The organism is Agrobacterium sp. NPDC090273 (assembly GCF_044772305.1).
In the GTDB taxonomy this organism is placed as follows: domain Bacteria; phylum Pseudomonadota; class Alphaproteobacteria; order Rhizobiales; family Rhizobiaceae; genus Agrobacterium.
In genome coordinates, this window is record NZ_JBIVYN010000004.1 from 223396 (window position 1) to 338738 (window position 115343).

108 protein-coding genes (2 of these 108 only partly in view) are annotated in these 115343 nt (G+C 57.7%); 44 read left to right on the forward strand and 64 right to left on the reverse strand.

What is annotated here, in order from left to right; translation table 11 throughout:
- Positions 1-178, reverse strand: partial view of a methyl-accepting chemotaxis protein gene (locus ACIQT8_RS13140; RefSeq protein ID WP_262524750.1) — the start only. It extends 1841 nt beyond the left edge of the window; only the first 178 of its 2019 coding nucleotides appear in the window; its start codon is at positions 176-178; its stop codon lies beyond the left edge, outside the window.
- A 269-nt stretch (positions 179-447) separates the two neighbouring features.
- Here ACIQT8_RS13140 and ACIQT8_RS13145 point away from each other — a divergent pair, with 269 nt between their 5' ends.
- Positions 448-1200, forward strand: coding sequence for a TlyA family RNA methyltransferase (locus tag ACIQT8_RS13145; protein ID WP_400965854.1), 753 nt, complete (start codon positions 448-450; stop codon positions 1198-1200).
- Entirely contained in the window at positions 1197-2447 is a 1251-nt protein-coding gene (locus tag ACIQT8_RS13150; RefSeq protein ID WP_400965857.1) for a class I SAM-dependent RNA methyltransferase, read from the forward strand. Before ACIQT8_RS13145 ends, ACIQT8_RS13150 begins: the two co-directional genes overlap by 4 nt.
- A gap of 12 nt (positions 2448-2459) precedes the next feature.
- On the opposite strand, the gene ACIQT8_RS13155 is transcribed toward ACIQT8_RS13150, so the two are convergent.
- The 3 genes from ACIQT8_RS13155 to ACIQT8_RS13165 form a co-directional block, all read right to left on the reverse strand.
- Positions 2460-2783, reverse strand: a complete 324-nt coding sequence (locus ACIQT8_RS13155; protein ID WP_400965860.1) for a hypothetical protein — start codon at positions 2781-2783, stop codon at positions 2460-2462.
- Between the two features lie 91 nt (positions 2784-2874).
- Positions 2875-3633: a crotonase/enoyl-CoA hydratase family protein gene (locus tag ACIQT8_RS13160; RefSeq protein WP_262524714.1), complete on the reverse strand. Its 759-nt coding sequence runs from the start codon at positions 3631-3633 to the stop codon at positions 2875-2877.
- A 10-nt stretch (positions 3634-3643) separates the two neighbouring features.
- Positions 3644-5428 (reverse strand): acyl-CoA dehydrogenase, encoded by a 1785-nt coding sequence (locus tag ACIQT8_RS13165; protein ID WP_400965863.1) that lies wholly within the window; start codon positions 5426-5428, stop codon positions 3644-3646.
- A gap of 254 nt (positions 5429-5682) precedes the next feature.
- On the opposite strand from ACIQT8_RS13165, the gene ACIQT8_RS13170 reads away from it, so the two are divergent.
- A complete protein-coding gene (locus tag ACIQT8_RS13170) occupies positions 5683-6678 on the forward strand; it encodes a transporter (protein WP_400965866.1) in 996 nt (331 codons plus the stop codon).
- Between the two features lie 55 nt (positions 6679-6733).
- Here the strand turns inward: ACIQT8_RS13170 and ACIQT8_RS13175 are convergent, their stop codons facing one another.
- The 4 genes from ACIQT8_RS13175 to ACIQT8_RS13190 all read right to left on the reverse strand — a co-directional run bounded on the left by ACIQT8_RS13175 (position 6734) and on the right by ACIQT8_RS13190 (position 10398).
- Positions 6734-7225, reverse strand: a complete 492-nt coding sequence (locus ACIQT8_RS13175) for a BA14K family protein (protein ID WP_138794715.1) — start codon at positions 7223-7225, stop codon at positions 6734-6736.
- Positions 7226-7438: 213 nt separating this feature from the next.
- Positions 7439-7903, reverse strand: a complete 465-nt coding sequence (locus ACIQT8_RS13180; protein ID WP_138794714.1) for a BA14K family protein — start codon at positions 7901-7903, stop codon at positions 7439-7441.
- Between the two features lie 160 nt (positions 7904-8063).
- Positions 8064-9146, reverse strand: coding sequence for a 2Fe-2S iron-sulfur cluster-binding protein (locus ACIQT8_RS13185; protein WP_400965870.1), 1083 nt, complete (start codon positions 9144-9146; stop codon positions 8064-8066).
- Positions 9147-9153: 7 nt separating this feature from the next.
- Positions 9154-10398: an SRPBCC family protein gene (locus ACIQT8_RS13190; protein ID WP_138794961.1), complete on the reverse strand. Its 1245-nt coding sequence runs from the start codon at positions 10396-10398 to the stop codon at positions 9154-9156.
- A gap of 325 nt (positions 10399-10723) precedes the next feature.
- On the opposite strand from ACIQT8_RS13190, the gene ACIQT8_RS13195 reads away from it, so the two are divergent.
- The 3 genes from ACIQT8_RS13195 to ACIQT8_RS13205 all read left to right on the forward strand — a co-directional run bounded on the left by ACIQT8_RS13195 (position 10724) and on the right by ACIQT8_RS13205 (position 13857).
- Complete coding sequence (locus ACIQT8_RS13195; RefSeq protein ID WP_262524706.1) at positions 10724-11332, forward strand: DUF6656 family protein; 609 nt, start codon at positions 10724-10726, stop codon at positions 11330-11332.
- Positions 11333-11409: 77 nt separating this feature from the next.
- Entirely contained in the window at positions 11410-12387 is a 978-nt protein-coding gene (locus ACIQT8_RS13200) for an L-threonylcarbamoyladenylate synthase (protein ID WP_400965873.1), read from the forward strand.
- Positions 12388-12423: 36 nt separating this feature from the next.
- Positions 12424-13857: an FAD-binding oxidoreductase gene (locus tag ACIQT8_RS13205; protein ID WP_138794710.1), complete on the forward strand. Its 1434-nt coding sequence runs from the start codon at positions 12424-12426 to the stop codon at positions 13855-13857.
- Positions 13858-13885: 28 nt separating this feature from the next.
- Here the strand turns inward: ACIQT8_RS13205 and ACIQT8_RS13210 are convergent, their stop codons facing one another.
- Positions 13886-16321, reverse strand: a complete 2436-nt coding sequence (locus ACIQT8_RS13210; RefSeq protein ID WP_400965877.1) for a DUF1217 domain-containing protein — start codon at positions 16319-16321, stop codon at positions 13886-13888.
- 304 nt (positions 16322-16625) lie between these two features.
- Here ACIQT8_RS13210 and ACIQT8_RS13215 point away from each other — a divergent pair, with 304 nt between their 5' ends.
- Positions 16626-17192, forward strand: coding sequence for a DUF6101 family protein (locus ACIQT8_RS13215; protein WP_262524702.1), 567 nt, complete (start codon positions 16626-16628; stop codon positions 17190-17192).
- A gap of 77 nt (positions 17193-17269) precedes the next feature.
- Here the strand turns inward: ACIQT8_RS13215 and ubiA are convergent, their stop codons facing one another.
- The 4 genes from ubiA to ACIQT8_RS13235 all read right to left on the reverse strand — a co-directional run bounded on the left by ubiA (position 17270) and on the right by ACIQT8_RS13235 (position 23010).
- Positions 17270-18223, reverse strand: a complete 954-nt coding sequence (gene ubiA / locus ACIQT8_RS13220) for a 4-hydroxybenzoate octaprenyltransferase (protein WP_400965881.1) — start codon at positions 18221-18223, stop codon at positions 17270-17272.
- A gap of 139 nt (positions 18224-18362) precedes the next feature.
- A complete protein-coding gene (locus ACIQT8_RS13225; RefSeq protein ID WP_138794706.1) occupies positions 18363-19163 on the reverse strand; it encodes a MipA/OmpV family protein in 801 nt (266 codons plus the stop codon).
- A 108-nt stretch (positions 19164-19271) separates the two neighbouring features.
- Positions 19272-20528 carry a class I SAM-dependent methyltransferase gene (locus ACIQT8_RS13230; protein ID WP_400965885.1) on the reverse strand — a complete coding sequence of 419 codons (1257 nt, stop codon included), beginning with the start codon at positions 20526-20528 and terminating at the stop codon, positions 19272-19274.
- Positions 20529-20697: 169 nt separating this feature from the next.
- On the reverse strand, positions 20698-23010 hold the full coding sequence (locus ACIQT8_RS13235) for a Tex family protein (RefSeq protein ID WP_400965887.1): 2313 nt from the start codon (positions 23008-23010) through the stop codon (positions 20698-20700).
- Positions 23011-23182: 172 nt separating this feature from the next.
- Here ACIQT8_RS13235 and purD point away from each other — a divergent pair, with 172 nt between their 5' ends.
- The 3 genes from purD (at position 23183) to ACIQT8_RS13250 (ending at position 27225) form a co-directional block, all read left to right on the forward strand.
- On the forward strand, positions 23183-24454 hold the full coding sequence (gene purD / locus ACIQT8_RS13240; RefSeq protein WP_400965889.1) for a phosphoribosylamine--glycine ligase: 1272 nt from the start codon (positions 23183-23185) through the stop codon (positions 24452-24454).
- 127 nt (positions 24455-24581) lie between these two features.
- The gene (locus ACIQT8_RS13245; protein ID WP_400965892.1) at positions 24582-25064 is read left to right on the forward strand and encodes a plant virulence effector HPE1-like domain-containing protein; all 483 of its coding nucleotides are present in this window, start codon (positions 24582-24584) and stop codon (positions 25062-25064) included.
- Positions 25065-25392: 328 nt separating this feature from the next.
- Positions 25393-27225: a methyl-accepting chemotaxis protein gene (locus ACIQT8_RS13250; RefSeq protein WP_400965895.1), complete on the forward strand. Its 1833-nt coding sequence runs from the start codon at positions 25393-25395 to the stop codon at positions 27223-27225.
- Positions 27226-27275: 50 nt separating this feature from the next.
- Here the strand turns inward: ACIQT8_RS13250 and ACIQT8_RS13255 are convergent, their stop codons facing one another.
- The 10 genes from ACIQT8_RS13255 to ACIQT8_RS13300 all read right to left on the reverse strand — a co-directional run bounded on the left by ACIQT8_RS13255 (position 27276) and on the right by ACIQT8_RS13300 (position 37228).
- On the reverse strand, positions 27276-27761 hold the full coding sequence (locus tag ACIQT8_RS13255) for a DUF523 domain-containing protein (RefSeq protein ID WP_400965897.1): 486 nt from the start codon (positions 27759-27761) through the stop codon (positions 27276-27278).
- 14 nt (positions 27762-27775) lie between these two features.
- Complete coding sequence (glyS, locus tag ACIQT8_RS13260; protein WP_400965899.1) at positions 27776-29929, reverse strand: glycine--tRNA ligase subunit beta; 2154 nt, start codon at positions 29927-29929, stop codon at positions 27776-27778.
- A gap of 98 nt (positions 29930-30027) precedes the next feature.
- Positions 30028-31965 carry a DUF2207 domain-containing protein gene (locus tag ACIQT8_RS13265; protein ID WP_400965902.1) on the reverse strand — a complete coding sequence of 646 codons (1938 nt, stop codon included), beginning with the start codon at positions 31963-31965 and terminating at the stop codon, positions 30028-30030.
- Positions 31966-31989: 24 nt separating this feature from the next.
- A complete protein-coding gene (aroA, locus tag ACIQT8_RS13270) occupies positions 31990-33267 on the reverse strand; it encodes a 3-phosphoshikimate 1-carboxyvinyltransferase (protein WP_400965905.1) in 1278 nt (425 codons plus the stop codon).
- A 51-nt stretch (positions 33268-33318) separates the two neighbouring features.
- Entirely contained in the window at positions 33319-33870 is a 552-nt protein-coding gene (locus ACIQT8_RS13275) for a LemA family protein (protein ID WP_400965908.1), read from the reverse strand.
- Positions 33871-33954: 84 nt separating this feature from the next.
- Positions 33955-34911 carry a glycine--tRNA ligase subunit alpha gene (locus ACIQT8_RS13280; RefSeq protein ID WP_262524692.1) on the reverse strand — a complete coding sequence of 319 codons (957 nt, stop codon included), beginning with the start codon at positions 34909-34911 and terminating at the stop codon, positions 33955-33957.
- A gap of 101 nt (positions 34912-35012) precedes the next feature.
- Complete coding sequence (locus ACIQT8_RS13285; RefSeq protein WP_138794695.1) at positions 35013-35207, reverse strand: NfeD family protein; 195 nt, start codon at positions 35205-35207, stop codon at positions 35013-35015.
- A gap of 25 nt (positions 35208-35232) precedes the next feature.
- Positions 35233-36102, reverse strand: coding sequence for a S49 family peptidase (locus ACIQT8_RS13290; protein WP_400965912.1), 870 nt, complete (start codon positions 36100-36102; stop codon positions 35233-35235).
- Between the two features lie 89 nt (positions 36103-36191).
- Entirely contained in the window at positions 36192-36992 is an 801-nt protein-coding gene (locus tag ACIQT8_RS13295; protein ID WP_400966368.1) for a tRNA1(Val) (adenine(37)-N6)-methyltransferase, read from the reverse strand.
- A gap of 5 nt (positions 36993-36997) precedes the next feature.
- Positions 36998-37228 carry a DUF2007 domain-containing protein gene (locus ACIQT8_RS13300; RefSeq protein ID WP_138794694.1) on the reverse strand — a complete coding sequence of 77 codons (231 nt, stop codon included), beginning with the start codon at positions 37226-37228 and terminating at the stop codon, positions 36998-37000.
- Between the two features lie 121 nt (positions 37229-37349).
- Here ACIQT8_RS13300 and ACIQT8_RS13305 point away from each other — a divergent pair, with 121 nt between their 5' ends.
- The 4 genes from ACIQT8_RS13305 to moaB all read left to right on the forward strand — a co-directional run bounded on the left by ACIQT8_RS13305 (position 37350) and on the right by moaB (position 41823).
- On the forward strand, positions 37350-38366 hold the full coding sequence (locus ACIQT8_RS13305) for a polyprenyl synthetase family protein (RefSeq protein ID WP_138794693.1): 1017 nt from the start codon (positions 37350-37352) through the stop codon (positions 38364-38366).
- Between the two features lie 121 nt (positions 38367-38487).
- A complete protein-coding gene (locus ACIQT8_RS13310) occupies positions 38488-40371 on the forward strand; it encodes a tetratricopeptide repeat protein (RefSeq protein WP_178340717.1) in 1884 nt (627 codons plus the stop codon).
- Between the two features lie 6 nt (positions 40372-40377).
- Positions 40378-41256 (forward strand): 4-(cytidine 5'-diphospho)-2-C-methyl-D-erythritol kinase, encoded by an 879-nt coding sequence (locus ACIQT8_RS13315; RefSeq protein ID WP_400965917.1) that lies wholly within the window; start codon positions 40378-40380, stop codon positions 41254-41256.
- Between the two features lie 27 nt (positions 41257-41283).
- Positions 41284-41823: a molybdenum cofactor biosynthesis protein B gene (moaB, locus tag ACIQT8_RS13320; protein ID WP_138794690.1), complete on the forward strand. Its 540-nt coding sequence runs from the start codon at positions 41284-41286 to the stop codon at positions 41821-41823.
- Positions 41824-41848: 25 nt separating this feature from the next.
- Here moaB and ACIQT8_RS13325 read toward each other — a convergent pair whose 3' ends face one another.
- Positions 41849-42367: a glycosyl transferase gene (locus tag ACIQT8_RS13325; protein WP_138794689.1), complete on the reverse strand. Its 519-nt coding sequence runs from the start codon at positions 42365-42367 to the stop codon at positions 41849-41851.
- Between the two features lie 286 nt (positions 42368-42653).
- Here ACIQT8_RS13325 and ACIQT8_RS13330 point away from each other — a divergent pair, with 286 nt between their 5' ends.
- The gene (locus ACIQT8_RS13330) at positions 42654-43811 is read left to right on the forward strand and encodes a PA0069 family radical SAM protein (RefSeq protein ID WP_138794688.1); all 1158 of its coding nucleotides are present in this window, start codon (positions 42654-42656) and stop codon (positions 43809-43811) included.
- A gap of 304 nt (positions 43812-44115) precedes the next feature.
- Positions 44116-44769, forward strand: coding sequence for a ribonuclease HII (locus ACIQT8_RS13335; RefSeq protein ID WP_262526244.1), 654 nt, complete (start codon positions 44116-44118; stop codon positions 44767-44769).
- A 263-nt stretch (positions 44770-45032) separates the two neighbouring features.
- Here ACIQT8_RS13335 and ACIQT8_RS13340 read toward each other — a convergent pair whose 3' ends face one another.
- The 12 genes from ACIQT8_RS13340 to ACIQT8_RS13395 form a co-directional block, all read right to left on the reverse strand.
- The gene (locus ACIQT8_RS13340; protein WP_138794687.1) at positions 45033-45518 is read right to left on the reverse strand and encodes a F0F1 ATP synthase subunit B; all 486 of its coding nucleotides are present in this window, start codon (positions 45516-45518) and stop codon (positions 45033-45035) included.
- A 2-nt stretch (positions 45519-45520) separates the two neighbouring features.
- The gene (locus ACIQT8_RS13345) at positions 45521-46159 is read right to left on the reverse strand and encodes a F0F1 ATP synthase subunit B (protein WP_138794686.1); all 639 of its coding nucleotides are present in this window, start codon (positions 46157-46159) and stop codon (positions 45521-45523) included.
- Between the two features lie 80 nt (positions 46160-46239).
- Complete coding sequence (locus ACIQT8_RS13350) at positions 46240-46467, reverse strand: F0F1 ATP synthase subunit C (RefSeq protein ID WP_138794685.1); 228 nt, start codon at positions 46465-46467, stop codon at positions 46240-46242.
- A gap of 72 nt (positions 46468-46539) precedes the next feature.
- Positions 46540-47289, reverse strand: a complete 750-nt coding sequence (locus ACIQT8_RS13355) for a F0F1 ATP synthase subunit A (protein WP_138794684.1) — start codon at positions 47287-47289, stop codon at positions 46540-46542.
- Positions 47290-47353: 64 nt separating this feature from the next.
- A complete protein-coding gene (locus ACIQT8_RS13360; protein ID WP_400965924.1) occupies positions 47354-47719 on the reverse strand; it encodes an AtpZ/AtpI family protein in 366 nt (121 codons plus the stop codon).
- A 270-nt stretch (positions 47720-47989) separates the two neighbouring features.
- Positions 47990-49138 (reverse strand): cell wall hydrolase, encoded by a 1149-nt coding sequence (locus ACIQT8_RS13365; protein ID WP_400965927.1) that lies wholly within the window; start codon positions 49136-49138, stop codon positions 47990-47992.
- 146 nt (positions 49139-49284) lie between these two features.
- Complete coding sequence (locus ACIQT8_RS13370) at positions 49285-51204, reverse strand: potassium transporter Kup (protein WP_262524676.1); 1920 nt, start codon at positions 51202-51204, stop codon at positions 49285-49287.
- A gap of 15 nt (positions 51205-51219) precedes the next feature.
- Positions 51220-52197: a magnesium transporter CorA family protein gene (locus ACIQT8_RS13375; protein WP_400965930.1), complete on the reverse strand. Its 978-nt coding sequence runs from the start codon at positions 52195-52197 to the stop codon at positions 51220-51222.
- A 341-nt stretch (positions 52198-52538) separates the two neighbouring features.
- Positions 52539-53672: an Mrp/NBP35 family ATP-binding protein gene (locus tag ACIQT8_RS13380; RefSeq protein ID WP_400965933.1), complete on the reverse strand. Its 1134-nt coding sequence runs from the start codon at positions 53670-53672 to the stop codon at positions 52539-52541.
- Between the two features lie 111 nt (positions 53673-53783).
- Positions 53784-55007, reverse strand: a complete 1224-nt coding sequence (locus tag ACIQT8_RS13385) for a CmpA/NrtA family ABC transporter substrate-binding protein (protein ID WP_400965936.1) — start codon at positions 55005-55007, stop codon at positions 53784-53786.
- A gap of 78 nt (positions 55008-55085) precedes the next feature.
- Positions 55086-55826, reverse strand: coding sequence for an autoinducer binding domain-containing protein (locus tag ACIQT8_RS13390; protein ID WP_400965939.1), 741 nt, complete (start codon positions 55824-55826; stop codon positions 55086-55088).
- Between the two features lie 168 nt (positions 55827-55994).
- On the reverse strand, positions 55995-56822 hold the full coding sequence (locus ACIQT8_RS13395; protein WP_400965942.1) for an IclR family transcriptional regulator: 828 nt from the start codon (positions 56820-56822) through the stop codon (positions 55995-55997).
- Between the two features lie 117 nt (positions 56823-56939).
- Here ACIQT8_RS13395 and ACIQT8_RS13400 point away from each other — a divergent pair, with 117 nt between their 5' ends.
- From ACIQT8_RS13400 to ACIQT8_RS13415, 4 genes are read left to right on the forward strand one after another with little or no spacing between them, the layout of a single operon-like run.
- On the forward strand, positions 56940-57704 hold the full coding sequence (locus ACIQT8_RS13400; protein WP_400965945.1) for an SDR family NAD(P)-dependent oxidoreductase: 765 nt from the start codon (positions 56940-56942) through the stop codon (positions 57702-57704).
- Positions 57704-58618 (forward strand): 2-dehydro-3-deoxygalactonokinase, encoded by a 915-nt coding sequence (locus tag ACIQT8_RS13405; RefSeq protein ID WP_262524662.1) that lies wholly within the window; start codon positions 57704-57706, stop codon positions 58616-58618. The genes ACIQT8_RS13400 and ACIQT8_RS13405 overlap by 1 nt, the downstream gene beginning before the upstream one ends.
- An 11-nt stretch (positions 58619-58629) precedes the next feature.
- Positions 58630-59259, forward strand: a complete 630-nt coding sequence (locus ACIQT8_RS13410; protein WP_400965949.1) for a 2-dehydro-3-deoxy-6-phosphogalactonate aldolase — start codon at positions 58630-58632, stop codon at positions 59257-59259.
- A gap of 4 nt (positions 59260-59263) precedes the next feature.
- Positions 59264-60151 carry an SMP-30/gluconolactonase/LRE family protein gene (locus ACIQT8_RS13415; protein ID WP_400965952.1) on the forward strand — a complete coding sequence of 296 codons (888 nt, stop codon included), beginning with the start codon at positions 59264-59266 and terminating at the stop codon, positions 60149-60151.
- A gap of 113 nt (positions 60152-60264) precedes the next feature.
- On the opposite strand, the gene ACIQT8_RS13420 is transcribed toward ACIQT8_RS13415, so the two are convergent.
- Together ACIQT8_RS13420 and ACIQT8_RS13425 are read right to left on the reverse strand one after the other, a co-directional pair.
- The gene (locus ACIQT8_RS13420) at positions 60265-61617 is read right to left on the reverse strand and encodes a bifunctional diguanylate cyclase/phosphodiesterase (protein WP_262524656.1); all 1353 of its coding nucleotides are present in this window, start codon (positions 61615-61617) and stop codon (positions 60265-60267) included.
- A 133-nt stretch (positions 61618-61750) separates the two neighbouring features.
- Positions 61751-63385, reverse strand: coding sequence for a response regulator (locus ACIQT8_RS13425; protein WP_400966371.1), 1635 nt, complete (start codon positions 63383-63385; stop codon positions 61751-61753).
- A gap of 371 nt (positions 63386-63756) precedes the next feature.
- On the opposite strand from ACIQT8_RS13425, the gene mutL reads away from it, so the two are divergent.
- On the forward strand, positions 63757-65580 hold the full coding sequence (gene mutL / locus ACIQT8_RS13430) for a DNA mismatch repair endonuclease MutL (protein WP_400965955.1): 1824 nt from the start codon (positions 63757-63759) through the stop codon (positions 65578-65580).
- A gap of 140 nt (positions 65581-65720) precedes the next feature.
- Positions 65721-65942, forward strand: coding sequence for a DUF2093 domain-containing protein (locus ACIQT8_RS13435; RefSeq protein ID WP_138794669.1), 222 nt, complete (start codon positions 65721-65723; stop codon positions 65940-65942).
- A 24-nt stretch (positions 65943-65966) separates the two neighbouring features.
- On the opposite strand, the gene lpxK is transcribed toward ACIQT8_RS13435, so the two are convergent.
- The 6 genes from lpxK to ACIQT8_RS13465 form a co-directional block, all read right to left on the reverse strand.
- Complete coding sequence (gene lpxK, locus ACIQT8_RS13440) at positions 65967-67013, reverse strand: tetraacyldisaccharide 4'-kinase (protein ID WP_400965958.1); 1047 nt, start codon at positions 67011-67013, stop codon at positions 65967-65969.
- Positions 67014-67121: 108 nt separating this feature from the next.
- Positions 67122-67859, reverse strand: coding sequence for an HAD family hydrolase (locus ACIQT8_RS13445; RefSeq protein ID WP_400965961.1), 738 nt, complete (start codon positions 67857-67859; stop codon positions 67122-67124).
- Between the two features lie 5 nt (positions 67860-67864).
- Positions 67865-69187: a lipid IV(A) 3-deoxy-D-manno-octulosonic acid transferase gene (gene waaA / locus ACIQT8_RS13450; protein WP_138794666.1), complete on the reverse strand. Its 1323-nt coding sequence runs from the start codon at positions 69185-69187 to the stop codon at positions 67865-67867.
- Between the two features lie 211 nt (positions 69188-69398).
- The gene (locus ACIQT8_RS13455) at positions 69399-69638 is read right to left on the reverse strand and encodes a DUF4170 domain-containing protein (RefSeq protein WP_138794665.1); all 240 of its coding nucleotides are present in this window, start codon (positions 69636-69638) and stop codon (positions 69399-69401) included.
- Positions 69639-69699: 61 nt separating this feature from the next.
- Positions 69700-70506, reverse strand: coding sequence for a 3'(2'),5'-bisphosphate nucleotidase CysQ (locus ACIQT8_RS13460; RefSeq protein WP_400965966.1), 807 nt, complete (start codon positions 70504-70506; stop codon positions 69700-69702).
- Positions 70507-70595: 89 nt separating this feature from the next.
- Positions 70596-71942 (reverse strand): TldD/PmbA family protein, encoded by a 1347-nt coding sequence (locus tag ACIQT8_RS13465; RefSeq protein ID WP_400966374.1) that lies wholly within the window; start codon positions 71940-71942, stop codon positions 70596-70598.
- Positions 71943-72058: 116 nt separating this feature from the next.
- Between ACIQT8_RS13465 and ACIQT8_RS13470 the strand changes: the two genes are divergently transcribed.
- A complete protein-coding gene (locus ACIQT8_RS13470) occupies positions 72059-73888 on the forward strand; it encodes a monovalent cation:proton antiporter-2 (CPA2) family protein (protein ID WP_138794663.1) in 1830 nt (609 codons plus the stop codon).
- A 9-nt stretch (positions 73889-73897) separates the two neighbouring features.
- Here ACIQT8_RS13470 and ACIQT8_RS13475 read toward each other — a convergent pair whose 3' ends face one another.
- The 3 genes from ACIQT8_RS13475 to ACIQT8_RS13485 all read right to left on the reverse strand — a co-directional run bounded on the left by ACIQT8_RS13475 (position 73898) and on the right by ACIQT8_RS13485 (position 77374).
- Entirely contained in the window at positions 73898-74812 is a 915-nt protein-coding gene (locus tag ACIQT8_RS13475) for a patatin-like phospholipase family protein (protein WP_400965970.1), read from the reverse strand.
- An 86-nt stretch (positions 74813-74898) separates the two neighbouring features.
- Entirely contained in the window at positions 74899-75456 is a 558-nt protein-coding gene (gene rsmD, locus ACIQT8_RS13480; RefSeq protein ID WP_138794661.1) for a 16S rRNA (guanine(966)-N(2))-methyltransferase RsmD, read from the reverse strand.
- Entirely contained in the window at positions 75437-77374 is a 1938-nt protein-coding gene (locus ACIQT8_RS13485; protein WP_400965973.1) for a pseudouridine synthase, read from the reverse strand. Before ACIQT8_RS13485 ends, rsmD begins: the two co-directional genes overlap by 20 nt.
- A gap of 71 nt (positions 77375-77445) precedes the next feature.
- Here ACIQT8_RS13485 and ACIQT8_RS13490 point away from each other — a divergent pair, with 71 nt between their 5' ends.
- Positions 77446-77910, forward strand: a complete 465-nt coding sequence (locus ACIQT8_RS13490) for a nucleoside deaminase (RefSeq protein WP_138794659.1) — start codon at positions 77446-77448, stop codon at positions 77908-77910.
- A gap of 114 nt (positions 77911-78024) precedes the next feature.
- Here ACIQT8_RS13490 and ACIQT8_RS13495 read toward each other — a convergent pair whose 3' ends face one another.
- The 4 genes from ACIQT8_RS13495 to ACIQT8_RS13510 form a co-directional block, all read right to left on the reverse strand.
- Positions 78025-78666, reverse strand: coding sequence for a hypothetical protein (locus ACIQT8_RS13495; protein WP_262524629.1), 642 nt, complete (start codon positions 78664-78666; stop codon positions 78025-78027).
- A gap of 144 nt (positions 78667-78810) precedes the next feature.
- Positions 78811-81714 carry an isoleucine--tRNA ligase gene (gene ileS, locus ACIQT8_RS13500; RefSeq protein WP_400965978.1) on the reverse strand — a complete coding sequence of 968 codons (2904 nt, stop codon included), beginning with the start codon at positions 81712-81714 and terminating at the stop codon, positions 78811-78813.
- A 273-nt stretch (positions 81715-81987) separates the two neighbouring features.
- Positions 81988-82968: a bifunctional riboflavin kinase/FAD synthetase gene (locus ACIQT8_RS13505; RefSeq protein ID WP_400965981.1), complete on the reverse strand. Its 981-nt coding sequence runs from the start codon at positions 82966-82968 to the stop codon at positions 81988-81990.
- A gap of 13 nt (positions 82969-82981) precedes the next feature.
- On the reverse strand, positions 82982-83830 hold the full coding sequence (locus ACIQT8_RS13510) for a TIGR01459 family HAD-type hydrolase (RefSeq protein WP_400965984.1): 849 nt from the start codon (positions 83828-83830) through the stop codon (positions 82982-82984).
- 191 nt (positions 83831-84021) lie between these two features.
- Here ACIQT8_RS13510 and ACIQT8_RS13515 point away from each other — a divergent pair, with 191 nt between their 5' ends.
- The 5 genes from ACIQT8_RS13515 (at position 84022) to ACIQT8_RS13535 (ending at position 88941) form a co-directional block, all read left to right on the forward strand.
- Positions 84022-85143, forward strand: coding sequence for an acyltransferase family protein (locus tag ACIQT8_RS13515; RefSeq protein ID WP_400965986.1), 1122 nt, complete (start codon positions 84022-84024; stop codon positions 85141-85143).
- 205 nt (positions 85144-85348) lie between these two features.
- Positions 85349-85645, forward strand: a complete 297-nt coding sequence (groES, locus tag ACIQT8_RS13520) for a co-chaperone GroES (protein ID WP_138794654.1) — start codon at positions 85349-85351, stop codon at positions 85643-85645.
- 75 nt (positions 85646-85720) lie between these two features.
- Positions 85721-87358, forward strand: a complete 1638-nt coding sequence (gene groL, locus ACIQT8_RS13525; protein ID WP_138794653.1) for a chaperonin GroEL — start codon at positions 85721-85723, stop codon at positions 87356-87358.
- Between the two features lie 539 nt (positions 87359-87897).
- Positions 87898-88320 carry a hypothetical protein gene (locus tag ACIQT8_RS13530; RefSeq protein ID WP_400965990.1) on the forward strand — a complete coding sequence of 141 codons (423 nt, stop codon included), beginning with the start codon at positions 87898-87900 and terminating at the stop codon, positions 88318-88320.
- A gap of 174 nt (positions 88321-88494) precedes the next feature.
- Positions 88495-88941, forward strand: a complete 447-nt coding sequence (locus ACIQT8_RS13535; RefSeq protein WP_400965993.1) for a DoxX family protein — start codon at positions 88495-88497, stop codon at positions 88939-88941.
- 118 nt (positions 88942-89059) lie between these two features.
- Here ACIQT8_RS13535 and hisG read toward each other — a convergent pair whose 3' ends face one another.
- Genes hisG through hisS form a run of 4 tightly spaced genes read right to left on the reverse strand, consistent with a single transcriptional unit; the run spans position 89060 to position 92795 of the window.
- Positions 89060-89758 carry an ATP phosphoribosyltransferase gene (gene hisG, locus ACIQT8_RS13540; RefSeq protein WP_400965996.1) on the reverse strand — a complete coding sequence of 233 codons (699 nt, stop codon included), beginning with the start codon at positions 89756-89758 and terminating at the stop codon, positions 89060-89062.
- The gene (locus ACIQT8_RS13545; RefSeq protein ID WP_400965999.1) at positions 89755-90882 is read right to left on the reverse strand and encodes an ATP phosphoribosyltransferase regulatory subunit; all 1128 of its coding nucleotides are present in this window, start codon (positions 90880-90882) and stop codon (positions 89755-89757) included. The genes hisG and ACIQT8_RS13545 overlap by 4 nt, the downstream gene beginning before the upstream one ends.
- Positions 90883-90898: 16 nt before the next feature.
- Positions 90899-91267 carry a VOC family protein gene (locus ACIQT8_RS13550; RefSeq protein WP_400966002.1) on the reverse strand — a complete coding sequence of 123 codons (369 nt, stop codon included), beginning with the start codon at positions 91265-91267 and terminating at the stop codon, positions 90899-90901.
- Between the two features lie 4 nt (positions 91268-91271).
- On the reverse strand, positions 91272-92795 hold the full coding sequence (gene hisS, locus ACIQT8_RS13555) for a histidine--tRNA ligase (RefSeq protein WP_400966005.1): 1524 nt from the start codon (positions 92793-92795) through the stop codon (positions 91272-91274).
- A 242-nt stretch (positions 92796-93037) separates the two neighbouring features.
- Between hisS and ACIQT8_RS13560 the strand changes: the two genes are divergently transcribed.
- The 4 genes from ACIQT8_RS13560 to ACIQT8_RS13575 all read left to right on the forward strand — a co-directional run bounded on the left by ACIQT8_RS13560 (position 93038) and on the right by ACIQT8_RS13575 (position 94982).
- Positions 93038-93283, forward strand: coding sequence for a DUF2798 domain-containing protein (locus ACIQT8_RS13560; RefSeq protein ID WP_138794646.1), 246 nt, complete (start codon positions 93038-93040; stop codon positions 93281-93283).
- Between the two features lie 79 nt (positions 93284-93362).
- A complete protein-coding gene (locus tag ACIQT8_RS13565) occupies positions 93363-94127 on the forward strand; it encodes a hypothetical protein (RefSeq protein ID WP_400966009.1) in 765 nt (254 codons plus the stop codon).
- A 42-nt stretch (positions 94128-94169) separates the two neighbouring features.
- Positions 94170-94544, forward strand: a complete 375-nt coding sequence (locus ACIQT8_RS13570) for a hypothetical protein (protein WP_400966011.1) — start codon at positions 94170-94172, stop codon at positions 94542-94544.
- 60 nt (positions 94545-94604) lie between these two features.
- Positions 94605-94982 carry a DUF305 domain-containing protein gene (locus ACIQT8_RS13575; protein WP_262524601.1) on the forward strand — a complete coding sequence of 126 codons (378 nt, stop codon included), beginning with the start codon at positions 94605-94607 and terminating at the stop codon, positions 94980-94982.
- 42 nt (positions 94983-95024) lie between these two features.
- Here the strand turns inward: ACIQT8_RS13575 and ACIQT8_RS13580 are convergent, their stop codons facing one another.
- Positions 95025-95942: a LysR substrate-binding domain-containing protein gene (locus tag ACIQT8_RS13580; protein WP_400966014.1), complete on the reverse strand. Its 918-nt coding sequence runs from the start codon at positions 95940-95942 to the stop codon at positions 95025-95027.
- Positions 95943-96023: 81 nt separating this feature from the next.
- Between ACIQT8_RS13580 and ACIQT8_RS13585 the strand changes: the two genes are divergently transcribed.
- The gene (locus ACIQT8_RS13585) at positions 96024-97067 is read left to right on the forward strand and encodes a YeiH family protein (protein ID WP_400966017.1); all 1044 of its coding nucleotides are present in this window, start codon (positions 96024-96026) and stop codon (positions 97065-97067) included.
- A 75-nt stretch (positions 97068-97142) separates the two neighbouring features.
- On the opposite strand, the gene ACIQT8_RS13590 is transcribed toward ACIQT8_RS13585, so the two are convergent.
- Together ACIQT8_RS13590 and ACIQT8_RS13595 are read right to left on the reverse strand one after the other, a co-directional pair.
- A complete protein-coding gene (locus tag ACIQT8_RS13590) occupies positions 97143-97586 on the reverse strand; it encodes a hypothetical protein (protein ID WP_400966019.1) in 444 nt (147 codons plus the stop codon).
- Positions 97583-98212 (reverse strand): DNA-3-methyladenine glycosylase I, encoded by a 630-nt coding sequence (locus ACIQT8_RS13595; protein ID WP_400966022.1) that lies wholly within the window; start codon positions 98210-98212, stop codon positions 97583-97585. The genes ACIQT8_RS13590 and ACIQT8_RS13595 overlap by 4 nt, the downstream gene beginning before the upstream one ends.
- A 231-nt stretch (positions 98213-98443) precedes the next feature.
- On the opposite strand from ACIQT8_RS13595, the gene ACIQT8_RS13600 reads away from it, so the two are divergent.
- Positions 98444-99217 (forward strand): L,D-transpeptidase, encoded by a 774-nt coding sequence (locus ACIQT8_RS13600; protein WP_400966025.1) that lies wholly within the window; start codon positions 98444-98446, stop codon positions 99215-99217.
- Between the two features lie 229 nt (positions 99218-99446).
- Here ACIQT8_RS13600 and glcF read toward each other — a convergent pair whose 3' ends face one another.
- The 3 genes from glcF to ACIQT8_RS13615 are packed head-to-tail and all read right to left on the reverse strand — an operon-like array spanning position 99447 to position 103399.
- Complete coding sequence (gene glcF / locus ACIQT8_RS13605; protein ID WP_400966027.1) at positions 99447-100748, reverse strand: glycolate oxidase subunit GlcF; 1302 nt, start codon at positions 100746-100748, stop codon at positions 99447-99449.
- A 3-nt stretch (positions 100749-100751) separates the two neighbouring features.
- Positions 100752-101963, reverse strand: a complete 1212-nt coding sequence (gene glcE, locus ACIQT8_RS13610; protein ID WP_400966030.1) for a glycolate oxidase subunit GlcE — start codon at positions 101961-101963, stop codon at positions 100752-100754.
- Positions 101960-103399: an FAD-linked oxidase C-terminal domain-containing protein gene (locus ACIQT8_RS13615; protein ID WP_400966033.1), complete on the reverse strand. Its 1440-nt coding sequence runs from the start codon at positions 103397-103399 to the stop codon at positions 101960-101962. Before ACIQT8_RS13615 ends, glcE begins: the two co-directional genes overlap by 4 nt.
- Positions 103400-103511: 112 nt before the next feature.
- Between ACIQT8_RS13615 and ACIQT8_RS13620 the strand changes: the two genes are divergently transcribed.
- On the forward strand, positions 103512-104411 hold the full coding sequence (locus ACIQT8_RS13620; RefSeq protein ID WP_400966035.1) for a LysR family transcriptional regulator: 900 nt from the start codon (positions 103512-103514) through the stop codon (positions 104409-104411).
- A gap of 46 nt (positions 104412-104457) precedes the next feature.
- On the opposite strand, the gene ACIQT8_RS13625 is transcribed toward ACIQT8_RS13620, so the two are convergent.
- Positions 104458-105732, reverse strand: coding sequence for a DUF3422 family protein (locus ACIQT8_RS13625; protein WP_400966038.1), 1275 nt, complete (start codon positions 105730-105732; stop codon positions 104458-104460).
- A gap of 267 nt (positions 105733-105999) precedes the next feature.
- On the opposite strand from ACIQT8_RS13625, the gene ACIQT8_RS13630 reads away from it, so the two are divergent.
- The 7 genes from ACIQT8_RS13630 to ACIQT8_RS13660 all read left to right on the forward strand — a co-directional run bounded on the left by ACIQT8_RS13630 (position 106000) and on the right by ACIQT8_RS13660 (position 113530).
- Positions 106000-106773, forward strand: a complete 774-nt coding sequence (locus ACIQT8_RS13630) for a FadR/GntR family transcriptional regulator (RefSeq protein WP_400966041.1) — start codon at positions 106000-106002, stop codon at positions 106771-106773.
- Positions 106774-106876: 103 nt separating this feature from the next.
- Positions 106877-108223 carry a glycosyltransferase family 4 protein gene (locus ACIQT8_RS13635; RefSeq protein ID WP_400966044.1) on the forward strand — a complete coding sequence of 449 codons (1347 nt, stop codon included), beginning with the start codon at positions 106877-106879 and terminating at the stop codon, positions 108221-108223.
- Entirely contained in the window at positions 108220-108966 is a 747-nt protein-coding gene (locus tag ACIQT8_RS13640) for an HAD-IIB family hydrolase (protein ID WP_400966046.1), read from the forward strand. Before ACIQT8_RS13635 ends, ACIQT8_RS13640 begins: the two co-directional genes overlap by 4 nt.
- 208 nt (positions 108967-109174) lie before the next feature.
- Positions 109175-109615: an NUDIX hydrolase gene (locus ACIQT8_RS13645; RefSeq protein WP_138794630.1), complete on the forward strand. Its 441-nt coding sequence runs from the start codon at positions 109175-109177 to the stop codon at positions 109613-109615.
- A gap of 150 nt (positions 109616-109765) precedes the next feature.
- Positions 109766-111271: an inorganic phosphate transporter gene (locus ACIQT8_RS13650; RefSeq protein ID WP_400966049.1), complete on the forward strand. Its 1506-nt coding sequence runs from the start codon at positions 109766-109768 to the stop codon at positions 111269-111271.
- An 18-nt stretch (positions 111272-111289) separates the two neighbouring features.
- Complete coding sequence (locus ACIQT8_RS13655) at positions 111290-112027, forward strand: 16S rRNA (uracil(1498)-N(3))-methyltransferase (RefSeq protein ID WP_400966052.1); 738 nt, start codon at positions 111290-111292, stop codon at positions 112025-112027.
- A gap of 129 nt (positions 112028-112156) precedes the next feature.
- Positions 112157-113530, forward strand: coding sequence for a glutamate--cysteine ligase (locus tag ACIQT8_RS13660; RefSeq protein WP_400966055.1), 1374 nt, complete (start codon positions 112157-112159; stop codon positions 113528-113530).
- Between the two features lie 209 nt (positions 113531-113739).
- Here the strand turns inward: ACIQT8_RS13660 and ACIQT8_RS13665 are convergent, their stop codons facing one another.
- A complete protein-coding gene (locus ACIQT8_RS13665) occupies positions 113740-114042 on the reverse strand; it encodes a DUF1127 domain-containing protein (RefSeq protein ID WP_400966058.1) in 303 nt (100 codons plus the stop codon).
- A 202-nt stretch (positions 114043-114244) separates the two neighbouring features.
- Between ACIQT8_RS13665 and ACIQT8_RS13670 the strand changes: the two genes are divergently transcribed.
- Positions 114245-115195: a LysR substrate-binding domain-containing protein gene (locus ACIQT8_RS13670; protein ID WP_138794625.1), complete on the forward strand. Its 951-nt coding sequence runs from the start codon at positions 114245-114247 to the stop codon at positions 115193-115195.
- Between the two features lie 63 nt (positions 115196-115258).
- Here ACIQT8_RS13670 and ACIQT8_RS13675 read toward each other — a convergent pair whose 3' ends face one another.
- Positions 115259-115343, reverse strand: the final stretch of a protein-coding gene (locus tag ACIQT8_RS13675) for a dienelactone hydrolase family protein (protein WP_400966062.1). The gene runs 791 nt beyond the window's last position; the window shows 85 of its 876 coding nt (coding positions 792-876); the start codon falls outside the window, past its right edge; the stop codon is at positions 115259-115261.

A 115343-nucleotide genomic window follows, 5' to 3' on the forward strand; every position in this document is an offset into this window, starting at 1 on the left:
CCGCCTTGGCAGCGTTGACCGACTGAATGATGTCGTTGGTTCTGTTGTTTTCAATCGCAACCCGCTCGCTGCCCAAGGTCTGCCAGAAGACGACCGCGGAAGCAAGAAGACAGACGCTCATCAAGGCGAAGAACGTGGCGATAAGTTTTATGTTGATCGGGAGGTTTTTCAGCGACATCGCAGGCTCTCTCAGCGCACCGCCGCAGGCACGCCCAAGCGCAGGCGTGGAAGCCGCAACGGCCACAATTCAGGAATTTGGAGAATGTGCCTTCATGGCAGTTCCAGTGGCCGCACAGACCGTTGCCCGGACAGTGCACGACAAGCCTTTAAATTGAATTAATTGGTTGTGGTGTATAACACCTTGGCGCACGCACTTGAGCGACGTTGGGCCGTTCAAAACGATAAATCGCTTGCATCCGCGACTTTTGGCAGTCATTGACGTTTTCCATGTCCAAAACATCTGAAAATGAACGACTTGACCAGCTTCTTGTGTCGCTGGGCCACTTCGCCAGCCGATCGCGGGCGCGGGATGCCGTTAGCCGTGGCACCGTCAGCGTCAATGGCAAGATCGTCACCAAACCGAGCGCCTCCGTTGCCGCGGACGCCGACATCGCCATCAGCGACCCCGCGCAGGATTATGTCTCGCGTGCGGCCCTCAAACTCGTCGCAGCTCTCGACCATTTCAAGCTCGACCCATCCGGCTGCGAATGCCTGGATGTCGGAGCCTCGACGGGTGGCTTCACAGAAGTGCTGTTGCAGCGCGGCGCAGAGCACGTGACAGCGATCGATGTCGGTCACGGGCAGATGCATCCGCGCGTTGAGAACAATCCGCGTGTGACCAATCTCGAGGGACTGAACGCCCGTTATCTCACCGGTGACGATATCGACGACAGAGACATCAGCTTCATCGTCTCCGACGTCTCCTTCATTTCGCTCAAGCTCGCGCTCGCACCGGCACTGCAGCTTGCCGCTCCGGGTTGTTTTGCCGCACTTCTGGTCAAGCCGCAGTTCGAAGCTGGCCGGGATGCCATCAGCAAGGCAGGGCTTCTCAAGGAGCCGGAGACGGCACCGGCCGTTGCAGCCGAGCTGGAGCGCTGGCTGGTAGAGGACATGGGCTGGAAAAGTCTTGGCCTTATCCCCTCGCCGATTTCCGGTGGAGACGGCAATATCGAATTTCTTCTCGGAGGCGAAAAGCCATGAGTACGCATGCGGTCACAATCAAAAGCCTCGGCGCTCAGGGCGACGGCATCGCGCACTGTCCCGACGGCACGGTCTACGTGCCGTTCGCCTTGCCGGGCGAAACTGTCGCCATCGCACGGGTAAAAGACCAGGGTACCGTGATGTCGATTGCCGAAGCATCGCCGGAACGCCGTGAGCCAGCCTGTCGGCATTTTGGCCCCGATGGCAAGAATGGTACGTGTGGCGGCTGCTCTCTTCAGCACCTGTCGGAAGATGCTTATCGCGCCTTCAAACGCGATCTGGTCGTTTCCGCCCTGAAATCGAAAGGCCTGACGCCCGAGATCGGCGATCTCGTGATCTGTCGCCCCGGTGAGCGCCGCCGTGCGGTGTTCGCCGCCCGCAAGACGGAAAAGGGCTTGCTGCTGGGTTTCAGCCAGGCAAACAGCCACCACATCGTCGCCATCGAGGAATGTCCCGTCATGTCGCCGGGCATCGTGTCCCGGCTCGACGCGTTGCGCGCCATCGGCATTACCTTGCCTTCGAATACGGAACCGTTCCGCATGACAGTGCTGGAAACACTGTCCGGCCTCGATATCTCCATTGAGGGGATCAAGTCTGTCAGCGACAAGCAGCGCCGCACCCTGACCGAGACGGTGCTCTCCATGCGCGGCATCGCGCGTGTCTCGCTTTCCGGTGAAATCCTCATCGAACCGCAGAAGCCGTTGCTGGATTTCGGTGGCGTTTCGGTATCACCACCGGCTGGCAGCTTCACCCAGGCCACGAAAGAGGCCGAAGACGCCATGGCTGAACTCGTTCTCGCCCATATCGGCAAGTCGAAGCGCATCGCCGATCTTTTTGCCGGTACCGGGACGTTTGCCCTTAGGCTTGCCCGCATCGGTAAGGTGCATGCGGTGGAAGCCGAGGACAAGCCGCTCAAGGCACTCGATTTCGCGGCCCGCAATACGCAAGGCCTGAAACCGGTCAGCGTGGAAAAGCGCGATCTTTTCCGCCGTCCGCTGATGACGAGCGAATTGAAGAATTACGATGCGGTGGTGTTTGATCCACCGCGCGCGGGCGCGGAATTTCAGTGCAAGGAACTGGCGCGCAGCACGGTCAAGAAGATCGTCGCCGTGAGCTGCAATCCGCTGACGCTCGCACACGATATCTCCATCCTGATGGAAGGCGGCTATCGCCTGACCCGTGTCACACCTGTCGACCAGTTCCTTTGGTCTCCACATGTGGAAGCGGTTGCGACACTGGAGAAATAGTCTCCAGACTGTTTACCAGGCAGTATCGATGTTGCCGTTGCCCACCACGCCGGAGCAGCGGCAACGTCCACCCACCCGCCCCTGCTGGACCGGGCAGACATATGGCCGGTTGCGATTGGCACTGTCAGGCGGCGTGATGACGCAGACGAAGCGTGCACGCTGCTGACGCTGACGGTTGTTGCCGGAATAAAAGTTCTGGCCATCCTGCGTGACGACCGATTGCGCGAGAATGATGTCCTGCCCAGCCGGATATGACATTTGTGGAGACACGGTGGCCGCCTGTGCCACGCTTGTCGACAGGATCATGGTAATCGCGGCGAAGACAGTTTTTCGCATGGGCTCGGCTTTCGGCTGATGGCGGATTTCGCGATCTAACCCGGCAGATATTGCCGAGTTCCTTAATAACCGGAAATTCCCTCGGGCACGCTTAACGGCGCATGAATGCTTCGAAGGCCGCTCTAGCTTCCGCGCTCTGCAAACGCGCCACAAAATGCCGCGCTTCGTCTTCAATGCGGGCCAACACGTCGTCCGACTTGCCGCGCAGCAGATCCCGAGCGATTTTCAGCGCTTCCGGCGGTTTAGCCGCAAGACGCATAGCGATTGCCAGCGTCTCAGTCTCGACGTGTTCCGGTTCGGTGACCTTCCAGACCAGCCCGGCGGCAGATGCCTGCTCGGCAGAAAAACCCTCTCCCATCGCGAGCAAGGCGAAAGCGCGCTGATGGCCCATGATGCGTGGCGCAAGCAGGCTGGAAGCGGCTTCCGGCACCAGCGCCAGATCAACGAAGGGCGTTTTGAACAGGCTGCGGCTGGAGGCAACCGTCATATCGCAATGTAGGTGCAGCGTCGTGCCGATACCGATTGCAAGTCCATCCACGCCCGAAACCAGCGGTTTCTCAAAGGTTGCCAGCGCCGTCAGGAAATCCAAAACAGCGAGTTTGCCCTTGCCGCCAGCCATTGCGAAGGCCAGAAAATCGGCCATGTCATTCCCGGCAGAAAAGCAGCCTTCCGTGCCGAGAAACGCAACGACGCGCGTTTCCGGGTCATTGTTGGCTGCAACAAGGGCTTCTGCCATGCGGCGATACATGGCGTCGGTAATGGCGTTTTTCTTTTCAGGCCGGTTGAACCGAATGGCCAGAACTTCCGGCGCATGGGCGATCCGTTCGACAAGAATATGATCGTCAGACATCCAGTTCTCCTCAACCGAGCACGGCACGCGCCGCTGCAAGACTTGCTGCACCGCTCATGACGCGATCCTTGAGTGCCGCCGTTTCAGCAAGCAGGTTTTCCGCAGCAAAACGGCACAACGATGCACGATGCGCACCCTTGCCATCATCGACGGAAGCAAGCGCGCCTTTGGCAAGGTAGGCACCGGTCAACGCGAGGCCAAAGAGCCGCTGATAGGGGGTTGCACCAGCAAGGGCGATATCGGTTTCGCCGCTCTTGATGCGCTCCTGCAGCCAATCGGTGACTGTTTCGAGATCGTTGAGGCTCGTCTCCAGATAGGTCGCCGTGTTGCCGAGATCGTCCCGGTTGGAGGCGGCAAGACGCGCGGCGATCTCCTTGAGTTCCTGAATGAAGCCGCGCACCTGCGCGCCGCCGGACAAGGGCAGCTTACGCATGACGAGGTCGATTGCCTGGATGCCGTTGGTGCCCTCATAGATCGGTGCGATGCGCGCGTCGCGCAGGTAACGGGCTGCACCGGTTTCCTCGATGAAGCCCATACCGCCGTGCACCTGAATGCCCAGAGAAGCGACATCAACGCCCGCATCGGTGGAAAAGGACTTGGCGATCGGGGTCAACAGGGCAGCACGTTCCTGCCAGTGATTGCGATCGACATCGTTTTCAGCGGCATGCGCCATGTCGATGGCGTGCGCACAACTGAAGGAAATCGCCCGCGAACCCTGCGTTAACGCCTTCATCGTCAGAAGTGTTCTGGCGATATCGGGATGTTCGATGATCGGGCTCATGCCGGAACCCTGCCAGCCAGGCGCCTTGCCCTGCGTACGTTCCTTGGCATAGGCAATCGCCTTCTGAGTGGCTGCCTCGCAGATTGCCACGCCCTGCATTCCAACCGCAAGGCGGGCATTGTTCATCATCGTGAACATGCAGGCGAGGCCCTTGTTCTCCTCACCCACCAGCCAGCCGAGCGCGCCCTTTTCCTCTCCGAACTTGCCGTCGCCGAAAATCATCGTGCAGGTTGGCGAACCGTGGATACCCAGCTTGTGTTCCAGCGAATGACAGAACACGTCATTTCTGCCGTCAGGGCGACCGTTGTCATCCAGCAGGAATTTCGGAACAAGGAACAGCGAAATGCCGCGGGTTCCGGCCGGCGCATCCGGTAGGCGCGCGAGAACGAGATGGATAATGTTGTCCGCCGCGTCGTGCTCGCCCCATGTAATGAAAATCTTCTGGCCGAAAATCCTGTACGTGCCGTCGGCCTTACGTTCGGCACGCGCTTTCAGCGCCCCGAGATCCGAGCCGGCGTGGGGCTCAGTCAGGTTCATGGTTCCGGTCCATTCGCCGGAAACGAGTTTGGGAAGATAGGCGCGCTTAAGGTCATTGCTGCCATGCGCCACCAGGGCCTCGACTGCGCCCATGGTCAATGTGGGCGCCAGCGCAAAGGCCATGGAACCTGAGTTCCACATTTCGAGGGCAGCGACGTTCAGCATGTGCGGCAAGTTCTGGCCGCCAAACTCCTCCGGCGCCGTCAGGCTGTTCCAGCCCGCGTCCGCCCAGCGGCGATACAGATCGGCCCAGCCATCCGGCGTGCTGACCTTGCCATCCACAAGCCGGGCGCCCTGACGGTCACCGATGTCGGCAAGCGGTGCAACCTGGTCCGTCGCAAAACGACCCGCCTCGTGCAGGATGGCATCCACCACATCTTCGTCGAGGTCACCCAGCGCGGCATTCGCCAGCGCATCTGAAAGGCCCGCGACATGTTTGAGCGTGAACACAATGTCGTCTACCGGCGCGGTATACATCCTGCCTCCTCCCGAAGCTGTTCCGTACTATGCTGTTTTCGGGCTAAATTATTTTTACGTAAACGTCAATTTGAAAATTCCCGCCAGCCATGACCGTGACTGTTATGAAACTGTCACATGAATTTGCTCTGCATGCGGCTTGGGTCGAAACCACGCGGGACCGGCCCTCAAAAAGTGCCGCGCTGCCGCCGCCGTTTCATTCCGAAACGACGGATGCTTCCCCTCCTCCCATCCAGCCGGTCAGGACTGCCACGATGGATCTCGTAACACCCGTTATCCCCGGCCTTGTCTGGGCCTATCACTTCCAGCCTGGAAAAGCGCCCTGCCGGCGGCTGGCGCCAGATGCCGGTTTCAACGAAATGGTCGATTGTGGTGGGTTCTTCTGGCTGCATCTCAATCTGGCAGACCAGCGCGTTGCAGGCTTTCTAGAAACGATCCCCGGTCTCGATCCGACCGCGCGTGCGACTCTCACCACCCATGAGACGCATCCGTCCATCACCGTCGACGAAAAGTCGCTCTACGGTACGCTGGTCGATTTCCAGCGCGAGTTCGATCAGGAAACGCGTGATTTCGGATGGCTGCACTTTGCGGTCAGTGATCGCTTCATCATCACCACGCGACTTCAACCGCTGCGCTCGGTGGATCGCTTGAAAGCGGCAATTGACAAGAACGCCAACCGCTACACGACGCCATCACATGTCTTTGAGGGTCTGGTCGCGGAATTCCAGCGTTCGCTCATCAGCCTGGTGATGGAAACCACGGAGCAACTCAACACGATCGAGGATCTCGTTTACGACAGCGAGACACGCGACGAACGGCGTCGCCTTGCACCGCTACGTCGCACGGTCGTCCGGTTGCACCGCCACCTGCGCACGGTGCTGACATTGATGCGACGCGCATCGGCCGTGGATGAAGACGAGATGCCGGATGGCTTCGAGGATGTTGCCTCACGCCTGATGGGACGTCTCGAGGCAGTGGACCACGATGTCTACGCCTTGCAGGAACGAGCCCGTCTGCTGCACGAGGAAATCGATTCCAAACTCTCGTCCGAGACCAACCGCCACCTTTACATTCTCTCTCTGATGACCGCATTTCTGCTGCCGCCGTCGCTTGTGACGGGTTTCTTCGGCATGAATACGGATGAATTGCCGTTTACGGTTGGCACAGGAGGAACGTTGTCAGCGAGCCTGTTCATCGTCATCTCCGTTGCGCTCGCCTGGTTCGTGCTGAAACGGGCACGCATTCTCTGATCGGCCAAAATAAAAGCCGCCCGGGCGGGGGCGGCTTTCCTATCAATCTGAGCGTCTAGCCGTAAGGCGAATAGCAGGGCTGGCGCGGACCATTATATGGCTGGAACGTGTTGCTACCGGCATCGTAGGAACGATAACGGCCATAGCACCAGTTCACGTGTGCGCGGCTCATGCCACCGCGATAGACCGGACGATATTCGCGATAGACTGGACGCGGACGGTATTCCGGTACCGGGCGATACACTTCGCGTGGCTGAGACAGCGCACCGCCGATAATCGCTCCCGTTGCGAAGGCTGCAAGCGGGAACCAGTAACCGTCGCGATGGCGGTAACCCGGACGGTAATCGCGATAACCGCGATGGCCGTTATACCAGCCACGGCGCTCGTAGCGGTCACGATAGTACTGCACGTTCACGACATCGCTGCCTGCCGTTTCGACGCTCTTCGGCGCCATGGTCAATGGCAGGGCCTGCGCCGGAACGATAGCGCCCGCAACCATGATCGCAGAAAGACCAGCAGCAAAGATAGTCTTAACATAGCTTTTCATCTGACTTCCTCCATTCACGACGGTCACTAGGCCGTATTGTGAATCTGGTTTTCTCCATTTTGGCCAATTTTCAGCCCTGGCGCGGCTTTTACATGTCTCAGGCTATGAGTTTTCGCCTGAACCCAGCATTAACGCTGCAATCACGTGTCGTTTACCAGATTTGCCCCTAAGGGCCGAAAACCCGGAAATGATCCGGGTTTTCGAACACAACCGTCAGCGGCTGTAAGGCGAAACGCAAATGCGTCGCGGACCACTGTTCGGCTGATAGGTGTTGTCGTAAGCACGGTACGAACGCCAACGGTTCTGGCACCATTCGACATGGCTGCCACCGTAGGCGGGACGTGACGGCTGTGCCACCGCGCCGCCGATGATGGCGCCAGCCGCAAAGGCTGCCAGCGGGAACCAATAGCCGTTGTGATAACGGTAACCGGGGCGGCGATCCCTGTAGCCGCGATGGCCATTATAATAGCCGTCACGGGGCGGACGCGGACGGTACATACGATCGCCTGGTGGCCTTCTCCGATCCCATTCACGATACTGGACCGGCACGACAATATCCGACGCAGTCGAAACCGGCTTCGGGGTCGGGACCGGAACCTGGAATGCCTGCGAAGGTGTAAAACTTGTCAGGAACACGACGAGCGCTGTGGCAACGCTCGTTGTCCGGAAATTCAGCATGGTGTTTCCTCCATTTGCTGTCGCGCGCTGCTCTGCACGCCGGTTATCGTCCATTCTCGTCGGCGATAACGGTCAGCCCCGTGAAACCCGAAAAGAACCCGATACGCACCTAACGCAAAAAGGGAAAATTAGTTCCATCACAACGCGATGGAGGATGACATCACGCTTCGATCTTCACATCGGTCAAGGGACGTGAGCAACAGGCAAGAATGTAGCCTTCTTCGATCTCCTCATCGAGAATTCCGCCATTGTGGCTCATCTCAACTTCGCCCGAAAGTTTGAGCACGCGGCAGGTGCCGCAGATGCCGGATTCGCAGGCCGCACCGATACGCACTCCAGCAGCACGGGCCGTCATCAAGATCGTCTGCCCCGGCTGGCATGGCGCTTCCTTGCCCGACAGCGTGAAGCCGACACTTGCCATTGCCTCGCCATCCGCATCGATGACGGCGCTCTCACCGACGAAGACCGGAGCAGCAGGGGCAAAGCTTTCCTGATGGTAACGGCTCATGTCGAAACCCGATGCCTCCAGCATCGAGCGCACAGCCGCCATGAAGGGTTCCGGGCCACAACAGAATACGGTGCGGTCCATGAAATCGGGCGCAAGCAATGCGATCTTCGCTTTGTCGATCATGCCCTTGAGACCCGACCACAAATCGGTTCTTCCGCAGCCCTCGACAATGAAGCCTAGCGACAACTTCGGCATGAAGCGCGCCAGATATTCGAGTTCGTGACGGAAAACGATGTCCGAAGGCGAACGGGAGCAGTTGATGAAGGCGATATCGCTTTGCGGTGCACGATCGCTCATGTCGCGCACCATCGACATCATTGGCGTTACACCCGACCCGGCCGAGACGAAGAGATACTTCTCTCCGGGGTGACGAACGTAAGAAAAATCGCCGAGCGGTCCGAGCGCCCTGATTTTCATGCCTGGACGCAAGTTTTCGAACATCCAGCGCGTGCCGATACTGTTGGCCTGTGCCTTCACTGTCACTGAAAGAGAGTAAGGCCGCGAGGGACTGGATGACAATGTGTAGGTGCGAAACAGCGGCTCAGACCCGACCGGAAGCTCCAGGGTGACGAACTGGCCGGGCAAATACCGGAACCAGTTCTCGTCCTCCGAGCGGAACAGGAACGTCATGACATCAGGCGTTTCCGGCGTCACCGAAACGCACTCCAAGAGGTGAAGCTTGTCGCTCCACGGCTTCATTTCGTCGATGTGCTTGTAACTTACGGCCATGTTCATCTTCGGATCACGCGACTGCAGAAAGCCTTGCCTTGTCGCCGGACAGCCGGTCGACCATGAAGTCGGCATACCAGTTGACGAACTGCATCACACCACCTTCATCCTCCATGGAGTAAGGGCCAGGTTCATAGGCGGGCGAGCGGATGCCGAAAGCATTTTCCTCAACGATACGGCGGTCCTGATCGTTGGTCTCGTTCCAGACATGCGTCAGTTCTTCGAGATCGTAATCGACGCCTTCCACCGCATCCTTGTGAACCAGCCATTTGGTGGTGACCATGGTTTCTTCGGCGCTGAGCGGCAGCACGCGGAAGGAAATGGAGTGATCGCCCAGGAAATGGTTCCAGGTCGTCGGGTAATGGAACAGAAGCAATGCGCCGATATGGCTGATCGTCACATCATCAGAAAGCTGGCGCCTAACAGCGCGCTTGCCCGACATGGTATAGCTTTCCGCTTCGCCAATCAGCGGCATGCGGGCAACGCGGAACTGCCCCTTCGGGTCGATCTTGAAGCGGCTCGGCAGACCAGCGGCTTCGCAGCGTGCCCAATGACCGCCGATCTCAGGGTCGCTTGCACCGCCATCGGTCCCCGTCACACTTGGATTTTCCGGATAGGTGCGGCAGAGTTCGGGATGGTTGGCCGCGCAGTGGTAGCACTCACGGTTGTTTTCCCAGACAAGCTTCCAGTTGCCCTTCTCGATGATCGTGCTTTCGTGCGCAACCTTCGCTTCCTGGATGCGGTGCGGCGCCATGTAGGCCTCCACCTCGGCCCTGACCGGTGAGAAATCCGCCGGCTGTGCGCCGAGACAGATGAACACGTAACCCGCGACGCTTTCGCAGGCGACGGGCTTCAGGCCAAATTCGCCCTTGTCGAAATCCTCACCCATGTGGCGGGCAAAGAGCAGCTTGCCATCCAGATCGTAAGTCCACTGGTGATAAGGACAGACCAGACGGGCCGACTGCCCCTTGTGAGACGTGCAGACGCGCGAACCGCGGTGGCGGCAGGAGTTGTGGAAGGCGCGAATTGCGCCATCGCGACCACGTACGACAATGACCGAATAGGCGCCGATCTGCACCGTAACGTAAGTGCCGGGCTTTGGTACTTCGCAATCATGGGCGACGAACAGCCAGTCGCGGTACCAAATCGTTTCCATGTCCAGCTTGAAATAGTCCGGGTCCGTATAGAAGGGTTGTTCGAGACTGAAACCCTCACGACGGTTCTTAAGCTGGCGCAAAACGGTATCACGCAATTCCATGGCCAAATCCTCGATCGATCCACCCTGCCCGACATCTGCAAATTCGGGCTGCGGGAACATGCCAAGCATCTAAACACCGGTAGAGATTTGCAGGAGCGCAGACAGCGACATTGGCTTCCGCATTGGCGACAAATTGCGACATCGAATATTGGTCGTCGCGCGCCCATTTATCAGCGAAATCCGACAGGTATTCCGATCGGCAAACACGTCGCAATATGGCACAGGAAGCGACTTTTCAGCGTTAAAAAACGACACCTGCCCCGAAACGGACTATTAATATCCCCCAATTTACAGTGGGATATTGGCGGCAACGAGAGTATGGTCCGTGGAGAAGGCAACACGCATACGCTACTTTGATGCAAGCAAACGCGCGACAACGCCGGTACGGTCGAAGACCGCACATTCAGAATTTCTCCGTACGGGACGCATCAGCCGCTATGAAGAACGCTGGCTGCCCAAAGAGCGGACCTATTACAGCCATGCTGAAGTGGCTGAAATAACCGGCCGCAAGCTGGAAGCCGCCGCAGACGCGACGCACAGCCGTCTCAATGCCTTTCACCATTCCATTCGCTTCCCCAAGATGGTGTTCCATCATCTTCTCGATGACCGACCACATCTTGGCTACTGTCACGTCACCGCATCGAAAACCAGTTTCGATGCGCAACGCCATGTGCTCTGGTCGTTCTATTTCGCCAATTTCTTTGCGGAACTCAGTGGCTCTGACAATTTCTTCGAAAATATCGATGCGCGTTATTCCCGCATGTACTTCGCCATTGCAATGGACGTACTTCCGGATCGCAGCGTAACGATCAACAAGTCGTTCCATCGCGACGGCCTGCTGTTCCAGACCCATGACCCGAAAATCGCCTTGAAAAACGTCCTGATGCTGGGCGCGCGGTCGGATGACATGCGCAAAATCATCAATGCGATCTAGGGTCTGACCTTAAAGCCGCGATAGCGCTTTCCATACCTGCCTTAAATACGCTATTGACCGCCGTGAAAGGTATGGACATGGCGCGTCACATCGATATCGAACACCAGCGGGAGACAGCACTCAAAGAAGCTGTCGCAGAACTTTCCCTCGGCATGCCCATCGCGCTGCCCACGGAAACAGTCTACGGCCTTGCCGCCGATGCCACCAATCCCGCCGCGATTGCACGGATTTATGAGACCAAGGGGCGACCCCAATTCAACCCACTGATCTGCCACATGGCCGACATTGCCATGGCCGAACGTTACGCAATCTTCGACGTCACGTCCCGCAAACTCGCCGAAGCCTTCTGGCCAGGACCGCTGACGCTGGTTCTGCCACTGAAACAGGAAAGCGGCATCCACTCTCTGGCAACCGCCGGTCTCGATACGGTCGGCGTGCGTGTACCGCAGGGTTTTGCCGGTGACCTGATACGCCATTTCGACAGACCTCTGGCGGCGCCAAGCGCCAACAGTTCCGGCAAGATCAGCCCGACAAGTGCAGCACATGTCGAAGCCGATCTTGGTAGCAAGATCAATCTCATTCTCGATGGCGGCACGGCTGCCGTCGGTGTCGAATCCACGATTGTCAAAGTGGAGGCGGATGGCCGGATCAGGCTGCTTCGTCCCGGAGGCGTCGTTACCGAGGACATCGAACGTGTCGCCGGAGCCGAACTTGAGCGCCCCGGGCAAGCGTCCGCAGCGATCGAGGCGCCCGGTATGCTTGCATCCCACTACGCCCCAGGGGCAGCCGTCAGGCTCGGCGCATTATCCGTCACCCCAGACGAGGCGCTGATCCGTTTCGGAGGCCATGCCGTCAATGGCGAGGATAAGGCGCGGATCGTCCTTGACCTCAGCCCGTCCGGCGATCTGGCCGAAGCGGCGGCCAATCTTTTCGACTATCTGAAAGCGGCCGATGCGAGTGGCGCTGACAGCATTGCCGTTACGACCATTCCCAACAACGGTCTTGGTGAGGCGATCAATGACCGCCTTTCACGGGCCGCCGCCCCCAGACCATAACCCGCCCCCCCAGCCACCAATCCCAAAGAGACGCCAATGACCGCTTCTGCACTCTCCAATGCCGTCCTCGACCGTTTCATCGCCATTGTCGGAGAAAAGAACGCAATCCGCGACGAAGCGGAAATTGCGCCGCGTCTTGTGGAAAACCGAGGCCTCTATCACGGTGCGTCGCCACTGCTGTTGAAGCCGGGTTCGACGGAGGAAGTGGCCGCCATCATGAAGCTGGCGAGCGAAACGGGTACACCAATCGTTCCGCAGACCGGCAATACAGGACTGGTCGGCGGACAGACACCGCGAGAAGACGGTACCGACATCATCCTGTCCCTTGAGCGGATGAACCGTATTCGCGACATCGATCCGGTTGCCAATGTCATCGTCGCCGATGCCGGCTGCATTCTGGAGGAAATCCACAAAGCCGCCGAAAAGGTCAACCGCATCTTCCCGCTCTCGCTTGGCTCGCAAGGGTCGTGCCGGATCGGGGGCAATCTGGCGACCAATGCCGGCGGCACGGCGGTTCTGGCTTATGGCAACATGCGCAACCTCTGCCTCGGGCTGGAGGTCGTTTTGCCGACCGGTGAAATCTGGAATGGCCTTCGTCGGTTGAAGAAGGACAATACAGGCTACGATCTGCGCGATCTGTTCATCGGATCGGAAGGTACGCTCGGTGTTATCACTGGTGCGGTTCTCAGGCTTTTCCCCACACCGCTCGGTCATCAGGTGGCGTTTGCCGGTCTGCAATCCACCGAAGACGCGCTCAAGCTTTTCGAAATGGCGTCCAATCTGTGCGGCACGGCCCTGACCGGTTTTGAGTTGATGCCGCGCATTGGCGTGGAATTTACTGCCAAACATATTCCCGGCGTTCGCGATCCGCTGGAAAGCGCCCATGAATGGTACACGCTGATTGATATTTCCACCTCGGATTCGGCCGATACGGCGGAGACGATGATGCAGACGCTGCTTGAGCAGGGTTTTGAGGCCGGACTGGTTCAGGATGCGGTGATTGCATCATCCGAGGCGCAAAGACAGGCCTTGTGGCACATGCGCGAAAGCATGTCGGATGCGCAAAAACCCGAAGGTGGATCGATCAAGCACGATGTTTCCGTGCCGGTTTCCAAAATCCCGGACTTCATGACGACAGCCGGAGAGGCTGTCATGGCAGCCATACCAGGAGCACGCATCTGCGCTTTTGGTCATCTCGGTGATGGCAACATTCACTACAACATTTCTCAGCCGGTTGGAGCTGACAAGGCCGAGTTCCTCAACCGCTGGCATGAGATGAACGAAATCGTTCACGGCATCGTTCTGTCGCTGAATGGCTCGATCTCGGCAGAACATGGTATCGGACAATTGAAGCGTGATGAACTTGCTTCGATCCGTCCCGGCATCGAAATGGATCTGATGCGGCGCATCAAGTTCGCGTTCGATCCGGCAGGCATTATGAACCCCGGCAAGGTTCTGGCCGCCAGGTAAGCGGCCAAAACCAGATTATTGCCTGGGCTTACCGGCCTCTCAGGGTGGCAACCGCGAGCAGCGTGTCGGCGCTGATACCGACCGAACCGCCACTGAACAGCGTCAGGATCGGATCGCTGGTATTCTGTTCGCTGTCGTACATGACGGTGAAGCGGGAAATCAGTTTCTTGACCTGATCCGGGTCTTGGAAGTCCTCGATGTCGAAGTACTTCTTCATCATCGTGACCTGCGTATCCACGTCTGCATTCGCCATCTCGTCGGGAATGCCGAAGGTGGTGTTTACAAATTCCTGAAGCGCGGTGTCCGCCAGGATCGAATAATAGGACGTGGTATCGGCGGCAATGCGCTGGAAATAAAGCGCCAGTCGCACACCGGCATTGTCTTCACCCGCCTGCGTTTCGAGCGTTTGCTGCAGGTAGTTGTCGAGCGTCTCGTAAAGTCCGCGGCGCGTCTGGATCGAACTGCGGTCCTCACGCAACAGGTTGCCCTCAGTATCGAAGTTGAAGGCTGTCACAAGACGGCGGAAGACCGGGTCCATTTCCTTGTTGAGATAGCTGTCCGGATCATCGAGATCGGACGTGAACATCTTTTCCAGTTGTTCTTTCGTCACGCTTTCAGGATCGATGCCAAGCGATTCCATCGCCAGATTCGTCAGCCGGTCATTTGCGAGAAACTCATCGAGCGTTTTAATTTTCTGCATTTCAGCAGTGAAATATTCCGTCTCTTTTGTCGCCGCTGTCTTGTCCGCTTCCGTCCCGAAAGTGGACTTCTTCGTGATGTAATCGGCGGACATGGTCTGCATTTCAATCTGGGACTGGGCCATGACTGGAGAGCCGACAGTCCCATCCGATTTGAAATTGAACAGTTCCGCCAGCTTTACATAACGCTCGTCCTTGAGCGTATAGACATAACTCTTCTTGTCCTGCAGATCGCTTGTCAGCACCTTGCGGATGTCGGCAGGCCGGACCGTATCGGGGTCAAGACCAACGGCCTTGAGGGCGTAATCGTAAACTGCGCTGCTGTTGAGGAAATCCTTGACCGATGTCACGCTCGCAATATCGCTCTTGAACAGGTTGAGAGCCTTTACGTCCGCTTCATCGTCCTTGTCGTTATAATGGACCATATAGCCGTTGGTGGTGGCTGCCGTCTGCGTCACAGACTGGGGAACATCGCCTGCGGCGAGCGTGCCATCCGTCTGGAAATTGAAGGCGTTCCTGAGCGCAAGGTAGCGCTCGTCATTCTTGCCGATCTTCGCGATGTAATTGTCTGGATCACTCAGGTCGCTCGTCAGAATGTTTTTGATCGTGGCCGTAACGATCGTCATATCGTTGAGATCGAAAGCCGTCCTGATGTAGGCCAACATCCTGGTGTCCGCGACAAGCTCATCAACCGAGGTGATCGAGCCGATCTTGGATTCGAAGTAGTCACGGTTCAGCGTGGCGACGGTAGGCGTCACACGCGGCGCGCTGGTCAGATAGGTGTCCACCAAGCTGCTGAGGTTTTCAGCGGTCTGCGCGCCACCCGCAGCAACCGTGCCGTCATTGTTGAATTCGAAGGCCTCGGCGAGCTTCGCCATATTGTTGTATTGCGTGACGATGCTATTCAGTTTCGACTGTTCCGCCTTGATTGCAGCAAGCGTCGTCTCCCATTCGTCCTGCGGCGGCAGAACTGATTCGAGCTGGGTTAGCTGATCCTGACGGGTGGTTTTCTCTTCCTCGAGCGCGGCCCGCTCTTCGGTCGTCAACGTCGCGTCCTGCAACTCCGTATCGATTGCTTCAATTCGGGACGTCACCTGGGCATGCAGTTCGATGTTGCTCTTGGTGGTCAATTTTGTGACGGCATCCGAATAGGCAGCATCGTATTTCTGATTAAGATAGCTGTCCGGATCATCGACGTCGCTCGTCATCAGACCCTTGATATGAGAGTAAGAATAGGTCGCTTCGTCGATATCAAAAACCTGGAATACGTAAGCGCGAAGTCTGTCGTTGCGCAGGACCTGATCGACATTCGTCACCGTTCCCATCATCGACTTGTAATAACGGGTCTCCTCGGAAAGGCTGTTGTCCAGATCCGAAATCGATGTGTCGTATAGGCCGATCAGCTTGTCCAGTTGCGCGTCGGACTGCACGGAAGCCGTCGATTGCGTAAAGTTGAATGCGGCGGCAAAGTCCCGGTAACGCTCATCGGTCAACTTGTTCGCGAAGCTGTTGTCGTCGTTCAGATCGCTTTCCAGAACCTTTTTCATGAAGGCCTTGGCATAGGTCATTTCGCCCAGACCGAAGGCATCCATGGCGTAGGAATACAGCTGATAGTCATCGAGAAATTCATCGACACTTGTGACCTTGCCGATGTTTTCCTTGTAGTAATTCGTCTGCCGTTCGATCATCGCCTGCTGCGACACGCGTGAAAGACTCGCCTTCATATCGCGATTGATAAGGTCGTAGCTGAGATAGGTCGATACCATCGAAAAACTCCAGAAAGTGCTGCATGCGCAGGGCAAGCCCGATGGCACCATGCAGGCTTCGCCTTGCCCGTAGCTTGATCCAGTCCTGCGCGCCGAAAAAGCCGCATTGTCTCGATTTGCTTTACCCGTTCGAAACCATGCCTTGGTGCGTTTTGCTAACCATTTGGGAATGCAAAGTTTTCTTAACCGCGATTTTTAAGCAGTCTCGAACAGCGGCGGTCTATCTTGACCATATCAGAGGACGAAAAAGTCCCGATGAGAAGACCGGAAACCGGCTCTCAGGTAAAACAAGGGTAGAATAAACATGACCAAGACCGTTCTTAAGCCCGACTGGGCCGTCGCCACACTGAGAGTCGATCCCGCGCGGTTTCCGCAACAGGTCACCTATGGCAAGGGACAAGGCTCGGCCGATGTCGCCGTAACGCTCGATGAGCGCGGCGCGGTCATGCGCAAGACGCTTTCCTCCAGTGGCCTGCCACTGTCTTTCGCCCTACCGGCCCGCGCATTCAAGGGCGTTGCCGCCCGCGCCATCGACCATGGCAACGGTCAAGTTACAGTCACGCTGGAACTTCACCACGACGATCCCGATCTGTGCATCCCCTTGCTGGTGGCGCATGACCTCTGTGATATCGCTGCCGATTGGCGCAGCTGGTCGGAAGCCTATCGTATTCCCATGCTGATGGTTGAAGCCGATGGCGTTGCCCGCCCGCTGGAAGAACATCTTGGCAAGGTCCGGACGAAAAACGCCCGTCCCCGTCGCCGCCACTCCTACTTTGCAGAGCGTCGCCCACGCTTCCTCGTACGCCGCTCGACCGGATCGCTCGGCATGCGCATGAAGATCGAGGGCAAGGAAATCATCGCCCGCAACTAAGCTCCAGTTTCCAGGAGGACAAAAGCCCGGCGCGGATAACGCGGCCGGGCTTTTTGTTTGGGCAATAGGATTGCGTGTCAGGCCAGAAGAAGCGGCAGGACAAGGCCGGCAAAAACCAGCGCGCCGACGCGATTGTTGGATTTGAACAGCGACAGGCACTGTGCCACGTTGTCGATATCCAGTACCCATACCTGTCGGAACAACATCAGCGCAGCGACGGCAAGTCCGCTGAAAGCGAGAATGTTAACGCCGGCCATCCAGAACGACAAAAAGAGGCAGACAAGGGCTGTGCCATAAAGAAAGACCAGCCAGCCATGTGTCCTGTCCCCGAACAACAACGCCGTTGAGCCGATGCCGACAGCGGTGTCGTCTTCCTTGTCCTGATGCGCATAAATTGTGTCATAACCGATCGTCCAGACAATGGCGCCGACATAAAGCAGGACAGGCGGCCAGTCGAGCGAGGCGAATTGTCCGGCCCACCCCATCAACGCACCCCAACTGAACGCCAGACCAAGGAAGAATTGCGGCCAGTTGGTGAAGCGCTTGGCGAAGGGATAAATCATCACGAAGACGAGGGAAAACAGGCCTGCAGCAATGGCGAATGTATTGAACTGAAGGATCACAACCAGCCCCGCCAGCGCCTGCAGCACTATGAAGACCTTGGCCTGCATCCGGCTGACCCGGCCTGATGGTAGCGGCCTGGAACGGGTACGCGCCACAGCCATATCGATCTTGTGGTCGACCAGATCATTGTAGGTGCAGCCAGCCCCGCGCATCGCGACCGAACCGATGAAGAACAGGGCGAGATGATAAAGCAGCGTGCCCCAGGAAAAGGTTTCGGTCTGCACAGCGACATTGGCCGCGAGTGCGGCTGACCAGAAGCATGGCCACATCAGAAGTTGCCAGCCGATGGGACGATCCCACCGTGCCAATTGCGCATAGGGCCAGAGGGTTCGCGGCAAGATCCGGTAAACCCAATTGTTGGATGGCGCGTCCGAAACGCGGCCTGACAAATCGCTGTGATGAACCATGGATCGGTTCTACAGCATCGGCCCGAAAAGCGGAATCCTTTTCAGATGCAGAGCCCGAACAATGGTGTGCTACGCGGAAAAAAAGGCTCCGCAGCGCTGAACGCTGCGGAGCCTTTTGAATAACAATGATGTCGTCGGATCAGGGCAGCGAGAAGCCGAACTTGTAGCTTGCCTGAACACCAACGATAAACTGGTTGCGCGACCCGCGCTCGCTGACCAACGTGCTGTCGGCAGCATCGCCGGTCAAACGACGATATTCGGCAAAGGAGCCGACTTCGGCATTCTCTGTGACCTTCCAGGTGATTGCCGCACCGACACCAACGGAATGCAGGCCGCCATTTGGGCTGTAGGGCGAAGGCGCGCCGGCTGCCGTCTGTTCGGCGGTCACGCCGTAATACCGCTCATTGTACTTCTTGCTGACCCATGTTGCGCGCGGACCGGCAGAAATCTGGATGCCGGGCGCGAGATCAGTGAAGACGTCGGCGGAAAGGTCGGCAACGACGCCACTGTGGCTGCGGATACCCTGACGCGCTTCGCCGCGGATGCGCAGCCAGTCTGTCGGATAGGCTTCGGCGAAACCGCCAAGCTCACCGCCGCGCTTGATGCGTCGCATGCCCTTGAGATCGGCAGAATCGCCATCATCACGCGGCGAGATCAGACGTCCGGCAAGACCTGCGCTGATCGGGCCGTTGTCCAGCAGCGAAATCGACGCGCTGTCGTTGCGAGAAGTGAAACGTGCTCCCTGCCCGGCGCGGCCGAGAGAGATGATCGGCGAAAAACCGAATTCGTTCTTGTTATCGCCCTGATACTTCGGCGCCGTAAATCCGGCACCGCCGAGTTTCAGATACCAGTCGCCGGAAAACCAGCCTTCGGCTTGGGCATTGCCGACGGCAAAAAACGATAGAACACAAGCGGCGACGGCCACTGATGGCTTGAACATGGAAAGGTCCCCAGAAACGCAATACAGACAGGAGACCCGCAGAATTAGAGGGATTCTGTTTCCATTCCATTAACCAGCACGAAAAAGCTCGCCTCGTGCCATGCCTTCTCAGAACGTGACCTTTTCCAGCGGCGGTCGGTTTTTTTCAAATTCGAGCAGCCTTGCTTCGTTGGCCTGGATGTAATCGCGGCTGTGCGGAACGGCGTCGCGCGACTTCGCAAGCTGGATCTGGAAAATGTGAAAGTTCTCATGGCTGAAAGCCATTTCCGAGCCAGCGAGATAAAACTCCCACATCCGGAAAAAGCGTTCGTCATAGAGAGAAATTGCCTCCTCCCTGCGCGCGACGAAACGTTCCCGCCAGTGCCTAAGTGTATGGGCATAGTGCATGGGCAGGATTTCGATATCTTTCACCAGCAATCGCGCCTTTTCAATTGCCGGCAACACCTCAGCCAGCGACGGAATATATCCGCCGGGGAAAATGTACTTCTCGATGAAGGGATTCGTCGCCAGCCCCGGATACGGCTGACCGATGGAATGCAGCACCATCACGCCATCGTCGTCCAGCACTTCCGCAACCTTGTCGAAATAGTCGCGATAATGGGTCGGCCCGACGTGTTCGAACATGCCCACTGAAACGATACGATCAAACTTCTTCGAAGCCGGCAGATAACGGTAATCCTGCAACTCGAAGCGAACCTTGTCTGCAAGACCGCGCTTTTGCGCCCTGTCGCGCGACACGCGCAATTGCTCTTCGCTGAGCGTAATACCAGTGACGTCTGCACCTGCGCTTTCGGCGATATACATGGCCATGCCGCCCCAGCCGGAGCCGATCTCCAGCACTTTCTGACCGGGTTCGGTCATCAACTTGGCTGCAATGTGCCGCTTCTTGGCGCGCTGCGCCTCTTCAAGGCTGATCCCCGGCGGATTGAAATAGGCGCAGGAATATTGCCAGTCCTCGTCCAGAAACAAATCGAAAAGCTTGGCCGACAGGTCGTAGTGATGGGAGACATTGCTCCTGTTGTGGTTGACCGGCAGGTGCATCTTGACACGCGATGCGATGATGCGGGCAACACCGCGCCAGATCATGCCGAAGGACAACGCCTCGCTCAATGTGTTGCTTTTGACCAGTGCCAGGAAGTCGTAGATATCGCCTTGCGCAACCGTCATTCGCCCTTCCATGAAAACTTCCGCGAGTTTCAAGGCGGGATCGGCGGCAATCTCCTGGGTTGCGGCCTCATCGGAGAAGTTCAGGATGACCTTTCGTCCTGAACCGTCGCCGTAGCTGTAACTTCCGGTCGGCGAGGTTACGAGGAGATCGCCGATCTTGATAATCTTTTCAAGCAGAGCATGCAGAGACAACGCCATGACACCCCCAATTGCTAAGTCTCGCTTATCAATTTTTCCTGACCGTATTCCTTTCATCGAGACTTTCAAGATAGTTGTTTTTCAAAAAAATTGAACGATTTCATAAGAAAATGCCCCCGCCGCAGAAAACGGCGAGGGCATTTCATTGCATCAACATTTCAACCTTGAGTTATCGGCGCTTCATCGCCTCTGCCAGTGCAGCCGCCAAAGCGCCGCCGGATTGCGACCCTTCGTTGCGCCCCTGTGGCTTGGCGTTGGCATGGCGCATCGCGTTCGCATTGCCCTTCTCACGCATCGACTGGGGGGCGGCCTCGCCGCCGTCCTTGCGCATGGTGAGGCCGATGCGCTTGCGCTTCACATCCACTTCAACGACTCGCACCTTGACCACGTCACCCGCCTTGACCACCTCATGCGGGTCCTTCACGAAACGATCGGCCAGTTGCGAAACGTGGACAAGCCCGTCCTGGTGCACACCGATATCGACGAAGGCCCCAAAGGCGGCAACGTTCGTGACCGTACCTTCCAGCAACATGCCCGGCTTGAGGTCGGTGATTTCGTCCACGCCTTCAGCAAAGGTTGCCGTCTTGAAGCTTGGACGCGGGTCACGGCCAGGCTTTTCCAGTTCGGCAATGATGTCCTTGACCGTCGGCAGACCAAATTGCTCGTCGATGAACTGCTTCGGATCGAGCGCCTTCAAGGTGGCACTGTCCCCCATCAGCGTGCGCAGGTCGCGGCCGCAGGCCGCAACAATCTTCTTGGCCACACCATAAGCTTCGGGGTGAACGGACGACGCATCCAGAGGCTCCTTGCCATTGGGGATACGCAGGAAGCCCGCGCATTGTTCGAAGGTGCGCTGGCCGAGACGCGGAACCTTCAAAAGCTCCTTGCGGCTGGAGAAAGGTCCGACCTGATCGCGGTGCAGGACAATGGCATCGGCAATAGACGCACCAAGACCGGACACCCGTGACAACAAAGGCGCAGACGCAGTGTTAAGATCGACGCCGACGGCGTTCACGGCATCTTCAACCACCGCATCAAGCGAACGGGACAGCTTGCCCTGATCGACATCGTGCTGATACTGGCCGACACCGATGGATTTGGGCTCGATCTTGACGAGTTCCGCCAATGGGTCCTGCAGACGACGTGCGATGGAGACGGCACCACGCAACGATACATCAAGGTTGGGGAACTCGTTCGCGGCGCGTTCCGATGCCGAATAAACCGAAGCTCCAGCCTCCGACACGATGACCTTGGTTGGCTTAGGCCCGGTCAGTTGCGCCAACATATCCGCCACCAGCTTTTCCGTTTCACGGCTACCGGTGCCATTGCCGATGGCAATCAGTTCAACGCCATGTTTACGGATAAGACTTGCGAGCTCCGCCTGCGTGCCGCGGATATCGTTCTTCGGCGGAAAGGGGTAAACCGTCGTGGTGTCGAGCAATTTGCCGGTACCATCCACGATCGCCACTTTGACGCCGGTGCGAATGCCCGGATCGAGACCCATTGTTGCGCGTGAGCCGGCGGGTGCAGCCAGCAACAAATCCTTGAGGTTGCGTGCGAAGACGTGGATTGCTTCTTCTTCTGCGCGTTCACGCAACTCGCGCATCAGATCGAGCGACAGCGACATGGAAAGCTTCACGCGCCAGGTCCAGCCGGCCACGTCCATCAGCCAGGCATCAGCCGGACCTGCATTGCGAATATCGAAGCTGCTGGCAATGGTGCGCTGCGCGGGCTTGACCGGTGAAGGATCATCCGCATCGACATCGATGGTCAGGGTCAGCACTTCCTCGTTCCAACCGCGCAGCATGGCAAGCGCGCGATGGCCGGGAGCTGTCGCCCATTTTTCATTATGCTCGAAGTAATCGGAAAATTTCTCGCCAGCCGCCTGTTTGCCATCGACCACCCTGGCGCGCAGCATGGCGCCCTGGCGCATATAGTCGCGCAGGCGTTTCAACAGATCGGCATTTTCCGTCATCGCTTCAGCGACGATATCGCGAGCTCCCTCGAGTGCCGCCTTCACGTCGGCGACCTCGCCCTGAACATAATTTTCCGCCAGCTTGGACGGATAGGCCCCACGGTTGTCCCAAATGGCCTCAGCCAAGGGGCCAAGACCGCGTTCGCGGGCAATTTCGGCACGGGTACGGCGCTTTGGCTTGTAGGGAAGGTAAAGGTCTTCCAGTTCAGCCTTGGTGGCTGCCTGCATGATCTTCACCATCAACTCGTCCGTCATCTTGCCCTGACCGTTGATGGATTCAACGATTGAGCTGCGGCGCGCATTCAGTTCACGCAGATAAGAAAGGCGTTCCGCCAGGACACGAAGCTGCGTGTCATCCAGGCCACCCGTCACCTCCTTGCGGTAACGGGCGATGAAGGGAACCGTCGCCCCCTCGTCCAGCAATCCTATCGCCGCCTTCACCTGCTCGGCGCGAGCGTTGATTTCGGAGGCAATCAATGTGGAAAGGCGGGCATTGTCTGCGGACATGTTCTTCTCTGGACTGTTTGAAATCGGGCTGAACATAGAGGCTGATTGTGGCATGACAACATGCCATGACGGCGATTCCACAGGAAAGGCAGGCATTCGTGTCCGCTTTACGCTTGACCTTTGATGCCCCTGCCCTTAACGCCGCAGAAACGAGATTACAGGGGTATTGACCATGAAAGTTCTGTTGATCGGTTCCGGCGGACGCGAACATGCGCTTGCATGGAAAATCGCCCAATCTCCCCTGCTCGAAGAGTTTTACGCCGCGCCGGGTAACCCCGGCATTGCCGACCATGCGACACTTGTTTCGCTTGATGTCGAAGATCACGCCGCCATCATCGCCTTCGCAAAAGAAAAGGCACTGGATTTCGTCGTGGTTGGCCCCGAGGCACCGCTTGTCGCCGGCCTCGCGGACGATCTGCGCACAGCGGGAATTGCCACCTTCGGCCCTTCAAAGGCTGCAGCACAGCTGGAAGGCTCCAAGGGATTCACCAAAGACCTCTGCGCCCGCTACGACATCCCGACCGGCGCGTACCAGCGCTTCAAGTCCGCAGAGCCGGCCAAGGCCTATGTGCGTGAACAGGGAGCACCCATCGTCATCAAGGCTGACGGCCTGGCGGCAGGCAAGGGTGTGACTGTTGCCATGAACGAGGCGGAAGCTCTTGCCGCCATCGACGATTGTTTTGACGGCGCCTTCGGCTCCGCCGGTGCTGAAGTCGTTGTTGAAGCTTTTCTGGACGGCGAAGAGGCAAGCTTCTTCTGCCTTTCCGACGGCAAAACGGCGCTCGCGCTTGCCACCGCGCAGGATCACAAACGTGTCGGTGACGGCGACACCGGCCCCAACACCGGCGGCATGGGCGCTTACTCCCCTGCCCCCGTGATGACGCCTGCCATGGTGGAACGCACCATGAAGGAAATCATCGAGCCAACCATCAAGGGCATGGCAAAAGACGGCCATCCTTTCTCCGGCGTCTTCTTTGCGGGCCTAATGATTACCCAAAAGGGTCCGGAGCTGATCGAGTACAACGTGCGCTTCGGCGATCCCGAATGCCAGGTCCTGATGATGCGCTTGAAAAGCGATCTGTTGCCGATCCTGTACGCCACAGCGACGGGCACGCTTGATCAGGTGACGGCAGAATGGCGAGACGACGCCGCGCTGACTGTCGTTCTTGCCTCGAAGGGCTATCCCGGTTCCTATGACAAGAATACGCCGATCGCGCATATTCCGGATGCAAGCGCCGACGCCAAGGTGTTCCATGCCGGCACGGCGTTAAAAGACGGCAAGCTGGTTGCAACTGGTGGACGCGTTCTCAACGCCACTGCGTTTGGCAAGACCGTGACGGAAGCACAGACGCGGGCTTACGCGCTTGTGGACGATGTAAAATGGGATAACGGTTTTTGCCGTCGCGATATCGGCTGGCAGGCCGTAGCACGCGAAAAAGCCTGAGCCGCTTCACGCGGCTGGTCATTCGTTCAATTTTTACCAAGTTTACTGACCGGATGGAAACGAAACTCCGATAAGGTCTCGGGAGGCATATGGCGGCTTCGACCGCCTGAACTTCGGGGGCTTTTCCATGCATCGTGCTCTTGTGACAGCGATCATAGCGCTGACCAGCGGGTCGGCAATGGCATCGTCCATCGAATATGTCGATGGCGTGCAGGTGAGCAACGGCAGCTTCACGCCCGTGAAATGCGTCAGTTGCCCACCGTTGAAAGAGCGCACCAAGCCTGACACCTACGCCATCCCGTCGATTGCGCCAGGCACGCAGCAGACTGAAATGCGCGAAATTAACGGCCACAAGGAAATGATCCGCACCGAGGCATGGCTTGGCGGAGCACCCGTGACATTCGTAACAAAAAATCCCGCCTGGCTGCCGCTGGAGGATGCTGGCACTGCAATCGCAGGCCATGGGAGTGCAGCGCCCGCCACCAGCGCGCCAGAGACCGCCGCCACCGGACCTGTCGGCATTGATGCATCGGCAACGACCGGCGCCATCAAAGCGGGTGTCGCTTCAGGCGGTACAGATTTCTCGGATTTCAAACTGCGCACAGAGTGAGTGATTTCACAAAAGGCGGGCATTGATAAAACGCAAGACTGCTTCCGCCTAAACCGCACTACCGAGAGTAGCATTAAATAGTATATTTTTCTATTTCTCACACCCATTTTGCGCGAATGCGCGTGGAATGACGTGATGATTAAATATTTATTCAAATTTCTGGCCGCTATGTAGAAGCGTTGTGCGATGCAGCACATCATGAAGGCCTGAAATACGCTCCCGCCATTCAGTCCGCTCAGCAAGCGCATCACGCGCCATTTCCTTCTCCCGAATTTTCATCCGCGTACGGCCTGTCAGGCTGCGACGTCGCTAACGCTTGTGAGCGCCCATGAAAAACCTCTCAATTTCCCGGCAACTCATCGTTCTGGTAGTAGCCTTGATGGCTGCCTTTACCGTAGCGACCTACTACCAGCTCAAGTCAGCCACCGACGCGATCTATAACGAGCGTTACGGCATGTTGCGCACGCAGGTTCAGTCAGCCATTTCCGTCCTTCAGTCTTTCCAGGACAAGGAAAAAGCCGGTACGCTGACGCGCGACGAAGCGATGAAACAGGCCTTCGCCACCGTCAGCGCGATGAAATTCACACCGGATGGCTACTTCTTCGGTTACGACTATGATGTGACCATGAAGTTCCACCCCGACGCCAAGCGCGTCGGTGAGAGCTATAAGGGTAAACCGGACAGCAACGGCTACGCCTACCGCGACGAACTCGTGCGTCTTGGCCGCAATGGCGGTGGGCAGACCGATTTCTACGGTCCAAAGCCCGGCATGGAAGGCGACGACTTTGCAAAAAGCTCCTACGCGCTGGCCTTCGAACCCTGGCAGGTCGTTGTCGTCACCGGTGTTTACATCGACGATCTGACCGCGCAGGTTCGCACAGAAGTTCTCAAGGCCCTCTCCATCGGTGCGGTAATCTTCGCTCTGGCACTGGCCGCAGCGTTCTATGTCATCCGTGGCATCTCCAAGCCGCTCGGCGATATTCACCGTGCGCTTGGCGAAGTTGCCAATGAAAATGTCTCGATGACCATTCCGCATACGGGCCTGACAAATGAAGTGGGCATGATGGCAAAGGCCACCGCCTCGCTTCAGGAAAAGGTTCGCGAGCGGCATGCCATGCAGCGCCGCCAGGAAGAGCAGCAACAGCAACTCGACAGCGAACGACAGACCAATCTCGACATGCAACGCGACGAAGCCGAACTTCAGGCCCGGGTTGTTTCCACCATCGGCGAAGCACTGGAGAAGCTGGCATCCGGCGATCTGACCGTGCGCTGTCGCGACCTCGGCAGCCGCTATGCGGCGCTGCGCGACAATTTCAACGAGGCTTTGACACATCTCGACGCCGCCATGGCCAAGGTGAACGCCAAGAGCATCGACATTGGTGGTTCCAAGGAAGAAATCCGCAAAGCTTCCAACGAGCTGTCTCAACGCACCGAACGTCAGGCAGCCAATCTTGAGGAAACGTCGGCTGCACTCGACGAATTGACGGTTGCCGTACGCCAGACCGCTGAAGGTGCAGCCGATGCAGCCCAGCGCGTCACCTCCGTCAGCTCCGAAGCAATCCGCAGTGACCGCGTGGTGGCAGAAGCCATCAGTGCCATGAGCGGCATCGAACAATCCTCATCGGAAATCTCCAAGATCATCGGCGTGATCGATGACATCGCCTTCCAGACCAACCTTCTGGCCTTGAATGCTGGCGTGGAGGCGGCCCGTGCCGGCGAAGCTGGCAAAGGCTTTGCTGTCGTTGCACAGGAAGTGCGTGAACTGGCGCAGAAGTCGGCGGCGGCCGCAAAGGAGATCAAGGATCAGATCGCCCGCTCGTCCGGCCAGGTTGAAAACGGCGTTCGCCTCGTCGGCGAGGCCGGCGATGCGCTGAAGCGAATTTCGGACCAGATCCGCTCGGCAAACGATATTGTCAGCAAGATCGCCCACTCCGCGGCAGAGCAGGATACGACACTGCGCTCCATCTCCTCGTCGCTCAACCAGCTCGACGTTGCCACCCAGCACAATGCGGCAATGGCGGAGGAAACCACAGCGTCGGCGGAAGCGTTGGCTGTCGACACTGAAGAACTGCTAAACCTGATCCGCAGCTTCCGCGTCTCGTCCGGCGCGTCGGGCAACCAGCTCTATGGCATGGCGCAGCAGATGCGCATGGCAAGCTGACACAAGCGACGTAATGACAAACAGAAACGCCGGGGTCTTTCCCGGCGTTTTTATTTTGTCAGAGCCTCCAGCGTGTCGACGTCGACATGGGAAAAAACGGCGATGCCAGATTTTTGCAAAAGCGCTGCGGTTACGCCGTTACCAACGTGTTTGCGGCCTGAAAACGAACCGTCATAGATGGCCAGCGAGCCGCAGGATGGGCTGCCATCTATCAGCAGCGCATGCGTACAATCGTTCTGCTGTGCAAATGCCAGCGCCTTTCTGGCACCGGCGATAAATGCGTCGGTCACATCTCCGCCGGTAACTTCCAGCACACGGGCACGGCCCTCCAGCACATCAAGGCCGGACGCGCCGTTTTCGATTTCAGCAGATGGTCTTGGTACTGGCATGCCGCCTGCCATTTCCGGGCAGATTGTTACCAGTCTGCCCTCGTCTTTCCATCGCTCGATCGCAGGATGAGAAAGGGGCTTTCCCTTGCCGTCATAACGTACTGCATGGCCGAGCAGGCAGGCGCTGATGAGGATTTTTCCCACCATCAGCGCGTTCTGCCTTAACCCGTGATCTTGGAGAAGTCGGCAACCGTGCCGGTGGCTTCGCGGATGGCCTTGAGCAACGCCAGACGGTTGGCACGGATGGCCGCGTCTTCATCGTTGACCAGAACATCTTCGAAGAACTTGTCAACGGGAGCGCGCAGCGTCGAAAGGGCTTGCATGGCTGAGCGGAAGTCTTCACCCGCAACTGCCTTGGCGGCATCGGCGGACGCAGACTTTATCGCCGCGTAAAGCGCCTTTTCTGCGTCGAGCTTCAGAAGCTCTTCCGCCACGCCATCGGCAACCACGGTGCCTTTCTTTTCCTCGGCTGCGAGAAGCTGCGTGGCGCGCTTGGTGCCTGCCAACAGGTTCTTGCCATCCTCACCGGTAATGAAAGCCGTCAGCGCCTCGACACGGCGGGCAACCATCAGCAGATCATCGGACTCCGGCGTCAGCACCGCTTCGATCAGGTCGTAACGTGCGCCGAGATCACGGAGGTAGACTTTCAGACGATCATGGAAGAACGTCAGAAGATCCGCATCCTTGACGACGCTCAACAGCGGCAGCCTGACGTTGCGCTCCAAGATGATGCGCACGACGCCCAGGGCGGCACGACGAAGTGCATAGGGGTCCTTCGAACCCGTCGGCTTCTCATCGATTGCCCAGAAGCCGACCAGCGTGTCCAGCTTGTCTGCCAGAGCGACTGCGATCGCCACCTTATCCTGCGGTACCCGGTCCGACGGACCCTGCGGCTTGTAGTGATCTTCAATTGCCGTGGCGACGCTCTCGTCCTCACCCTGCAGGGTTGCGTATTTTCGGCCCATCAAGCCCTGAAGTTCAGGGAACTCACCGACAGCCTCCGTGCGCAGATCTGCTTTTGCAAGAACGACAGCACGGTCCACGAGCGCGGCATCGGCACCAACGATCTGCGCAAGCTGCTTGGCCAGACCGCGAATACGCGCAACGCGTTCACCCTGCGAACCGAGCTTGGCATGAAAGGTAACGTTGAGCGCGTCGAGCTTGGCCATACGCTGATCGAGCGGCTTCTTGAGATCGAGACCGAACTTGGCAGCGGAATCCTTGAGCGTATCGAGGTCCGGCAGGTCACCTTGGTCGCGGGTCCAGAAATGCTTGGCGTCTGAAAGACGGGCGCGCACGACCTTGCCATTGCCGTGGATGATTTCCTTGCCGCCATCGATGGCTTCAATGTTCGACACCAGAATGAAACGGTTGGAGAGCCCTTCGGTCGCACCCTGCGGACGGGTTACGAAACACTTCTGGTTGGTCTTGATCGTCAGGCGGATAATTTCTGCCGGGATCTGCAGGTAATCTTCCTCGAAGGTGCCGATCAGCACCTGCGGCCATTCAACGAGACCGGAGACCTCCTCCAGCAGGCCCTCATCTTCCACCAGCTCCAGACCATTGGCGAAAGCCAGATCCTTGGCGTCATGTAGAATGATATCCTTGCGGCGTTCTGCATCCAGAACGACCTTGGCCTTTTCGAGGCTTGCAACATAATCCTCGAAGCGGCGCACGGTGATCGGGCCAGGCGCATGGAAGCGATGACCATAGGTCACGTTGCCGGCGACGATGCCGTCGATCGCAAACGGGATAACCTGCGTCTCGTCATGTTCGGGGCCGAACATGCAGACGATGGACTGCAGCGGGCGAACCCAGCGCAGGCTTTCCGATCCTTTGCCCTCGACTCCGCCGTAGCTGGAGCCTTTCGGCATGGAAGCCGATCCGGAGCGCATCGACTTCGGCCAGGGGAATGAACGGATGATACCGGGCATCACCTCGGCGATGATATCTTCGGCAGGCCGACCCGGCTTATTGATGATCGCGATGTAAAAATCGCCCTTTTTCGGATCAGAAACGACCTGCGCCTGCGAAATGTTGCTGAGACCCGCACCACGTAAAAAACCCTCGATCGCCTTTTCGTTGGCGTCGGTTCGCGGCCCCTTCTTCTCCTCGCGCACATCGGCAGAGCGGGCGTTCAGGCCACGAATATCCAGCGTCAGACGGCGCGGCGTCCAGTATTCGCGCGCACCCTCATAGGTCAGGCCCGATTCCACCAGCGCATCGGTGACGAGTTTCTTCAGATCGCCGGCAGCTTTGCGCTGCATGCGGGCCGGGATTTCCTCGGAGCGGAGTTCTAGCAGAAGATCGGGCATGGGATCAGGACTTTAATCTGTTTCAAAAGTGTGTGGCGGACTTAGCAAGACCAGCAGCAAAAGTCATCAGCAATCGGTTAAATTACCACCTGCTGGGATTACCACCCCCCACCACCGCCACCGCCGCCGCCGGAACCGGAAAAACCACCTCCGCCACCACCGGAAAAGCTGGAGCCGGAAGAGCTGACCGGCTGCGGGATCGTGGAGGCGATGGTGTTTGCCATCGACGAGGAGAAGCCACCAATCCGGTCGCCGAAACTGCCGTAATGCCCCCCGGCGTACCAGCCGGGCGCATAGCTCGCAACAGCGGCACCGGCCGCAGCAGTTGCAAGCCATGTTTCGAACGTACGACTCCATGGCTTTTCGACACCGAGCGCCACCGCATAGGGCAACAGCGTTTCGAAATGCTGCGGTGACATCGTTGGCGCTTCGCGCAGGTTCATACGGTCCTTTTCGGCGAGCGTCAGATAAGTGCGCAACCCTTCGATGCCATCCATCAGCTTGCGACCGAGCGGCGTGGGTGCTCCCATCAGGAAAAGGAAAAGAGCGTTTACAAGCACAATGCCACCCATCGCGGCAAGCGCCAGCGACTTCGTGTCATGTGTCACATCCAGCAGCACCTGAGTGGCTATACCGCCGATAGCAGAGAAGGCGACAAAACCGGCGAAAGCCAGCATGACGATGCCACCGATCCGTTTGCGCAACGGTGCGCCCCGCGAAAACTGCCTGCCGATACCAATCGACAGAATGCTGAAAAAAAACGCAAAGAAACCGAATACCAGGACAGCGGCGATGGCACTTTCATCAAGTTCCCCAAACACCAGTGTCGCGACGACAATGACGATGCTGAGAATGATGCCGAATATCGTGTAGCCAGCATTGCTCTTGTAGTATTTGCCGCGATGTTCCTTTTCGATGGCCGCGCGAAACTGTTTTCCAACGGTCTCGACTTGCGTGCCATGCGCCTTGTCGATGGTCAGCGTTTTACCCGGTCCGCCTATGGAAGAGAGCAGCGTCTTCTGCCCTATAGGCAGCTCCCCACCCTGCTGTTTCTCAGTCCGGCGAATGACGATGGACGTCTTCAGGTCTTCGAGAACCACATAGCCCTTGACCGCAAGATCAAGGGCGGATGCCGAAAGCGCCGTCCAGCCCGCGCCAGAGAAGCCCTTGTTATCGACGTAATTGACCAGTGCGGGCGAAAGCCCGTCCGGAGCATCCCAGCGTGGAACAATAACACCTCTGGCCGGATCACGCCCGACGGCGAACCAGGCCCGCAGATAATAGAGCAGGACGGCCAACAACCCACCGCCCGAAAGAAGGATCGCCAGATTGTCGCGCAGCCACCAGCCCGCTTCCTGCGAAGAATCGGGGGCAGCGATTGCGCCCTTCGGCAACTTAACTGCGATGGTCATACCTTCACCGACCGAGAACGGACGCGAAGAGGCGAAGAACACCTCGTTTCCTTCGTTCAGAACACGGGCATCTGAGCCCTTTGCGCCGTAAGCGCCGGTAAAGACGGCGGTATCGGTCGCACGTACCCCATCCGGCAGAACAATGGTTGCGGATATTTCGCCCATCGGAAACTGCCAGCCATTGCCGGTGACATTCCAGGTCAGTTCGTCGTAGTCATCGAAATAACGGATCTGCCGTGCGGTCGTGTAGGTGATCTGGAAGATATGGTCGCCGGTCGTCAGAAATCGGTCGGCGCTGCCGGTGTAGATACGGATACCGCCATCGATGTTTTCGGTGCGCCAGTTTTCCGGCGCCCCGTCACGCTCGACGGACACAACGTTGAAATCCACCTTGGTGCGCCGGTTGTTCGCATCCAGCGCATAAAGCGGGAAATCGCGAAAAATTCCGCGTTTGATGTTCTGACCTTCCGCACGGGCCGTGATGGTTTCCGTAACCGTCAGCCCGCCGTTCCCGGCGATTTCCACGACAGAGTGATAGGAGCGAATGAATTCTTCGGCAAAGGCGGGAAAGGCCACGCCGAGGAAGACGAACAGCGCGAGAAGTCTTGCGGCGACGATCTTCAACGGGGCGACCCTCCTTAAGCCAATTTAATGCTGCGGTTCGGCAGCGCTGTCCTTTTCGCTATAATCGACGCCAAGCGAGGCGAGCGCCTTCCAGTAGCCCGGATAGGTCTTGCCCACGCAGGCCGGGTTCTGAATGGCGACACCGCCGATCTTCAATGCTGCCAGTGCGAAGCTCATGGCGATGCGGTGATCGGCGAAGGTATCGATGGAAGCCTTGACTGTCTGACCTGCCAGCGCCGGATCGGCGTGCACGATCAGGTCGTCGCCTTCTTCATGCGCCAGTCCCTGCCGAATTTCATTGAGCCCGAGCGAGACGGCACGGATACGGTCGCACTCCTTGACGCGCAGGTTGGCAATGCCGACGAAACGCACCGGCGTTTCGTTGAATGCAGCCAGAACAGCGATGGTCGGGATGGCGTCCTGCATCTGGGAGCCGTCGATTTCGGCCGGCAGGTTCGGGAACTGTGCCATGACGTCATAGGCCTTGGCGTCCGGCTGCGTGAACTTTTCGGCCGGTGTTCCGATATCGATCCTGCCACCGGTCAGCAGTTCGGCGCCCCAGAGATAGGTCGCAGCGGAGGCATCCGGTTCGATGTGAAAATCGGTGGCTTTGTAACCGGTCGGATGCACGCGCCATATGGCGTTGCTGACCCGTTCAACCTTGCCGCCAAAGGCTTCCATGGCAGCGGTGGTCAGGTCGATATAACCCTTCGCACCGATTTCCTCACCGGCCAGAATAATGTCGACAGGCTTGTCGCCGCAGGCGGCAGCCATCAAAAGCGCCGAGACATATTGGCTGGAGAGATTGGCGTCGATGGTGACGCTTTCCTTCGGGAAGCCGTTGCCCTTGCCACACACCGTCACCGGCGGGCAGCCGGTTGGCGCATCCGCCTCGATACCGAGGGACCTCAACGCATCGACCAGCGGCATGATCGGCCGTTTGCGCATGTGTTCGTCGCCGTCAACGATGACGGCCCCGTTCACAAGCGCCGCAGCGGCGGTGAGAAAGCGCGTCGCCGTACCGGCGTTTCCGAGAAACAGCGGTTTCTCCGGCTGCTGGAGAACACCTGTACTCTCCACCACAAAGGTCGTCGCATCAGGTTCAGTGACCTTGACGCCCATCGCCCGCAGCGCTTCCGCCATGTAAAGCGTATCATCGCTTTTCAGGGCACCGGTGAGACGGCTTTTGCCTTTCGCCAGACCGGCAAGCAGAAGCGCGCGGTTGGTGATCGATTTCGAGCCGGGCGGCTCTACCCTGCCGGAAAGCGGATGGCCGGGCGGTGTGATGGTCAATTCAATCATGGGTCTTTTTTCTGCAATGGTTCTGCCGCGCGATGAAAACGGGCGGAAAGGTCAGAATTTTACGGTGGGCACGGCACGGTCGGCCGGGTTTTCAATTTCGAAGTAAGGGGCTTTTGCAAAGCCGAACTGTCCAGCCACCAGATTGGAGGGGAAGCTCTCCACCTTCACGTTCAGATCGCGTGCGGCACCGTTGTAATAACGGCGCGACATCTGGATTTCGCCCTCGATGGTCTCAAGCGAGCGCTGCAATTCCAGAAAGTTGGTGTTGGCCTTGAGATCGGGATAGGCTTCCGCCAGAGCGAAGAGTTTGCCAAGCGCCTGCGACAGCAGGCCTTCCGCGTGGGCGCGGCCTTCCACATCGCCAGCAGGCACGGCCTGTGCGCGGTTGCGCATGGCGATCACCTCCTCGAAGGTGCTCTTTTCATGTGCGGCGTAACCCTTGACAGTCTCGATCAAGTTGGGGATCAGGTCAGCGCGGCGCTTCAACTGCACGTCGATGCCGGACCACGCCTCTTCCTTCATCTGCCGCGCCTTGACGAGGCCGTTATAGATGAAGACCACATAAAGCACGATCGCCGCGATGATTGCCAGCGTGATGAACATTTCAGATCCCCCCTCATGAAACCTTGGCGGGTGACACGATAGTGCGTGTCTGAACCGCCGTCATCACCTGACGATCATAAATCCTCAGGCAGCCTTGTTCCAGTTCGCACCACCTGCATCCGTCAGCAGGAAAGCTTCGCCGCATGCCTTTGCCAGCGTCCGCACCCGCAGAATGTAGCTCTGACGTTCAGTCACCGAAATGACGCCGCGCGCATCGAGCAGGTTGAAGACATGGCTTGCCTTGATGCACTGGTCATAGGCAGGCAGAACGCATTTGTGCAGAGCGCCGGAATCGCCCGGTGCACCCGCCGCGAGCAGGGCCTGGCATTCCTTTTCCGCGTCGATGAAGTGACGATGCAGCATGGCCGTATCGGCGAATTCGAAGTTGTGGCGCGAATATTCCTGCTCCGCTTGGAGGAAGACATCACCATAGGAGATCTTCTCGTCGCCCTCACGGCCGTTGAAGTTCAGGTCATAGACGTTATCAACGCCCTGAACATACATCGCCAGACGCTCCAGACCGTAGGTCAGTTCGCCGGCAACCGGGGAGCATTCGATGCCGCACACCTGCTGGAAGTAGGTAAACTGCGACACTTCCATGCCGTCGCACCAGCACTCCCAACCCAGACCCCAGGCACCCAGCGTCGGGCTTTCCCAATCGTCTTCGACAAAACGTACATCGTGCAGCAGCGGATCAAGGCCGATGGCCTTCAGCGAACCGAGATAGAGTTCCTGGAGGTTGGACGGGTTCGGCTTCAAGATGACCTGATACTGATAATAATGCTGCAGACGGTTCGGGTTTTCACCGTAACGACCGTCAGAAGGACGCCGCGACGGCTGCACGTAGGCTGCCTTCCACGGCTTCGGCCCAAGCGCGCGCAGCGTCGTTGCAGGATGGAATGTACCGGCGCCCACTTCCATATCGTAAGGCTGCAGAACCGCGCAGCCCTTGTCGGCCCAGTAGTTATGCAGCGTCAGGATCAGCGCCTGAAAAGAACGCTTGGGGTTCATATGGTCTGGAACATCGGTCATTGCAGTCATCGCAGCTCTAAAAAGGGTAAGTAAGCATTGACTTACTTCGGATGCGGACAGGTGCCATGCCAAAGCCAAGGGGTCAAGGATTTATGCACCTTGGTGCCCGCTTACGGCTCGTCTTCTCGTTTCACACGGTATTCGCCGGTTTCAGGGTCCTTGACGAGCGTACCGATCGCTCCGGTTTCGCGTTCCTTTTCGCGCTGACGAGACTTCGCCGTCAGCTTTTGCGCGTCGCTGACGAAGCGGCGATAGAGAATGATGGCCCCAACCACCAGAATGAAAATTGTAATGAGCTGTGCCATCAGAAAAAGCTTTATTCCCGAAACATCATAGGCCGTAACGGGACCACAATGCCTTTTCTTCGGCGACCTCGGCAAGCCCCGACACCGCACCTGCGGCGAGACGTTCGGCATTCATGCCAAGAGCGGCATCAACGCCCGGCACCTTTTTGCCGAACAGGGAACGCGCACCGGAAATGAGCTGCAGCTTCACCTTGTCGCCGTAACGACGGCGCAGGACATCCTTCATATCGCCGAGCCCGTCGATCAGGCCGAGATCAAGGCCACGCATACCTGTCCAGAACAGTCCCGAGAAAATCGTCGGCTCATCTTTCAGCTTCGCGCCACGGCGCATCTTCACCATATCGATGAAAACATTGTGGATTTCGACCTGAAGTGACTTCAGATACTCTATATCGCCCTCCTTTTCAGGCTGAAACGGATCGAGGATGACCTTGTTTTCACCGGCCGTGTAAACGCGTCGCTCGATACCGATCTTCTTCAGCATATCGGGAAAACCGAAGCCGCCGGAAACCACGCCGATGGAGCCAACAATGGATGTCGGATCGGCGATGATCTCATCACCAGCCAGCGCAATCATGTAGCCGCCGGAGGCCGCGACGTCCTCGACGAAGATCAGAACCTTCTTGTTCTTTTCCTCGGCAAGCTGGCGGATGCGATTGTAGATCATACGCGACTGCACCGGCGAACCGCCCGGCGAGTTGAGCGAGATGGCGACAACAGGCGCGTCCTTGATGGAAAACGCCTTGTCCAGAAGCGGCGCGTAGGACGCGAGGTTGAGAGCAGGCCGGAACTGGCTGCCACCGGCCATGATCGCACCATGCATGCGCACCACGGGAATAACCGTCTCCTGCTTGCGAAACCGCTTCGGCACCAGACGCTTCAGAAAACCGGCCATTAAATCCTCACTCAAACCACTCTGTTCCGAACCGATGTATGTATCGCGCCGGAAAACACAATGGTTCTAACGCAGTGGGTTTGCGATATTTATCTGTTGCGACCCATTGTGTTGATGTTGCGGACATAAGCGATACGGCCGTTATTCAGGTCATCTACGACGGATGTGAAGGCGTGGTTATCCTCCTGATGCATGACAAGTGGCGCCCGAAAGGACAGTCGCGCCCGAGACCCCTTTATGGCTGTGACCAGCATGCGGACGGCATCTTCTCCCGGGCGGGGATGAATGAGAGTAATCTCCATGCCGCCGAAACGGCGGCCGCAGGCGGCAATGATCTCGGCCACCGACTGCGGCCGGGAAATAAGCGAAAGCTGCCCACCCGACACCGTAATCGCACCGGCCGTCCTGATCCAGTCTTCGAACAATCCCTCCGTCATGGCATGCGCTTCAGCCTTCAGCGCATCCGGCGTCTTCCGGTCGCCGGCATCGTTGTAAGGCGGGTTCATGATGACGTGGTCGAAATGCTCGTTCAGCAGGCCAGCTTCCGCACGGGCTTTGGCCCGCAAAGTAACATCCGCCTCTTGGACTGAAACACGCGCGGAAAATGCCGCGTTTTCCGCCAGGGCCAGGCTGCGGCGCGCAAACTCCGCCATTTCAGGTGAACGCTCGAACAGCGTTACTTCGGCCTTTTCCAGCCGCGCGGCAACCGCCATGCCGGCAGCCCCCGCACCTGCACCAAGATCGGCAACGCGACACGACTTTCCATCGGCGACCAGCGAGGCAAGAAGCATTGCGTCCATGCCGGCCCGATGGCCCCTGCCCTTTGGCTGGAGAACATGAAAGCGGCCACGGTGAAAAGCGTCGATTGTTTCGGATTTCTCGCCTGACACGCCTGTCACGCTTTCTCTTCCCGCAACTCGTCGCCAAGGCCGGCATCCACGAAAATCTGACGCGCCTCATCGGCGCGGTCCTCTTCCACCAGAAACCGGCGGGGCAACAACCCGAGTGATCCTTCAAGAACACTCATCGTCTGGTCGGCAATCAAGCAATGAATACCTGCATCCTTCATAAGACTTTCAGCGAAGGACAACAGCACGGCATCGTTGGTACGGATCAATTCTTTCATGGATAACCCTGCTTAATTCCTGAATTCCCATCTTTTTGAATGGCTCGCGGCAATTCGCCCCTTGCCGCGACAAGCGCCAGTTTTTATTGTCGAATACAAATTCGAACAGGAGTCCGGTCCCTTGGGCGTCGTCATACCGCTTGAAGAAAGCAAAAACAAACTCGCATCCGTCAAGCCGCTTGTCGATCTGACCCGCCCTGACATGGAACGGGTGAACCAGCTTATCCTTTCCAGAGCTGGCTCCGATGTCCAGATGATTCCGGAAGTCGCCAACCATCTCATCTCTTCCGGTGGAAAGCGCCTGCGCCCGATGCTGACATTGGCTTCCGCCTCGATGTTCGGTTACGAGGGCGATCATCACATCAAGCTGGCAACCAGTGTCGAATTCATGCACACGGCAACGCTTCTGCACGACGACGTCGTGGATGAAAGTGACCTGCGCCGCGGCAAATCCACTGCGCGCACGATCTGGGGCAACCAGGCAAGCGTTCTCGTCGGCGACTTCCTGCTCGGCCAGGCGTTTCGCATGATGGTCGATGTCGGCTCGCTGGAAGCGCTGGATGTTCTCTCCACTGCCGCTTCCGTGATCGCCGAAGGTGAGGTTCTGCAGCTCTCTGTCGCCAAGAACATGGAAACAACCGAAGACGATTATCTTCAGGTGATTCGCGCCAAGACGGCAGCTCTGTTTGCCGCTGCGGCCGAAGTGGGTCCGATCGTCGCCAAAACGGACAAGGCAAGCCGCAGCGCGCTGAAGTCCTACGGCATGAACCTTGGACTTGCGTTCCAGCTTGTTGACGACGTGCTGGACTACGGCGGCAAGTCCGCTGACCTCGGCAAGAACACCGGTGACGATTTCCGCGAAGGCAAGATCACCCTGCCGGTTATCCTGTCCTATCGTCGCGGTACCGAAGATGAGCGGGCTTTCTGGCGCGCGGCGATCGAAAAAGGCGAGAGCAGCGACGAAAACCTCGAAAAAGCTCTGGGCCTTATCACCAAATATAATGGCCTCGGCGACACGATCAGCCGCGCCAACCACTATGGGACGATTGCCCGTGACGCGCTTGCTCCGTTGCCGCAAAGCCCTTGGAAAAATGCGCTTCTGGAAGTCATCGACTTCTGCATCGAGCGTTTGAACTGATCTAAGCCGCGACCTTGAAAGGCGGGTGACACCTTCACCCGTCTGGCGCTTTCGACAGAGCTAATCGGCCATAATTTCTTGCGGGCCTGCTCCAAAAAAGCCATTCTGTCGTGACCAAACAATGGAAACTGATTTTTCCGTGCTTCTGCACAAAGGCAAAGGTTCCCTCATGCGGCGCAAACCAGCATTCCGTCTTCTTTGCAGCGCGGCTCTTATCGCCGCTCTCACCATTGGGGCAGGTGCAACACCCGGCTTCGCGGAGACGAAACCGGAAGAAAAGACCGTTACCTTCGATCCCGGCAAAGTGAATACCTTCTCTGGCGCCTTTCTTGCCGCGCGCACAGCCGACGTCGATCAGGACTATGCAACGGCAATCTCGCTTTACAAAAAGGCGCTGGAATACGATCCTGCGAATTCCGAAATTCGCCAACGACTGATGATTGCCGAACTGCTGAGTGGCAACTTTGAGGCTGGCGCAAAAATCGCAGACACGCTGAAGGAGGACGCCTCGGTTGAGCGCGTGACGACCATCGTGCGGGCCCTTGATGCGATCAAGGACAAGGAATTCGCGAAGGCCGAGAAGATCCTGAAATATACCGGCCCGAACGATCTGGACCGTATGGTCAACACGCTGTTGAGCGCATGGGCGCGTGCCGGCTCCGGCAAGCCGAAGGAGGCACTGGCACTCGTCAACAACATGAAGGGCCCAGGCTGGATTTCGATCTTCCAGAAATACAATGCCGGTGCGATTGCGCTGGTTGCCGGGAATATCGACGCAGCGCGCAAGAGCCTGAACGAGGCCGTGACCGACCGCGAGGGTGGTGCCACGGCATCCGACACCTATATGCGTGCCGTAATGGCCCTGGCTCGTCTCGAGGCGACAGCCGGTAACAAGCAGAAGGCGCTCGACGCCATCGCTGTTGGCGATACATTCGCACCGAACTACGCGCCGCTGAAAGCACTGCGCGAATCGATCGAGAAAGGCGAAAAGCCGACCCAGCAGGTGACCAACGCCGTCGAGGGTGCCGCATCGGTCATGTTCTCGATTGCCGGCGCGCTCAACCGTGAGGGTGCAGAAGAAATCGTGACGCTCTATCTGCAGACGTCGCGTGGCCTCGACCCCAACAGTGCCGATACGCTGATCCTGCTCGGCGGCCTTTCCGAAGCACAGAAGCAACCGGAACGGGCGATTGCCTTCTACCGCGAGGTGCCTAAGGATTCGCCGATGCATCGCATCTCCGAATTGCAGCTCGGCTTGACCCTCGCCCAGACCGGCAAGGTTGACGAAGCACGCCAGCACCTGAAGTCGCTGCTCGATTCCGACCCCAAAGATATCCGCTCCTATCTCGCCTATGGCAGCGTGCTTTCCGATGCCAAGGACTACAAGGCCATGGCGGAAAACTATGACAAGGCCATCGAGATCATCGGTTCCGTGCCACAGAAGTCCGACTGGTCCGTGTTCTTCCAGCGTGGCATCGCTTACGAACGCCTGAAGGAATGGGACAAGGCAGAGCCGAATTTCAAACGCGCGCTTGAGCTCAACCCTGAGCAGCCGCAAGTTCTCAATTACCTTGGTTATTCCTGGGTAGACCGGAACGTTAATCTCGATGAAGGCATGGACATGATCCGCCGCGCTGTCGAGCTTCGTCCGAACGATGGCTATATCGTCGATTCACTTGGCTGGGCGCATTATCGTCTCGGAGCCTTTGATGAGGCGGTCACCGAGCTGGAGCGGGCGATCGAACTCAAGGCCGGCGATCCAACCATCAACGACCACCTTGGCGACGCCTATTGGCGCGTTGGCCGCAAGATCGAGGCCGTATATCAGTGGAACCGCGCACTGATCGGCGACAGTGACGACGTGGACAAGGCCAAGGTCCAGGAAAAGATCGCCAACGGTCTGCCGCCGCTGGAGAAGGACGCCGAAAACACGGCAAAGAAGGAAGCTGCGCCGCCGCCGCCAGCCCCACCTTCGCCCGCTGCAAATCCGGACAAGAAATCCTGACTCGGCATGCAAGCGAATGACGTTTCCGGAGCGGTCGAGACAATCGAAACCGCTCCGGCCAAGATCAATCTCGCCCTGCATGTGACCGGCCAACGGGCCGATGGTTATCATCTTCTGGAAACGCTGGTGACCTTCACCGAAGCAGGCGATGTGATTCGCATCCGTGATGCGAAAGAGGACAATTTTTCGATTTCCGGTCCGTTTGGCGAGGTTCTTCGCGCTGGCGACGGTAACAACAACCTCGTTACCCGTGCACGCGACCTGCTACGCGAGGCTCTTGCGGGCACCGACATACGACCCGTCGAAATTCATCTTGAAAAGAATCTGCCTGTGGCTTCCGGTATCGGCGGAGGTTCCGCAGATGCAGCTGCGACCTTGCGCGGTCTGTTGCGACACTGGAATGCAAAAATCGATCCGGCATCGCTTGAAAAGATTGCTTTGCGGCTGGGTGCCGATATCCCGATGTGCCTTAAAAGCCAGTCGCTGATTGCCCGCGGCATCGGCGAAGAAATCGAGGTGATCACCGATCTTCCAAAGCTTTTTCTGGTACTCGCCAACCCGTTGATGGCTGTTTCGACACCGGACATTTTCCGACGGTTAGAAAACAAGAGCAACCCTGCCCTGCCTGCAAAGCCACAGGCAGATTGGCTGACATTCGTTGCGGAGAGCCGCAACGATCTTGAAGCACCAGCCAGAGCCCTCTTGCCGGAAATCTCTGAGATTTCAGCCTTGCTCGCGCAGCACCACGCCACAATCGTCCGCATGTCCGGTTCCGGCGCGACCTGCTTTGGTCTGTTTCAGTCTCTTGATGCAGCCACGGCAGCCGAAATATCCCTTAGGAACCAGAAACCGGACTGGTATTTTCAGGTCACGCAAACGATTTGACGATCAATCCATAATGAGGACGATGCCATGACAAACGAAAGACCTTTCATTCCTGTCGGCATCGCGGTTCTGACTGTTTCTGACACGCGGACGCTGGAAAACGACAAGTCGGGCGACACACTTGCAGCGCGGATCACCGAGGCCGGTCATCGGCTCTTTGCACGCGCCATCGTGCCGGACGACAAGTCAGCGATTTTTGAAACCGTACGCGACTGGACGCTTTCGGACGACGTGGATGTCGTCATCACCACGGGTGGCACGGGCTTTACCGGGCGCGACGTCACGCCGGAGGCTCTGGAACCCCTGTTCGAAAAACGGATGGACGGTTTCTCCGAAGTGTTCCACCGCATTTCCTACGACAAGATCGGAACCTCGACCATCCAGTCCAGGGCAACGGGAGGGGTCGCCAATGCCACCTTCATCTTCGTTTTGCCCGGTTCGCCCGGCGCCTGCAAAGACGCCTGGGACGGCATCATCAAGGCGCAGCTCGACTACCGACACATGCCATGCAATTTCGTGGAAATCATGCCGCGACTGGATGAACATCTCAAACGCGGCAAATCGTAACCGCCACCAGCGATCTCTTCGTCAATTAGCGCGCAGCGCTCAAGACCCAGGATGGTATCAGTTCCGCTGTCAGGCGGCGTGGCTTTTGCGCGTGCACGAGCTGCGACAGGTTCATGCCGGGCTTGGCAATCGTCATGGCGTGCTTCTTCGGCATGAGATAGCCATATTCCAAAGGCGGCTGACGCCGCGCTATGCGACTGAAGAACGAGCGTTTGTAATGTCGCGACGGCGAAAACCGTGCTGGCGACTTGTTGATAGAGACATATTCGAGAATATCTTCGATCCAACCGGTCTGTGGACGTGCCCCCGGCTCCACCAGTAAAATCCACTCGCCGCGGACAGAGCGCATGACGTCATCGATGTCCCACTGCACATAAAAACGGCAGCCAGCGGCATCGGCCACGCGCGACGATCCATCGCGCGAACCGTGATCCAGGATCACCACATCGCTTACCAGCCCTTCAACAGCGCCGGTCACCAGCGCTGAAAGCGTGTGCGCCAGTTCCGGTTCCTGATCCCGGCATTCCATAATGACTGTCAACATGTGCATAGCTTTAACGCATCGCACAATAAATTGCCACTGCGCCAGCATTTCGAAAACAGGATCTCTTCCATTAAAATTAACGCCCGATCGCGACGCCATATTTGCCCGCGTGGCATCACAACCGGCGAGTATGATATGCGATCAACGATATTTTGTTCTTGTATTGTTCTCTTTTTTGCAGTAGGAATTTAATCATTCGGAGAGGCGATGAAGTCGCTGTCCGGCGAGGAACGGTTTAGGGCGTTTCATGGGCCTTTTCGGCGCATGCGCTCTAAGGAGCACCCAGATGAGAGACCATATGCTTTCGGGCGAGGCTGCCTTTCAGCCTGGCCATACGCAAGATATTGCCAACGCGATGGCCGACGCATCGGGCTTGCGCATCGAGATCGACCGCCGGCGCGGACGTGCGGCCGGCATCAATCCAGGTGGGCGCTTCGAGCAATTGCAGCATGAAGTGTTCGACGATGGCTGGCAGACGCTTGAAGACATGCCGGAGTTCCGTACCGAAGTGCAGGTCGAAAAGCCACGCTCTATCATCACCCGTAACGAGTCACCGGACATTCCTTTTGATCGTTCCATCAATCCCTACCGCGGCTGCGAACACGGCTGCATCTATTGTTTTGCTCGCCCGACACACAGCTATATGGGGCTGTCTGCCGGATTGGATTTTGAATCGAAACTGTTTGCCAAGCCAGATGCGGCAAAGCTGCTTGAAAGAGAACTCGGAAAGCCCGGCTACAAGCCACGTGTCATCGCCATCGGCACCAATACCGACCCCTATCAGCCAATCGAGCGCGAATGGCGCATCATGCGCCAGATTCTCGAGGTTCTCGCAGAGGCGGATCATCCCGTCGCCATCGTTACCAAATCCGCGCTGATTACACGGGATATCGATATCCTAGCCCCTCTGGCGAGTAAGGGGCTCGTCAAGGTCGGTATCTCGGTTACCACACTTGACCGCAAGCTGGCGCGCACGATGGAACCACGCGCCTCGACACCGGCAAAACGGCTTGAGGCGATCAAGACTTTGACGGACGCAGGCATTCCCTCAGCCGTGATGATGGCGCCTGTTATCCCTGCTCTCAACGACCACGAGATCGAGCGGATACTGGAAGCCGGCAAAGCCGCTGGTGCCACAGAGGCGTCTTACGTGTTGTTGCGTTTGCCACTGGAAGTCAGCCCGCTGTTTCGCGACTGGCTGCTACGGAATTATCCTGACCGCTACCGGCATGTGATGTCACTCGTTCGCTCCATGCGCGACGGCAAGGATTACGACGCCGAGTTCGGCAAGCGCATGAAGGGCGCAGGTCCCTACGCCTGGCAGATCGGACGCCGGTTCGAAATGGCAACGAAGCGGCTCGGACTGGTGCGTCGCGGCATTCTTCTCCGCGACGATCTGTTCAAACCGCCGGGTGGTTCCGGCGTACAGCTTTCTCTACTTTGACCTGCGCGGGGATATCCCGCGTCAGATGCCTGTTATCGCGCATGTCGTCAGCGTTGAATCGCTCAATGCTTTTACACGACACGCTGAATGAAATGTCCGACGCGTTTTCCCTGGTGCGCCGGTCATAATGTCCCCGGAACCGCCGCCTCGCGTGCGATCACTCCTCCTGCCGCCCCATTGGAGGATCACGGTCATGAAGACCTGTGGATGCAGTCCGCCACGCCCCTTGATCGGCTGGTTGTTTCCCATCGCTCGCTTTCCGGGGGCTTGCAGGAGATCGGGTGTGTGTGCCAGTTTCTGCCGCATGAAACGCCGCACCGCATCCGATTCTCCCGCTCTTTTCGACCTGCTGGACACTGGTCCGGATTTTTCCCTGGAACTGGAGGCGAAGGCTGGCGGATTGTGGCCCGTTGCCGGGACTGATGAGGCCGGGCGCGGACCACTTGCGGGCCCGGTTGTCGCAGCCGCCGTTATTCTCGACCCCGACAATATTCCGTCTGGTCTCAACGATTCAAAAAAGCTTTCCAAGGCAAAACGAGAAGCGCTGTTCAAACAGATCATGGAAACCTCGCTTGTTTCCATCGCTTCCTCCGGTCCAGCACTGATCGATGACATGAACATCCTGCGCGCCAGCCTTGACGCGATGCGACGCGCCGTGCTCGGTCTTCCCGTGTCGCCATCTCTCGTTTTGGCGGATGGACGCGATATGCCACCCGGCATCGCCTGCCGGTCAAAGGCTGTCATTAAAGGCGACAGCCGTTCGCTATCGATTGCCGCAGCGTCGATTATTGCCAAGGTCACAAGGGACAGGATGATGGAGCGTGCCGCGCAGGTGCACCCCGCCTATGGCTTCGAGGGGCATGCGGGCTATGGCACAGCCGCCCATCTGCGCGCCATTGACGATCATGGCCCCTGCCCATTGCATCGCATGAGCTTCCGGCCACTGCGCCAGGACTGAGCCAGACCGCAGACGTTCCCGCCGGTAGATCATTGGGCTCTTCTTTTGAGGGATGCCTTCATCGAATGACATTTATGGCCCAGAGCGGCGAAGCGCCCTGAGTTTGGTGCGGACACGTCTTCATCGCGACAACAGATGACCGCTCGCCGCAATCCGCTTGTTTATAGACGGTCGCGAACATATCTGGCGCATCGCCAGTACGCGAAACAAAAAACCCCTCGCGGCAAGCCGGAGGGGTTCTTTTCATTACGACTGAAGGAAACTTAGTTCAGCTTCGACTTCACTTCGCCGATGGTGGCGGTGAAAAGCTTCGCTTTCGCAGCAGCCGTCGTCTTGTCGGCAATCAGCTTCTCGGACGCCGCAATCGCGATGTCGACAGCAGCAGAACGAACGGCGCCAATGGCGTCTTCTTCGGCCTGCTTGATCTTCTGCTCTGAAAGAGCCGTACGGCGTGCAACGAATTCTTCCGTCTTTGCCTTGGCCTCAGCCGTCAGAGCAGCCGCTTCACGCTCAGCCGCGGCAACAATGCCAGCAGCTTCGGCTTCAGCTTCCTTACGCTTGCGCTGGTACTCGGCCAGCAGATGCTGAGCCTCTTCACGCAGGCGCTTGGCTTCCGCCAGTTCCTCAGTGATGTTCTGCGCGCGCTCGTCGAGCGACTTCGCCAGCATGCCAGGAACCTTGAGGTAGGCAATCAGCACGAAGAAGAGAACGAGACCGACGAGAGCGAAAAATGATGCATCAAACGCCATGATCAGACTCCCTTCACTTCCGAAGCGGCAGCAACAGCAGCCTTAACGTCTGTGTCCTTGACCTTGGCGCCAACCAGCTGGTCAACGATCGCGGTCGCGGTTTCTTCGGCAATATTACCGACGTCGGCAAAAGCCTGTTCCTTGATGCTGGCAATGCGCTTTTCAGCGGCTGCGAGCTTGTCCGCAAGGTCTGCCTCGATGGCAACACGGTCAGCGTCCGCTTTCGCCTTTGCGGCGTCGCGAGCAGCAGAACCGATAGAGCTCGCCTTTGCACGTGCAGCAGCAAGTTCTTTTTCATAGGTTTCGACGGCTGCGTCGGCTTCCGACTTCAGCCGGGCCGCTTCGTCGAGATCCTGTGCGATACGCCCGTGGCGATCTTCAAGGATGCTGCCGACGCGCGGTACGATGACCTTTTGCATGAGCACGTAGAAAAGGCCGAACGTAATGGCCAGCCAGAGAAGCTGGGATGCATATGTCGACTGGTCGAACGGCGGAAATACGCCGGAACCGTGTTCGGCGCCATGCGCCACGCCGGTTTCCGTATGCGTTGCTTCCGGGGCTGCGTGGCCTGCAGCCGGTGTTTGCGTCGTCGTTTCAGTAGACGCCGGTGCTGACTGGGCAAAAGCCTCGGTCACGAACATGCTCACCTCCAGGGGTACTGCAAATGCGAAGGATCACGGCACGCTGATCTGCGAGCCGTGATCCAAACCTGATGCCGATATTAGACAGCGAACAGGAGAAGGAGAGCAACGAGCAGCGAGAAGATGCCCAGAGCTTCCGTAACGGCGAAGCCGAATACCAGACGGCCGAACTGGCTGTCAGCAGCAGACGGGTTGCGCAGTGCGCCGGACAGGTAATCACCGAAGATACGGCCGAGTGCGAGAGACGTACCAGCCATGCCGAGGCATGCGAGACCTGCGCCGATGAACTTTGCTGCTTCCGCTTCCATGTGAGACTCCTTCGAAATGGTTGTTTGCGGCTGTTTTTGACACCCGATTGCCGGGGCCAGCGACTTTACTTCTCAGTGACCACCGTGCACGGCGTCGTTCAGGTACATGCATGTCAGTACCGCGAAGACGTAGGCTTGCAGGAAGGCAACGAGAAATTCTAGAGCGGTCATGGCGACCGTCATGAGAAGAGGCAGGATTGCGCCACCGACACCGATCGCGCCGAGCGCGCTCATGGATGCAACGAAGCCTGCGAAGACTTTAAGTGTGATGTGGCCGGCCAGCATGTTCGCGAAGAGACGAACGGAGAGGCTGATCGGACGGGACAGGAACGAAATCACTTCAATTGCCGAAACAAGCGGCAAGAGTGCTGCCGGAACACCAGACGGCGCGAAAACGCCGAGGAAATGGAGGCCGTGCTTGTAGAAACCGTAGACAATGACCGTGCCGATAACCAGGCAGGCAAGCGCGAAGGTAACGATGATCTGGCTGGTAACCGTGAAGAAATACGGGAACATGCCGAGAAGGTTCGCGGTCAGCACGAACATGAACAGCGAGAACACGAAGGGGAAGAAAACCATTCCCTTCTTGCCTGCGCCTTCACGCAACATCGAAGCGATGAATTCGTAAGACATTTCCGCGACGGACTGCATACGGGTCGGGATCAGACCGCGCGTCGACGTTGCGAAATACAGAAAGCCTGAAGCGGCTGCGACGGTCGCGACCATGAAAAGCGACGCATTGGTGAACGAAAAATCGACTCCACCGATTTCGATCGGAATGATCGGCTGCACCAAGAACTGATGGGTCGGATCGTTTGCCACCGGCTGCCCTCTTTACCTGTCGCCGCGCGTAGCGGCACCATCTCTCAATTATCCGAAAAGCTGGTCACAGACCGTGCTTTCCACCCTCGTCCTTTTTGTCCGCCTTCTCCAGCAATGGCGACTTTGCCACCATGCCTGCTGCGCGCAACACATTCAGTACGCCTGCGCAGAAACCGAGAAGGAGAAGAACGATCATCCCCCACGGCGACGTGCCGGCAAAATAGTCCAGAAGATAACCCAGCATAGCGCCGACCAAGATGGCCGAAATGAACTCAGAGGAAAGCTTGATCGCCGTCGCAAAGCCTTTTCGGCTTTCGGCTGCGTTGCGCTCCGCCCTCTCTTCCGCCTCATCCTCCGCCTTCACCTTCGCCAGTTCATCGGCTAGGCGCTTGCGGCGCTCGTCCAGACTATCGTTACGGTTGCTAGTCATCTCGAAATCCTGCCCATTTCCTCCGTTCCAGCCATGCCAGAACCCTTTGGAGTTGTAAACGGTGACGGATTAAGCCTGTTCCAGCCCGCTCTGAAGTCGGCCGCAACATAGTTTTAGGGGCTTCTGTAGTCAAGGCACTGACACCGCTTGATTCAGCACAAATTAATCATTGAAAAACAATGACTTGCACCAAAATCGGCATTTGCAGGTGATGTTTGTCGCGGGAATCGGCATTTTTGACACGAAAAATGCGACAATTTCGGGTGCTTATCAGCTCCAGCCGCCGCCATACGTCCGGTAGAAGACGTGCAAGCCGATTCTCCCGACCTTCTTCATCGTCTTGCCCCAGGCGGGACGCACGTAAACCGCATGGTAATGGGTCGCTGAACCCACTTCGGTCAGCCAGATCTTGCCGGAAGTGGTCGCCATCGCAACCTCACGTGCCATCTTCCAGTGGCGCTGCGAGTTGACGCGGTCCCTGATGTTGTCACAGGCAAAGGAAAACTGGCAGCGATTGCGCCAATCCTGGTTCTGATAAACAACACCACAAATAGTCTTGGGATAAGCGGGGTTACGCACACGGTTCAGGATAACCTGCGCCACTGCCGCCTGACCTTTGACGGACTCGCCTCGGGCCTCGAAATAGATGCCGGACGCAAGGCACTGCTGTTCAGCAGCGGAAAAAACGTCGGCTGGGAGAGCCGTCGCGGCCCAGGCGTGATCGCCTTCACCGATTTTGGGCACAAAGCGACCCGCATCCGGCTTCTTGAGAATCGCATCAAACGGCGACTCGCGGGCAAAATCCGGCTCGGCCGGTGCATAAGCGGTGGCAAGAATATCCGGCGTGCGATTGGTCACCAGTTCAGCCAGCATTGGAGAGACTGATTTGTCAGCCTTCTTTTCCTCACGACGGAAATAGAAAGACGCCAGTTCCACGTCCTTGCTGCGTTTCGATTTCACGAAACCGGCGCGGTCCTTGCGTTTTAACGGCTCGATATCCAACATGCTGGTGCGCTGGAGAACGGAACCGGCAGTGAATGCTTTGGGCGGCTGCATGATTTCGGTGGCGACCACCCGGCCCTTCTTTGCCGAGCGATTGACGCGGTCGCTGTCCGGCGACGTTTCCTCACCCTTCTTGTTGGTAACGAAAGCAACCTTTCGGCCATCCGGCAAGGTCATGCCACTGCCTGAGAGGGTTGTGTCCTTGGCCTCATCAAATGCAAGCGAGGCGTTATGGACTGAACCGGCCGGTGAATTGGTCAGCACCATCCGCCATTGTTCGCCTCCCCTGTCCAAACCCGCCAGCAGCGAGGCCAGATCCGCTCGCGCGGCGAATGACGGAAAGGCTAGCCAGGCGGCCAGGCCGAACACAACGGGCGAAGCCCATTTTTCAACGGACGCAAAGGACCGACGACGCATGACACTTTTCGAACGCAAAACCCGCACTCCGAACACAGGCAACCACACTTGTTACATGCGTTCGAGAATCTCTTATTAACCTTGATGGTTGGTTAACGCCGGGGGCGGATACGGCTTCACGTTAATGTGTAACCAGTTTCTAATAGTCAGATGACGACGTGAGAGCCCAGTTCCACAACACGGTTGGCCGGAAGTCGGAAGTAATCCGACGGGTCGGCCGCCGTTTCGGCAAGCGCAATGAACAGGCGGTTTTGCCAACCCGGCATGCCTGACTTCGGGTCCGGCACAAGCTTTCGACGGCCGAGATAAAACGAGGTCGACATGATGTCGAACTTGTAGCCGGTACGCCTGAGATAACCGAGACCCTGGGTGACGTTCTGCGTTTCCATGAAGCCAAAATGCAGTTCAACCACCACGAAACGTTCGCTCATCTTCGTCAACGTATAACGGTCTTCGGGATGAACGCGCGGCTGGTCCTCGGTGCGGATTGTCAGGATGACGTTCTTGTCGTGCAGAACGTGATTGTGCTTGAGATTGTGCAGCAACGCAGCCGGTGCGGTTTCCGGATCGCCCGTAAGGAAGATCGCTGTGCCGGGTACCCGAACGGGGGCGTGGGCGCTTTCTTTCTCTACCGACGCAATGAACGCCTTCAACGGCACATCGGTGCGGCGGGTCTTGGCAAACAGGATTTTCGAACCACGCTGCCATGTTGTCATGATCACCGTAAAGGCAATCGCCAGCAGGACTGGCACGTAACCGCCATCGTGAATCTTGAGGAGGTTGGCACCCAGGAAGACGAGCTCAAGCGCGAGAAGTGGCGCCAGCACGCCGACGGCGAGATAAAGTGGCCACTGCCAACGCTTACGAACGAACTCAAAGAACATAAGGCTTGTCACGACCATCGCGCCGGTCACGGAGATACCGTAAGCGGTCGCAAGTGCATCCGAGCTTTTGAACGTCAGAACCAGGGCAACGACGCCAAACAGCAGAACCGTATTCACGGCCGGCAGATAAATCTGCCCTGTATTGGTTTCCGAGGTGAAGAGAATTTCCATGCGCGGCAGATAGCCAAGATGGATGGCCTGTCGAACAAGAGAAAATGCGCCTGTAATGACCGCCTGGCTGGCGATGATCGTCGCCGCCGTCGCCAGAATGACAGCCGGCAAAATCGCCCATTGAGGGAACATCAGATAGAACGGATTGGACATTGCGGCCGGGTCCTTGAGGACCAGCGCACCCTGACCGAGATAATTCAGCGTCAAAGCCGGAAACACCAGGCAGAACCACGCCCATTGAATGGGGCGGCGACCAAAATGGCCGAGGTCGGCATAAAGCGCTTCAGCACCGGTGATCGTCAGGAAAACCGCGCCCAGAACGACGATGCCGTAAAAGCCCTCATTGGCCAAAAACGTGACAGCGTTCCAAGGGTTGAATGCGTAAAGAATATTGAAATCGTCGGCGATGTGAACAAAACCGATGCCACCCATGACGATGAACCAGATTGCCGTAATCGGACCGAAGAATTTCGCGACCGTTCCCGTACCGTGCGACTGGATGGCAAAGAGACCAATCAGAATGCCGACAGAGATCGGGATGATGAACTCATCCATGGCCGGCGTAACGAGCTTCAGGCCCTCAACAGCAGAGAGCACGGAAAGCGCTGGCGTGATCATCGCGTCGCCTAGAAACAGCGCCGCGCCGATCAGGCCGAGAAAAATGAGGACGCTACGATGCGTGCCTGCGGTTTTCATCAACAAGGCAAGGAGCGAGAGCGTACCACCCTCACCGTCGTTGTCGGCGCGCAAAAGAAGGCTGATATATTTGAACGTCACGATGATCGTCAAAGCCCAGATCATCAGAGAGGTGAGACCAATGACTTCGTCGGTGGTCACGCCGTCATGGGAAATAGGGCGCAGCGCTTCACGGAAGGCATAAAGCGGGCTTGTTCCGATATCACCATAAACAACGCCGATGGAGCCCAGAATGGCCGCATAGAGGCCCTTATTGGCATGGTCCTCACCCGCCTCGGGTTTTTCGGTAGAGTCTTTGTCGAAGACTTGCGACATGATGATCCTGACCCGTTAGAGCCAGCCCTTCCAACGAAAAAAAAGAAACGGAATGATTGCCGACATCACCATGATGAACAGCGCAACCGGATAACCGATCGCCCATTTCAACTCCGGCATGATCTCAAAGTTCATACCATAGACCGACGCCACGAGTGTGGGCGGTAAAAAGACCACCGAGGCGATGGAGAAAATCTTGATGATGGCATTCTGCTCGACATTGATGATGCCGAGCGACGCATCCAGCAGAAACGTCAGGTTGCCGGAAATGAAGGAGGCGTGTTCCGAAAGCGACTGGATATCGCGCACGATCAACTTGCCAAGTTCCCTGGCTTCCTTGTCCTTCTGAATCTGAACCGTCGTGTGCAGAAACGTCTGCATGCGCGCCAACGAGGCCAGACTGTCACGAACCTTCGAGATCAGGCGGTGATAGGATGCGATATTGGCGAGACGATCTTCGAGATATCGTGGTGCCTTGCGCTTGTTGCGCGACTGGCTGCCGAGAATATCCGCAGCCAGGTTGTCGATACCGACCACCGAGTTTTCCAGAATTTCAGCCGTGCGATCGACAATGGTTTCCAGCAGCTTCAACAAGAGCGCGGTTCTACTGCGCATGTCGTGCGGTACGCGGGTGATTGCGGAAATGAACAGGTTGAAGGATTTCGGTTCGGCATAACGGATCGTGACGAGACGTTCACCAGCCAGGATGAAGGCGACATCCGTCAGGCGCGGATCTTCCGAATCGACCTTCCAGACCAGCGAGGCGGTCATGAAGACATTGCCGCCTTCCGTGTAAAGTCGGCTGGAAGGCTCGATGTCCTTGAGATCCTCACGGGTCGGCAGATCGAAGCCAAGCAGACTTTCGACACGCTTCTCCTCCGCCCTGTCAGGATTGACGAGATCGATCCACACGATATCGGTCGGAATCTGTTCGATCCCATCGTCTGGCGACAGGTCGATTGCCTCGCAATTGGCGCGATAGGCTTTTATCAATCCGTTTCTCCGGTCTGCGTTCGCGCTACGACCGCAGTGCTGCTTAACACATCCAACTCGCTATCGGCAAACCGTGGAATGTCTCACTCAGAGAAACATTCAACGCTTCAGATTTTGTGTCTCGCCTGCCTTCAGACGATCCATGAGCCAAACGGCGCTGGCGTATGCGCCCTATGCCACACGGAATCAAGCACTATTTTTTCAAACGTGCCGGCAGCTCCCTGCATAAACGTTATGACGGGCGTATCAGTTTCGAACAACGTCCATTTAACAGGCTGTTTTAACCGGATAATTTAAAACAGCCATTGTCGCAACAGCACGCCGCGACATAGACTTTTGTCTTATTCGAAGACTATTCTCGGCGCGGCTTTTCGTTCTCCTGCACCAATTCTCGCCCAAACCTTTTCGGCGATTTCGCGATAAATCTGCGCCTGCGGACCATTCGGCTCCGCAGCGACAACAGGCGTGCCGGCATCCGACATCTCTCGAATGCTGATGGTCAGCGGCACCTCTCCGAGGAACGGCACACCGATGCGTTCGGCTTCCGCCTTGGCACCGCCGTGACCGAAAATATCGTAGCGCGCACCCGTGTCAGGAGCGATGAAGTAACTCATGTTTTCGACAATACCGAGCAGCGGCACCTCGACCTTTCGGAACATGGTGATACCCTTGCGCGCATCGATCAGGGCGAGATCCTGCGGGGTCGAAACGATCACGGCACCCGCCAGAGGAACCTGTTGGGCAATGGTCAGTTGCGCATCGCCCGTGCCGGGCGGCATGTCCAGGACCAGAACATCCAGCTCACCCCAGGCAACCTCGCGCAGCATCTGCATCAGGGCGGATTGCACCATCGGGCCGCGCCAGATCATGGCCGCTTCCTCATCAACGAGGAACCCCATGGACATGACCTTGAGGCCGTAATTTTCCATCGGAACGATGATCCGGCCTTCAAGTTGCTCGGGCCTACCCGAAATTTTCAAAAGCCGGGGCAGTGACGGCCCATAGATGTCGGCATCGAGAATGCCGACACGCAGGCCTATCGCCTGAAGTCCGAGCGCCAGATTGACTGCCGTGGTGGATTTGCCAACGCCACCCTTACCCGACGCGACCGCGATGATGGCACCGATACCGGGAACGCCGACCTTCGTACCGCGTGGTGCCTGGGGCTGGGCAGGCGCGCGACCAGCTGCGGCGGCCGGGCGGGCCGCCTGTTGCTGACCGGGTTTGCGATCAGCAGTCAGGGCGACGACCGCACCAGAGATACCGGGGACGCTCTTTGCAGCCTGTTCGGCCGCAAGCCTCAGTGGCTCCATCTCCGAGGCCTTGTCCGCCGGGACCGTGATCGAAAAATAAGCCTTCGCGTCGGCAATGAATATCTCAGACACCATGCCAAGGCTCACAATGCTTTTGCCGCTGCCGGGATAGACGATTGCCTCCAGCGCTTTTTCGACCTGATGCTTGCTGACCTCTGCCATGTGCTTCGTACTCCACTGCGTCATCCGCAGAAACGCGGGATGCGTCTTCACGCCACCCATAGACAAGCCGAAGCGCTCCGACAATGTCAAAGCACCATGATCTGTCGGCTTTCAGATTTCGTCGTCCATCTCAAGCGTTTCCGGGTCGAAAACACGGCCGTCGAAGAAACGGTCGGGGCCGAGCACAAGACCTGTGCGCGATGCTCCGACATAGACGGGATGTTTCAACGTGCCTTCGAGCTTGAGGTTCGCACCTGGCACCGGCACAAAAAGCGGCTTCATTGCCTTGCGGTAGATGTCCGGCCTGTAAGCATTTTGCGCGGCTTCAACAATTTTCGCATCGTGGCGCAAGTTCCCGGCAATCTCACCCCAGCGCAACATCTGACTGAAGAACCACAGTGCCTGGCTCTGCCAGGGAAAGTTGGCGGCCTTTGCGCTTGTGACGAAGAATTCGGGATGCCGCTGCATATCACGCACGGAAGTTGAGATGTATCCCGTCAAGGCAGGCAGCAGAAATTCGCCGTTGGTCTGCAGATAATGCGGCGCTGCGAGGATACCGGCCAGTTCTTCGATATTGGCCTGGTTCGTACACCATTCTCCGGCCCGATAGAGAGCCCGCAGCAATCCTTCCAGCAGATCCGCGTTCTCATCTGCCCATTGTCGCTTCGTAGCCAGCAATTTTTCCGGTGCATTTTGCCAGATAAGGGCTCCTGTCGTGACGATCCGCCCCGCGCCCGTCAGCACAACCGCGCTCCCCGCTGGCTCGGCCGTGTAAATGGCGTCGACTTTGCCACCCTCGATCAATGTCGGCAGCGCGTCCGGCGCCGCTTCGACAATTTCCATGTCGCGTCCGAGCAGGACACCACAACTCCCCAGAAGATATCGCAACACGTAGAAAGGCGTCGAGACAATGCTCTCCATGGCAAAGACGGGCGGATTTTCACCGGATGCTCTGCGCGCACCGCAGACACGCGCCACGGCTCGGCCGAACGCGGCAGGGTCAGGCAGTTTCAGCCCTTCGCGATACAGTTCATCATAGAATTCGTGGGAAACAGTAATCGCCGAGCCACCAAGGGCCAGCGTAAAAATTCCGATGACACCATCAGGCACATCATCGAGCCCGACTGCGGAACCAACAGGAACGGGCGCCGGCAGGTGGGCAATCTCTACTTCGTTTTCGCTCAGCGCGCCGATGACAGCGCGCGCAGTTTTCTTGCGGACAAGCTCCAGCGCCACCCCTTCATCGGCAGCAAAACCCTTTTCGGCAGCAACGACCAGCACAGCGCAATCGACGGTAGGAGAAAATCCCGCTTTTACCTTACGCTTTTCCGGCAAACGATTTCTCCTTTCCGGTGATTCGAAAAGAGGATCGCCCACGAAAGGGTTTATCACAATGATAAAATAGCGATTTCGTTATTTTATCAGACCAACACGTAAAGCCTTTGCTACTGCCTGCGTGCGGTTGACGGTGTCGAGTTTCTTCGTCGCCCGGTTCAGATAATGATTGATGGTGTGCTCCGACAACATCATGATCTCGGCGATTTCAGCGCTTGTCTTGCCGGCCGCCGTCCAATTCAGGCAGTCGATTTCCCTTTCGCTCAACGTTTCGGGAACACGCAGATCCTGGCGCCGAATTTCCGAAAGACGCGCGAATATATGCGTTGCTATGTAAAAGAGTTCGGCAATCTGCCCCTGGCCCAAGGGAGTTTTGTTCCCCGAAAAGGAAACCGCGCCCCGATATGCCGTCACGTCGTGCACCGGAAACCAGACGGAGTTGACCATTTCGAACCTCTCGAAGAGGCCGATAAGCGTTTTCTTGGCGGTTGTATCCGTTCCCTTGGAAAGGAAATCAACGGAGACGTCAAAAGGTGTGGTGGTTTTGCGCAGGTGCGCCATAACCTTGCTCTCCTGCAACAGCCCTTCCTCGTCATAGCGTTGCAGGAGTTCTGCCGGCCAGCTTGTGATGATGGTGTGTTGCGACAGTTCGCTGGTGATTTCCGCCGACAGGTCCAGAACCATGAAGGCCTTGAACTCCCACGCCTCCGTTAGGCGTTTCAGAAACCGGAAAATATCGAATTGCGTGTTGAGACCTGCGATCTCTCGAACGCAATCAACACCAAACGTCGGAACGGCGGTCGTCTTCATATTCTGCATCAAAGCGATTCTTCGAAAATGGGAGAGGCCGTAGCGAAGTTTAAAATTTCGCATGGCGATTGTTGTGAAATTTACTCACCAAAACGATTCATGCAAACAAAAGTTGAATATTTAATCATATATGCACAAAAGGAAGAACTTTCCGCCTAACGGTTCTTCCCCGTGTCTTCAATGGGACCCCGCAACAGGCGGCAGCCTGTAACGTAGCTCCAGCGCTATTTTTTCGGCGGTTTCGCCAACAAGAGTTCCCCACAACGTCAATTGTTCCAGGCTAATGCGGTAGGCGGGTCCCGTCACAGACACCGCCGCCTGAAAGTTGCGCCCTGTCGCCTTAATCGGCGCGGCGACGCAGTGAATGCCGACTTCGTGCTCCTGTCGATCAAAACCAAACCCAGTGTTACGGATTGCAGATATTTCAGCAAGAAGTGCTTCGGCGTCGAGAAGAGTGTTTTCCGTAAAGCGATGGAAATTCAGATTTGCCGCAATAGTCCTGACTTCCAGATCGGACAGGAGCGACAAGGCTGCCTTGCCAACTCCGGTACAATAGGCCGGAGACGAATTGCCGACCTGCGAATGCATTCGAAGGGCATGCTTCCCCTCGATCTTGTCGAGATAGGTGACCTCCCCGCCGTACAGAACGCCAAGATGAACAGATTCTCCTGTTGCTTCGTGCAGGGCTGTCAGATGAGAGGTAGCGACACTGCGAAGATCGTTTCCACTCCATGCCCGCGCTGCAAATCGCAGAAGCCTCAAGCCAACGGCATAGGTCTGGTCGGCAGACTGTTCGATCAAACCCTCAGCAACGAGATGCGTCAACTGGCGGTGGACCGTCCCACGCGGCTGACCGGACGCTTCGACGATATCGGTGAAACGCATCGGCTTTTCAGCAATCGCGACCAGTTCCAAGAGAGAAATGGCCTTTCCCAATGTGCCTGTCGTGCTGTCCTCACGGGAATTGACGTCCGAAGAGGCGCTCATCCTGTCGCCATTGGCCATGATATATCCGCCGTTATCTGCCTTGACATCCATTCGAAGCCAAGAGAATAATTCCATTTATTAAAATCTAGTTCCAAATAATGGAACAAGCAAGCACAAACCCCACGAGACGACATTATGATCGAAGCCAAGTTTCCGGATCTCCAGGACGAGGGCGTCCTGATTACGGGAGGCGGCTCAGGCATTGGCGCAGCGCTCGTAGAGGCCTTTGCCGTTCAAGGTGCAAGAGTATCATTCATAGACATTGCCGAAGAGCCAAGCATAGCCCTTGCAGAGAGACTTTCGGCAACGACCCGGAATCCCGTGCGATTTTTCAACGCCGATCTGCGTAAAACATCGGAGATTGGCGACGTGGTGAAGGACGCTGCCCGAGCGACGGACGGAATCAAGGTACTCGTCAACAATGCCGCCTGGGATGACCGCCACGACATCGACACCGTGACGGAAAGCTATTGGGACAACAACCAGTCGGTCAATCTGAAGCAGATGTTCTTCGTCACTCAGGCTGCTCTGCCTTTTCTGCGACAAGCCGGCGAAGCCTCGATCATCAATTTTTCATCGATCTCCTTCCTTCTCAACATGGGAGACCTGCCCTCCTACGCAACGGCAAAAGCCGGCATCATCGGACTGACAAAAAGCCTTGCCGGGCGACTTGGGCCGGAAAACATCCGCGTCAATGCACTCTTGCCGGGCATGATCGTGACCGAACGGCAAAAGGAACTCTGGCTTACCGATGATTCCATTGTCACGACGACACAACGTCAGTGTCTGAAGCGAACGCTTCTTGCAGACGATCTCGCGGGCCCGTGCCTGTTTCTCGCATCATCGACATCACGCGCCATCACGGCGCAATCCATTATTGTAGACGGAGGCCTTTTATAATGTCCGAACCCGCTTTTATCGCCGTCGACTGGGGAACAACCAGTTTCCGGCTCTGGTTGATGAGCCGATCGGGCGAGGTGCTTGCCGAAAGACGTAGCGCGGAAGGCATGACGACCGCCATGCGTACCGGCTTCGCGGAGGTGCTGCAAACCCATCTCGATGCCATTCAGGCCCCGGCAGGCCTTCCGGTTCTCGTCTGCGGCATGGCCGGCGCACGCCAGGGCTGGGTTGAAGCCGGCTACATCGACGTGCCCGCCACCCTTTCCTCGGTGATGAATGGGGCAGTGCGTGTACCGGGGCAGGAACGTGACGTTCGCATTTTGCCGGGTCTCGCCCAGCGTGCAGCTACCGCGCCCGATGTCATTCGTGGCGAAGAAACCCAATTGCTGGGTGCACTGACCTCGGCCGGTGGAGGCGAAAAACTGGTCTGCATGCCCGGAACGCATTCCAAGTGGGTAACCGTCAGTGGTGAACAGGTCACGGGGTTTGCAACTTTCATGACCGGTGAGCTGTTCGACGTCATCTCCAAGCAGACGATCCTGTCGCATGCACTGGCGGAAGCGGAAAGCTTCACCGGCGACCACGCGGCATTCAAGGCAGCGGTGGCTGATATCTACGAGCGCCCGCAGATGGCGACCAACCGCCTGTTCACCCTCCGCTCTGGCCAGCTGCTGCATGGACTTTCGGCGACGGACGCAAAAGCCAAGCTCTCCGGCATCATGATCGGCCTCGAGATTTCCGGCGCGCACGCCATCGCCTCGAAAGATACGCCGGTTGTCTTGATCGGTTCCGGGCCACTTTCCGCTCTCTACGAGGGCGCCTTCAGAGCGCTCTCCATTCCCTATACGGTCATCGACGCAGACGAGGCCGTACGGCGCGGATTGCTCGCCGCCGCAAACGCCATCTGGGCATAAGGACGACTATCATGCGTATCCCCTTTCCTTCCATCAAATACCCGTTGATCGCGATTCTACGCGGCCTCAAGCCCGAGGAAACGGAAGGCGTCGTCGGCGCCCTGATCGAAACCGGTTTTCGTGCCATCGAAATTCCGCTGAATTCGCCCGAGCCGTTCCGCTCCATTGAAATCGCCGCGAAAATGGCACCGGCCGACTGCCTGATCGGTGCCGGCACCGTACTGACGACCGAAGAAGTTGAACAACTCGATGCGGCCGGCGGCAAACTTATGGTCAGCCCGAATGCAGACCCTGATGTCATCGTCGCGGCCCGGGTGAAGGGCATGGTAACGATGCCTGGTGTCCTGACACCGACCGAAGCTCTCGTTGCCGCCAAGGTTGGCGCAACGGGTCTGAAATTCTTCCCGGCCAGCATTATTGGTCCGTCCGGCATCAATGCCATCCGCACAATTTTGCCGAAGGATCTGGTCATTGCCGCTGTGGGTGGCGTTTCAGACAAGAACTTCTCCGAATACACCAGTGCAGGCATCACCGCCTTTGGTCTCGGAACCAGCCTTTACAAGCCCGGCATGACGGCAGCAGAGGTCCGTGAGCGTGCGGTCGTGACCCTTGCGGCTTACGATGCCGCAATCGGAGGATAGTGCGATGACAACGACCCACGCCTTCGCCGGAACCGTGCTTGATGATGCAGCGCTGACGCTCGGCGAAGGACCGACCTATGATCCCGTTACGGGCACAGCCTGGTGGTTCAACATTCTCGAACGCGAGCTGCACGAACTGCACCTCGCGTCCGGTCGCAAAACCGTGCATGCCCTGCCCTTCATGGGAAGCGCACTTGCGAAGATCAACGATGACAAGCAACTCATCGCATCCGACGATGGCCTGTTCATTCGCGATACTGCAACCGGCGTTCTTTCCCTTCATACAGAACTTGAAACGGATCTTCCCGGCAACCGCTCAAATGATGGGCGGGTCCATCCGTCCGGTGCCCTATGGATCGGGACTATGGGCAGAACGGCGGAGACCGGCGCGGGCAGTATCTATCACGTCGCCAAAGGCCATGTGACGAAGCTGTTTCCCGAGATCAGCATCCCCAATTCGATCTGCTTTTCGCCGGGCGGCGAAACCGGATATTACACCGACACCAAAGTCAACAAACTGATGAAGGTGCCGCTTGACCCTCAAACCGGCCTGCCGGTTGGCCCGTCGACGGTATTCGTCGATTCATCCGGCGTAGCCGGGGGTATCGATGGGTCGGTGTGCGATGCGCAAGGCCATATCTGGAATGCACGTTGGGGCATCGGGGCCGTGGACCGTTACGACCCGCAGGGAAACCACGTGGAGCGCTACATGGTCCCGGCAGGACAGACAACCTGCCCGGCCTTTATCGGTCCCGACGCATCGCGTCTTCTCGTCACGTCCGCGCGCGAACATCTGGATGATGCGGCGATCGCAGCCAATCCATCGCATGGACAGACCTTTGAGCTGGGCATCAACGTCCAAGGCACTTTTGAGCCGGCCTATCGTCTTTGACGACGTTTGATCGTCACGTCGGACTATCAGAAAAGCCCCGAAATGGTTCGCACCGTTTCGGGGCTTCGTTGTGGGACGTCGCATGATCTTGTGCGGTCAGCCCATCGACATCGTCAGGGCATATCCGCCGACATCTCGCGGTAATTCTCGTGGAGGTAACGCTGGGTGGCGGCAGCATCGGCCGGCCGGCCGTAGAAATATCCCTGCCCCATGGCGCAGCCGAGGGCACGCAGCTTTTCCTCTTCCACCCGTTCCTCGATCCCTTCGGCCACGACTTCCAGATCAAGCCCTTCGCACATGGCGACAATCGCCTTGATGATGTGCTCCGAGGGGCGATCGGTGCTGATGCGGGAGACGAACGCCCGATCAATCTTCACCTTGTCAAAGGTAAAATCACGCAGTCGCCCAAGGCTCGACTGGCCTGTACCGAAATCATCGAGCGAGATGCGCACACCGGCGGCCTGCAAATCGCTGATGATCCGCTGGGCGGTGTCCGCCGATGTCATCACGGCCGTTTCGGTGATTTCCAACTCGACGCGGTGCGGATCGAGGCCGACCCGAGCCAGAATGGACAGGATGTTGTCGGCAGTGCCAGGGTCCATCAACTGTGCTGATGACAGGTTGAAGGACAGAAACAACTCGCGGGGCCAGAACAGTGCTGCTTCCGCAGCCTTTCTCAGCAAGGTTTCCGACAACGCATCGATAAACCCTCTCTCTTCGGCAAGCGGCACGAAGACAGCCGGCGAAACGAAACCGAGATCGGGATCATTCCAGCGGGCAAGCGCCTCGAAACCGACGACTTTCGCTTCCTCAAGCCTGACGATCGGCTGAAAATGGACGTCGATGGCATCGGCAATGATGGCGTTTCTCAACGCCTGCTCAAGCTGCGTCGCCCGCTTCATCTCCTGCGCAATTTCGCGCGAATAGACGGTAATCTGGCCACGACCGCGTCGCTTGGAACGGTAGAGCGCCGTTTCGGCGCTTTTCAGAAGATCTTCGAATTCATTGCCGGCGAAGGGATAGATCGCAAAACCGAAGGACGAGGAAAGCCGTACATTGCGGTCGCCCAGATCGTAGGGCGCCGACAGCACGTCCTTGATCATGTTGCCGATGCGCTCGGCACCGGTTCGCTCGAAAACCAACGGCAGAACGAAAGCAAACTCATCGCCATCGTGGCGTGTGACAACAGCGCCGTCGGGAATGCAGGCTTTCAGGCGATGTGCGACCTGACAGAGAATTTCGTCGCCGGCTTGTGCGCCGAAGAGATCGTTGATCGGCTTGAAGCCGTCGATGTTGGCGATGCCAACTGTAAATGGTGCGGGGTCGCTGGAACGTTCGCTGGCGAGCATGCGAACCTTGTCACGCAGGCGATAGCGGTTGCCAAGCCCCGTCAGCGGATCGCTATACGCCATGGCTTGCAACTCGTTCTGGCTGACCTGCAACATGTGCGGTTCTGCCCGTTTCATGCCTCTTCCCTGTAAATCGCCTGTCGACCGCGCTCACAATGCAGGGCAAGTATTAAAAAAACCATATCTCCATTGGTGTAATGGACAAAACCTACCACTCATCGGCGCTGAATATCATCAGTCACGGGATTGATCAGGCGCGCTCCCGCGCATCCCTCTTTCCAAAAATCCGCTGGAAAATGCCCTCTACCATGTCGGGGCTGACAGGTTTCAGCAGCATGTCGTCCATGCCCGCCGACAGACATTTGTCCCGATCGCCGTCAAAGGCGTGGGTAATGACGCCAACGATGGGAACAGGCGCTTCCTCTTCCAGCCCCCGCATTCGACGAGCGACCTCAAAACCGTCTATATCCACAAGCGTGGTGTCGAGAAGCACAACGGAAGGACGTTGTTCGGCAAAAAGCCGCAACGCTTCCTCACCGGAGGTCGCAAGCCGCCAGCCAAGACCCAGTCCCTCAAGGATCTGGGAAAAGACGATCTGATTGACCTTGTTGTCTTCGACAAGCAGTACATCGCCGGGACCGCCGCGCTCGAGAACCACAGGTGTTTCCTCGGTGACAATTTCCCACTGGTCGTTATCATCGTCTGCGCTGCGCTCGGATGTTTCCAAAGCCGAGATCAGCTTGTGCAACAAGGTTGCGGCGATCTGATCTTCATCGATGGCGAGAACGGGAAGGTTCCCAGCGGCGGCATGATCGAGGCACGCAACACTCATCTGATTGTCAACAACAACGATATCGATCGTCACACCGGCAGAGCGGGCAATATCAATGAAGTCGCGTTGCTCTTCCTCGCTCGTAACGACGGCGTGTTCAACCTGGTAATCGATGAGCTTTTGGCCGGCGACCTTTGCAAAGGATGGATTGGCAGTCACGAGAAGAACTGCTTTCCCTTTCAGGCCACTTTGGTCCAGGTTGGAGGCCCTCATCTCTTCCCTGGCCTTCCCGAAGGTGGACGTCACAAAGGAGAGATGTTCGAGTGTGGGTATAACGGGCGTACCGTGCTCGTCCCTTGTGGCAAGCGCAGTAATATCTTCCATCGTCGTGACCAGAAAATAGCGCCCCAGCCGACCTACCCGCTGTTTGCGGGTGATCGCCAATATTTCCTCGCCGTTGAGACGTGTCACTCGCTCTGGCAGGACAGTTGATGTGCCGTTGTCGATAACCTGTCGATCCGCAATGTCGATCCGTTCGGCAAGATTGCGGGAATGGAGATCGAAAACCGTGCGCCCGAGGATGGTTTCGGCGTTGGTTTCAAGCAAAGCACAAGCTGCCTTGTTGACGGCGACATAAGCGGCGTTGCGGTCTTTGACGATGATCGAGAACGGCAGATTGTCGAGAATATCCTCAACCAATTGCGCCCGTTCAAGGTCAAGTCGCCACTGCTCTTCACGTTTTTTCTGTTCGGAAATATCCGCGACAACACTGATGCCGAGGCCTGATGGCAGCCTGTTCATGACGAAACGCAGCCAGCGTTCACCCTTGTGTCGCTCCGTCTTTTCAGACCTTTCGCGCCAGTGCAGCGCCAGACGCTCGCCAATCCATTCCTCGCGCGCGAGCCGTCCGGTCATTACCGTCGGATTTCCGGTGTCTTCGAGGCAACAATCGTAGAGAGCGCCGAGATAATCGCGCAGGCGGGCGCCGTGAGAAATTGCTTCCTCGCGAAGAGGAAAAATCGACAGAATCTTGCGACTGGCAAAAACGATGCGATCATTGCCGTCATAGACGACAACCGCCGCGCCAAGCGCGTCGCAAAGAGCATCAAGCATCGCTGTATAAATGCCCGCGCCGGAAGGCGCCAAATCGCTCACCAGTAAACCCCCACCTGTTTTCTCATTCAGGCTTATGCATCTGTTGGAATCATGAGATTCCGGACAAAGAAACATCAGGGTTTGCCGCTTGAAGCAGTCTTGAGGAAAAGATGACGGCTACCCGTTTCGCCGTCGCACCTTCCAGTAAGGAAGACCTCATTCGCGCGTTCATTTCAAGTCGGCCGACCATAACGCCAGCCGATTAAAGGGCGATTAACGTTGCAAAAACTGCAATGCCGGAAGCGGTGCCAAGGCGCAAAACTGTGCATATTTCCGCCAGAAACCGATTTTACTTCCGAACGTCCTGCGAATCCGCGAAAATAGCCATCATGGTCATCAAACTACTTTCCGAAACCCTCATCAACCAGATCGCCGCCGGCGAGGTCATCGAGCGCCCTTCGAGCGCGACCAAGGAGCTGGTCGAAAACGCCATCGACGCAGGTGCGACGCGCATCGAAATCGCCACGGCGGGTGGTGGCAAGGGTCTTGTGCGTGTGACTGACAATGGTTCAGGCATGACACCCGAGGATCTGGAGCTTGCGGTGCGGCGGCATTGCACCTCGAAAATTTCCGACACGCTGGACGATATCCACACTCTCGGCTTTCGTGGTGAAGCTTTGCCTTCCATCGGATCGGTGGCCAAACTCTCGATCACCAGCCGCCGGCAGGGTGCGGCACAAGGCTCGGTGATTTCCGTCAGCGGCGGCAAGGTCTCCGAAGTCCGTCCGGCTGCGGCAAACGCCGGAACGATCGTCGAGGTCCGTGACCTGTTTTTTGCGACCCCAGCACGACTGAAATTTCTCAAGACGGAACGGGCCGAGGCTGCCGCGATCACCGAAGTCGTCAAGCGCATGGCCATTGCTTTTCCGCATATCCGCTTCGCGCTTTCCGGCACCGACCGCTCGACACTAGAGATCCCCGCCACCGGTGATGATCACCTTGCCCGTATGGCGCAGATTCTCGGCGCGGAGTTCAAGGACAACGCCATCGAAATCGATGCCGAGCGCGAGGATGTGACACTGACCGGCTTTGCCGGGGTACCGACCTTCAACCGCGGCAACTCAGCGCATCAATATGTGTTCGTCAATGGCCGCCCGGTGCAGGACAAACTGCTCCTTTCCGCCATTCGCGCAGCTTATGCGGAAACCGTGCCGCATGGACGTTACCCGGTCGCGGTACTGTCACTGACGCTCGATCCTGCATTGGTGGACGTCAACGTTCATCCAGCCAAATCCGATGTCCGCTTCCGCGACCCCGGCCTGATCCGCGGCCTTATCATTGGCGCGATCCGCCAGGCCCTGACGCGGGATGGCGACAGGGCTGCGACCACAGGCGCAAGCCAGATGATGCATGCCTTTCGCCCTGGCTATAGCCCATCCACTGTGCGCCCCTTCCCGTCGCCCGCCTGGTCTCCCGCAACCTCACCTTCCCGGCCGCTTGCATATTCCGGCGAGATGCAGTTCGCCGAACCGGCGCAGTCACAGTTTACCGACATCACCATGCCGACGGCTCGGGCGGAGATCGCTGAGCCTTACAACGAGCCAACGCAAGCAGCATCACCTGAACCACTGCGCTATCTGCTCGGCGCCGCACGAGCACAGCTCCACGAGAACTACATTGTCGCCCAGACTGACGATGGCCTGGTGATCGTCGATCAGCATGCCGCACATGAGCGGTTGGTGTTCGAGGAGATGCGGAATGCCCTGCACGCCAAACGTCCCTCTTCGCAGGTCTTGCTGATCCCCGAGATCATCGACCTGCCCGAGGAAGACTGCGACAGGTTGATGGAACATGCTGGCGGTTTCGATGCGCTAGGACTTGTGGTCGAGCGGTTCGGTCCTGGCGCGGTTGCGGTTCGAGAAACGCCGGCGATGCTGGGCGAAGTCAATGTACAGGGTCTTATCCGGCAACTGGCGGATGAAATTGCCGAGTGGGACGCAGCATCCTCGCTTGCCAACAAACTTGAATACGTCGCCGCGACAATGGCCTGCCATGGTTCGGTACGTTCGGGGCGTCGCATGCGGCCTGAAGAAATGAATGCGCTGCTCAGGCAGATGGAAAACACACCTGGGTCCGGGCAATGCAATCACGGTCGCCCCACCTACATAGAACTGAAGCTCTCCGATATAGAGCGGCTTTTTGGGCGCAGTTGATGCCAGGGCAAGCGCGGTCTGGCATTATGGGATGCCGGGCGGTATAACTCGAAGGAACTGGAGCATCCCGATTGTTCAGAAAAACGCTACGCCGTCTGGGCCTGGATGCACTCATTGGAAATGGCAGGAGACGAAAACGGATGAACAGATTTGAGGGAGGCGGAAACCGCGCCGCGATCATCGACTATCTCGATGGCGATTTCCGGATCGTGCAGACTGGCTCTCACGTCATCTGCGCCGTAACGGGCAAGATCATCCCGCTCGACGAACTGCGCTACTGGAGTGTTGCACGGCAGGAAGCCTATGTGGATGCGGCAGCTTCACTGGAAGCCGAAACAAAGGCCGGTACTCTGCCGAAATGATGCAAAATCACATCCCGGCGGTTTTCACGCGGCGGGATGTGCACTTTCCTTGAGACGCCGAAGGCGGCAGTGTTCCATGGCCTGATCGATGATCGTCGAAGCTGCATTCGGATCGTCGAATACCATGTCGATTTCCACAACCAGACTGTTCCAGAGCAATTCCTCCGCCCGGCCTTGATGGCCATTGAGACGGACTGCATCCTTTGCCGTGGTTACAAGCAGTAAGTCCTGCTTCCCCGCATCGAGCAGCAAGTCGGCAATTTCATCATCGCTGAAGTGATGATGGTCCGGGAACGATCGCTGCTGGACGATCTCGCCACCCAAGTCTTCGACGGTCCTGTATAACTTGGCGGGGTCTGCAATGCCTGCATAGGCGAGGACACGTTTTCCGTCGATTTCGGGTAGTTCGCGCGGCTGGATGCTGGAGACGAAAACAGGCTTGGCAGCCTTTGCAGCGACACGAACGATGGCGTCGGCCGCGTGTCCCTTGCCGACCTTCAGAAGTCCGGTCATGTGCCGCATCTGTTCAGCGAGGGGCGCACGCACCGGGCCGCTGGGAACAAGGTAGCCATTGCCGACACCTCTGATCGTATCGATCACGACGAGCGCGTAGTCGAGCGTCAACCTGGCACTTTGGAAGCCGTCATCCATGATGATGAGGTCAGCGCCCTCCTTTACCAACCTCTCGGCTCCTTCCACCCGTTTGCGGGAGATGACCGTCATCGCCTCGCGTGCCAGGAGCAAGGGTTCATCGCCGACGGCGGCTGCGCGATGATGCCCAAGGTCTACCAGTGTCGTGACATCGAGCGAGCCGCCATAACCGCGACTCAGGAAGCCCGGCTTCAGCCCTTTTCCCTTCGCGGCTCTTGCGATCGCGATAGACGTGGGTGTCTTGCCAGCCCCACCGACCGTAAAATTACCGATGCAGATAACGGGAACAGGAACGCTTGCTCGTCTTGCGGTGCGCATCCGGCGCCCGGCAATCTTGCCATAGAGAAGCGAAAACGGCGACAGCGCCCATGCCTGCCACCCAGCCTTCTGCCACCAGAAAGGCGGCGCTTCAGATACCATCTATGCCCGCTCCCGCCGCACATCCTGCGGTTTGAGGTTTGAAATCCGTCTTATCAAAGGTGGTATGTGCCAGAAAAAACCAAGGATTGCAAAACGGCACCCGGAATTTCAGGCGCTTTCCAGAACGGAGCGTGCCGGCAACAGGTCTTCCAAAGACGTGATGTCGTCAAAACAATAGTGGGCGTCCCTGCCCAGGCTTTCACGCGACCCGGTCCCGGTCAAAACGGCAATACGCAAGCCAGCACCGGCATTTTTCGCCATGTGCAGATCGTGATTGTTATCACCGACAACAGCGACCTGTTCAGGCGGAATGCCCGTCGCCTGACAAAAGCCAAGCACCATGCCCGGTTGCGGCTTTGTGCCGTAACCGCTGTCATAACCGGCGAAGAAATCAATATCGGTTTCGAAACCAAAGCGTTCCGCCAGTCGGCGTATCGAACTTTCATTGTCGCTGGACGCGATGCCGAGTTTGAAACCGCGCGCCTTGAGGCGAGTAAAAAAGCCCTTCAGATCAGTCACGGGAACCGACTTGTCCGCAGCCTCGGTAAAAAGCCGATCGAGCCGCGTCGTCAGCTCCACTTCATCGCAAGGTGAACCAGCCGCCACCAGCCCGGCCGCAATCTCTGCCGTATTGCCTGCCGCAAGAAGACTGTCCGCCACGACATGGCCCGTCACCGGGTCCATGCCACAGGCTGCGAGAAGTCGATCGGCAAGATCTGGATCGCCTTTGGCTGCAATCGCCGCAAGCTCGCGATTGACGGGGCCCCAGCTTGCATCATAACCGAGCAACGTCCCGTCCTTGTCGAACAGAACAGCAGCGATTGAGTGCGCCTGTTGGTCCGGCATATCCGTTACCATGAGCCAACCGCACTGCGCGGCTGAAGTTTGGCCGAGACGGTCAAAGGATTGATATAGGGTTCGAGCGCCTTGACGGTGGCTGACAGTGCGCCACGCATATCCTGAATGACACGGTTGCCCGCATCGATCATCTTGTAGCGCTCATTGTCGTTGACCAGCAGATAGTGCACGGCCTTGGCCAGCATTTCGACATCACGAATGATCCGCGCCCCACCGGCACGGATGAGCTTCTGATAAGCTTCGCGGAAGTTCTGCACGTGCGCGCCGGAAAGCACGGCACAGCCAAGCATCGCCGGTTCCAGCGGGTTCTGCCCACCCTCGGCAGTCAGTGAGCGACCAACGAAGGCAAGCTCCGTCAGGCGAAGATAAAGCCCCATCTCGCCAATGGAATCGCCCAAGAAAATATCTGTTTCAGGGGTGATGATGTCAGCCCGGCTTCGGCGAGCGACGGTCAGCCCCATGCCCTTGAGCATCGCCTCCACATCATCACCGCGTTCCGGATGACGCGGCACGATGATCGTCAACTGGCCATTGCGGGACTTGATCGCGGCATGCACGGTGGCAGCAGCCTTTTCTTCCCCGTCAAAAGTGGAAATCGCCGCCCAGGTCTTGCGGTTGCCGATTTGCTGGCGATAGCGCTCCAGCACTGTGTCGTCGCACGGCGGCGGATCTGTATCGCCTTTCAAGTTACCGGAAATGACAACGGGCCATGAACCGAGATCGCGGAACCGCTCTGCATCGAGGTCAGATTGCGCAACCACCAGGGCAAGCTTGGAAAACAGCGATTCCGCAATATCCTGGCGGTTCCGCCAGCGACCGAACGAACGGTCCGAAAGGCGTGCATTGACCCTGATCTGCGGAATATGACGACGCTCCAGTTCCATCATCGTCACAGGCCAGATTTCCGACTCGGCCGTGATGGCGGCATCGGGCGCCCAGTAGGTCAGGAAACGATTGACAGCGATCTTGATGTCGAGCGGCACATATTGATGGATCACATCGTCGCCGAGGCGAGTACGGGTCAGCTCTGCGGAGGTGACCGTGCCTGTCGTCAACAGAACGAAAATATCGCGCTTGCGGATTTCACGGATCAGCGGAATGAGCGCCAGCGTTTCACCAACACTTGCTGCGTGGAACCAGACAAGCGGCCCGCGCGGACGCTCGGCGCTGGCGTAGCCAAACCGCTCGAGGCGGCGGCGCCTGTCTTCCTTGCCCTTGGCTGCCCGATAAGAAAGATAGGGCTTGGCAAAAGGGTAGGCGGCAATGCCGGCAATTCTGTAACCGGAAAGAGCGAAGCGTGCGATACGGCTGCTCATGACATTCTGCCCTTGATCGTTCCGCGCAATGCCTTTTCCCTGTAATTCGAGTTATCGCCGCCTAGTACTTCTCAAATTGCGTCATTTTTTGTCACAGCAGGCGTATGCACGATCACTTTTTCGCGCCCAGACGCCTGTTTGCATGCTGCGAGCAAGAATCATCGGGAAAGTGCTGTGTCCCGATAATATTACAACGCAAGGGCAAAAGTAGTTATTTTTTGTCGTCAGGATTGAGAAGACGGTGCATATGCACGATAAAATAACGCATATGAGCGTTGTCGACGGTCGACTGAGCCTTGGACTTCCACGCTGTCAGCGCCGTTGCATAGTCAGGGTAGATGCCGACGATATCGAGCGCGTTCAAATCCCGGAACTGAACATCCTGAAGGTTTTCGAGTTCGCCACCAAACACCAGGTGCAGGAGTTGTTTCGGTTTGCCGGTTTCGGTCATCTCTTTGTCTCTTTCTATATGTCTGAGAGAGCCCTTCATCTGCTGGATTTCCGGGTAAACGTCAACCGTTGGACAGATGTGAAAATGCTTTCAAAAGCTCTGGAAGCGCATATTCTGCTGCGGCGCACAATGCCGGGTGGTTAACCTCCACCCGATTATACATCAGAGGTTTTCCATCGAGGCCCACGAGCTGCCCGCCCGCCCTGTCGAGGATAAGGTCCGCGGCTGCGAGATCCCACTCGTGCGAGTTCGCCTTCACCAGTGTTCCGTCGATACGGCCGTCCGCCACCATTGCCAGCCGGTAGGCGAGTGACGGCACATGCGGAATGCGTTTCACACCGGCACAGACATCGGCAGACAGATGAGCGATCACGTCTTCCGGTGCAGCCAGATGCAGGATGCCCTCATTTCCGCTGGACACCACAATGGGCTGACCATTCTTCAACACGGGACCATCTTCGACTGCCGTGAACTCTTCTGCAAGCGCCGGGGCAACAAGCGCGGCGGCCACAGGTCTGCCGCGATGGACGACGGCGACGCTGACACACCATGTATCGCGACCGCCAATAAACGCGCGTGTGCCATCGATTGGGTCGATGACGAAAACGGTGTCTCTTGTCAGTCGAACAGCATCGTCGTCGGTCTCCTCCGACAGCCACCCGTAGTCGGGACGGGCTGAGCGAAGGATGTTTGCAAGGATTTCATTCGCTGCATAGTCCGCAGCGCTGACTGGGGATTGGCCACCATTCTTCCACCAGACATCGGGGTCCTTGCGGAAAAAACCGAGCGCAGTCTCCCCTGCTCTGCGCGCAGCTTCAAGAATAAGCGCCAAATCGGAAGCCCAGCGGGCTTCAGCCATATCTTTCATCGTGCCGTCTTTTCCGCGCGCGCAAACCGCGCGCTTATCTCATTCGCACTTGCACACGAACCACCGGCGAAAGCAATCGACAGTAGAGATCACTTGCCCGCGATCGTCATGCCTTCGATTGCAAGGGTCGGAGCAGCAATGCCGTATTTGCGATCGATGTCGTTCGCCGGCGTTATCCGCATGAACATGTCCTTGAGGTTCGAGGCGATCGTCACTTCCGAAACCGGGAAGGACTTTTCACCGTTCTCGATCCAGAAACCGCTGGCGCCACAGCTATACTCACCGGTCAGCATATTGGCGCCGTGGCCGATGAGTTCGGTGACGTAAAAGCCTGTGCCGATCTGACGGATCAAATCCTCGGGAGAAATATCGCCGGGCTCGAGCGCCAGATTGGTAGATGCCGGCGAAACCGACGTACCGCCACGAACGCCGCGCCCGTTGGTTTCCAGACCGAGTTCACGCGCCGCCGAGGTTGACAGGAACCAGTGCTTCAGCACACCGTCCTCAATCATCACCATGCGTTCGCCTCTCACCCCTTCCCCATCGAAAGGACGGGAAGATGGACCGCGCACGATCTGCGGGTCATCAGTGAGGTTAAGTCCGCTTTTCAGCACCTGCTGGCCCATCTTGTCGCGCAGGAAACTTGTCTTGCGCGCTACGGATGCACCGTTGATCGCACCAGCAATGGCGCCAACGAACCCGCGGGCAATGCGCGGATCGAAAACAACCGTCATGTTGCTGCCGGTGTCGACCTGACGTGGACCGACACGCTCGACTGCTTTTTCTCCGGCACGACGGCCGATGAGTTCGGCCGCGTCCAGATCGGCGTAATAGAGGCGGCTGTCGAAGTCGTAATCACGCTCCATCTTCGTGCCTTCGCCTGCAATGACGCTGACGGAGCGACTGAAGCGGCTGCCCATGTAGCTGCCGGCAAAGCCATGTGATGTGACGAGAACAAGACCGCCCATACCGCTCGACGCACCAGCGCCGGAGGAATTGGTGACGCCCTTGACCGCAAGAGCGGCTTCTTCCGCAGCAAGCGCAGCTTCGCTCAGCTTGTCAGCGGAAACTTCAGTGGGATCGAAAAGCTTGAGGTCGTCATACGACGTTGCCAGCCGATCCTTGTCCGCCAGGCAGGCATAGGGATCTTCAGGGGAAACCTTCGCCATCGCGACGGCTCTCTCGGCCAATGTCTTCAGGTCGAAACCAGGATTGGCGGACACGCTTGCAACGCGCCGACCGACAAAAACACGGAGCGAGAAATCATCGCTTTCAGAGGACTCGGTGTTTTCTACTTTTCCGAGCCGGACACCAATGGACTGAGAACGGGACCGGACCACAACAGCATCGGCCTCATCTGCACCGGCGGCGCGGGCGAGGTCGAGAAGTTGGCTGGCACGATCGAGAAGCTTAGAAGAATCGATTTCCGAAGACATGAGTTGGCCTTTCATTCCTGTTCCATTTATTGTGCCAGCAATCCCGCATCAAGGGTGAAAGCCGCATTCTCTGCCCGAATGGCGATCTCCACCCTCATATTCGAAAGCCTGCCACCATGACCGAGCACGACGCTCTTTTTACCGAACCCCTGCTGCTTTTGGCCGGCGCGGTGATTGCAGCTTCCATTTTTCGCAAGCTTGGGCTTGGAACCGTCCTTGGTTATCTGGTGGCGGGCATCGTCATCGGGCCATTTCTTCACCTGGTGACGGATGCGAAAGACATCTTCAACGTTTCCGAACTCGGCGTCGTTTTCCTGCTGTTCATCATCGGCCTTGAACTGAAGCCGTCACGCATCTGGCAGATGCGGCGCGACATTCTGGGTCTTGGGCTGGCACAGGTGCTTGTTACCGGGGGTACGCTTGCTGCAATTACCTGGTGGGCAGGGTTGATCGAATGGCGAGGCAGCCTTGTGGCCGGTTTCGGACTTGCGCTGTCTTCAACTGCCTTTGCGCTGCAAATCCTCGCCGATGATGGCGACATGAATACCAAACACGGCAACCGCTCTTTCTCGATCCTGTTGTTTCAGGACCTCGCGATCGTCCCCTTGCTTGCTCTCGTCACTATTCTTTCCAATCGTCCGGAAGTGCCGACCGACTCGATGGTGTCGGACCTCGTCGCCTCGGTCGTGGCGGTGGGCGGCATGGTTCTCGCGGGGCGTTATCTGCTGACCCCAATGTTCCAGATCATTGCCCGGACCGGAGCGCGCGAAGTGATGATCGCCGCAGCACTCTTTGTGGTCATCGGTGCCGCAGCGATCATGGAAATGGTCGGTCTTTCCATGGGTATGGGGGCGCTGCTGGCGGGCCTGATGCTGTCGGAATCGTCTTACCGACACGAACTTGAGGCCGATATCGAGCCGTTTCGCGGCCTGTTTCTGGCGCTGTTCTTCATGGCGGTCGGCATGTCGCTGCACATCCGTATCGTCTATGAGCACATCGTCCTGATCCTGGTTGCCGTGCCGGTGATGATGCTCGTCAAGGCGACACTCATTCACGCCCTCTGCCGTATCGCAGGCTCGTCGCGTTATGCATCGAGCCGTATCGCCCTGCTTCTGGCGCAAGGTGGCGAATTTGGTTTTGTCCTCTTCACCACGGCCGCAGCGTCCGGGCTGTTCCCACAGGCGACAGCATCGATACTGGTTGCCATTGTCACGTTATCAATGGCCTTGACCCCGCTTCTCGCCGTCGTGTCACGCCGTCTGACCGCGGAAGACGCGGACGAAGATGCGCTTGAAGAGGATTTCGACGGTGCGGGTGCCGATGTTCTGATGATCGGCTTTTCGCGTTTCGGCCAGATCGCATCGCAGATTCTTCTGGCAGGCGGGAGAGACGTAACAGTGATCGATAGCTCCGCCGATCGTGTGCGTCAGGCAGCCCGTTTCGGCTTTCGCATTTTCTTCGGTGACGGCACGCGCAAGGACGTTCTGATTGCCGCCGGCATCGAACGCGCCGATATCGTCGCCGTCTGCACCCACAAAAAGGAAACCACGGATCGGATCATCGACATGATCCAGTCGGAGTTTCCGTCCGTGCGCATCTTTGCCCGATCCTATGACCGTATCCATTCAATCGACCTCAGGAAAAAAGGCATCGAGTACGAACTGCGTGAAACGCTGGAATCGGGCCTCGTCTTCGGACGACGGATGCTGGAGGGGTTGGATATGGACAGCGAGCGCGCAATCTCGATTGCCGACGATATACGTGAACGCGATGAGGAGCGGTTGCAGTTACAGGCCGTTGAAGGCTTGGCCGCTGGCCGGCAGATGCTGCACAACAAGCCTGTCCGTGAGGTCAAACCTGAGCCGTTGATGAAGCCGAAAAACAAGGTGGAAAAACGCGAAGAGGAAGACGAGCCGGAAGATGGAGATGCCGAGATCGTCGCTTGACCACCGACCTCATGCTTCGATGCCGCGTCCCCGGTGAAACAGTTCAACCTGCATCTCGATCTGCCGCTTCAGATCATCCTTGATAACGGCGGATGCCGCCAGAACTTCATCCGCCTTGAGAAAATCCAGCACCCTGAACCGGTTGACCGGCGGGCGCAGGAAGATATGCGGTGGTCTCAGCCGAAGTTTCAGGGCGATGGCAGCCTGCATCATCAACTGGCTGGCGCCAAACAGACTGTCGAGCCGGTTCGGCATGGTGGCGCCATCACCTTCCGGTCCACCGACCACGTCGACACCAATGACGATATCGGCATGATCCAGTAAATGCTCGTAGGGAACCGGATTGAAAATGCCACCGTCAATCATGATGCGCCCGTTCATTCGCACGGGCATGAACAAGGCGGGGATCGCTGCTGACGCCGCAAGCGCCTGGATCACTTCACCATTCTCGACCACCACTTCCGTCTGCGCGTAGTAGTCGGTCGTCATCACCTTCATCGGAATGGAGAAATCAGAAAAGTTCTTGGGAAGGGCCTGTGGCATCAAGGCGTGCAGAATGAGTTCGAGGTTGAACTGGCCAAGGCGGAAGCCATCGACCGCATGGCGCATCGAGGCCGGACCAAGGCTCCAGAGTCGGTTGGCAACCGAACCCTTTCGGCCCATCAGTTCAAGTGTGTAGTCGCGAATGTCGCGCCCGGTCATACCGGCCGCCATGCCCGCGCCGATGATAGAGCCGATGGAAGAGCCGGAAATCATCACCGGTCGGATGCCAAGTTCATCCAATGCCTCGACGACGTTGATGTGGCATATGCCGCGTGCGCCGCCCCCGCCGAGGGCTAGACCGAACGTTGGTTCACCGTCATCGCTGCGGCTGTCCGCGGCCCCGTTTGCGGCCGCGACGTTTTCGTATGCACCTTGCTCCATACCGGTAACCACCTTCGCTCCAGAGGAGATGTTTGCCTATTGCGCAAACACGACAGAGCCATGGCAAGACGGCAAAAACCGTCCTGTCAGGGTTCGTAGCGGTAAAAATGCATTTTGGTATCGCCGAAGGTTCGGCTTTCGAGCAGCTTGAAAACCGGCTCGACCGTCACGACCACATCGCCACGCTCTTCCAGGATCGCAAGAGCGCCCGGCACCAGCCAGCCGCCGGCATGCGCAGCAGAAAAAGCCTTTTCACCATGGCCATGGCCATAGGGTGGGTCAGCGAACAGCACATCGAACGGTTCGATGTTGTTGACACCGCCAAGCTTGGTCGCATCCCGCCGCAAAATGCGGGCACGACCGTGCAGGCCAAGCGCATCGATGTTTTCCCAGAGCAGGCCCCTGCCCTCAACACCGTTCTCGACGAAGAGCGCCACACGGCAGCCGCGCGAGAGAGCCTCGAGGCCAACAGCGCCGGTACCGGCAAAAACATCCAGAACGCGCGTACCATCCAGACTTTCCGGATAAGCATGGCTCAGAATATTAAAAAGGCTTTCCCTTGTCCTGTCGATGGTTGGACGAATGGAATTGGTCTTCGGCGCGGCCAGGCTTCGGCCGCGGAACTCACCGCCTACGATCCGCATTACGTGTCATTCCCCTGCCACCAGAAGGTTTGCCACCCGGACCTTTGCCGCCCGGCTTGCCGCCGCCGGGGCCTTTGCCACCAGCGCCTTTACCCTTGCCCGAAAAACCCGAGCGCTCACCGCGTTCACCCGACTTGCCAAAGGCTGGCTTTCCGCCAGGCTTACCACCGGGTTTTCCGCCTCTGGGCTTGTCACCGAAAGGCCGATCGCCACGTGGACGGTCACCTTCTTCACGGGGCCGGTCGCGGAACGGCCGGTCACCGAATGACTTTTCACCCCGTGCAGGACGGTCACCAAAGCTTCTTTCGCCACGAGCCGGACGCTCGCCACGCGGGCGGTCACCCTCTTCGCGAGGACGATCACGAAACGGCCGATCGCCAAAGGACTTTTCACCCCGTGCAGGACGGTCGCCAAAGCTTCTTTCGCCGCGCGCCGGGCGTTCACCACGCGAGCGGTCGCCCTCTTCGCGGGGCCGGTCACGGAATGGTTTGTCTCCGAAAGGTTTTTCGCGCCGCGCCGGACGATCGCCAAAACCTCTGTCACCACGGGCAGGACGCTCGCCACGACCGCGATCCTCCTCGCGCGAGGAATCGGAGCGTATCCATTCACCCTCGTCATCCGCATGCCGCACGACATTGCGACGTGCTTCGGCCTGCGCGGATGGCTTCTTGAACAGACTTTCAGCCTCAGCACGGACAGATTTGCGCGCCTTGCCATCGCGTGTCGGCTTGGCGCCCGGAGCCATCCAGACATTGGCCGTACGGCTGCTGCCCGACGGGGGACGATTGCTGCGGCGATCGTCTTCGTCATCGTCGCGGCCCTTGCCGGCTGGCTTCGAACCGAACTTGCCAGCGGGCTTGTCGCTGCGCTTGGTGTCCAGACGGCCAAGTGCGCGTTCGCGGCGGTCTTCAGGCTTGCCACCCTTGTCGAAACGGGGCTTGCCTTCACGCGTATCGCTCTTAGCCCATTCGGACCTGGCTGGCTTTTCTTCCTCTTCGTCGACAGGCACATCATAGATCGGTGCATCGAAATTCGCACCAGCCTGCTCGATGAGGCGTGGGCCAAGCTGGTCGCGCAACATGCGGCCGCGCACTTCCAGCACCTTGCCTTCCGCCAGATCGCCAAGCTGGAAAGGACCGTAGGAAATGCGGATCAGGCGGTTGACCTCAAGGCCAATCGCGCCGAGCACGTTCTTGATTTCACGGTTCTTGCCTTCGCGAAGACCCATGGTGATCCAGACGTTATGACCCTGCGTACGGTCCAGCGTCGCATCGATTGCGCCGTAAAGGACGCCGTCTACAGCAATACCGTCCTTCAGCTTGTCGAGCGCAGCCTGATCGACCTCGCCATGGGCGCGCACGCGGTAGCGGCGCAGCCAGCCGGTGGTCGGCAGTTCCAGCACGCGCGAAAGACCGCCGTCATTGGTCAGAAGCAACAGGCCTTCGGTATTGATGTCGAGACGGCCGATGGACAGAACGCGCGGCAATTCACCCGGCAGATTATCAAAGACCGTCGGGCGACCTTCCGGATCGGAATTGGTCGTCACCAGACCGGCAGGCTTGTGATAGAGCCACAGACGCGTACGCTCGGCGCCACGAATCGGCATGCCGTCGACTTCGATCTTGTCCGACAGCGTGGCATTGACGACCGGCGAGTCCAGCTTGACGCCATTCAGCGACACGCGACCTTCCATGATCATCCGCTCGACATCGCGACGCGACGCCACACCGGCGCGCGCCATGATCTTGGAGATACGCTCCGGCTTCGCGCCAATAACGGCAGTGGCTTCAACCGCCTCGGCTTTCGCCGCCGTCGGCTTCTTTTCCCGATGAACGGCCGGCTTGTCGGCGCTCTTCGGCTTCTTGTCGCGGCTAAATGTCTTGCCGCCGTCACGCTTCGGCTTGTCTTTAAAAGTCATTTGCTGTTTGCCTGTTGTTTGGGCTGTCCTATCAGGTCCAAGCACAAGGGTTAAGAGGAAATTGAGACGCAATGGCCGAAAGGACGCATTTCATGGAACTGGCACTGGAAGAAGCCAGTGCCGCAGCCGAACGTGAAGAGGTTCCGATCGGCGCCGTTCTGGTCCTGGATGGCAAAGTCATTGCCCGATCAGGCAACCAGACCCGCGCATTGAACGATCCAACAGCACACGCAGAAATCGCCGTCATCCGCATGGCCTGCGAAGCGCTGGGTCAGGAGCGCCTGCCGGGTGCCGACCTTTACGTTACGCTGGAGCCCTGCACCATGTGTGCTGCGGCGATCTCCTTTGCCCGTATCCGACGGCTCTACTACGGCGCGGAAGACCCCAAAGGCGGTGCGGTTGACAGCGGTGTCCGCTTTTTCAACCAGCCAACGTGTCACCATGCGCCGGACGTTTATTCAGGCCTCGCAGAACGCGAAAGCGCCGAGATTTTACGGCAATTCTTCCAGCAGAAACGGATTGATGACGCTATTTGAAAAATAGGCGGATCATCGTTTCCGCCTTTACATCCATCACATCATTTTCAGCCTGGAACTCGACATGACGGAGCAAGACATCAATTCTGCGCTCCGTCACATGGTCTTAAGAGCTTACTGGAAGGGGTTCCACCAGCTCTTGCCGGAACCGGCAACTGCCGCTTCCTTCTTGCGGCGCTTGTCCTTCTTCTGCTCAGGCTCGCCGAGGTCCGTCAGCTGGTCCTGCGGTACGCTGCGATACTCCGCAGGAGGATCGGTCAGGAATTTGCGCTGGGCATTAACGACAGAGCCACCCTTGGCATCAGCCTTGGCCTGACGGAACGCTTCCCACTTCTGAGTCTCGGTCATCTGGCCGTTTGTGCCGTTGCCAGCCAGAAGCGGCGAACGATAGTTCGGGTTATTCTTGTTGGCGTCAGCTTCATCGCGCAGACGCTCGCGGGTTTCTTCCGGCGATTCGACCCATTGCGGGTTGGTCTCGCGGCTTGCCATGTTCTGCTGCGGCTCAGCGAGCTGTTCGGCACGCGCCTGCGCGGGAACGACAAGACCAGGACGCGGATTGTACTTCAGGTTGCGCTTGGTCTGGTCGCCAGTGATGGAAGTGGCACTGCCAAGGTCATCAACGAGCTGTTCTGCGGCAGACTTGCCGGTTCCGTAAGTCGGACTGGTGCACGCGCCGAGCAACATGCCCATAGCCGTGATGCCTGCAATCGTTCGCAACATGCCAAACCCCTGCCCGTTACCCTGCATCGTCTTCATCGAAACCCTTCCAGCCGTCCGTCCCGTTTCGCCAGACCACTTGTCCACTAGCACGCGGCAGCCCGCATTGCCGCGAAAATCCGGCCATTTTCAGGCAGATGTACCGGATGAAGACGCAAAGCGCAATTCATCCGGCCATTTTCATCATGCGAGAGCGGCAAGCTCGCGCAGCGCCTCTGCATCACGCGCCGAAACATCCGGATATTGCGGATCGGCACCGACATCGGTGGTGATGCGCCAGGAACGGGCGCATTTACGGCCTTCCGCCAGCTTCTGCTCAACCGCAACCTTCGATACTTCCGCCAGACGGAAGGCATCGGCAGGGCCTTCACCCGCGACGACAGAGATCGCCGAGGTGATGCAGATTTCGGCGAAGTCTTCGCCCTCGAGCGCGGCCAGAAGCTCAGCATCAGCGATGTAGACCACTGGAGCCGCTTCGAGAGACGAGCCGATACGCTTTTCGCGGCGTTCGATTTCCAGAGCGCCGGTGACAGCGGTACGAACCTTGCGGATCTTTTCCCACTTCGCTTCCAGCGCGTCGTTCTTCCATTCCGCAGGCACGGAGGGGAATTGAACGAGATGCACGGATTCGGCATCCGGGTAACGCGACAGCCACGCTTCATCGGTGGTGAAGGGCAGCATCGGCGCAAGCCAGCCAACGAGGCAATCGAACAGCTTGGCGATGACCGACAGAGCCGCACGGCGCTTCAGCGACGACGGCGCGTCGCAATAGAGCGCGTCCTTGCGGACGTCGAAGTAGAAGGCCGAAAGCTCGACATTGGCAAAATCGACAAGCGCACGCGCAATCTTCTTGAACTCGAAGCTGTCGTAACCGTCGCGCACGACCTGATCCAGTTCGGAAAGGCGGTGCAGCACCAGCTTTTCCAGATCCGGCAGGTCGGCGTAAGCAATTTCTTCGCCTTCATAATGGGCAAGCGTGCCGAGCATCCAGCGGATGGTGTTGCGCAGCTTGCGATAGGCGTCGACATTGGTCTGGATGATGGCCTTGCCGAGGCGCTGGTCATCCCAGTAGTCGGTGGTCATGACCCACAGGCGCAAAATGTCGGCACCGGCATCCTTCATCACTTCCTGCGGCGAAACGACGTTGCCCTTGGACTTCGACATCTTTTCGCCCTTCTCGTCCATGGTGAAACCATGGGTGACAACGGCGTTATAAGGCGCACGACCACGCGTCGCGCAGCTTTCCAGCAGCGACGAATGGAACCAGCCGCGGTGCTGGTCAGAACCTTCGAGATAGACATCCGCCGGCCACTTGAGGTCCGGGCGATCTTCCAGCGTGAAGGTGTGCGTCGAGCCAGAGTCGAACCAGACATCGAGAATGTCCATGACCTGCAGCCACTTGGCATGATCGTGGTCATTACCGAGGAAGCGTTCCTTGGCGCCTTCTGCAAACCATGCGTCGGCACCTTCAACCTCGAAAGCATCGATGATGCGCTGGTTGACAGCATCGTCGACCAGGATTTCACCCTTTTCGTCGGCAAATACAGCGATCGGCACACCCCAGGTGCGCTGGCGCGACAGAACCCAATCCGGGCGACCTTCGATCATGGCGCGCAGGCGGTTCTGGCCGGAAGCCGGCACAAAGCGTGTCTGGTCGATGGCCGAAAGCGAACGCGACCTGAGCGTAGTGCCGTCGCCGAGTTCCTTGTCCATATAGACGAACCATTGCGGCGTATTACGGAAGATCACAGGCTTCTTGGAACGCCAGCTATGCGGATAGCTGTGCTTCAGGCGGCCACGCGCAAACAGTGTGTTGGTCGCGATGAGCGCCTTGATGACGCGCTCGTTGGCATCGCCCTTCTTACCGTTGTCATCCATAACGCGGGCAGCACCGCCTTCGGCGGACGGGCCGAAACCGGGAGCATCCTCGGTATAGAAACCGGCGTCATCGACCGGGAACGGGATTTTGGAGGAGATGCCACGCGCTTCGATGACGCGCTGATGACCGGTCCATGCGTCAAAGTCTTCGCGACCATGGCTCGGCGCTGTGTGAACGAAGCCCGTACCGGCGTCATCCGTGACGTGGTCGCCATCAAGCAACGGCACGGCGAAATCGTAACCGAGCGATGCCAGCGGATGGGCGCAAGTCATGGCGGCCAGTTCTTCCGCTTTCACGTCACGAACCAGCTTGAAGGTCAGCTTTGCCTTGGTTGCGGCCTCTTCGGCCAGCTTCTTGGCGAAGATCAGCTTTTCGCCCGGCCGCGGACCGAAATCGTTGGCGGCTTCCGTAACTTCGTAAAGGCCATACTCGACACGCGACGAAAAGGCGATGGCACGGTTACCGGGGATGGTCCAGGGCGTGGTCGTCCAGATGACGACAAAATCACCCTTGAGATCAGCAGCACCATCCAGGATCGGGAATTTCACCCAGATCATGTCGCTCTCTACGTCTGCATATTCGACTTCCGCCTCAGCCAGCGCAGTACGCTCGACCACGGACCACATGACGGGCTTCGAGCCGCGATAAAGCTGACCGCTCTTGGCGATTTTCAGCAATTCACCCGCAATCCGAGCCTCAGCGTGGAAGTTCATCGTCGTGTAGGGGTTGTCGAAGTCACCCTCGATGCCGAGGCGCTTGAATTCCTCAGCCTGAACCTTGATCCAGCCCGAGGCAAATTCACGGCATTCCTTGCGGAATTCGTTGACCGGAACCTCATCCTTGTTCTTGCCCTTGGCGCGATATGCTTCCTCGATCTTCCACTCGATCGGCAGACCGTGGCAATCCCAGCCCGGAACGTAGTTGGAATCGTAACCGCGCATCTGGAACGAGCGGGTGATGACATCCTTCAGGATCTTGTTGAGCGCGTGGCCGATATGGATGTTGCCGTTGGCATAGGGCGGGCCGTCATGCAGCACGAATTTCTCGCGGCCGGCGGCGGAAGCGCGCAGCTTCTTGTAGAGGCCCATTTCTTGCCAACGCTTGACCGTTTCCGGCTCTTTCTGCGGCAGACCAGCGCGCATCGGGAAATCCGTCTGCGGCAGGTAAAGCGTTGAGGAATAATCGATTTTTTCTGCGGTGTCGTTCATGATCGTACCATTGTCGCGGCGCCCCCGAAGGGCCGCGCCGTCTTAACTACAAAGAGGGCAAAACGGAGGGTGCTTTTGACAAGCACCAAAATCCCGGACCTTCCGGCTCTCAGAGCGGGCGGAAGGCCGGGCCAATAATTCGGGATATGAACGTCGACCGATATTGGTGCATGACCGGTTGTTTAAGACCTTTCCGGGCAAAAAGGAAGTTGTTTGTATGATGTTGCAGGGCTTTGTATGACGCAGCCGCCGACAAATCATGCAATTGCTACGTCAAAAGGCTATTTTCGCGTCCAACTCGGTTAAAGGCCGAACGCCCGCGAGCAGCGCTCTCGCTTCTTCCTCGTCCTGCCTGATCTGGGCGACGAGTGGCTCCAGGCCTTCGAACTTCAGTTCGTCGCGCAGATGGCCGAAGAAAGACACTGAACAGACTTCACCATAGAGATCGCCGGAAAAGTCGAAGACATATGTTTCCAGCAGAGCAGCACCGTTTTCGGTGACCGTCGGACGATAACCGAAGCTCGCGACACCATCATGAAGGCTTCCATCCGTCCGGCGGAAACGAACAGCATAGATGCCAGCCTTCAGTTCAGTTTCGGGAGGGAGCGACATATTGGCCGTCGGAAAACCCAGTGTGCGACCAAGCTTCTGACCACCGATGACTTCGGCCTCGACCGTGAAGCGATATCCCAACAGACCCGCCGCACTGGAGACATCGCCCTCAGACAGAAGATCACGAATACGGCTGGACGACACGACATCGGCTCCCTCATCCCGGAAGGCATCAACCAACGTGACGTCGAACCCATAACGTTTGCCGGCCTGCATCAAAAATGCCGGGCCACCTTCCCGGCCCCTGCCGAAATGAAAGTCAAAACCGGTCACCACTGCACTGGCGCCCAGCCAGTCGACGAGGATGGATTTGACAAACTCGTCGGCAGACCGTTCGGAAAACGCACGATCAAACGGATATTCGATGACGGACTGGAAACCGATCGCCTCCAGAAGTCGCGCCTTCAAAGGGGCTGGCGACAGGCGGAAAACCGGAGTGTCAGGACGAAACACCGAACGAGGATGGGGCTCGAATGTCAACACAAGCGCCGGAACACCCCGCGCTTCCGCCAACTCCAACGCGCGATCCAAAACGGCACGATGACCGCGATGCACGCCGTCAAAATTGCCGATGGCGATGACGCCACCACGCAGATTTTCTGGCAGCGGCTCTTTTTTCTCATTGCGATGAAAGACGGTCATGACAGCCCCACCCTTACGCCAGACGCGGCATCCACCAGCCGGGTGCTGCACCCTGTCCTTTCAGATAGGCATTCAACAATGCCTCATCCGTCTGGCCATTCAGAGTGTATTCGGCGGCGTGGATACCGCCGCTGATATAGAGCAGTTCCAGACCGCTCGAAATCGCACCCTTCACATCAGTCGGCATGCCATCGCCAATGGCAAGCACCCGTGTCTTGTCGAAATTACCACGAACGTCTTTGGCTGCGGCAAGGCAGGCATCATAGATCGGTGAATGCGGTTTTCCGGCAATGCGGACCTCACCGCCGAGCTGTTCGTAATAAGCGGCCATGGCCCCGGCACAGGGGATGATACGCTCGCCGCGCTCGACCACCAGATCGGGGTTCGCGCAAATCATTGGCACCTTGCGGGCGATAAAGCCCTTCAGCATGTCGGTGTAATCTTCCGGTGTTTCCGTCTCGTCGTCGAAAAATCCGGTGCAGACCACCGATTGCGCCTCAGCTTCGCCGACACGTTCAACCGCTAGACCGTCGAGCAGCGGCAGGTCACGTTCAGGACCGAGCAGGAACACCTTTTCCGGGCCTTCAGCAATCAGACCGCGCGTAACGTCGCCAGACGTGATGATCCGATCATAGGCTTCATCCGATACACCAAGCGCACGCAACTGCGTAATGACACCGGGGGCCGGACGCGGTGAGTTGGTAATCAGCACCACCGTCTTGCCGGCCTCGCGGGCTGCTTGCAGTGCTTTGGCCGCATCGGGAAAGGCCGCGACGCCATTGTGCAGAACGCCCCAGACGTCGGAGAGAACAACGTCAAACTCCGCGGTAATTTCGCCGAGGGTTGCAATGCGATGGGCCATGATACGCTTTCCAGATGCTGAAGGAGACACGGCTGACATCGCAAAGCCCGGCAGCGATGGCAAGAAAAAAAGAATGCCTACGGTGCGCTGCCGCGAGAGCCGCATTTTGATTTTTTGCAATGCAACATGTTGTGATCGCGGCATCGAGATGGTTTTATGTGCGCGGGGCTGGCTCATATGGAGGATGAGCCATGAAGCGAATAGATCAGCTCGAAGGCTTGCGTGGACTGCTGGCGGCATGGGTCGTGGTTGTCCATCTTTTGCCGGCAGCCGGGATCGATCCTGATGCGATGGGCGTCTTCAAACCGCTCATCAACGAAAAAATCCGGGTGCAGATTTTCTGCATCATGAGCGGCTTCGTGATTTTCGTGATGATGTCGTCGCTTTCGGAAGACTACACGACGTACATATCCCGCCGCCTGAAGCGGATTTATCCAGCCTATATCTTTGCATTCGTCCTTTCGATTGCCTTTGCCTGGATCGCCTATGAAGCCTTGATCCAGGCCGATTTCCAGAGCGCCCGCAATGCCGGGCGTATTGCCATCCTCAACAACAGTTTCGCGGATTGGGAGTGGAACAGCCTTGCCCATGTCACCATGCTGCATGGCGTTGTGCCAGATAGCTGGCTGCCGCTCGGCGCTTACGCATTCCTCGGCCAGGCATGGAATATTTCAACCGAGTTCCAGTTCTATGTGATCGCGCCGATTGTGTTCTGGTTCCTGCATCATCAAAGCAAGGCGTTGCGGATCGCCTTTACGGTTTTTACCGTTGTTGCCGTTTGGTATCTCAAACGCTGGCCGAATGCTGCCATCCTTGCCAACTACGCAATCTACTTCGCGCTCGGCATTGCCAGCTACTATCTCTGGAACATGCGTTGGAAAAATCAGCCGCTGCTTTCACCGCTGATCGTCATTCCGCTCGCAGCCGCCGTCGGCTGGTTTGATCTTGCCATGGGCGCATGGATCTTCATTTTTGGCGGTGCACTGATGGTTCGCGACAAGAAGCGTCAGAAAGGGCCCGTAACACGTTTCCTCGAACATCCGGCCATGACGTTTCTCGGAACGGTGTCCTATCCACTCTACCTGCTGCACATGATCCCGCTATATGGCTGGATGTATCTCCTGAATAATCAGGGGCTCGATCAGGCGACCTATTTTGCCCTGCTTGCAACATTGACCTTCGCCACAGCCATCCCTTTTGCCTATCTGACGCAGAAATACGTGGAAGCACCGTTTTACCGCTCAAGCACACACAAGCCGCAGCCCGTTACCACAACAGATGGCAGGGCGAGGTCTTCGAACACTGTCGAATGATGAGCACAGATCACCTTTTGCGAGCGGAAATTTCTGTCATGAAGCGCTGCTAACCATAAGGCAGGAAATTTTTCCGGGGGGCCGTCCTTGACTCGGACAGAAGGCCTCCTTATCTCGGCTTGGCTGGCACTCCAGCAAGGTGAGTGCTAACAACCATCATGTGCGTTCAAAACCGCACCAAGTCATTTGATCGAGGGATTAGACAATGACAAGCACCAATTTCCGCCCGCTGCACGACCGCGTTGTCGTTCGTCGCGTTGAGTCCGAAGAAAAGACCAAGGGCGGCATCATCATTCCCGATACCGCAAAGGAAAAGCCGCAGGAAGGCGAAATCGTCGCTGTCGGTTCTGGCGCACGTGACGAGTCCGGCAAGGTTGTCGCTCTCGACGTCAAGGCTGGCGACCGCGTTCTGTTCGGCAAGTGGTCCGGCACCGAAGTCAAGCTCAATGGCGAAGACCTTCTGATCATGAAGGAATCCGACATTATGGGCATCATCGGCTGATCTGGCCGAACCCGTCGTTTCCTTAAATTTATGCCGGATACCGTTCCGGTCATTCGAAACCAGGAGTTTTGAACAATGGCAGCCAAAGAAGTAAAATTCGGCCGCGGCGCACGCGAAAAGATGCTCAAGGGCGTCGACATTCTCGCTGACGCAGTAAAGGTCACCCTCGGCCCGAAGGGTCGTAACGTCGTTATCGACAAGTCCTTCGGCGCACCGCGCATCACCAAGGACGGCGTTTCCGTCGCCAAGGAAATCGAACTGGAAGACAAGTTCGAGAACATGGGCGCACAGCTCGTTCGCGAAGTTGCCTCCAAGACCAACGACATCGCCGGTGACGGCACCACCACCGCGACCGTTCTGGCACAGGCCATCGTTCGCGAAGGTGCAAAGGCAGTTGCTGCCGGCATGAACCCGATGGACCTGAAGCGCGGTATCGACCTCGCTGTTGCAGAAGTCGTCAAGGACCTGCAGGCAAAGGCCAAGAAGATCAACACCTCGGAAGAAGTTGCACAGGTCGGCACGATCTCTGCTAACGGCGAGCGTCAGATCGGTCTCGACATTGCTGAAGCAATGCAGAAGGTTGGCAACGAAGGCGTCATCACCGTTGAAGAAGCCAAGACTGCTGAAACCGAACTTGAAGTCGTTGAAGGCATGCAGTTCGACCGCGGTTACCTGTCGCCTTACTTCGTTACCAACCCGGAAAAGATGATTGCGGACCTCGAAGACGCATACATCCTGCTCCACGAGAAGAAGCTCTCGAACCTTCAGGCTATGCTGCCGGTTCTCGAAGCTGTCGTTCAGACCGGCAAGCCGCTCGTCATCATCGCTGAAGACGTAGAAGGCGAAGCTCTTGCGACGCTCGTCGTCAACAAGCTGCGTGGCGGCCTCAAGATCGCTGCTGTCAAGGCTCCTGGCTTCGGCGACCGTCGCAAGGCCATGCTCGAAGACATCGCCATCCTGACCGGTGGTACCGTGATCTCCGAAGACCTCGGCATCAAGCTCGAAAACGTCACGCTCGACATGCTCGGCAAGGCAAAGAAGGTTTCGATCTCCAAGGAAAACACCACGATCGTTGACGGTTCGGGCCAGAAGTCCGACATCGAAGGTCGCGTTGCCCAGATCAAGGCTCAGATCGAAGAAACCTCTTCCGACTACGACCGCGAAAAGCTGCAGGAACGCCTTGCTAAGCTCGCTGGCGGCGTTGCCGTTATCCGCGTTGGCGGTTCGACTGAAGTTGAAGTGAAGGAAAAGAAGGACCGCATCGACGACGCTCTCAACGCGACGCGCGCTGCTGTTCAGGAAGGTATCGTACCGGGCGGCGGCGTTGCCCTGCTGCGTTCCTCCACGAAGATCTCCGTCAAGGGCGAAAACGACGATCAGGAAGCTGGCGTCAACATCGTTCGCCGTGCACTTCAGGCTCTGGTTCGCCAGATTGCTGACAACGCAGGTGACGAAGCCTCCATCGTTGTTGGCAAGATCCTCGAGAAGAACGAAGACAACTACGGCTACAACGCTCAGACGGGCGAATACGGCGACCTGATCCAGCTCGGCATCGTCGACCCGGTCAAGGTTGTTCGCACCGCTCTGCAGAACGCAGCTTCGGTTGCTTCGCTGCTGATCACGACGGAAGCCATGATTGCTGAACTGCCGAAGAAGGACGCTCCGGCGCTTCCAGGCGGCGGCATGGGCGGCATGGGCGGCATGGACTTCTAAGAAGTCCTGTCTCCGGACAGTCTCAAGAAAGGGCGATCTTCGGATCGCCCTTTTTTGTTGCGTCTGCTCAAGCGGGGCGCTCAGCTTAATCGACCTTTGTCTGGCCCTGACGGTCGAAATCTCGCGTAAAACCGACACGCACTCTATATTGTTTCTTTTTGAGACATGGAGAGCCTTGACGCACCGCATTTTGTTTTAAATGAAGGTGATGCTCGCATTAAGCGCGCGAATCGCGTCACATTGCATGGTATTTTCGGCTCACTTCTATCGAATGCCGTCACATATTGATTGTTTTTGATGGCAATTGGCAAATCTGATATAAAAATACATGTTATTCTAAATTTTTTCGCGATTAAGTTGTTGTTGTATACGAAAAAGAAACTATAAGTCAGCCCGCATAAAAACCGCAACGGTGCCATCGAGCCGTGGATATTTCTCCATGGAGACATTGGCTGAAAGCGGATGCGGCGACATCGGATTCAACCCAGTCAAACGTCCCGACAGACGGAAGCTGAACCAGGATTCATGCGGGGAGCGAGTTGTTCAAGATATCAAGACGCCACGACGCCCTTGCCGCGTTTCCAGCAAACCAGCCTGACATGGGCCAAAGCCTGTCCAATTTTTTCATTTCCGAAGCGTGGAGCAGTGACCTCTCGAGTGGCGTCATCATGCTTGGCGAACACGCATGTTTCATGCACGGGTTGCCGCATGGTGAGTGCGGCCTGCTGACTCTGATCCGCTGTTACGATCGCAGTCACCACGCAAAGGTCCTGGAATTGTTTGAGCAGGCATCGACAGCACCGTCACGCTTCTGCTTCTCCACCAATCTGCTGACACCGGCTGCCGCTCAGCAGCCGGTAATCTGCATGGGAGAATCCTCCGGCTTCGATGAAGGACGGCATGGGCAGATTTCCGGCTTCTTCCTGTTTCCGCGTTTTGAAAACATGCGTTTCGCCGCCTGAATAATGGGAGGCGAGCAATCTGTGCCAGCTTTTTTGGGCGGCAATTGTTCACTTAATGAAGACAATTTGTCTTCCGTTGTTCATCTTTCTGCGAAGCGCTATTTGCGTCATTAATATCTCCAGACATCGCCATACAGCCCCGGCAAACGCGCCGCTCAATTACTGGAGATAACCATGTCCAACAGCCAGAACGTTCTCGTTCTTATCGCCCGCATTCTGCTTTCCTTCATCTTCATCTATTCCGGTTTCGGCAAGTTGACCGACCCGTCCGGCACAGCAGGTATGATCACCGGCGCCGGTCTTCCTGCCGCGACCCTGCTTGCCTATGTTGCAGGCCTGTTCGAACTCGTCGCCGGTCTCGCCATTCTGGTCGGTTTCCAGACCAAGGTCGCTGCACTCGCGCTTGCCGTATTCTGCGTGTTCACCGGCCTCGTCTTCCACAGCGGCACCGTTGCGGTTCCTGGCTGGCCTGACCCGGCACTCGGCTGGATCAACGCGCTTAACGGCATCATGCTGATGAAGAACATCACGCTTGCCGGTGCCTATCTTCTGCTCGTCGCTTTCGGCGCTGGCACCTACTCGGTCGATGCAAAGCGCGGCGCCGCGGTTGCCCACGCCTGACACAAGCGAAGCCTAAACAAAAAACCGCCGGAGCGATCCGGCGGTTTCTTTATGTTTCAAAGTCGCGAAGACGAGACCTGAATCTGCGTTCAGAATATCGCGCCTCCTCTCCGATATCTCAGGCCTGCAGCGCCGACCTTACGCGTTCTGCGACCTCGAGGATCACCGGGTTACTGTCGTGTTCCGGTTTACGGGCCCGGACAAAACAGGCCTCTGAGCGAACGATGATGCCATCAGAGAGAATTTTCAGGTGATTGGCTTTGAGCGTCGAACCGGTCGAGGTGATATCGACGATGATATCCGCCTGACCCGCAGCAGGAGCACCTTCTGTCGCGCCAAGGCTCTCGACGATGCGATACAGTTGAATGCCGTGCTGGCGCGAAAAGAACTGCTGCGTCAGCCGCCAGTATTTTGTGGCAATAGCCAGTCTACGGCCATGACGCGCACGGAACTCCGAGGCAACGTCACCGAGATCGGCCATGCTATCGACATCGAGCCAGATTTCCGGAACAGCAACCACGACGTCCGCATGACCAAAACCAAGGCGGGCGCAGAATTCGACCTGCGCATCGGCATTGGTCAGTCCTTCCCGCACCAGATCTTCGCCGGTCACACCGAAATCCACCGTACCCGCGCCGATCTCGCGAGCGATCTCCGAAGCCGACAGATAAGCAATCTCGATATCGTCTCGACCTTCAACGCGGCCGCGATATGAGCGGTCGTTGCCGATCGCTGCAACCTTCAGCCCGGCGCGTTCCAGAACAGCGGAGGCATCTTCTTTCATGCGGCCCTTCGAGGGCAGTGCAATGGTAATCACAGCGCGTCACTCCCGCGTATCGCTTCGATGCGATCCAGCCATAGCGAAAAGCCAACCGCCGGTATTTTTTCCTTTGCGCCTAGAAGCGTCAGCAGCCGGTCAAAGCGACCGCCGCCTGCCAGAACACTATCACCGCCAGCTTCCACCACTTCGAAAACGAGGCCGGTATAATAATCAAGCGGGCGGCCGAATGCCGCGCGATAAGTGACCGTCTCCAGTGCTACGCCTGCATTGGCGAGTGCGGCAACGCGCTTGTCGAATGCAGACAGAGCACCATCCAGTTTCAGCTTCGCTTTTTCGGCAAAATCGGCGAGCGTCCTCGAAGCTTCCGGCAAAGGTGCCTGCAGCGACAGGAACTGTTTCAACAGGCCAAAGCTTTCATCCGGCAGACGGGTCGCGGCAAGCGCCAGTTTTTCGCGCAGGCGACGGGCAATTTCCTGCGGCGAGCGGCTGGCGTTGGTCGAATAACCGGTTTCCTGCATGACGCTGTCGATGTAATCGACCAGCACCTTTTCTTCACCTGTGGCGAGAAGACCGGCGACACGTGCATCAAGTCCCGTCATCGGTTTGGGGTGCACCAAGCTGTCGAGCAGCGCCTCAAGCTGCGCCATATCGCCAAACGCCTGTACCAGGCGCTTTTGCCAACCAAGCGGCAAACCAAGCGCTGCAACGACGGCCTCAAAAACCTGCTGGTCTCCAAGAGTAACAGTCAAAGTGCGGCCAGGCAGCAGTCGCTTCAACACGGCGGTCGCATCGCTGACGGCACGGGCATCTGAGGCGGCAATATCCGGATCGCCGAGATCCTCGATCCCTGCCTGATAAAATTCGTTCGAGCCTTCGCGGCGCTGACGGAACACCTCGCCGAGATAGGAATACCGCCTCGGCGTGCCGGTCGCCGTTTCAATATGGCGCAGACAGACCGGAATGGTGAATTCGGGCCGCAGGCACAGGCTCTCGCCCGTTTCGCTTTCCGTCATGAAGATACGGCGACGCAAATCCTCGCCAGCCATATCAAGGAAAGGCTCCGCCGGCTGAATAACAGGCGTGTTCACGCGACTGGTGCGGCGTGCGGCAAATTCTTCGAGAAGCTCTCCGGTAAATTCCGGCATGTCGATCAGGGGCATGAAACGGTACTTTTCGTCACGGTGCGAGCGGCTGCATCATTTCGATGCGGTTACCGAAGGGGTCATGGACATAGAACCGGTGATACCCTTCCAACGGCTCATCCTCAACCACATGGTAGCCTGCGGTTTCAAGTGTTTTTCGAAGTTTCGTCAGATCATCGACGATAAAGGCGGGATGGGCCTTACCCGCCGAAACGAAATCCTGCACGACGCCAAGGTGAACCTTCACCGCCCCGAGGGCAAACCAGCAACCGCCTCGTCCCACCAGATTGGCTGGTTTCGTCTGCTCGGCAAGTCCGAGCAGACCGGCATAGAAGGCTCGCGCCTCTTGTTCCCGGCCCGCCGGCATCGCCAGTTGAACGTGATCGAGCGCGAGTATAGCCATGCCATTACTGCCCTTCGGCGGCGCGACGAACGTCCTCTGCCTGATGCGCCAGAATTTCGCGAACCTTCGCAACCAGATCGGCCTCCGACACCGTAATCTGCGCCACACGCGCCTCACGCCATGTGGCATTGTCCTCGATCTCGCCGGAAAGCCGCTTGCCTTCGATCAGATCCTTGATCTGAACCACACCTTCGGCACGCTCGTCGCCGCCCTGGATGATGGCAATTGGCGACCCGAGACGATCTGCATATTTCAGCTGATTGCCAAACTTCTTCCAGTTGCCCTGGTACATTTCGGCACGGATACCTTCGGCACGCAGCGCCTGCGTGAAGCGCTGGTAACGGCCCATGCTTTCCACGTCACCATCCATGACGGTAATGAGAACCGGAGCGAGCGGCTTTGCCTGACCGAGCTTTCCGAGGTTCTTCAGAGCGGTCATCAGACGCGACACACCGATGGAGAAACCGGTTGCGGGAACGGGCTGACCCATGAAGCGGGAAACGAGGCCATCGTAACGGCCACCACCACCGACGGAGCCGAATACGACCTTTTCGCCTTTTTCATTGGTGACATCGAATGTCAGTTCAGCCTCGTAGACAGGGCCGGTGTAATATTCGAGACCACGGACAACGGACGGATCGATCTTGATGCGCGTTGCATCGTAACCGGCGCCCGATACCAGTGCGCCAATGATGTTCAGTTCCGCAACGCCCTCTTCACCCTTGGACGTACCGGCAACCAGCTTGGCGAGATCGTCGGCGCTTACCGCATAGTCCTTGATACCTACGAAAAACAGAACTTTTTCGATCTGCTCATCGCCGAGACCCGCGCCCTTGGTAAAATCGCCGGACTCGTCTTTACGACCCGGACCAAGCAGCAGACGGACGCCTTCGGGACCAAACTTGTCGAGCTTGTCGATGGCGCGCAGGACATTGAGGCGGCGCGCAGCGTTTTCATCGCCACCGAGACCGATGGCCTCCATGACACCATCCAGAACTTTGCGATTGTTGACGCGAATAACGTAATCGCCGCGCTTGATACCAAGCGCTTCCAGCGTATCCGCCATCATCATGCACATTTCGGCATCCGCCTGCACGCCAGCCGCACCGACCGTATCGGCATCGAACTGCATGAACTGGCGGAAGCGGCCGGGGCCCGGCTTTTCGTTGCGGAAAACGTAACCGGCACGATAGGTGCGATAGGGAAGCTGAATCTCGTTGAAGTTTTCGGCGACGTGACGGGCAAGCGGGGCGGTCAGATCGTAACGCAGGCTCATCCACTGCTCGTCATCGTCCTGCAGAGAGAACACGCCTTCATTCGGGCGATCACTATCGGGCAGAAACTTGCCAAGCGCGTCGGTGTATTCAAACAGCGGTGTTTCCACCGGATCGAAACCGTACAGTTCGTAAACCTTACGGATTTTTTCGATCATCTCATTGGTGGCATGGATATCGGCAGCCGAACGATCCACGAAGCCGCGCGGCAGGCGGGCTTTCAGTTTCTGAGGCTTTTTTGCTTTTTCGCTCATGATGCCGGTCCGATATTTTCCTGAAATTATGCCGGTGTCTTAGAGGATGAAGCCCTGTGCGGCAAGCCGCAAAGGCAGCCTTCACGCTTGCGAACCACCAGACCATCTGTTAGTCGCTTATCCGTTGCGTCTCGCAACCGTAAGCGTCTGACGTCAAGCAACGCACCTAACCCTTCGTCTTTCCGGAGGGCGCTGACAAAGGTGCTGTCCATGAAGACGATTTTCCAGAAAGCGAAGCTTTTATGAAACTGTCACGCTTGCCCGCAAAATATGCCGCGATCCTGACGCCATTGATCTTGTCCATCATCATGACCTTCATTGTCTCGCTGATCGCCACCTTCAAGGCTGTCGGCTTTAGCGATTTTTCAGTTCGGGAATGGATGTCCGCATGGGGGCTTTCCTGGGTGGTCGCGTTCCCGACGCTTCTTCTTGTCTTGCCGCTGGTGCGCAGGATCGTCGGGTTCCTTGTTGCCCCTTATCGCGCCTGATGCGATACCGCGCTCCGCTTGAGCGCGGTATTCTCGACATGCCCTTTCCGTCCGCCTGCAAAATCACGATAAAGGCATCATGATTCTCGAAGCCCTCCAGTATGCCGCAACCCGTGCGATGACACCGAAGGCGTTTCGGCCCTATGTGCGATACTCCGTAAACCTCTGGTCGCGGGCCAATCGTTGCGCTTCGGACTGGGCCGAGCATGAACGAAACAGCCAGCAATTCATCCTGCAATCGGCGCGAAGACTGAAACAGCGACGAACCGCCGTCGTTCTCGGCTCAGGCTTGCTGCGGGATGTACCCTACAAACCACTGGTCGCAATGTTCGATACCGTTGTGCTTGTCGATCTGGTGCATCTTGCCAGTGTTCAGTTCAAGATGCGGGCCAATGCCAAGAAAAACGTTCGCATTTCGAACCGCGATCTCTCGGGTTACGACGAGATCCTGGCCGGTCGAACAGCGGAGCCGCTCGAATTCATAAGACGCGTGCCTTATCTCGACCTGGTCGTATCTGCCAATCTGCTTTCTCAGATCGCGACCGGCGCACGCAACAGGCTGGAGCGCGAAAACCCGGCAAACGTCCCTGAGAATTTGCTGCCAAGGCTCGTAGAAACACATCTCGACGCACTTTCGGGCCTTCCCTGCAAGACGTGCCTTCTGACCGATATCGCCTTTGACGTGATAGGCAAGGACGGGACGGTCCAGCAACAGGATGACCTGCTGCACGGCGTCAAGATTGCCAATCCGGCAGCCACTTGGGATTGGCCGCTTGCGCCTTTCGGTGAAGAAAGCCGGGATTATCGCATCGTTCATCACGTCATAGCGAAAGAACTGACGTGATCGCCTTTGTTCTTTCACAATCGCGGTTGTAAACTCGTCGTCATGCGTTTGTTGATCCGCACATTGATGCTTCTTTCCTGCCTGCTCTACGCCTACATGCCGGCGCAGGCAGCGCTGAGCGTCGTGCCTGTCATGGGACAGACAGCGCATGGATCAATGGTGGAGAAGAATGGACACGGCCACCATGAACCCGTCGCGGTCAAACCTGCGCTGCAGCAGCATGTGAGTATTGGCGATCCCTGCCCACATCGAAGCAATATAGGCCATGCAGCCTTTTGCGCGGCCTGCGTTGTCGTGATTCCGCAGGTGGATTTTGCCGAGGCGAGCAAAATGCTCTACGCCTATCCGCATCCCGATCTTGGAACCGCCTTCGTTGGCAATGTTCCCGCACCGCCGCTTCCGCCGCCCCGCGTCTGACGTTTCGGTTTTTTCTTCAATCTTATCGAAACACTCCGTGAGACACGGAAAGGATACCTCATGTCCATCAAACTTACAGTCATCGGCGCCGTCTTTGCCGCAGCAGCAACCGCTATGCCCCTGCTCGCACAGGATGCGAGCGGTCATGCCGGACACGACATGTCGAAGGGTGCAGCAACAGAAACCGGATCGACCAAGGCTTTCATGGAAGCCAGCAAGAAGATGCACGGCGACATGTCCATGGACTACACCGGTAACGCCGATGTGGATTTCGTGCGAGGCATGATCCCGCATCATCAGGGTGCAATCGATATGGCCAAGGTTCAATTGCAATACGGCAAGGACCCTGAAATCCGCAAACTGGCGGAAGAGGTCATCAAAGCGCAGGAAGGCGAAATCGCCATGATGAAAGCCTGGCTCAAGTCAAACGGCCATTAAGCTCAAAACGGGAGCGCCGGTGACGGCGCTCCCTCATTTGCCTCAAAGACCGGCAAGACCCGTCTTGTAATCCTCCGAAGCAGCACGGCTCAGTCGCTCAAGTTCCATGGCGGCACGACTGGTATGCCGTTCCTTGTGACGTAAAAGCGCGAAGTTGCGAGCCGGCAGATCGATACCCGCGCGCACAAGCATGCCCTGTCGCAGGAACAACGAGGCGACGGATGCGGAAACGGCCGTCGCAGCGCCACCGGCACGTGCGGCTGTCACGACCGCTTCGTTGGACGGCAGTTCCAGCATGACAGTCAGATCCTCCGGATCGACCCCCATCTGCCGCACGGCGGACTCAAATGCTGAACGGGTTCCCGACCCCTGTTCGCGCAGCACCCAGGCCGTACCGTAAAGCATATCAAGCGCCGTCAGGTGGCGACCATCGGCAAAGGGATGGGCGGAGCCGGTGACGACCAAAAGCTTGTCTGCAACGACGGGCTGGATATGCAACGCGGGCTCATCGATCACGCCTTCGATAAACCCAACCTCTGCCAGACCTTCTAGGACCGCCTGTGTCACCGTTTTCGTGTTGCCGATATCGAGCTTCAACGTCACACCGGGATAGAGCTTCTTGAATTGCATCAGGATGGGTGGCAGCCAATAGCTGGCAATTGTCTGGCTGGCGCAGATGGTGATTTCGCCACGCGTCAAACCGCTCATCTCGGACAGAATAAGTTCGGCATTGCGAACGCGGGCCAGCGTCGCCTTCGCTTCGCCCAGAAAGACCCGACCGCTTTCGGTCAATTCGATGTTACGCCCGACCCGGTGAAACAGTTCCACATTGTAAAATGCCTCAAGATTCTTGATCGCAGAGCTGACGGCGGAGGCGGTGAGCCCGATGGCTTCTGCCGCTCTCGTGAGGTGCTCGCGCTCGGCAACCGCGACAAATATTCTCAACTGCTCAAAGGTCATGGCTCTTCATTCGATTTAATCGAACGATTTATGCCATATTATTTGATAGAATAAAACAGCACCATCCGGCATTGTCGCCTCATGCAACATCATCGCGCCGCCACACAGCCTTTTCACATTTCTCTCCGCCGCTTGACGCCGCTCCTGCCAGGCATTCTCCTGTGCGCCGCCGTAAGCTGTGCTGCAATTCTGGCCGAGACATTTCAGGCGCGTCTGGTCGGTCATGCCTGGCTTGGCGATCTGGTTCTGGCGATCCTGTTCGGCACGGCATTGCGCTCCTTGATAACCCTGCCCGCCGTCGCATCTGCCGGCATCAAGTTCAGTGCCAAAACGCTGCTCGAGATTGCGGTGGCGCTTCTTGGGGCATCGCTCAGCCTCTCCATCCTGAAAGGCGCGGGCGGCCTTTTGATCGGTGGCATCGCATTGATTGTCGCTCTCTCGCTTGTTGTCAGCTATTTCGCCGGGCGCATGCTGGGATTGCCACCGAAGCTGGCGACCTTGATTGCCTGCGGCAACTCGATCTGTGGCAACTCGGCCATTGCGGCGGCGGCACCCGCCATCGGCGCAAAACCTGAAGATGTTGCAGCCTCCATCGCCTTCACCGCAGTTCTCGGCGTTGCCGCCGTGTTGCTGATGCCATTTCTGCCAAGCCTTCTCGGCCTTGATGCCACCCAGTACGGCATCTTTGCGGGCCTGACTGTCTACGCGGTTCCTCAGGTGCTTGCTGCCACGGCACCGCTCGGGACCGTCGCTGTGCAGACGGGCACGATCGTCAAACTCATCCGTGTCCTGATGCTGGGTCCGGTTATCGCAACGCTGTCGCTCATCCATGGGCAGTCGGGTACAGGACGTCTCAAGCTGCAGCAGATGGTTCCGTGGTTCATCATCTGCTTCGTGCTGATGATCATGGCTCGGTCATTCGGCCTTATTCCACAGGCTCTGCTCGGCCCGGTCGCGACATTGTCCAACGTGTTGACCATCATGTCGATGGCTGCCCTTGGCCTCTCCGTCGACATCCGCAGCCTTCGCCATGCAGGCGGCCGGGTCATTGCCGCAGCCAGCCTGTCGCTCGTTCTGCTTGGCGTACTCAGCCTTGGCTTGATTGCACTGACGCAAACTGTCTGAGAACCGGGGACCGACAGAAGACAGGCGGAGCGGCCTCGCTGCTCCGTTTTTGTTTGGGCGCTTAAGGCCCAGGCCTTATTTTTGCGTGCTGACCGTCAATGTGTAATGAGCGCCAAGGCCACGGCGCGACGAACCGAGAATGAGAGTCGGGCGGATCAGCCAGTCGGTGTCGGTTTTCGGGGTCAGAACCGCCGTTTTGCCTTCCGCATCGCTGAAGAAGATTGCATCCTCGTCCGGTGTCGAAAAATCGAAGACCGCCATCAGCACGAACTCGCTGGATGAGGCAAGCTCGATCTTGACCGTTTGTCCGGCTTTGACCTTGATGCGGTATACCTCCCCGCGCCCACGCCTTGTCCACCCGTCCAGCCTCAACGGGCCGGTCTGTGGCATTGCGACGTCCTTCAATCGCTCACCATCGTCCAGCCAGATACCGTCGACGTTGCGGCTTTCTGCAAAGGATTGAACCGGCAGCGCCGAAACAGCCATAATAAAAGCCAGAAGAGCAGCCGATATCTTCATGGACGCATAAACTCCCGCCGCAACGCCTCGATCGGCTGCCGGCAATGACAGCCTTCAATATGATCGTTGACCATGCCCATCGCTTGCATGAACGCATAAACCGTCGTCGGGCCGACAAAGGTCCAGCCGCGTTTCTTCAGGTCCTTCGAAAGACGAGTCGATGCTGCCGTAATCGGGTTGGCCCGAAGAGTGGCATAGTCCAGCTTTTGCGGCCTTTCTGCGGCGGCCGGTTCGAAACCCCAGAAATAGCGCGCCAGCGTTCCGAATTCCTGCTTCAACTCCACGGCACGACGGGCGTTGTTGATTGTCGATACGATCTTGCCGCGATGACGAATGATGCCTTTGTCGGCGAGACAGCGCTCTATGTCCGCATCACCGAACTCAGCCACCTTGTCGAAGTCGAAGCCTGCAAAAGCAGAGCGGAACGCCTCCCGCTTGCGCAAGACCGTCAGCCAGGACAAACCGGACTGAAAGCCCTCCAGACATATCTTCTCGAAAAGGCGCCGATCGTCCGTGACCGGATAACCCCACTCCTCGTCGTGATAGCGGCTGTAGTCTTCAAGGCCCTGCTGCCAGGAGCAGCGGATCTTGCCGTCCATACCCGTTTGAAGTCCCGTTTCGCTCATGCGGCGATTACCTTCCATTACGGTCAAAGACTGGTCAGCTCGGCACTTACCACTGATTCACCATGTTTCAAAACCGTGCGCTAACCCTAACGACAGCTTTCGCTAAAACTGCGTCTTTTCATGAATGGGTGTTTACCATTCGCTGGTCCCAAGGTGCGAACCTATCCTGCAAATGCGGGCCTATGGTTCCCGTGTCCCTTCTTGCGATGTCATGTAAAAAGAGTCCACCCGATGACGATGAAATCCGTTTTTATGGCGTTGAGCCTGTTTTCTGCGTTCGCAGCCCCTGCCGCCATGGCCAACGACCGTTATCGGGAGCGTCCGCCTGTTGTTGTGAGCCCTGATCTTTCCGCCCCATGGGTCACGCAGCTCGGTGGCGCCAATGTCCGCCCGGTTGTTTATCCGCGCCCGCCGGCCGCCCGCCAGCCGATCTACCGGCAGCAGCAGGCCGCGATGCCGCAGCGCCCGAACTCCGGCGTCACTTCGCAGCGCCCCGCGCGGGTGCAGGCAGCCGCCGTGCGGCCCAACGCACCGGTTCGCTCGCAGATTGCACCGCAGTTCCTGCCGCAGATCGTGAATTACGAAACGAATGAAAAGCCCGGCACAATCGTCATCGATACGCCGAACCGCTTTCTTTACCTCGTGATGGCCGACGGCAAGGCACGCCGTTACGGCGTCGGCGTCGGTAAACCCGGATTTGAATGGGCAGGAACGCACAAGGTGACCCGCAAGGCCGAATGGCCAAGCTGGACCCCACCGAAAGAGATGATTACGCGAGAAGCAGCCAAGGGACATTACCTGCCAGCCTTCATGGAGGGCGGCCCGGCAAACCCGATGGGCGCGCGCGCCATGTATCTCGGCTCCACCCTTTATCGCATTCACGGAACCAACCAGCCGTGGACGATTGGCAGCAACAATTCCTCCGGCTGCATCCGCATGCGCAACGAAGATGTCACCGATCTCTATGAGCGCGTGAATGTCGGGACGACGGTGATTGTGATCTGACGGCAACGGTCACATTATTCCGCAACTGCGCGGCAGTACAAAACCGCACTGTTCGCTTGAAACGATGCACCAGAACGCTACAGTTCAACGGACGGTGGAAAAACCACTGAAAAATACTTGGCGGGGGACGCCAGGCGCCAGACCTCTCTCAGGGGGATGATGGAACGGCCTTGAAACGGGTGGTCTTTGGCCACCCGTTTTTCGTTTCGTGCAAAGCCGTCTGCACTGTCTAGACAGGAAGCTCTGCGGGTCTGGGGCCGCCATAGGCCCAGTCCAGCAATTGCGCCGTGTGCAGGATTGGCATGTCGGTTCCGGTTGCGATTTGGGTGATGCAGCCAATATTGCCGGTGGCAATCACATCGGCTTTCGTTGCTTCGATATTCTTTACCTTGCGCGCCTTCAACTGGGCCGAGATTTCCGGCTGCATGATATTGTAGGTTCCGGCCGATCCGCAACAGAGATGCCCTTCTGCCGGATCGCGAACGGTGAAACCCGCGGCTTTCAGCAATAGCTTCGGCGCCATGGTGATCTTCTGGCCATGCTGCATGGAACAGGCGGAATGGTAGGCGACTGTCAGTCCGTTTCTGTCACGCTGAGGCAATTCGAGCGTCGCCAGATATTCTGTAATATCCTTGGCCAGCGATGAAACGCGGGCCGCCTTTTCCGCATAGACAGGATCAAGCCGCAGCATGTGGCCGTAATCCTTGATCGTCGTGCCACAGCCGGAAGCCGTGATGATGATGGCGTCGAGGCCACCCTGCTCGATCTCTCGCGTCCACACATCGACATTACGCCGTGCGGCGGCGAGCGCCAGCTCTTCTCGCCCCATGTGATGAACCAGAGAACCGCAACAGCCTTCGCCCCTGGGAACGACGACCTCCACACCGAACCTCGTCAAAAGGCGCATCGTCGCCTCGTTGATGACGGGGTCGAGCACCGGCTGTGCGCAACCGCTGAGGATCGCGACACGCGCCCGCTTTGTCCCTTCGGCGCCGCGTGTGCCCGGTTTGACGGAGGCCGAAACCGGGGGCACCTTCGTCGGTGCGAGCGCGAGCATCGATACCAGCGGTTTGAATGCAGGCGTTTTTGCAAACAAGGCCGCGAAGGGTCGCGTCATATTGGCAAGACGCAGGGCAGCCCGGAACCGTGCGGGGTAAGGCAGGACAAAAGCCAGCAGGCTGCGGAGCAGCCGATCGGCCAGCGGTCGTTTGTAGGTCTTTTCAATGTGGGCGCGGGCGTGGTCGACAAGGTGCATGTAGTCCACGCCCGAAGGACAGGTTGTGGTACAGGCCAGACAGGACAGACAGCGATCGATATGGGTCACCACCTCCTTGTCCGCAGGCCGGCTGTTTTCCAGCATGTCCTTGATGAGATAAATGCGCCCACGCGGACTATCCAACTCGTTTCCAAGGGTGACATAGGTCGGACAGGTCGCCGTACAGAACCCGCAATGCACACATTTGCGCAGGATTTTTTCGGATTCGGCCACATGCGGATCGGCAAGCTGCTCAGGCGTAAATGATGTCTGCATGGTTCAAGCCGCCCTTGTCATCTTGCCGGGATTGAAGATGCCCGCCGGATCGAGCTTTTCCTTGATGCGTACCGAAAGAAGCGTCTCAGGGGCAGAACGCGGTTCGAAGGCGTCGATGGTCGAACGCATGGTATCGTCAGCCCTCAGCAAAGTGGCGTGGCCGCCGCCAAAAGCCCTGATTGCGCCACGCAACAGATCGGCTTCCGGATCTGCCTCCATCTGCATCCAGACAAGCCCGCCCTGCCAATCGTAAAAGGCATCGATACCGGCTTCCATCCGCAGCGCCGCAACCAGCCTGTGACCTGCACCTGGAGCGACCGAAACGCGCCAGAGCGGTTTCGTCGCCTGCCCATGATAGGGGGCCACATCCCGGACCTGCTGCCACAGCAGATTGCTTTCCTCATCTTCCAGCACAACCCACGGCCCTACCCTGTCCATGACAGAAAGAAGCTTCTGTGCCCGTGCCTCAACAGACGGCCCAAGTCCCTCAAGGCGAAGGATCGTCGCCGGTCCTTCCGGCAAGACGCCGCCCAGGAAACGGGAGCGAACGCTTTCGGGAAGATGCGCCGCTCCAGAGACTTCGACACTCAGCGCCATCGCGCCGGCCATGACCGTTGTGGCAGCCTCGTCGTCCAGACCTGAAATCACAACCGTTCTTTCGACGGGAGGCTTCGGCAAAACGCGGAAGGTCACTTCCGTCAAAAGACCGAGCGTGCCGTAAGATCCGGCAAGAAGCCTCGAAAGATCAAGTCCGGTGACGTTCTTCATGACCCGGCCACCGGCCTTGATGACCTCTCCCGCCCCGTTGATGAAACGTGTGCCAAGCAGACTGTCGCGCGCTGCGCCCGCCACATAACGACGCGGACCGGAGACGTTAGCGGCAAAAATGCCACCAATGGTCGGCTCTCCCGTCGTGCCCATGATGCCGCGGTGATCCATCGGCTCGAAAGCCATCATCTGCCGGTTTTCGGCAAGAGCCGCCTGGATAACGGACACGGCTGTTCCAGCCCTGACGGTGATGACCATTTCCGCCGCCGTATAGCTGACGATGCCGGAAAGGCCGAGCGATGAGAGGGTCGCGTCCGCCGCGACAGAGTTTCCAAAACCCGCACGCGTGTTGCCGCCCGAAACTTGCAAAGCCGTTTTGCTGGTGGCGCACTCGCGGACGATGTCGGCCGCCTCGTCCTCCGTCACCGGTGTGAAAATATCCGTCATACGCTCTTCCGTCCTTCCAGTGGAAATACCTTGGAAGGGTTCATGATCCAGGCCTCATCGAAGGCAGCGCGAACTGCCATTTGTTGTGCAAGATCGGCATCGCTGTACTGGTGGCGCATCAGATCGCGTTTTTCGATCCCGACACCATGTTCGCCGGTGAGACATCCGCCGGCATCGACGCAAAGTTTCAGTATTTCGTTGCCCGCCTCTTCCGCTCTTGCCGCATCCTCGGGATCATTGGCATTGAAGAGAATGAGGGGGTGCATATTGCCATCGCCCGCATGGAAGACATTGGCGACGCGCAAGCCAAGCCGGTCGGTGATTTCGCTTGTTTTTTTGAGCACATAGGACAGTTGCGACAGGGGCACCGTGCCATCCATGCAGATATAATCCGCAATACGCCCGGTCGCACCGAAAGCCGACTTCCGACCCTTCCAGATTGCTGCCGCCTCCATGGCCGACTGGCATTCTCGCACGGTTTTCACCGCATGTTTTCTGGCGATGGCAACGATGTCGGCGAGCATCGCATCCATTTCCGCCTCAGAACCCTCCACCTCGACGATCAGCAACGCACCGACATCGAGCGGGTATCCTGCTTTGGCGAAAGCTTCGCAAATCTCGATGGCGGGCTTGTCCATGAACTCGATCGCGACCGGAATGATGCCCGATCCAATAATATCGGCCACGCAGGAGCCGGCCTCTTCAGAGGTTTCAAAACCGAAGAGAACGGGGCGAGCGCCTTCCGGCTTGGCGATCAACCGAACTGTCGCTTCCGTGACGATGCCCAATTGCCCCTCAGAACCACAGACGAGGGCAAGAAGATCATAACCGGCGGCATCCAGATGTTTTCCGCCCAGTTCCAGCACCGTGCCGTCCACCAGCACCAGCTTCACACCCAGCAGATTGTTGGTGGTGACGCCGTATTTCAGACAATGCGCACCACCCGAATTCATGCCGATATTGCCACCAATGGTGCAGGCCAGTTGCGAGCTAGGGTCCGGAGCATAGAAAAACCCTTCGGCACCGGCAGCATCGGAAATGGAAAGATTGGTGACACCCGCCTGCACGCGTGCGGTGCGATTGTAAAAATCCAGTTCGAGGATCGAAGACATCTTCGAAAGGCCAATCACGACAGCGTCTTCCTGCGGGATCGCACCGCCAGACAGCGAGGTGCCGGCACCACGCGGTACGACCGGCACGCCATTTTCGTGGCAATATTTCAAAACCGCGGATACCTGTTCGGTGGTTTTCGGAAGGGCTACCGCGAGTGGCAGACGCCGATAGGAAACAAAGGCGTCCGTTTCAAAGGGAACGAGTTCGCGCGCCTCGTGCACAAGACAGTCGGCAGGCAAAATGTCGGCCAGGCCCGCAATAACCTGCTCACGCCGTGAAAGCACCGCAGGGCGCGGCTCCAGAAACCGGATCGGCTGCGTCATCGTTCCTCCCGCTGCACCATCCTAAAAGTGGTATTGTTTCTTTACCACTTTGATTGAACTCAGGCAAATGCTATGGATTTTTTTCCGTTTTGGAAAGAATAGGAGCCCAACTGTGACCAATCTCGGCGATCTGGAAGTCTTTGCGAGCGTCGCTGCGTCCGGAAGCATGTCGCATGCCGCCAAGGAGCTTGGTTACTCGCCGGCCGTCATCTCCAAACGCATCAAACGGCTTGAGGAAAAGCTGGGCGCTCGACTTTTCCAGCGAACCACGCGCCGGATATCTCTGACTGAGGCAGGACAGGGATTTTACGAGCGCGTGCGCGCGGTTCTGGAAGGGCTGGAAGATGCTGAAGATTTCGTCTCGGGCCGTGCCAATACCGTCAACGGCACCCTGAAAATTTCCGCCTCGACGTCCTTTGGTCGCATGCACATCGCACCGCATCTGAAGACCTTCATGGAGCGACACCCTGAGCTATCGATCAATCTGGTTCTGAGCGACGAGTTCATCGACATCATTGAAGGCGGCTACGATCTGGCGATCCGCATTGCCGATCTGAACTCTTCGAGCCTTGTGGCGAGGCGGCTTGCACCGGTCCGGCGCGTTCTCTGCGCTTCCGCGGATTATGTTGCAATTCATGGGATGCCTGAGACGATCGAAGATTTGAAGCGCCACCGTTGCCTGCCTGCGCACAACAATGATGTCTGGCGGCTGGAGGGGCCGGGTGGAGCATTCAGTATTCGTCCTGAAGGTATGCTGACCACCAATTCCAGCGAAGTGATCCGCGAAACCGTGATTTCCGGCCTCGGCATTGCGCTCCGTTCAACCTGGGATATCGGCCACGAATTGCGCAGCGGCAAGCTGGTACAGGTGCTGCCCGGATACGAAGGTTCAAAGAACGTGACGCTGTCTGCGGTTTATCCCAGCCGTCAGTTCCTGCCTGCCAAGGTGCGATTGTTCATCGACTTTCTGGCTGAGCTTTATGGTCCGACACCCTATTGGGAGCGCGGCTGACACAATTGCTGGAGCATCGGACAGTTTCGATCCGATGCCTCAGGTTTCAGTGTGCGCCCTCGGCATGAGAGCGACGAATGCGCCGCACCACCCACCAGACACCCAAAACCGCTACGGGAACGGAAAGACCCGTCAAAACTGCTGGATCGACGGCCAGCACGTCATGGCTGATCGCCTTGGTGAGATATCCGACCAGACCCACGACGTAGTAGGAGATGGCGGCAACCGAAAGCCCCTCCACCGTCTGCTGCAGACGCAGTTGCATGGCCGCGCGCTTGTTCATTGTGTTGAGAAGCACCGTGTTCTGGCGTTCCAGTTCAACATCGATCCAGCTTCTGACAAGTGCCGTGGCGCGGTAGAGTTTGCGCGAAAGGTTCGCCTGCCGCTCTTCGACAGACTGACAGGTGCGCATGGCGGGCGCCATACGTCGCTCCAGAAAACTGCCCATGGTTTCATGCCCTTGTACCGGCGTCTCCGCCAGTGCCCGGATGCGCTCCCGCACGATGCCATCGTAAGCGCGGCTGGCGCCAAAACGATAAAGGCTGAGCGCAGCGTTCGCCTCCAGTTCGGCGGCAAGCCGGGTCATTTCTGCAAGCAAGGCGTCTGCCTCGTCCCGCGCGCCGTTCTTCATGCGCTGGGTAATGGCCGTCAATCCATCTTCGATGCGACGGATTTCCGGCGATAAAGTTTGCGCCATCGGCAGGCCAAGCATGGCAAGCGTACGGTAGGTTTCGATGTCTAGCAGCCTCTGCACCAAAGCGCCGCGCCCATGGCTGCTCAAACCGCGGTCAATCACCAGAATCTGCGTCAGGCCATCGCGGTCCTGGCGGAAATCGGTGAGGATGGTGGCCTCGCCGCCGCGCACATCACTGTGACAGAGGCTCGTTGGATCAAAAACCGCTTCCGCATCCGTCGTCGCCCCGACATCAGGCCGGACTTCCAGACGTACACCCGATATCAGGGTCCCAGGTGGCGAGAAACCGTCACCGAATGGATCACCGATGACATCTCCACCAAATGTCTCAGGTGCAGGACCATCCCAGAACCAGGTTGAGAATTCCGTGTGCTGCTCCCACCGCAACGTGCCCTGCCCCCAAGGCATTGCGTGGTGGCGAGCGTCGCGTTCCGGTGGCGCGATACCACGACTGCGCGACATTTGAGCGATGACCGCGTGATGCACCGAGGCTCCGCCATCCATCATGAAGGCAAGCTGGATGATGATGCGCGACGGCGCCAGAAGCACCGTCGGTCTGGCATGGACTTCGCCGAGCGCAAGCGCCCGTTCCGGCGCACTCGCAAATGCAAATCTACCCTTGGCCATTGCGATACCGCCTCCTGCCTTATCCAAAGTCCGGCTTAAATCATCCAACACGCCGGTAAAATCGTCACGGAAACAACCTGTCTTTGTTTTGAGGCACTTCCGGAAAGAAATCGCACGGCACTGACGTCACGCCTGCTTTAACAAAAGCCAGTTTGAAAGGGCAGATGCCGAGTTGACGCAGGCAGCTCGCACCAACTGGACAGAATATTTGACCAGTGCGACGCTTCGCTGATAGTTTCCGGCAGGTTTCTGCTGGAGAATGCTGCGATGGACGAGACGCTTTTTGCGCAGGTACAGCACACACGCACCTCCGAGGAAGTCGTGCTGCGCTTCGAGGAACTCATTCTCGACGGCGTTTTGCGTGACGGCGATCGATTGCCCGGCGAGCGAGACCTTGCCGAACGACTTGACGTTTCGCGGCCGATTTTACGAGAAGCGCTGAAGGAACTCGAAACGCGCGGCCTGCTTGTCAGCAGGCACGGCGGCGGCACCTTTGTTGCCGATATCGTCGGCGAGGTGTTTTCCGATCCCTTGAGCGCATTGATTACCCGTCATAGTCGCGCAACGCGTGATTTCCTTGAATATCGTCGTTACATCGAAGGCATGGCTGCCGAACTCGCTGCGCAGCGCGCAACCGAGCCGGACAAGAGCAATCTTGCCGCAATCATCGAAACCATGCGGGAAGCACATATGACAGGCAGGTTTGAAGATGAACTGGCAAGTGATGTGGAGTTTCACAACGCCATTGGCGAGGCTGCCCATAACATCGTTTTGATGCACACGCTCCGCTCCTGTTACCGTCTGCTGAGCGACGACATCTTCTATAACCGCCATCTCATTTTCTCGCTCCCCGGTGCGCATGATACCGTGTTGCAGCAGCACATCGCCATTCAGGAGGCAATCTCCAGAAGCGACGCGGCGGCGGCCCGCGCCGCAGCAGAAGCACACATCGATTTCATTGTCGAAACAACGGCCAAGGCGCATCAGGCGAAAGAATGGGACCGGATCTCACGTTTGAGGCAGCTCCACCGCAACGCTTAAAAAACGCGCAAAGGCGCCCTCAGCAAATTTTTTATTCATTTTTATTTGGAACTTTTCCGGTCAAAGGGCATTTTTATCTGGTTGATTGAAAAAATTTACCAAGATGGGACCCATGACGACCACGAGCGAAACTGAACGCTATCCGCGGATAGCTCTCATATCGACGCATGGCTATGTCGCCGCGCACCCGCCTCTGGGAGCTGCCGACACCGGAGGACAGGTTGTTTATGTCCTCGAACTCGCGCGCAAGCTTGGACAACTCGGCTACAAGGTCGACCTTTTCACCCGCCGCTTCGAGGAACAGCCGGAATTTGACGAGGTGGATGATCGTGTTCGCGTTGTACGCATTCCCTGCGGGGGGCGCGATTTCATCCCGAAAGAATATCTGCACCGACATCTGATGGAATGGTGTGAGAACGCACTGCGCTTCATCAAAAAAAATGATCTGACCTACTCGTTCATCAACAGCCATTACTGGGACGCCGGCGTTGCCGGTCAGCGCCTGTCTGAAGCTCTGAAAATCCCGCATCTGCATACGCCGCATTCGATCGGCATCTGGAAAAAACGCCAGATGGAGACGGACTATCCTGAAAAGGCCGACACGTTCGAACTGGAGTTCAATTTCAAGGAACGCATCCAGCACGAACTCATCATCTATCGTAGCTGCGACATGGTGATTGCGACGACGCCGGTTCAATTGGATGTTCTGATCGAGGATTACGGCCTCAAGCACAAGCATATCCATATGATTCCGCCAGGCTACGACGACAACCGCTTCTTCCCGGTGTCGGACGCTTCGCGCCAGATGATTCGTCAGCGTTTCGGCTTTGAAGGTAAAACCGTTCTGGCACTTGGACGCCTCGCCACCAACAAAGGTTACGATCTGCTGATCGACGGCTTTTCGGTTCTGGCGCAACGCGAGCCCGAGGCCCGTCTTCATCTCGCCGTCGGCGGCGAGAACATGGACGAACAGGAAACGACGATCCTCAATCAGCTCAAGGAGCGCGTGAAATCGCTTGGGCTTGAAGACAGGGTTGCCTTCTCCGGCTACGTATCGGACGAAGACCTGCCGGACATGTACCGCGCAGCGGATTTGTTCGTGCTCTCGAGCCGCTACGAACCGTTCGGCATGACGGCGATCGAAGCCATGGCCAGCGGCACACCAACTGTCGTGACCATCCATGGCGGCCTTTTCCGCGCCATCAGCTATGGTCGTCACGCACTGTTTGCCGATCCTTTCGACAAGGAAGATCTCGGCATCACCATGATGAAGCCATTCAAGCATGAGCGGCTTTACGGCAGGCTTTCCCGTATGGGCGCGCACAAGGCTCGCAGTCTGTTCACCTGGACTGGCATTGCCCAGCAGTTGCTGGCACTGGTCGAAGGCAGGACAATGATGCCCGTGCTGGAAGAATCCGACTGGGCCGAACCATGGAACGACGGCGATTGAGACCGCTGCGCCTTTTTTCCACCGATCTCGACGGCACCGTCGTTGGCAACAATGACGCGACACGGCGTTTCCGCGATTTCTGGTATTCGCTGCCGGACGAAACGCGACCGCTCCTGGTTTTCAACAGCGGCAGGTTGATCGATGATCAACTGGCCTTGATTGAAGACGTGCCGTTGCCCCGCCCCGACTACATCCTTGGCGGGGTAGGCACGATGTTACACACCCGCGACCAAGCGGATCTGGAGACGGCTTATACCAACTCGCTTGGCAGCGGCTTCGATGCGAACGCGATAGAAAGCGTCATGACCCGGATATCCGGCGTGACCATACAGCCCGACCGGTACCAGCACGGCCTGAAATCGAGCTGGTTTTTACACGGTGCAGATGAACAGGCACTGCGTGACGTCGAAACCGCACTGGCACGAGCAGGCGTTGACGCCCGGATCGTCTATTCCAGCAGTCGCGACCTCGATATCCTGCCAAGAGCAGCAGACAAGGGTGCCGCCATAAGCTGGCTCTGCCATCAGCTCGGCATCGACCTGAACGAAACGGCTGTCGCCGGCGATACTGGCAATGACCGCGCCATGTTCGAATTGAGCGGTGTGCGAGGCATTGTGGTCGACAATGCCCTTCCGGAACTGCGTGCACTCGCACCGACGATGGACAGTGTCTTTCTCTCCGGAAAAGCAGAGGCTGATGGTGTGATCGACGGACTGCAGCACTGGGGTTTGCACAATCGCTAGGCAGCGCTAATTTCAGCGCATGTATAAAGCCCGCCTATATTGACGGTGCCTAAAAGCAATAAGACAATATCGAATCAAGCGTGTAATGCGATCAGGGACACCATTGGACCTGGCCGCAAACACTTTATATTAGTATTTACGAACATTAATAGAGAGAGGTTCTCGAGGGTTGAACATATTGGATCGATTGGCAACAGAAGTCAGCTTGATGCTCCGCAGACCACCGCGGCAGCAATATGCTGCGCTTTGCTATCGTTTCTCTGACAAGCGCGCCACACCGGACGTTCTCCTGCTGACAAGCCGTGATACCGGACGTTGGGTCATTCCCAAGGGTTGGCCCATGGGTGGAAAAAAAGCGCACGCTGTCGCCGAACAGGAAGCCTTCGAAGAAGCTGGCGTTCGCGGCAAGGCCAAAAAGTCGCCATTTGGTTTCTACGAGTACCGGAAAAAGCTCAATAGCGGCGTGAACGTGCAGTGCCGCGTTCAGGTGCATCTGCTCGAAGTGGCCGAACTTGCAGACGATTTCCGTGAGAAAGGCAGTCGCACCCTGGAGTGGGTCACGCCTGAGGAAGCTGCGTTGCGAGTAAACGAGCCGGAACTGAAAGCGTTGATGCAGACTTTCGGCCAACAGATGACGCAATCGAAATAGCCTCATCACCTGAAAACTGCCAACCTTAACAAAGCTGTCTCTCTGGCCTTTCTTTTCCCGAGGCCCTAAGAGATGGAACAATCCTCCTGTATCTTACCTTCAGCCCGCAAAACTGCCGGACGAAAAGGAATTCTGGCAACCGAGGTCTGAATGGCAACAAAACCGCCATCGAACATGAAACCGACTCTCGACAAGGATCTCGACAAGATCACTCGCGTCGAAGAGGCGACCCTGCACGTGACCCGGCAAATGGCCGGCGTTGGTGCGGGCTTCATGTTTGTTGTCCTGGCGGCGTTTTTCGCCAGCACCTTCGTCACCGGTGATCCCAACGCCTTTATCATCATCGCCGGCGTCATGGTTGGCGCCTATATGGCGATCAACATCGGCGCGAACGACGTGACGAACAATGTCGGTCCTGCCGTTGGCGCTAAGGCAATGCCCCTTGGAGTTGCCCTCGTTATCGCCGCCATTTGCGAAATTGCCGGCGCGCTGATCACTGGCGGCAATGTCGTGGAGACAATTTCCAGTGGCATCATCAACATCGACACCATTCCAGATCGGACGGCTTTCTCCTGGGCAATGCTGTCGGCCCTTCTCGCAGCGGGCCTTCTCGTCAACGTCTCGACTTGGACAAAGGCGCCGATCTCCACCACGCACACGGTCGTCGGCGGTGTCGCCGGAGCCGGCGTGGCGGCTTATGGCGTCAGTGCAGTCGATTGGCTTTCATTAAGCCGCATCGCCTTTGCATGGATGTTTGCGCCGTTCATCTCAGCCGCCATTGCCATCGCCATCCTCGCATTCATCAAGGAATTCATCATCTATCGCGAGGAAAAGATTGACGCTGCACGGCGTTGGGTTCCCGTTCTGATCGGCATGATGACAGGCGTTTTTACGGCCTACCTGATATGGGTCGGTCTGCGGCAGATTTTCCATATATCGCTTGGCTCTGCGAGTGGGCTGGGACTAATCTCCGGCGTCGTTGCCTGGCGCATATGCGTTCCCGTCATTCGCAAGCAGTCGGAAGGGCTGGAAAATCGTAACCAGTCGTTGAGGACGCTTTTCCAGTGGCCACTCATTCTGGCCGCTGGGTTGATGTCCTTCGCACATGGTGCCAACGACATTTCCAACTCCATCGGCCCGGTGGTGGCAATCGTACGCGCTGTGCATGACGAGGCCGTCAGCACCTCGGCGCGAGCGCCGTTGTGGGTGATGCTGATCGGCGCATTCGGGCTTTCGTGCGGTATCCTTCTCTACGGTCCGCGCCTCATCCGCCTCGTTGGCGAGCAGATTACCAAGCTTAATCCCATGCGGGCATTCTGCGTTTCTGTGGCAACGGCACTGACTGTGCTTGTGGCGTCCCGTTTCGGCCTCCCGGTCAGCACCACGCACACGGCAATTGGTGCTGTTTTCGGCGTGGGATTTTTCCGCGAATGGTACACGCGCACGTCAAGGCGACGACAGGAAGTCATTCACTCCGCGATCGCCACAGGCGGAAAATTCAACAAATTTCAGGATAATCCGTCAGAGGTGCGTCGCCGTTATCTGGTCAGGCGCTCGCACTTCATGACGATCATTGCGGCCTGGCTGATTACGGTTCCGTCCAGCGCATTGCTTGCAGCCCTGCTGTATTGGATTATGTATACCCTGTTTATTTGAGAGAACCGAAGACCCCTCATGCGCGCAAATTTCCGGATGCAACGCCTGTTTATCGACGTCCCGTTACACGCTGAAGCGGTGTGCGAGGCGAATGCTGAACAGTTCAACTACCTCGCCAATGTGCTGCGAATGAGCGATGGTTCCGAGATCCTGCTGTTCAACGGGCGCGATGGCGAATGGAAAGCCACCGTTTCTTTCCCCAGCCGCAAGAAAATCATTCTGACCTCATCTGAGCAGACAAGGCCGCAACCCTCTCCTTCCGATCTGCACTATCTGTTCGCACCGCTGAAAGTAGGACGGATGGACTACCTCGTGCAGAAAGCGGTGGAAATGGGCGCGGGACAGCTACAGCCCGTCATGACCCAGCATGTTCAGGGCAAAATCCACAACACCGAAAAACTACGTGCCAATGCCATCGAGGCGGCCGAGCAATGCGGCATCCTGTCCATCGCCGAAGTGGCTGAGCCCGTGAAGCTCAAGGATTTGCTCGATACATGGCCTCAGGATCGGCGGATTATCTATTGCGATGAGGGCGACGCCGGTCAAAATCCTCTTCCCATTCTTCGCGGCATCACCGAGACGAAGCTTGCCCTACTGGTTGGCCCGGAAGGCGGTTTTTCGGAAGAGGAACGAGAGCTTTTGCGCGCCAGCAGTTTCATTACGCCCATTCCGCTTGGGCCCCGAATCCTCAGAGCCGACACGGCCGCAGTCGCCGCTCTGGCCGTTATCCAGGCGGCAATCGGCGACTGGACGTAACCGACTTCGGGGCGCAAATTTTGCGCTTCATCCATCTTTAAAAGAAATTCATTTGCCTCGGCGTAGTATCCGGCCCTATCTGCCAATCATATGCCTCGCCGCAACAGAGACCGCATAACAAGGTAAGCCATGGCACGCGATACGACCGACCAGACACCCCTCTCCTCCGTCACGGAGCTTACTGACTATCTGGCCGGTGGCTGCAGACCTGAAGCGGACTTCCGCATTGGCACCGAACATGAAAAGTTCGCGTTCTTCCGCAAGGACAATACGCCAGTTCCCTATTTCGGCGACGCCAGCATTTCGGCCCTCTTGAAGGGCATGCAGGAGAAACTCGGCTGGGAACCGATCATGGACGGTGAAAACATCATCGGCCTTGGCGAACAGCATGGCATGGGCGCGATCTCCATCGAGCCCGGTGGTCAGTTCGAACTTTCAGGCGCACCGCTTGAGAACCTGCATCAGACCTGCAAGGAATCGAACCAGCATCTGGCGACCTTGCGCGAGGTCGCCGAACCCATGGGTATCCGTTTCCTTGGCGTTGGCGGCAGCCCTCTGTGGAGCTTTGAAGACACACCACGCATGCCGAAATCGCGCTACGCGATCATGACGCGCTATATGCCGAAAGTCGGGACCAAGGGTCTCGACATGATGTACCGCACCTGCACGATTCAGGTGAACCTCGACTTCTCCTCGGAAGAGGACATGCGCCAGAAGATGCGGGTTTCGATGAAGCTGCAATCTTTGGCAACCGCACTGTTTGCGTCCTCACCGTTTACGGAAGGCAAACCGAATGGTCTGCTCTCCTGGCGCGGCGATATCTGGCGCGACACGGACAATCAGCGTTCCGGCGTTTTACCCTTCACCTTCAAGCCGGACTTCGGTTTCAAGGATTACGTGGAGTGGGCACTGGATGTGCCGATGTACTTCATCGTGCGCGACGGCAAATATCACGATTGCACACATGTAACCTTCCGCCAGTTCATGAACGGCGCATTGAAGGGCGAGGTTGCCGAATGGCAGCCAACCATGGGTGACTGGACCAACCATCTATCGACGCTCTTCCCGGACGTGCGCTTGAAGCGCTTCCTGGAGATGCGTGGTGCCGATGGCGGGCCATGGCGCCGCATTTGCGCCCTGCCCGCTTTCTGGGTTGGCCTTCTTTATGATCGCGAAGCTCTTTCGGCAGCAGACGCTCTGACAGCGGACTGGTCTTACGACGATGTTCTCGCACTGCGCAATGCCGTACCGGTCGAAGGTCTGAATGCCGGGATCGCTGGAAAATCGCTATTAGGCGTTGCCCGCGAGGTCGTCGATATTTCTCGCCGCGGCCTGAAAAATCGCAATCGTCTGAACGGTGACGGACAGGACGAAAGCGTTTTCCTGTCATCGCTCGACGAGGTTCTTGCCAAGAAAACCACGCTCGCTGAAGATCTGCTGTCGCTCTACAACGGCCGCTGGAACGGGTCAGTCCTGCCGATTTTCGACGAATACCAGTATTGATGAGGGCGGCGCGGTGTTAGGTCGCGCCGACTGAAAACAAAAAAGCCCGGTGCGGCCGGGCTGGCCGTACACCGGGCAAAGGCAGGGCTATTGGCAAATCACCCTGCGGGGAAAATCATACTGGGCGGGAGCACAACGTCGTTTGCCGCAACCCAGATCAGTGTGAACATCGGTCAAGCGAAGGCGCGTACGCTCTTCGATCTGACGCCTTAATCTGGACGACGGATCTCGAACCTCGATACAGCGCGTAATCTCGCCGCGCGGGTTAGATGTTCGGTCGGGTCCTCGAGCAGGCCGCTATCGAGTGCCCTCATTACATCCGCGCGGGCAATCCCGACATCGGCCAGCAGGCGATCATCGAGTTCCGTCAATTCATTGGCCGCGATACGATTGCCAATACGCCGCAGAAACGTTTTCACAGACGAGGCCGCACGCACGGCGACGCGAACCCACGTTTCGCTCTGCCTTGTGGTTGCGAGTTCCAGTTCCATTCTCCGTTCTGCCGTGCGCATAACACTTATCCTTTCGTAACGGCACGATGCGGCACCGCCTCCGGCGCACCACGCGCGGAAAGCTGCCTTTGCTGAGAGGCGAAGCTGAATGCTTGCCTCGGGGTTGAGTTGATTTGCTGGCGTCAAAATGTCGCAAGACTATTGATCAGTCCAACGAATGTTTCTAATGTAAGGTATCAATAGCTCTTATGGATCAATATCCATGTCCGCACCCCTCGACATAGATCAGCTTCACACTTTCATCGCCATCGTCGATACCGGAAGTTTCACGAAAGCAGCGGATCGCGTTTTCAAGACGCAATCGGCCGTTTCCATGCAGATGCGACGACTTGAGGAGCGGATCGGCAAACAGCTTTTCGCCAAGGACGGGCGTGGTAACCGCCTGACGGCGGAAGGCGAGAAGCTTATGAATTATGCCCGTCGCATCATTCGTCTGAACAACGAGGCGATTGCAGCCTTCGATGACAATCGACTGGAAGGTACGCTTCGGATCGGCACACCGGACGACTATGCCGATCGTTATATGCCCGAAATCATCGGGCGTTTTGCAAAAACCCATCCGAATGTCGAACTTTACATCGTCTGTGAGCCTTCCGTCAGTCTCGGCGAGAAAATGGCGCGCGGCGAACTGGATATCGCACTGGTCACTCATAACCCCCGCGCCCGCTCGTCCGATGTCGTGCGCACGGAGCCTCTCTGTTGGGTCGCCTCCGCTAACCATCCGCTCAAGGACGACGCACCGGTGCCACTTGCTGTTGGTCGCCGCGATTGTCATTGGAGGCAGCTCGCCTGCTCCGCGCTCGACGCCGATGGCCGCGACTATCAAATCCTCTTTACAAGCTGGTCGTCCACGGTCGTTGCAGCCGCCGTTCTTGCAGGCATGGCGGTTTCCGTCCTGCCGGAATCGGCTCTACGCACCGGCATGAAGGTACTGACCTCCGCAGATGGTTTCCCACCTTTGCCTCCAGTGCAGATTGGCCTGATGAAGCGCCCCGGTCTGTCGCCGTCGCTCGTCAATGCCATTACCGACCACATCACCGCCTGCCTCGACAATATTTCACCGGCAAGCGTGGCCGACGAAATGGACAGCGACGTCAAGACCTACCCGAAGCTACCCCGTCTGAGAGCGGGGCATATGTTGCCTGGCTGGTAGAACCTCTCACGAATAAAAAAGCCGGAGCACACGCCCCGGCTTTTTTGTTGACGGCGTCTCGGCTCAGGCGAGATATTTTTTGAAGAATTCGGTCGTCCGGCTCCAGGCAAGATCTGCGGCCGCCTTGTCGTAACGGGCTGAAGAGGTA

Bases quoted from the DNA above. Each gene is read 5' to 3' on its own strand.
- ACIQT8_RS13335 (WP_262526244.1), top strand. From the start codon at position 44,116: ATGAAACGCCGCACCGCATCCGATTCTCCCGCTCTTTTCGACCTGCTG.
- ACIQT8_RS13380 (WP_400965933.1), bottom strand. From the start codon at position 53,672: ATGGCAGAGGTCAGCAAGCATCAGGTCGAAAAAGCGCTGGAGGCAATC.
- ACIQT8_RS13345 (WP_138794686.1), bottom strand. From the start codon at position 46,159: ATGTTCGTGACCGAGGCTTTTGCCCAGTCAGCACCGGCGTCTACTGAA.
- ACIQT8_RS13460 (WP_400965966.1), bottom strand. From the start codon at position 70,506: ATGAAAGATATGGCTGAAGCCCGCTGGGCTTCCGATTTGGCGCTTATT.
- groL (WP_138794653.1), top strand. From the start codon at position 85,721: ATGGCAGCCAAAGAAGTAAAATTCGGCCGCGGCGCACGCGAAAAGATG.
- ACIQT8_RS13285 (WP_138794695.1), bottom strand. From the start codon at position 35,207: ATGGCACAGCTCATTACAATTTTCATTCTGGTGGTTGGGGCCATCATT.
- ACIQT8_RS13280 (WP_262524692.1), bottom strand. From the start codon at position 34,911: ATGACTGCAATGACCGATGTTCCAGACCATATGAACCCCAAGCGTTCT.
- ACIQT8_RS13585 (WP_400966017.1), top strand. From the start codon at position 96,024: ATGCAACATCATCGCGCCGCCACACAGCCTTTTCACATTTCTCTCCGC.
- ACIQT8_RS13650 (WP_400966049.1), top strand. From the start codon at position 109,766: ATGGCAACAAAACCGCCATCGAACATGAAACCGACTCTCGACAAGGAT.
- ACIQT8_RS13230 (WP_400965885.1), bottom strand. From the start codon at position 20,528: ATGGCGTTGTCTCTGCATGCTCTGCTTGAAAAGATTATCAAGATCGGC.
- ACIQT8_RS13225 (WP_138794706.1), bottom strand. From the start codon at position 19,163: ATGTTCAAGCCATCAGTGGCCGTCGCCGCTTGTGTTCTATCGTTTTTT.
- ACIQT8_RS13660 (WP_400966055.1), top strand. From the start codon at position 112,157: ATGGCACGCGATACGACCGACCAGACACCCCTCTCCTCCGTCACGGAG.
- ACIQT8_RS13255 (WP_400965897.1), bottom strand. From the start codon at position 27,761: ATGGTGGGAAAAATCCTCATCAGCGCCTGCCTGCTCGGCCATGCAGTA.
- ACIQT8_RS13205 (WP_138794710.1), top strand. From the start codon at position 12,424: ATGACCGCTTCTGCACTCTCCAATGCCGTCCTCGACCGTTTCATCGCC.
- ACIQT8_RS13490 (WP_138794659.1), top strand. From the start codon at position 77,446: ATGGCCGAAAGGACGCATTTCATGGAACTGGCACTGGAAGAAGCCAGT.
- ACIQT8_RS13300 (WP_138794694.1), bottom strand. From the start codon at position 37,228: ATGAAAGAATTGATCCGTACCAACGATGCCGTGCTGTTGTCCTTCGCT.
- ACIQT8_RS13505 (WP_400965981.1), bottom strand. From the start codon at position 82,968: ATGACCGTCTTTCATCGCAATGAGAAAAAAGAGCCGCTGCCAGAAAAT.
- ACIQT8_RS13495 (WP_262524629.1), bottom strand. From the start codon at position 78,666: ATGAAGACGATGCAGGGTAACGGGCAGGGGTTTGGCATGTTGCGAACG.
- ACIQT8_RS13165 (WP_400965863.1), bottom strand. From the start codon at position 5,428: ATGTATACCGCGCCGGTAGACGACATTGTGTTCACGCTCAAACATGTC.
- ACIQT8_RS13395 (WP_400965942.1), bottom strand. From the start codon at position 56,822: ATGGCCAATGGCGACAGGATGAGCGCCTCTTCGGACGTCAATTCCCGT.
- ACIQT8_RS13170 (WP_400965866.1), top strand. From the start codon at position 5,683: ATGGATCTCGTAACACCCGTTATCCCCGGCCTTGTCTGGGCCTATCAC.
- rsmD (WP_138794661.1), bottom strand. From the start codon at position 75,456: ATGCGGATCGTAGGCGGTGAGTTCCGCGGCCGAAGCCTGGCCGCGCCG.
- ACIQT8_RS13590 (WP_400966019.1), bottom strand. From the start codon at position 97,586: ATGAAGATATCGGCTGCTCTTCTGGCTTTTATTATGGCTGTTTCGGCG.
- ACIQT8_RS13635 (WP_400966044.1), top strand. From the start codon at position 106,877: ATGGGACCCATGACGACCACGAGCGAAACTGAACGCTATCCGCGGATA.
- ACIQT8_RS13275 (WP_400965908.1), bottom strand. From the start codon at position 33,870: ATGTTCATCACGCTGGCAATCATCGCGGCGATCGTGCTTTATGTGGTC.
- ACIQT8_RS13250 (WP_400965895.1), top strand. From the start codon at position 25,393: ATGAAAAACCTCTCAATTTCCCGGCAACTCATCGTTCTGGTAGTAGCC.
- hisS (WP_400966005.1), bottom strand. From the start codon at position 92,795: ATGAGCGAAAAAGCAAAAAAGCCTCAGAAACTGAAAGCCCGCCTGCCG.
- ACIQT8_RS13425 (WP_400966371.1), bottom strand. From the start codon at position 63,385: ATGCTTGATGCTCTTTGCGACGCGCTTGGCGCGGCGGTTGTCGTCTAT.
- ACIQT8_RS13565 (WP_400966009.1), top strand. From the start codon at position 93,363: ATGATTCTCGAAGCCCTCCAGTATGCCGCAACCCGTGCGATGACACCG.
- ACIQT8_RS13245 (WP_400965892.1), top strand. From the start codon at position 24,582: ATGCATCGTGCTCTTGTGACAGCGATCATAGCGCTGACCAGCGGGTCG.
- ACIQT8_RS13475 (WP_400965970.1), bottom strand. From the start codon at position 74,812: ATGGAGCAAGGTGCATACGAAAACGTCGCGGCCGCAAACGGGGCCGCG.
- ACIQT8_RS13160 (WP_262524714.1), bottom strand. From the start codon at position 3,633: ATGTCTGACGATCATATTCTTGTCGAACGGATCGCCCATGCGCCGGAA.
- ACIQT8_RS13215 (WP_262524702.1), top strand. From the start codon at position 16,626: ATGACCAAGACCGTTCTTAAGCCCGACTGGGCCGTCGCCACACTGAGA.
- glcF (WP_400966027.1), bottom strand. From the start codon at position 100,748: ATGCAGACATCATTTACGCCTGAGCAGCTTGCCGATCCGCATGTGGCC.
- ACIQT8_RS13645 (WP_138794630.1), top strand. From the start codon at position 109,175: ATGCTCCGCAGACCACCGCGGCAGCAATATGCTGCGCTTTGCTATCGT.
- ACIQT8_RS13190 (WP_138794961.1), bottom strand. From the start codon at position 10,398: ATGGAATTGCGTGATACCGTTTTGCGCCAGCTTAAGAACCGTCGTGAG.
- ACIQT8_RS13570 (WP_400966011.1), top strand. From the start codon at position 94,170: ATGCGTTTGTTGATCCGCACATTGATGCTTCTTTCCTGCCTGCTCTAC.
- ACIQT8_RS13145 (WP_400965854.1), top strand. From the start codon at position 448: ATGTCCAAAACATCTGAAAATGAACGACTTGACCAGCTTCTTGTGTCG.
- ACIQT8_RS13435 (WP_138794669.1), top strand. From the start codon at position 65,721: ATGAACAGATTTGAGGGAGGCGGAAACCGCGCCGCGATCATCGACTAT.
- ACIQT8_RS13665 (WP_400966058.1), bottom strand. From the start codon at position 114,042: ATGCGCACGGCAGAACGGAGAATGGAACTGGAACTCGCAACCACAAGG.
- glyS (WP_400965899.1), bottom strand. From the start codon at position 29,929: ATGCCCGATCTTCTGCTAGAACTCCGCTCCGAGGAAATCCCGGCCCGC.
- ACIQT8_RS13510 (WP_400965984.1), bottom strand. From the start codon at position 83,830: ATGGCCCATCGCATTGCAACCCTCGGCGAAATTACCGCGGAGTTTGAC.
- ACIQT8_RS13325 (WP_138794689.1), bottom strand. From the start codon at position 42,367: ATGTTGACAGTCATTATGGAATGCCGGGATCAGGAACCGGAACTGGCG.
- ACIQT8_RS13340 (WP_138794687.1), bottom strand. From the start codon at position 45,518: ATGGCGTTTGATGCATCATTTTTCGCTCTCGTCGGTCTCGTTCTCTTC.
- ACIQT8_RS13400 (WP_400965945.1), top strand. From the start codon at position 56,940: ATGATCGAAGCCAAGTTTCCGGATCTCCAGGACGAGGGCGTCCTGATT.
- ACIQT8_RS13330 (WP_138794688.1), top strand. From the start codon at position 42,654: ATGAGAGACCATATGCTTTCGGGCGAGGCTGCCTTTCAGCCTGGCCAT.
- ACIQT8_RS13575 (WP_262524601.1), top strand. From the start codon at position 94,605: ATGTCCATCAAACTTACAGTCATCGGCGCCGTCTTTGCCGCAGCAGCA.
- waaA (WP_138794666.1), bottom strand. From the start codon at position 69,187: ATGAGCAGCCGTATCGCACGCTTCGCTCTTTCCGGTTACAGAATTGCC.
- ACIQT8_RS13625 (WP_400966038.1), bottom strand. From the start codon at position 105,732: ATGGCCAAGGGTAGATTTGCATTTGCGAGTGCGCCGGAACGGGCGCTT.
- ACIQT8_RS13655 (WP_400966052.1), top strand. From the start codon at position 111,290: ATGCGCGCAAATTTCCGGATGCAACGCCTGTTTATCGACGTCCCGTTA.
- ACIQT8_RS13290 (WP_400965912.1), bottom strand. From the start codon at position 36,102: ATGGCCGGTTTTCTGAAGCGTCTGGTGCCGAAGCGGTTTCGCAAGCAG.
- ACIQT8_RS13670 (WP_138794625.1), top strand. From the start codon at position 114,245: ATGTCCGCACCCCTCGACATAGATCAGCTTCACACTTTCATCGCCATC.
- aroA (WP_400965905.1), bottom strand. From the start codon at position 33,267: ATGATTGAATTGACCATCACACCGCCCGGCCATCCGCTTTCCGGCAGG.
- ACIQT8_RS13600 (WP_400966025.1), top strand. From the start codon at position 98,444: ATGACGATGAAATCCGTTTTTATGGCGTTGAGCCTGTTTTCTGCGTTC.
- glcE (WP_400966030.1), bottom strand. From the start codon at position 101,963: ATGACGGATATTTTCACACCGGTGACGGAGGACGAGGCGGCCGACATC.
- groES (WP_138794654.1), top strand. From the start codon at position 85,349: ATGACAAGCACCAATTTCCGCCCGCTGCACGACCGCGTTGTCGTTCGT.
- purD (WP_400965889.1), top strand. From the start codon at position 23,183: ATGAAAGTTCTGTTGATCGGTTCCGGCGGACGCGAACATGCGCTTGCA.
- ACIQT8_RS13200 (WP_400965873.1), top strand. From the start codon at position 11,410: ATGGCGCGTCACATCGATATCGAACACCAGCGGGAGACAGCACTCAAA.
- ACIQT8_RS13615 (WP_400966033.1), bottom strand. From the start codon at position 103,399: ATGACGCAGCCGATCCGGTTTCTGGAGCCGCGCCCTGCGGTGCTTTCA.
- ACIQT8_RS13550 (WP_400966002.1), bottom strand. From the start codon at position 91,267: ATGGCTATACTCGCGCTCGATCACGTTCAACTGGCGATGCCGGCGGGC.
- ACIQT8_RS13350 (WP_138794685.1), bottom strand. From the start codon at position 46,467: ATGGAAGCGGAAGCAGCAAAGTTCATCGGCGCAGGTCTCGCATGCCTC.
- ACIQT8_RS13180 (WP_138794714.1), bottom strand. From the start codon at position 7,903: ATGCTGAATTTCCGGACAACGAGCGTTGCCACAGCGCTCGTCGTGTTC.
- ACIQT8_RS13465 (WP_400966374.1), bottom strand. From the start codon at position 71,942: ATGTCTTCGGAAATCGATTCTTCTAAGCTTCTCGATCGTGCCAGCCAA.
- ACIQT8_RS13210 (WP_400965877.1), bottom strand. From the start codon at position 16,321: ATGGTATCGACCTATCTCAGCTACGACCTTATCAATCGCGATATGAAG.
- moaB (WP_138794690.1), top strand. From the start codon at position 41,284: ATGACAAACGAAAGACCTTTCATTCCTGTCGGCATCGCGGTTCTGACT.
- ubiA (WP_400965881.1), bottom strand. From the start codon at position 18,223: ATGGTTCATCACAGCGATTTGTCAGGCCGCGTTTCGGACGCGCCATCC.
- ACIQT8_RS13470 (WP_138794663.1), top strand. From the start codon at position 72,059: ATGACCGAGCACGACGCTCTTTTTACCGAACCCCTGCTGCTTTTGGCC.
- ACIQT8_RS13175 (WP_138794715.1), bottom strand. From the start codon at position 7,225: ATGAAAAGCTATGTTAAGACTATCTTTGCTGCTGGTCTTTCTGCGATC.
- ACIQT8_RS13310 (WP_178340717.1), top strand. From the start codon at position 38,488: ATGGAAACTGATTTTTCCGTGCTTCTGCACAAAGGCAAAGGTTCCCTC.
- ACIQT8_RS13515 (WP_400965986.1), top strand. From the start codon at position 84,022: ATGAAGCGAATAGATCAGCTCGAAGGCTTGCGTGGACTGCTGGCGGCA.
- ACIQT8_RS13595 (WP_400966022.1), bottom strand. From the start codon at position 98,212: ATGAGCGAAACGGGACTTCAAACGGGTATGGACGGCAAGATCCGCTGC.
- ACIQT8_RS13315 (WP_400965917.1), top strand. From the start codon at position 40,378: ATGCAAGCGAATGACGTTTCCGGAGCGGTCGAGACAATCGAAACCGCT.
- ACIQT8_RS13360 (WP_400965924.1), bottom strand. From the start codon at position 47,719: ATGACTAGCAACCGTAACGATAGTCTGGACGAGCGCCGCAAGCGCCTA.
- ileS (WP_400965978.1), bottom strand. From the start codon at position 81,714: ATGAACGACACCGCAGAAAAAATCGATTATTCCTCAACGCTTTACCTG.
- ACIQT8_RS13405 (WP_262524662.1), top strand. From the start codon at position 57,704: ATGTCCGAACCCGCTTTTATCGCCGTCGACTGGGGAACAACCAGTTTC.
- ACIQT8_RS13390 (WP_400965939.1), bottom strand. From the start codon at position 55,826: ATGCAGAATATGAAGACGACCGCCGTTCCGACGTTTGGTGTTGATTGC.
- lpxK (WP_400965958.1), bottom strand. From the start codon at position 67,013: ATGGTATCTGAAGCGCCGCCTTTCTGGTGGCAGAAGGCTGGGTGGCAG.
- ACIQT8_RS13445 (WP_400965961.1), bottom strand. From the start codon at position 67,859: ATGCCGGACCAACAGGCGCACTCAATCGCTGCTGTTCTGTTCGACAAG.
- ACIQT8_RS13150 (WP_400965857.1), top strand. From the start codon at position 1,197: ATGAGTACGCATGCGGTCACAATCAAAAGCCTCGGCGCTCAGGGCGAC.
- ACIQT8_RS13535 (WP_400965993.1), top strand. From the start codon at position 88,495: ATGTCCAACAGCCAGAACGTTCTCGTTCTTATCGCCCGCATTCTGCTT.
- ACIQT8_RS13580 (WP_400966014.1), bottom strand. From the start codon at position 95,942: ATGACCTTTGAGCAGTTGAGAATATTTGTCGCGGTTGCCGAGCGCGAG.
- ACIQT8_RS13235 (WP_400965887.1), bottom strand. From the start codon at position 23,010: ATGTCCGCAGACAATGCCCGCCTTTCCACATTGATTGCCTCCGAAATC.
- ACIQT8_RS13545 (WP_400965999.1), bottom strand. From the start codon at position 90,882: ATGCCCCTGATCGACATGCCGGAATTTACCGGAGAGCTTCTCGAAGAA.
- ACIQT8_RS13420 (WP_262524656.1), bottom strand. From the start codon at position 61,617: ATGAAACGGGCAGAACCGCACATGTTGCAGGTCAGCCAGAACGAGTTG.
- ACIQT8_RS13455 (WP_138794665.1), bottom strand. From the start codon at position 69,638: ATGACCGAAACCGGCAAACCGAAACAACTCCTGCACCTGGTGTTTGGT.
- ACIQT8_RS13630 (WP_400966041.1), top strand. From the start codon at position 106,000: ATGGACGAGACGCTTTTTGCGCAGGTACAGCACACACGCACCTCCGAG.
- ACIQT8_RS13410 (WP_400965949.1), top strand. From the start codon at position 58,630: ATGCGTATCCCCTTTCCTTCCATCAAATACCCGTTGATCGCGATTCTA.
- ACIQT8_RS13155 (WP_400965860.1), bottom strand. From the start codon at position 2,783: ATGCGAAAAACTGTCTTCGCCGCGATTACCATGATCCTGTCGACAAGC.
- ACIQT8_RS13185 (WP_400965870.1), bottom strand. From the start codon at position 9,146: ATGAACATGGCCGTAAGTTACAAGCACATCGACGAAATGAAGCCGTGG.
- ACIQT8_RS13485 (WP_400965973.1), bottom strand. From the start codon at position 77,374: ATGACTTTTAAAGACAAGCCGAAGCGTGACGGCGGCAAGACATTTAGC.
- ACIQT8_RS13560 (WP_138794646.1), top strand. From the start codon at position 93,038: ATGAAACTGTCACGCTTGCCCGCAAAATATGCCGCGATCCTGACGCCA.
- ACIQT8_RS13370 (WP_262524676.1), bottom strand. From the start codon at position 51,204: ATGTCGCAAGTCTTCGACAAAGACTCTACCGAAAAACCCGAGGCGGGT.
- mutL (WP_400965955.1), top strand. From the start codon at position 63,757: ATGGTCATCAAACTACTTTCCGAAACCCTCATCAACCAGATCGCCGCC.
- ACIQT8_RS13365 (WP_400965927.1), bottom strand. From the start codon at position 49,138: ATGCGTCGTCGGTCCTTTGCGTCCGTTGAAAAATGGGCTTCGCCCGTT.
- ACIQT8_RS13415 (WP_400965952.1), top strand. From the start codon at position 59,264: ATGACAACGACCCACGCCTTCGCCGGAACCGTGCTTGATGATGCAGCG.